Source organism: Paenibacillus lautus NBRC 15380, from assembly GCF_004000945.1.
In the GTDB taxonomy this organism is placed as follows: Bacteria; Bacillota; Bacilli; order Paenibacillales; family Paenibacillaceae; genus Paenibacillus_AQ; species Paenibacillus_AQ lautus.
Genome location: NZ_BIMF01000005.1, coordinates 230,686 through 346,028, shown reverse-complemented (window position 1 = coordinate 346,028; position 115,343 = coordinate 230,686). Strand labels below are relative to the sequence as shown.

At 49.3% G+C, this 115,343-nt stretch carries 112 protein-coding genes (2 of these 112 only partly in view); 109 read left to right on the top strand and 3 right to left on the bottom strand.

From position 1 onward, the window contains the following. On the top strand, window positions 1-226 hold the end of the coding sequence (locus PLA01S_RS12775; RefSeq protein ID WP_127592532.1) for an ABC transporter permease. The gene continues 692 nt to the left of window position 1, outside the view; 226 of the gene's 918 nt are visible here — the last part of the coding sequence; its start codon lies beyond the left edge, outside the window; its stop codon occupies window positions 224-226. Between the two features lie 12 nt (window positions 227-238). Further along, entirely contained in the window at window positions 239-1,102 is an 864-nt protein-coding gene (locus PLA01S_RS12770; protein ID WP_127592531.1) for a carbohydrate ABC transporter permease, read from the top strand. A gap of 24 nt (window positions 1,103-1,126) precedes the next feature. Here the strand turns inward: PLA01S_RS12770 and PLA01S_RS12765 are convergent, their stop codons facing one another. Beyond that, window positions 1,127-3,367, bottom strand: a complete 2,241-nt coding sequence (locus PLA01S_RS12765; protein ID WP_127592530.1) for a helix-turn-helix domain-containing protein — start codon at window positions 3,365-3,367, stop codon at window positions 1,127-1,129. Window positions 3,368-3,496: 129 nt separating this feature from the next. Here PLA01S_RS12765 and PLA01S_RS31955 point away from each other — a divergent pair, with 129 nt between their 5' ends. The 79 genes from PLA01S_RS31955 (at window position 3,497) to PLA01S_RS12375 (ending at window position 83,951) form a co-directional block, all read left to right on the top strand. Beyond that, window positions 3,497-3,652, top strand: a complete 156-nt coding sequence (locus PLA01S_RS31955) for a hypothetical protein (protein WP_164817405.1) — start codon at window positions 3,497-3,499, stop codon at window positions 3,650-3,652. Between the two features lie 207 nt (window positions 3,653-3,859). Further along, window positions 3,860-5,020, top strand: coding sequence for an ADP-forming succinate--CoA ligase subunit beta (gene sucC / locus PLA01S_RS12760; protein ID WP_006211339.1), 1,161 nt, complete (start codon window positions 3,860-3,862; stop codon window positions 5,018-5,020). 96 nt (window positions 5,021-5,116) lie between these two features. After that, entirely contained in the window at window positions 5,117-6,046 is a 930-nt protein-coding gene (gene sucD, locus PLA01S_RS12755; protein WP_071220478.1) for a succinate--CoA ligase subunit alpha, read from the top strand. 130 nt (window positions 6,047-6,176) lie between these two features. Next, the gene (gene dprA, locus PLA01S_RS12750) at window positions 6,177-7,352 is read left to right on the top strand and encodes a DNA-processing protein DprA (protein ID WP_127592529.1); all 1,176 of its coding nucleotides are present in this window, start codon (window positions 6,177-6,179) and stop codon (window positions 7,350-7,352) included. Between the two features lie 36 nt (window positions 7,353-7,388). Beyond that, entirely contained in the window at window positions 7,389-9,488 is a 2,100-nt protein-coding gene (gene topA / locus PLA01S_RS12745; protein WP_127592528.1) for a type I DNA topoisomerase, read from the top strand. A 15-nt stretch (window positions 9,489-9,503) separates the two neighbouring features. Beyond that, window positions 9,504-10,838, top strand: a complete 1,335-nt coding sequence (gene trmFO / locus PLA01S_RS12740) for an FADH(2)-oxidizing methylenetetrahydrofolate--tRNA-(uracil(54)-C(5))-methyltransferase TrmFO (protein WP_371860413.1) — start codon at window positions 9,504-9,506, stop codon at window positions 10,836-10,838. Between the two features lie 29 nt (window positions 10,839-10,867). After that, window positions 10,868-11,410: an ATP-dependent protease subunit HslV gene (gene hslV, locus PLA01S_RS12735; protein WP_006211334.1), complete on the top strand. Its 543-nt coding sequence runs from the start codon at window positions 10,868-10,870 to the stop codon at window positions 11,408-11,410. Window positions 11,411-11,459: 49 nt separating this feature from the next. Continuing rightward, window positions 11,460-12,866 carry an ATP-dependent protease ATPase subunit HslU gene (hslU, locus tag PLA01S_RS12730; RefSeq protein WP_127592526.1) on the top strand — a complete coding sequence of 469 codons (1,407 nt, stop codon included), beginning with the start codon at window positions 11,460-11,462 and terminating at the stop codon, window positions 12,864-12,866. A gap of 458 nt (window positions 12,867-13,324) precedes the next feature. After that, window positions 13,325-13,732 (top strand): flagellar basal body rod protein FlgB, encoded by a 408-nt coding sequence (flgB, locus tag PLA01S_RS12725; RefSeq protein WP_127592525.1) that lies wholly within the window; start codon window positions 13,325-13,327, stop codon window positions 13,730-13,732. 5 nt (window positions 13,733-13,737) lie between these two features. Next, window positions 13,738-14,187 (top strand): flagellar basal body rod protein FlgC, encoded by a 450-nt coding sequence (gene flgC / locus PLA01S_RS12720; protein ID WP_100538079.1) that lies wholly within the window; start codon window positions 13,738-13,740, stop codon window positions 14,185-14,187. A 44-nt stretch (window positions 14,188-14,231) separates the two neighbouring features. Further along, on the top strand, window positions 14,232-14,540 hold the full coding sequence (gene fliE, locus PLA01S_RS12715) for a flagellar hook-basal body complex protein FliE (protein WP_009594713.1): 309 nt from the start codon (window positions 14,232-14,234) through the stop codon (window positions 14,538-14,540). Between the two features lie 34 nt (window positions 14,541-14,574). Continuing rightward, window positions 14,575-16,155, top strand: a complete 1,581-nt coding sequence (gene fliF, locus PLA01S_RS12710; protein WP_127592524.1) for a flagellar basal-body MS-ring/collar protein FliF — start codon at window positions 14,575-14,577, stop codon at window positions 16,153-16,155. An 11-nt stretch (window positions 16,156-16,166) separates the two neighbouring features. Then, window positions 16,167-17,183 (top strand): flagellar motor switch protein FliG, encoded by a 1,017-nt coding sequence (fliG, locus tag PLA01S_RS12705; RefSeq protein WP_100539452.1) that lies wholly within the window; start codon window positions 16,167-16,169, stop codon window positions 17,181-17,183. After that, on the top strand, window positions 17,176-18,030 hold the full coding sequence (locus tag PLA01S_RS12700; RefSeq protein WP_127592523.1) for a FliH/SctL family protein: 855 nt from the start codon (window positions 17,176-17,178) through the stop codon (window positions 18,028-18,030). Before fliG ends, PLA01S_RS12700 begins: the two co-directional genes overlap by 8 nt. Then, on the top strand, window positions 18,014-19,333 hold the full coding sequence (gene fliI, locus PLA01S_RS12695) for a flagellar protein export ATPase FliI (RefSeq protein WP_127592522.1): 1,320 nt from the start codon (window positions 18,014-18,016) through the stop codon (window positions 19,331-19,333). The genes PLA01S_RS12700 and fliI overlap by 17 nt, the downstream gene beginning before the upstream one ends. 9 nt (window positions 19,334-19,342) lie before the next feature. Next, complete coding sequence (fliJ, locus tag PLA01S_RS12690) at window positions 19,343-19,786, top strand: flagellar export protein FliJ (RefSeq protein WP_100538075.1); 444 nt, start codon at window positions 19,343-19,345, stop codon at window positions 19,784-19,786. A gap of 39 nt (window positions 19,787-19,825) precedes the next feature. Continuing rightward, window positions 19,826-20,758 (top strand): MotE family protein, encoded by a 933-nt coding sequence (locus tag PLA01S_RS12685; protein ID WP_164817415.1) that lies wholly within the window; start codon window positions 19,826-19,828, stop codon window positions 20,756-20,758. A gap of 47 nt (window positions 20,759-20,805) precedes the next feature. Beyond that, window positions 20,806-22,149 carry a flagellar hook-length control protein FliK gene (locus tag PLA01S_RS12680; RefSeq protein ID WP_127592520.1) on the top strand — a complete coding sequence of 448 codons (1,344 nt, stop codon included), beginning with the start codon at window positions 20,806-20,808 and terminating at the stop codon, window positions 22,147-22,149. Window positions 22,150-22,169: 20 nt separating this feature from the next. After that, a complete protein-coding gene (locus tag PLA01S_RS12675; protein ID WP_127592519.1) occupies window positions 22,170-22,763 on the top strand; it encodes a flagellar hook capping FlgD N-terminal domain-containing protein in 594 nt (197 codons plus the stop codon). Continuing rightward, on the top strand, window positions 22,760-23,149 hold the full coding sequence (locus PLA01S_RS12670; protein ID WP_127592518.1) for a TIGR02530 family flagellar biosynthesis protein: 390 nt from the start codon (window positions 22,760-22,762) through the stop codon (window positions 23,147-23,149). The genes PLA01S_RS12675 and PLA01S_RS12670 overlap by 4 nt, the downstream gene beginning before the upstream one ends. A gap of 74 nt (window positions 23,150-23,223) precedes the next feature. Next, window positions 23,224-24,048 (top strand): flagellar hook-basal body complex protein, encoded by an 825-nt coding sequence (locus tag PLA01S_RS12665; RefSeq protein ID WP_127592517.1) that lies wholly within the window; start codon window positions 23,224-23,226, stop codon window positions 24,046-24,048. 51 nt (window positions 24,049-24,099) lie between these two features. Continuing rightward, window positions 24,100-24,324 (top strand): flagellar FlbD family protein, encoded by a 225-nt coding sequence (locus tag PLA01S_RS12660; protein WP_009594749.1) that lies wholly within the window; start codon window positions 24,100-24,102, stop codon window positions 24,322-24,324. Then, a complete protein-coding gene (locus tag PLA01S_RS12655; protein WP_127592516.1) occupies window positions 24,321-24,785 on the top strand; it encodes a flagellar basal body-associated FliL family protein in 465 nt (154 codons plus the stop codon). Before PLA01S_RS12660 ends, PLA01S_RS12655 begins: the two co-directional genes overlap by 4 nt. Window positions 24,786-24,820: 35 nt before the next feature. Then, a complete protein-coding gene (gene fliM / locus PLA01S_RS12650) occupies window positions 24,821-25,819 on the top strand; it encodes a flagellar motor switch protein FliM (RefSeq protein WP_127592515.1) in 999 nt (332 codons plus the stop codon). After that, complete coding sequence (fliY, locus tag PLA01S_RS12645; protein WP_127592514.1) at window positions 25,809-27,068, top strand: flagellar motor switch phosphatase FliY; 1,260 nt, start codon at window positions 25,809-25,811, stop codon at window positions 27,066-27,068. Before fliM ends, fliY begins: the two co-directional genes overlap by 11 nt. Before the next feature lie 29 nt (window positions 27,069-27,097). After that, window positions 27,098-27,463: a response regulator gene (locus PLA01S_RS12640; protein ID WP_006211317.1), complete on the top strand. Its 366-nt coding sequence runs from the start codon at window positions 27,098-27,100 to the stop codon at window positions 27,461-27,463. An 11-nt stretch (window positions 27,464-27,474) separates the two neighbouring features. Further along, complete coding sequence (locus PLA01S_RS12635; RefSeq protein WP_100538066.1) at window positions 27,475-27,999, top strand: FliO/MopB family protein; 525 nt, start codon at window positions 27,475-27,477, stop codon at window positions 27,997-27,999. After that, window positions 27,996-28,748, top strand: a complete 753-nt coding sequence (gene fliP / locus PLA01S_RS12630; protein ID WP_127592513.1) for a flagellar type III secretion system pore protein FliP — start codon at window positions 27,996-27,998, stop codon at window positions 28,746-28,748. The genes PLA01S_RS12635 and fliP overlap by 4 nt, the downstream gene beginning before the upstream one ends. Before the next feature lie 39 nt (window positions 28,749-28,787). Continuing rightward, complete coding sequence (gene fliQ, locus PLA01S_RS12625) at window positions 28,788-29,057, top strand: flagellar biosynthesis protein FliQ (RefSeq protein WP_100538064.1); 270 nt, start codon at window positions 28,788-28,790, stop codon at window positions 29,055-29,057. An 11-nt stretch (window positions 29,058-29,068) separates the two neighbouring features. Continuing rightward, window positions 29,069-29,857: a flagellar biosynthetic protein FliR gene (fliR, locus tag PLA01S_RS12620; protein WP_127592512.1), complete on the top strand. Its 789-nt coding sequence runs from the start codon at window positions 29,069-29,071 to the stop codon at window positions 29,855-29,857. A 20-nt stretch (window positions 29,858-29,877) separates the two neighbouring features. Further along, window positions 29,878-30,966: a flagellar biosynthesis protein FlhB gene (flhB, locus tag PLA01S_RS12615; RefSeq protein WP_127592547.1), complete on the top strand. Its 1,089-nt coding sequence runs from the start codon at window positions 29,878-29,880 to the stop codon at window positions 30,964-30,966. A 24-nt stretch (window positions 30,967-30,990) separates the two neighbouring features. Then, window positions 30,991-33,024: a flagellar biosynthesis protein FlhA gene (gene flhA / locus PLA01S_RS12610; RefSeq protein WP_127592511.1), complete on the top strand. Its 2,034-nt coding sequence runs from the start codon at window positions 30,991-30,993 to the stop codon at window positions 33,022-33,024. After that, on the top strand, window positions 33,021-34,460 hold the full coding sequence (flhF, locus tag PLA01S_RS12605; RefSeq protein WP_127592510.1) for a flagellar biosynthesis GTPase FlhF: 1,440 nt from the start codon (window positions 33,021-33,023) through the stop codon (window positions 34,458-34,460). The genes flhA and flhF overlap by 4 nt, the downstream gene beginning before the upstream one ends. Continuing rightward, window positions 34,457-35,347, top strand: coding sequence for a MinD/ParA family protein (locus tag PLA01S_RS12600; protein WP_127592509.1), 891 nt, complete (start codon window positions 34,457-34,459; stop codon window positions 35,345-35,347). Before flhF ends, PLA01S_RS12600 begins: the two co-directional genes overlap by 4 nt. A 38-nt stretch (window positions 35,348-35,385) precedes the next feature. Continuing rightward, on the top strand, window positions 35,386-36,723 hold the full coding sequence (locus tag PLA01S_RS12595; RefSeq protein WP_127592508.1) for a protein-glutamate methylesterase/protein-glutamine glutaminase: 1,338 nt from the start codon (window positions 35,386-35,388) through the stop codon (window positions 36,721-36,723). 23 nt (window positions 36,724-36,746) lie between these two features. Continuing rightward, window positions 36,747-38,816, top strand: a complete 2,070-nt coding sequence (locus PLA01S_RS12590) for a chemotaxis protein CheA (protein WP_127592507.1) — start codon at window positions 36,747-36,749, stop codon at window positions 38,814-38,816. Window positions 38,817-38,866: 50 nt separating this feature from the next. Next, window positions 38,867-39,328, top strand: coding sequence for a chemotaxis protein CheW (locus PLA01S_RS12585; protein ID WP_071220099.1), 462 nt, complete (start codon window positions 38,867-38,869; stop codon window positions 39,326-39,328). 36 nt (window positions 39,329-39,364) lie between these two features. Next, window positions 39,365-39,958 (top strand): chemotaxis protein CheC, encoded by a 594-nt coding sequence (locus PLA01S_RS12580; RefSeq protein WP_251035541.1) that lies wholly within the window; start codon window positions 39,365-39,367, stop codon window positions 39,956-39,958. Beyond that, the gene (locus tag PLA01S_RS12575) at window positions 39,951-40,448 is read left to right on the top strand and encodes a chemotaxis protein CheD (RefSeq protein ID WP_100538055.1); all 498 of its coding nucleotides are present in this window, start codon (window positions 39,951-39,953) and stop codon (window positions 40,446-40,448) included. Before PLA01S_RS12580 ends, PLA01S_RS12575 begins: the two co-directional genes overlap by 8 nt. A 27-nt stretch (window positions 40,449-40,475) precedes the next feature. Then, window positions 40,476-40,853, top strand: coding sequence for a hypothetical protein (locus tag PLA01S_RS12570; RefSeq protein WP_246059460.1), 378 nt, complete (start codon window positions 40,476-40,478; stop codon window positions 40,851-40,853). Between the two features lie 15 nt (window positions 40,854-40,868). Beyond that, window positions 40,869-41,657 carry a FliA/WhiG family RNA polymerase sigma factor gene (locus PLA01S_RS12565; RefSeq protein WP_071220103.1) on the top strand — a complete coding sequence of 263 codons (789 nt, stop codon included), beginning with the start codon at window positions 40,869-40,871 and terminating at the stop codon, window positions 41,655-41,657. 30 nt (window positions 41,658-41,687) lie between these two features. Then, complete coding sequence (locus PLA01S_RS12560; protein WP_127592505.1) at window positions 41,688-43,097, top strand: flagellar assembly protein A; 1,410 nt, start codon at window positions 41,688-41,690, stop codon at window positions 43,095-43,097. Between the two features lie 59 nt (window positions 43,098-43,156). Further along, a complete protein-coding gene (locus tag PLA01S_RS12555) occupies window positions 43,157-43,468 on the top strand; it encodes a hypothetical protein (RefSeq protein ID WP_127592504.1) in 312 nt (103 codons plus the stop codon). Between the two features lie 25 nt (window positions 43,469-43,493). Then, window positions 43,494-44,039: a DUF6115 domain-containing protein gene (locus PLA01S_RS12550; RefSeq protein ID WP_127592503.1), complete on the top strand. Its 546-nt coding sequence runs from the start codon at window positions 43,494-43,496 to the stop codon at window positions 44,037-44,039. After that, on the top strand, window positions 44,036-44,638 hold the full coding sequence (locus PLA01S_RS12545; RefSeq protein WP_127592502.1) for an endolytic transglycosylase MltG: 603 nt from the start codon (window positions 44,036-44,038) through the stop codon (window positions 44,636-44,638). The genes PLA01S_RS12550 and PLA01S_RS12545 overlap by 4 nt, the downstream gene beginning before the upstream one ends. 239 nt (window positions 44,639-44,877) lie before the next feature. Continuing rightward, on the top strand, window positions 44,878-45,576 hold the full coding sequence (rpsB, locus tag PLA01S_RS12540) for a 30S ribosomal protein S2 (RefSeq protein ID WP_071220108.1): 699 nt from the start codon (window positions 44,878-44,880) through the stop codon (window positions 45,574-45,576). 245 nt (window positions 45,577-45,821) lie between these two features. Beyond that, a complete protein-coding gene (gene tsf, locus PLA01S_RS12535; protein WP_127592501.1) occupies window positions 45,822-46,472 on the top strand; it encodes a translation elongation factor Ts in 651 nt (216 codons plus the stop codon). A gap of 295 nt (window positions 46,473-46,767) precedes the next feature. Beyond that, window positions 46,768-47,496, top strand: a complete 729-nt coding sequence (gene pyrH / locus PLA01S_RS12530; RefSeq protein ID WP_006211297.1) for a UMP kinase — start codon at window positions 46,768-46,770, stop codon at window positions 47,494-47,496. Then, window positions 47,496-48,050 (top strand): ribosome recycling factor, encoded by a 555-nt coding sequence (frr, locus tag PLA01S_RS12525; protein ID WP_071220110.1) that lies wholly within the window; start codon window positions 47,496-47,498, stop codon window positions 48,048-48,050. The genes pyrH and frr overlap by 1 nt, the downstream gene beginning before the upstream one ends. Before the next feature lie 73 nt (window positions 48,051-48,123). Continuing rightward, on the top strand, window positions 48,124-48,891 hold the full coding sequence (gene uppS / locus PLA01S_RS12520) for an undecaprenyl pyrophosphate synthase (protein WP_100538049.1): 768 nt from the start codon (window positions 48,124-48,126) through the stop codon (window positions 48,889-48,891). 20 nt (window positions 48,892-48,911) lie between these two features. Continuing rightward, window positions 48,912-49,712: a phosphatidate cytidylyltransferase gene (locus tag PLA01S_RS12515; protein ID WP_127592500.1), complete on the top strand. Its 801-nt coding sequence runs from the start codon at window positions 48,912-48,914 to the stop codon at window positions 49,710-49,712. Window positions 49,713-49,729: 17 nt separating this feature from the next. Next, window positions 49,730-50,869: a 1-deoxy-D-xylulose-5-phosphate reductoisomerase gene (locus PLA01S_RS12510; RefSeq protein WP_127592499.1), complete on the top strand. Its 1,140-nt coding sequence runs from the start codon at window positions 49,730-49,732 to the stop codon at window positions 50,867-50,869. Window positions 50,870-51,006: 137 nt separating this feature from the next. After that, window positions 51,007-52,275 carry an RIP metalloprotease RseP gene (gene rseP, locus PLA01S_RS12505; RefSeq protein ID WP_371860414.1) on the top strand — a complete coding sequence of 423 codons (1,269 nt, stop codon included), beginning with the start codon at window positions 51,007-51,009 and terminating at the stop codon, window positions 52,273-52,275. Between the two features lie 221 nt (window positions 52,276-52,496). Further along, window positions 52,497-53,954: a proline--tRNA ligase gene (gene proS / locus PLA01S_RS12500; RefSeq protein WP_127592498.1), complete on the top strand. Its 1,458-nt coding sequence runs from the start codon at window positions 52,497-52,499 to the stop codon at window positions 53,952-53,954. A 91-nt stretch (window positions 53,955-54,045) separates the two neighbouring features. Then, window positions 54,046-54,228 carry a hypothetical protein gene (locus PLA01S_RS12495; RefSeq protein WP_127592497.1) on the top strand — a complete coding sequence of 61 codons (183 nt, stop codon included), beginning with the start codon at window positions 54,046-54,048 and terminating at the stop codon, window positions 54,226-54,228. A gap of 56 nt (window positions 54,229-54,284) precedes the next feature. Continuing rightward, window positions 54,285-58,601: a PolC-type DNA polymerase III gene (locus PLA01S_RS12490; RefSeq protein ID WP_127592496.1), complete on the top strand. Its 4,317-nt coding sequence runs from the start codon at window positions 54,285-54,287 to the stop codon at window positions 58,599-58,601. Window positions 58,602-58,780: 179 nt separating this feature from the next. Next, the gene (rimP, locus tag PLA01S_RS12485) at window positions 58,781-59,242 is read left to right on the top strand and encodes a ribosome maturation factor RimP (RefSeq protein WP_076324962.1); all 462 of its coding nucleotides are present in this window, start codon (window positions 58,781-58,783) and stop codon (window positions 59,240-59,242) included. Between the two features lie 32 nt (window positions 59,243-59,274). After that, window positions 59,275-60,372 (top strand): transcription termination factor NusA, encoded by a 1,098-nt coding sequence (gene nusA, locus PLA01S_RS12480; protein ID WP_076324961.1) that lies wholly within the window; start codon window positions 59,275-59,277, stop codon window positions 60,370-60,372. 25 nt (window positions 60,373-60,397) lie between these two features. Then, window positions 60,398-60,709, top strand: coding sequence for an RNase P modulator RnpM (rnpM, locus tag PLA01S_RS12475; protein WP_053492673.1), 312 nt, complete (start codon window positions 60,398-60,400; stop codon window positions 60,707-60,709). After that, on the top strand, window positions 60,702-61,025 hold the full coding sequence (locus tag PLA01S_RS12470; RefSeq protein WP_174819209.1) for a YlxQ family RNA-binding protein: 324 nt from the start codon (window positions 60,702-60,704) through the stop codon (window positions 61,023-61,025). Before rnpM ends, PLA01S_RS12470 begins: the two co-directional genes overlap by 8 nt. After that, window positions 61,018-63,711, top strand: coding sequence for a translation initiation factor IF-2 (infB, locus tag PLA01S_RS12465; protein WP_127592495.1), 2,694 nt, complete (start codon window positions 61,018-61,020; stop codon window positions 63,709-63,711). Before PLA01S_RS12470 ends, infB begins: the two co-directional genes overlap by 8 nt. A gap of 19 nt (window positions 63,712-63,730) precedes the next feature. Next, window positions 63,731-64,084 carry a 30S ribosome-binding factor RbfA gene (gene rbfA / locus PLA01S_RS12460; RefSeq protein ID WP_100538040.1) on the top strand — a complete coding sequence of 118 codons (354 nt, stop codon included), beginning with the start codon at window positions 63,731-63,733 and terminating at the stop codon, window positions 64,082-64,084. A gap of 30 nt (window positions 64,085-64,114) precedes the next feature. Beyond that, complete coding sequence (locus tag PLA01S_RS12455) at window positions 64,115-65,092, top strand: DHH family phosphoesterase (RefSeq protein ID WP_127592494.1); 978 nt, start codon at window positions 64,115-64,117, stop codon at window positions 65,090-65,092. Then, a complete protein-coding gene (gene truB / locus PLA01S_RS12450) occupies window positions 65,089-66,000 on the top strand; it encodes a tRNA pseudouridine(55) synthase TruB (RefSeq protein ID WP_127592493.1) in 912 nt (303 codons plus the stop codon). The genes PLA01S_RS12455 and truB overlap by 4 nt, the downstream gene beginning before the upstream one ends. A 36-nt stretch (window positions 66,001-66,036) precedes the next feature. Beyond that, entirely contained in the window at window positions 66,037-66,990 is a 954-nt protein-coding gene (locus PLA01S_RS12445) for a bifunctional riboflavin kinase/FAD synthetase (protein WP_127592492.1), read from the top strand. Between the two features lie 165 nt (window positions 66,991-67,155). Further along, window positions 67,156-67,425, top strand: coding sequence for a 30S ribosomal protein S15 (gene rpsO / locus PLA01S_RS12440; protein ID WP_006211281.1), 270 nt, complete (start codon window positions 67,156-67,158; stop codon window positions 67,423-67,425). A gap of 406 nt (window positions 67,426-67,831) precedes the next feature. Continuing rightward, complete coding sequence (gene pnp, locus PLA01S_RS12435; RefSeq protein ID WP_100538036.1) at window positions 67,832-69,937, top strand: polyribonucleotide nucleotidyltransferase; 2,106 nt, start codon at window positions 67,832-67,834, stop codon at window positions 69,935-69,937. A gap of 214 nt (window positions 69,938-70,151) precedes the next feature. Beyond that, a complete protein-coding gene (locus PLA01S_RS12430) occupies window positions 70,152-71,144 on the top strand; it encodes a polysaccharide deacetylase family protein (RefSeq protein ID WP_100538035.1) in 993 nt (330 codons plus the stop codon). Between the two features lie 91 nt (window positions 71,145-71,235). Continuing rightward, window positions 71,236-72,504 (top strand): M16 family metallopeptidase, encoded by a 1,269-nt coding sequence (locus PLA01S_RS12425; RefSeq protein ID WP_127592491.1) that lies wholly within the window; start codon window positions 71,236-71,238, stop codon window positions 72,502-72,504. After that, window positions 72,479-72,925 carry a dUTP diphosphatase gene (gene dut, locus PLA01S_RS12420; protein WP_174819208.1) on the top strand — a complete coding sequence of 149 codons (447 nt, stop codon included), beginning with the start codon at window positions 72,479-72,481 and terminating at the stop codon, window positions 72,923-72,925. The genes PLA01S_RS12425 and dut overlap by 26 nt, the downstream gene beginning before the upstream one ends. Before the next feature lie 242 nt (window positions 72,926-73,167). Continuing rightward, window positions 73,168-74,064 carry a dipicolinate synthase subunit DpsA gene (gene dpsA, locus PLA01S_RS12415; protein WP_127592489.1) on the top strand — a complete coding sequence of 299 codons (897 nt, stop codon included), beginning with the start codon at window positions 73,168-73,170 and terminating at the stop codon, window positions 74,062-74,064. Continuing rightward, window positions 74,065-74,655: a dipicolinate synthase subunit B gene (locus PLA01S_RS12410; protein ID WP_127592488.1), complete on the top strand. Its 591-nt coding sequence runs from the start codon at window positions 74,065-74,067 to the stop codon at window positions 74,653-74,655. An 82-nt stretch (window positions 74,656-74,737) separates the two neighbouring features. After that, complete coding sequence (locus PLA01S_RS12405) at window positions 74,738-75,784, top strand: aspartate-semialdehyde dehydrogenase (RefSeq protein ID WP_127592487.1); 1,047 nt, start codon at window positions 74,738-74,740, stop codon at window positions 75,782-75,784. A gap of 70 nt (window positions 75,785-75,854) precedes the next feature. After that, window positions 75,855-77,069, top strand: coding sequence for an aspartate kinase (dapG, locus tag PLA01S_RS12400; RefSeq protein ID WP_127592486.1), 1,215 nt, complete (start codon window positions 75,855-75,857; stop codon window positions 77,067-77,069). A gap of 107 nt (window positions 77,070-77,176) precedes the next feature. Next, entirely contained in the window at window positions 77,177-78,058 is an 882-nt protein-coding gene (dapA, locus tag PLA01S_RS12395) for a 4-hydroxy-tetrahydrodipicolinate synthase (RefSeq protein WP_127592485.1), read from the top strand. Between the two features lie 224 nt (window positions 78,059-78,282). Further along, on the top strand, window positions 78,283-79,962 hold the full coding sequence (locus PLA01S_RS12390) for a ribonuclease J (protein ID WP_100538029.1): 1,680 nt from the start codon (window positions 78,283-78,285) through the stop codon (window positions 79,960-79,962). Window positions 79,963-80,231: 269 nt separating this feature from the next. Then, entirely contained in the window at window positions 80,232-81,008 is a 777-nt protein-coding gene (locus tag PLA01S_RS12385; protein WP_127592484.1) for a ClpP family protease, read from the top strand. Continuing rightward, on the top strand, window positions 81,005-81,247 hold the full coding sequence (locus PLA01S_RS12380; protein ID WP_100538027.1) for a YlzJ-like family protein: 243 nt from the start codon (window positions 81,005-81,007) through the stop codon (window positions 81,245-81,247). The genes PLA01S_RS12385 and PLA01S_RS12380 overlap by 4 nt, the downstream gene beginning before the upstream one ends. A gap of 40 nt (window positions 81,248-81,287) precedes the next feature. Next, on the top strand, window positions 81,288-83,951 hold the full coding sequence (locus tag PLA01S_RS12375) for an FtsK/SpoIIIE family DNA translocase (protein WP_174819207.1): 2,664 nt from the start codon (window positions 81,288-81,290) through the stop codon (window positions 83,949-83,951). Between the two features lie 78 nt (window positions 83,952-84,029). Here the strand turns inward: PLA01S_RS12375 and PLA01S_RS12370 are convergent, their stop codons facing one another. After that, window positions 84,030-84,890, bottom strand: coding sequence for a helix-turn-helix transcriptional regulator (locus PLA01S_RS12370; protein WP_127592482.1), 861 nt, complete (start codon window positions 84,888-84,890; stop codon window positions 84,030-84,032). A 195-nt stretch (window positions 84,891-85,085) separates the two neighbouring features. Here PLA01S_RS12370 and uxaC point away from each other — a divergent pair, with 195 nt between their 5' ends. The 27 genes from uxaC (at window position 85,086) to PLA01S_RS12240 (ending at window position 113,588) form a co-directional block, all read left to right on the top strand. Further along, complete coding sequence (gene uxaC / locus PLA01S_RS12365; protein ID WP_127592481.1) at window positions 85,086-86,510, top strand: glucuronate isomerase; 1,425 nt, start codon at window positions 85,086-85,088, stop codon at window positions 86,508-86,510. Between the two features lie 3 nt (window positions 86,511-86,513). Continuing rightward, window positions 86,514-88,025 (top strand): tagaturonate reductase, encoded by a 1,512-nt coding sequence (locus tag PLA01S_RS12360; protein ID WP_127592480.1) that lies wholly within the window; start codon window positions 86,514-86,516, stop codon window positions 88,023-88,025. Next, window positions 88,022-89,539 carry a UxaA family hydrolase gene (locus PLA01S_RS12355; protein ID WP_127592479.1) on the top strand — a complete coding sequence of 506 codons (1,518 nt, stop codon included), beginning with the start codon at window positions 88,022-88,024 and terminating at the stop codon, window positions 89,537-89,539. The genes PLA01S_RS12360 and PLA01S_RS12355 overlap by 4 nt, the downstream gene beginning before the upstream one ends. Window positions 89,540-89,583: 44 nt before the next feature. Further along, window positions 89,584-90,696 (top strand): glycoside hydrolase family 88/105 protein, encoded by a 1,113-nt coding sequence (locus PLA01S_RS12350; protein ID WP_127592478.1) that lies wholly within the window; start codon window positions 89,584-89,586, stop codon window positions 90,694-90,696. A 191-nt stretch (window positions 90,697-90,887) separates the two neighbouring features. Further along, a complete protein-coding gene (gene sleB / locus PLA01S_RS12345) occupies window positions 90,888-91,703 on the top strand; it encodes a spore cortex-lytic enzyme (RefSeq protein WP_127592477.1) in 816 nt (271 codons plus the stop codon). Window positions 91,704-91,828: 125 nt separating this feature from the next. Next, on the top strand, window positions 91,829-93,109 hold the full coding sequence (gene yfmF / locus PLA01S_RS12340) for an EF-P 5-aminopentanol modification-associated protein YfmF (protein ID WP_127592476.1): 1,281 nt from the start codon (window positions 91,829-91,831) through the stop codon (window positions 93,107-93,109). A 3-nt stretch (window positions 93,110-93,112) separates the two neighbouring features. Beyond that, complete coding sequence (yfmH, locus tag PLA01S_RS12335; RefSeq protein WP_127592475.1) at window positions 93,113-94,393, top strand: EF-P 5-aminopentanol modification-associated protein YfmH; 1,281 nt, start codon at window positions 93,113-93,115, stop codon at window positions 94,391-94,393. Further along, entirely contained in the window at window positions 94,393-95,163 is a 771-nt protein-coding gene (gene ymfI, locus PLA01S_RS12330) for an elongation factor P 5-aminopentanone reductase (protein ID WP_071220144.1), read from the top strand. The genes yfmH and ymfI overlap by 1 nt, the downstream gene beginning before the upstream one ends. A gap of 108 nt (window positions 95,164-95,271) precedes the next feature. Beyond that, window positions 95,272-95,526: a DUF3243 domain-containing protein gene (locus PLA01S_RS12325; RefSeq protein WP_100538017.1), complete on the top strand. Its 255-nt coding sequence runs from the start codon at window positions 95,272-95,274 to the stop codon at window positions 95,524-95,526. 204 nt (window positions 95,527-95,730) lie between these two features. After that, a complete protein-coding gene (locus PLA01S_RS12320) occupies window positions 95,731-96,498 on the top strand; it encodes a DUF3388 domain-containing protein (RefSeq protein WP_100538016.1) in 768 nt (255 codons plus the stop codon). Between the two features lie 47 nt (window positions 96,499-96,545). Beyond that, window positions 96,546-97,556: a helix-turn-helix domain-containing protein gene (locus PLA01S_RS12315; RefSeq protein WP_127592474.1), complete on the top strand. Its 1,011-nt coding sequence runs from the start codon at window positions 96,546-96,548 to the stop codon at window positions 97,554-97,556. Window positions 97,557-97,633: 77 nt separating this feature from the next. Then, window positions 97,634-97,807 carry a DUF4175 domain-containing protein gene (locus PLA01S_RS31950; protein ID WP_146746999.1) on the top strand — a complete coding sequence of 58 codons (174 nt, stop codon included), beginning with the start codon at window positions 97,634-97,636 and terminating at the stop codon, window positions 97,805-97,807. 148 nt (window positions 97,808-97,955) lie between these two features. Further along, entirely contained in the window at window positions 97,956-98,447 is a 492-nt protein-coding gene (locus PLA01S_RS12310; RefSeq protein ID WP_071220147.1) for a YajQ family cyclic di-GMP-binding protein, read from the top strand. A gap of 260 nt (window positions 98,448-98,707) precedes the next feature. Then, on the top strand, window positions 98,708-99,295 hold the full coding sequence (gene pgsA / locus PLA01S_RS12305; RefSeq protein ID WP_127592473.1) for a CDP-diacylglycerol--glycerol-3-phosphate 3-phosphatidyltransferase: 588 nt from the start codon (window positions 98,708-98,710) through the stop codon (window positions 99,293-99,295). A 103-nt stretch (window positions 99,296-99,398) separates the two neighbouring features. Further along, window positions 99,399-100,661, top strand: coding sequence for a competence/damage-inducible protein A (locus tag PLA01S_RS12300; RefSeq protein WP_127592472.1), 1,263 nt, complete (start codon window positions 99,399-99,401; stop codon window positions 100,659-100,661). Between the two features lie 288 nt (window positions 100,662-100,949). Further along, window positions 100,950-102,011 (top strand): recombinase RecA, encoded by a 1,062-nt coding sequence (gene recA / locus PLA01S_RS12295; protein WP_076324928.1) that lies wholly within the window; start codon window positions 100,950-100,952, stop codon window positions 102,009-102,011. Between the two features lie 140 nt (window positions 102,012-102,151). Next, window positions 102,152-102,889: a regulatory protein RecX gene (locus PLA01S_RS12290; RefSeq protein ID WP_127592471.1), complete on the top strand. Its 738-nt coding sequence runs from the start codon at window positions 102,152-102,154 to the stop codon at window positions 102,887-102,889. Window positions 102,890-103,248: 359 nt separating this feature from the next. Further along, the gene (gene rny / locus PLA01S_RS12285; protein WP_127592470.1) at window positions 103,249-104,790 is read left to right on the top strand and encodes a ribonuclease Y; all 1,542 of its coding nucleotides are present in this window, start codon (window positions 103,249-103,251) and stop codon (window positions 104,788-104,790) included. Between the two features lie 128 nt (window positions 104,791-104,918). Further along, window positions 104,919-105,722 carry a TIGR00282 family metallophosphoesterase gene (locus PLA01S_RS12280; RefSeq protein ID WP_100539449.1) on the top strand — a complete coding sequence of 268 codons (804 nt, stop codon included), beginning with the start codon at window positions 104,919-104,921 and terminating at the stop codon, window positions 105,720-105,722. A 129-nt stretch (window positions 105,723-105,851) separates the two neighbouring features. Next, window positions 105,852-106,112 carry a stage V sporulation protein S gene (locus PLA01S_RS12275; RefSeq protein ID WP_006211249.1) on the top strand — a complete coding sequence of 87 codons (261 nt, stop codon included), beginning with the start codon at window positions 105,852-105,854 and terminating at the stop codon, window positions 106,110-106,112. 90 nt (window positions 106,113-106,202) lie between these two features. Then, entirely contained in the window at window positions 106,203-107,159 is a 957-nt protein-coding gene (locus PLA01S_RS12270) for a dipeptidase (protein WP_127592469.1), read from the top strand. A 176-nt stretch (window positions 107,160-107,335) separates the two neighbouring features. Further along, a complete protein-coding gene (pduL, locus tag PLA01S_RS12265; protein WP_071220154.1) occupies window positions 107,336-107,908 on the top strand; it encodes a phosphate propanoyltransferase in 573 nt (190 codons plus the stop codon). Window positions 107,909-108,397: 489 nt separating this feature from the next. Next, on the top strand, window positions 108,398-109,957 hold the full coding sequence (gene miaB, locus PLA01S_RS12260) for a tRNA (N6-isopentenyl adenosine(37)-C2)-methylthiotransferase MiaB (RefSeq protein ID WP_127592468.1): 1,560 nt from the start codon (window positions 108,398-108,400) through the stop codon (window positions 109,955-109,957). A gap of 102 nt (window positions 109,958-110,059) precedes the next feature. Next, on the top strand, window positions 110,060-110,509 hold the full coding sequence (locus PLA01S_RS12255) for a YlbF/YmcA family competence regulator (protein WP_009590459.1): 450 nt from the start codon (window positions 110,060-110,062) through the stop codon (window positions 110,507-110,509). Between the two features lie 162 nt (window positions 110,510-110,671). Next, on the top strand, window positions 110,672-111,457 hold the full coding sequence (locus tag PLA01S_RS12250) for an NUDIX hydrolase (RefSeq protein ID WP_127592467.1): 786 nt from the start codon (window positions 110,672-110,674) through the stop codon (window positions 111,455-111,457). Between the two features lie 62 nt (window positions 111,458-111,519). Further along, window positions 111,520-112,077 carry a cysteine hydrolase family protein gene (locus PLA01S_RS12245; RefSeq protein ID WP_127592466.1) on the top strand — a complete coding sequence of 186 codons (558 nt, stop codon included), beginning with the start codon at window positions 111,520-111,522 and terminating at the stop codon, window positions 112,075-112,077. 56 nt (window positions 112,078-112,133) lie between these two features. Further along, complete coding sequence (locus PLA01S_RS12240) at window positions 112,134-113,588, top strand: nicotinate phosphoribosyltransferase (protein ID WP_127592546.1); 1,455 nt, start codon at window positions 112,134-112,136, stop codon at window positions 113,586-113,588. Between the two features lie 80 nt (window positions 113,589-113,668). Here PLA01S_RS12240 and PLA01S_RS12235 read toward each other — a convergent pair whose 3' ends face one another. Next, window positions 113,669-114,217, bottom strand: coding sequence for a hypothetical protein (locus tag PLA01S_RS12235; protein ID WP_246059457.1), 549 nt, complete (start codon window positions 114,215-114,217; stop codon window positions 113,669-113,671). Window positions 114,218-114,361: 144 nt separating this feature from the next. Here PLA01S_RS12235 and PLA01S_RS12230 point away from each other — a divergent pair, with 144 nt between their 5' ends. After that, window positions 114,362-115,343 carry the 5' portion of an NADPH:quinone oxidoreductase family protein gene (locus PLA01S_RS12230; protein WP_127592465.1) on the top strand. It continues 17 nt past the right edge of the window, so only the first 982 of its 999 coding nucleotides appear in the window; its start codon is at window positions 114,362-114,364; its stop codon lies beyond the right edge, outside the window.

The following is a 115,343-nucleotide window of genomic DNA, read 5'->3' as shown; positions in this document are numbered from 1 at the left end:
CGGAAAAATACTGGAGATCGGCTTTGAGAAAGTATACCTGCTCGCGACTCCGGCCACTTACGAGACAGCCGATATTATATCCACCTATGTGTACAGGGTCGGCTTAACGCAAGGCAACTACAGTTATGCCACGGCGATTGATCTGTTTACCGGCATCATCAGCTTTATCTTCATTATCGCGGCCAATTCGTTCAGCCGGCGAGTTAGCGGAAGCAGCATCTGGTAAAGGAGGAACGTAATGAAACCGAAATGGAACTGGTTTGACGCGCTCAATGCCTTGATTCTTTCCGGGATTGTGATGGCGTGTCTATACCCGTTTGTTTATATGCTGGCCGTGTCCCTCAGCGATTCCGCATCGATCGCCTCCGGGGAAGTATGGTTATGGCCGAAGGGCTTCAACCTGGATATGTATCAGTATGTGTTCGAGGACGGACGGGTGCTGAAAGGATATAAGAACACCCTGATTTATGTGATTATAGGGACCGCCATTTCTTTGATTGTAACGGCACTTGGGGCTTATGCGCTGTCCAAGACCAAGATGGTCATGGGCAAACCGATCTTGATGCTGATCGTTTTTACGATGTTTTTTAACGGCGGGATGATTCCGACGTTTCTGGTCGTGAAGGAGCTTGGCTTTGTCAACACCCTATGGGGCATGGTGCTGCCCGGAGCGGTAGGCACCTGGAATCTGCTTATCATGCGAACTTTTTTCATGGGCATGCCTCAAGAGCTTGAGGAATCCGGAAAAATAGATGGACTGTCTGAAATCGGGATTTTCTTCCGGATTGTGCTCCCGCTATCCAAGCCGGTGCTGGCCACCATCGGCTTGTATTATGCCGTAGGGATGTGGAATAACTTCATGGGGCCGCTGCTGTATCTGCGGGATGCCGATATGCAGCCCCTCCAGGTGATTTTAAGAAACATCGTGCTGTCGGGGCAATTGACGGGAACGGACGGTCCGGTTGTGGGCGATATCGTGGTGGTGGAGGATGGCTTGAAATTCGCTACCATTATGGTGTCCACCTTGCCGATCCTGCTTGTCTATCCGTTTATACAGAAGTATTTTGTAAAAGGGGCTTTGATTGGCTCTGTTAAAGGTTAAAGCGGCCGGCCGCTCACCTGTGTGTTATCGGACCCAGTTGGTTTTCCGGTAATCACCGGGTGTTTGGCCGGTTATTTTTTTGAACATGCGGATAAAGGAAGTGACATTACGGTAGCCGATCCGGTTGCCTACTTCCTGAATCGGCATGTTCGTCGTCTCCAGCAGTACTTTCGCTTTTGTGATTCGAATCGCATTCAATTGGTCGCTGAAATTGCTCCCCGTCTTCTCTTTAATATACCCGGACAGATAAGTAGGCGACATGTTGAGTTTATAGGCAAGCTGCTCAAGTGATATTTCTTCAGCGTAATGGGACTCCAGATAATGAATGACAAATTGAATGATATCGTAATGCTCCTCCCGTTTCAGACGGATCGCATGGGTTGCATGGGCGAGCTCGTCGAGTAGGACTTCCCGGTATTGCTCGGGGGTTATGCTGTAAGCAAGCCTTTCGGCGTAATCCGGAAGCGCGTCGGTATTGATTTTCAGCAGTTCTACTGTCCTTCTCATGCGGACCGAGACCGATTTGGCAAAGTGGCTTAGTTGATCGGCCGTGGCCTCTTGCCTCTGCAATCGATCCAGGGCGCGCTCAATGAGCGATTGGCAGCTGCTCTCGTTGCCGGCCTGTAAATTCACGTAAAACTCGTGTTCCTGTTCGGCAGTAAATCCTGTTACATCTTCACGGCGTTCCTTCTCCCAGATAATCTGAGTTTCCTCAATCGGCATGGCTTGTTGCAGGAGCGACAGGGCTTCTGCATAAGCCCGGTCAAAATCAGAGGTTTGCTGGAACACGGACGAAACCGCAATATTCACGAGATAGGTGCTTTGATCTTGATCAAAAATCTGTTTGAGCTGACTGAGACACTGCTGCAGCATGTCAGATTTTTCATGTGTATACACAATGGATAAAATTTGCTTGCCCTCCATCTGAAGGGTGTGGGATAGAGGAAACGATGCTTGTATCTGCAGCGTGATCATATCTTTGATCTTGCCGGTCGCCCGTGTCATTAAGGCATCAAGCTGACGAGAAGGGACGTGCCGGTACCTCAACTGATAAACGAGAACCATGAATGCACCCTCGCCGACCCAAAGCTCTTTGGAAGCAGCGGTATCAAGGGCAATGTTTTTGAACTGGGCCAAATAATGGTAGCTGGTCAACAACGGTTTGGTATGGTCCATCCATTCCTTGATGATCTTCCGTTCGTGCTGCAAACCCTTCAGGTGGTTGGAAATGGCGCTGAATTCGGCAATGCTCCCTTGATATAGCTCCATCTCCGCCTGCCCCAGTCCCGTCACCATTCTCTTTAACGGTTGGTTGATATTGCGAGAGAAGACCCATGATGCCAACGTGCCTATTAGCAGGGTAGCAGCAAATAACAGCACGGCAATCCAGTTCATGCGGCTGATGCTTTGATTAAGCTCGTTATGCGGGATAATAGAGATATAGGTAAGACCGGAGCGGGCGCCCTTTTCGAAAAAGTAATAGGATCCCTTCTCGATCATCCATTCCGATTGGCCGTCCCATTCCGGCAGTGGGAGGGATTTCGCATCCGGAGCGGATTCGTACAGGGTAGTTCCCTCCGAGTCCACCAGCAGAAAACGGGAACCGGCCATTCCTTTATAGGATTCATACCAGCTTTTCATATTTACGAAAGCTATGATCTTCCAGGGACTGCCCTGTACATTTGTAATTAGCGGCATCAGCTGCAGGTCACTCTTCTCTGTCCCGATGGAGAAAGTGCTGCTGGGGAACATTTGCAGAAAGCCGTTTGTGTGATCACTCCGTTTCCAGAACTCGTACGGATAGGAGTCGCTTACGTAGTAATGGTTAAACATGCGGTCATCATCGACAATGCCATCCCGTTCAAGCAGGAAGGACTGATTCTGGTAGTAGATCATGACATTGCTCAAGTGATAGTAAGGCTGGCTTACCAGGGTCCGGATCTGATCCATCACCATATCCACCTGCAGATAATCGATGCCTTTCTTTCCGCCGGAATCGGCCTGCCTGCTGATATTGCCGACAAATTCATCGTGCTGAAGGTTGAGGAGGAGATTCTTCCAAGTGGAGTATTGTTTCTCAAAATGATCTACGGTATTTCGAATCAGGGTCAGATTGTATTTGACAATTTCATTGTGAACATGACGGGAGTAGAATGTCATCGACCATAGGTTGTAGGAGGAGAGCAGGAAAATCACGACGAGAAAATACACCAGCATTTTGACAAATAATGAATGCAGCGGGAAAAATGACTTCAACCAACTCATGCTGAATCTCCTTATGAATGCGTTCACTAATCTTTCAATCATTCTAACGGATAGCAGAAAAAGGATAAAGAGTTTTATTTTGCGTCACAGTTTATCACAAACAAAAAGGGATTTAATGGTATAATAGTAGTGGATGTACCAATTATTATGGGGATGGGAGAGGGAATCGAGATGACCATATTATGGGGAAATATCATCATTACACTAGTTGCAGGATTGTTAGGCATTGCCGTTGTCGTATTGGGGATTATCGGATTGATAAGCTTTGCACGAAAAAACAAATGATTTTACATATTTCTCCAATTTATATCTGGAAGGAATCATACCCATGCCAAATAGAGTGGATAAACGGTGAACTTTTTAAGGTAAGCGTTTTAAAAACATGTTACAATAGCTTGGGTTTAATATATAAAGGTTGACAGGGAAATCTTTCATAGATTCGTTCCGTGTCAGCCAGCCTTGTTCCAGTCATGTTGATAGGAGGATTCGAGAATGAATATCCATGAATATCAAGGAAAACAAGTACTGAAGCAATATGGAGTAGCTGTTCCGAACGGCAAGGTAGCGTTTACGGTAGAAGAAGCAGTTGAAGCTGCACAATCTTTGGGCAGTCCCGTAACCGTTGTCAAAGCACAAATCCACGCAGGCGGTCGGGGTAAAGCCGGCGGCGTTAAAGTGGCGAAGAACCTGGATGAGGTTCGTGCTTATGCTGAAGAAATTCTGGGCAAGGTGTTGGTGACTCACCAAACGGGTCCGGAAGGCAAGGAAGTCAAGCGTCTCCTCATTGAAGAGGGCTGCGATATTCGCAAAGAGTATTATATCGGTGTGGTCGTTGACCGTGCTACCGGCCGTGTCGTTTTGATGGCGTCCGAAGAAGGCGGTACCGAGATCGAAGAGGTTGCAGCAGCAACTCCCGAGAAGATTTTCAAAGAGGTCGTAGATCCAGCGATCGGACTTCAAACATTCCAAGCACGGAAATTAGCGTATTCCATTAATATTCCGAATGAACTGGTAGGGAAAGCCGTTCAGTTCATGCTGGCCTTGTATAAGGCATTCGTAGAGAAGGATTGCTCTATCGCTGAAATCAATCCGCTTGTCGTAACCGGTGACGGAAACGTCATGGCTCTGGATGCCAAACTCAACTTTGATTCCAATGCGCTGTTCCGTCATAAAGACATCCTTGAACTGCGTGACCTGGACGAAGAAGATGAGAAGGAGATCGAAGCATCCAAATACGACTTGAGTTACATAGCTCTGGATGGCAACATCGGCTGTATGGTTAATGGTGCCGGTCTTGCCATGGCTACGATGGACATCATTAAGTACTATGGCGGCGACCCTGCTAACTTCCTTGATGTTGGGGGCGGTGCAACAACGGAGAAGGTAACGGAAGCCTTCAAGATTATTTTGTCCGATCCTCAAGTAAAAGGAATTTTTGTCAACATCTTCGGTGGTATTATGCGCTGTGACGTTATTGCTACCGGTGTTGTCGAAGCAGCGAAACAGCTGGGACTGACTCGTCCGCTTGTTGTACGTTTGGAAGGAACGAACGTAGACCTCGGCAAGCAGATTTTGGCTGAGTCCGGTCTTAATATCGTACCTGCTGATTCCATGGCCGACGGAGCACAGAAGATCGTCTCCCTCGTTCAGTAATATTTCATTCCTGAAGGGGCATGGCACGATGGGCTTCTTAGCCCTGCCGTGCGGTTGCTTTCATTTTCAAATAACAATAGGGGATGTGAATCAATCGTGAGTATTTTGATCGATAAAAATACAAAAGTTATCACGCAAGGGATTACAGGTAAAACAGCCCTTTTCCATGCAAAAGGCGCCCTGGATTACGGTACACAGATGGTCGGGGGAACTTCCCCTGGCAAAGGTGGAACCGAAGTCGAAATTACGCTTGAGAACGGCGAAACCGTCAAATTGCCGGTTTACAATACCGTTGAGGAAGCCAAAGCAAAAACGGGCGCAACCGCTAGCGTAATTTATGTGCCTCCGGCTTTTGCAGCCGATTCCATTCTGGAGGCCGTTGATGCCGAGATGGATCTGGTTATCTGTATTACGGAAGGCATTCCGGTGCTGGATATGGTGAAAGTATCCCGTTATATGGAAGGCAAGAAAACGCGTCTGATCGGACCTAACTGTCCGGGTGTCATTACACCGGGCGAATGCAAAATCGGCATCATGCCTGGTTACATTCACACGCCAGGACATGTCGGCGTTGTATCGCGCAGCGGTACCCTGACTTATGAAGCCGTTCATCAGCTGACGGCTCGCGGCATCGGACAATCCTCCGCCGTAGGAATTGGCGGTGACCCGGTTAAAGGGACGGAGTTTATCGATGTATTGAGACTCTTTAATGAAGATCCTAACACCAAAGCGGTTATTATGATCGGTGAGATCGGCGGTACAGCGGAGGAAGAAGCGGCTGAATGGATCAAAGCGAACATGACCAAACCAGTGGTAGGCTTCATTGGCGGCGCAACGGCGCCTCCAGGAAAACGTATGGGCCACGCAGGCGCGATTATTTCTGGCGGTAAAGGAACAGCCAAGGAGAAAATCTCTGTACTTGAAGCTTGTGGTATCAAGGTAGCTCCTACACCTGCTGAAATGGGCTCAACTCTGGTTAGTGTGCTTGAGGAGAAAGGTCTTTTGGAGTCTTGCACGACTCACTAGAATCAGATTCTGATGCATGACTAGACTAAGTCAATGGTTTTTACTTGAGGTAAGCAACCTTTTATTTCCTAAACAGGAAATGAAGGGTTGCTTTTTTGTTTTCGATTTTATATTTTAAGGAGGTCCCGTTATGAAGGTGGACAGTTTACTGCTGATTGCATTGCATGAAAGCGAAGGTATCGGATGGAAGACCATTAACCGAATCATATCGAATGGTGAGCTGCATGAGGGGCTGCTGTCATATGATGCGAATGATTGGAGAGCCTGTGGTCTACCTGTCGAAAAAGCGAATAAGCTGGTCAAAGACTTTCCTTCCGTTGTCGAAAGTAAGCAGGTCGATCTGTCGAGTGCGGATCATGCCGGGTTTCGACAATATGAGGCCGGGGTATGGAATTTGACAAACCGTTCAAAAATACGTATTATAACAGCCCTTGATGATATCTACCCGGACACGTTAAAATCTTCGCCACAGGCACCCTGGGTGCTGTATTGCATAGGCGATCCTCATCTGCTGTCCAGGCCAGGAATTGCGATGGTAGGTACAAGAATGCCTACGGCATATGGGCGCAAGATTGCAACGATGTTATCTGAGGAGTTGGCAAGGGCAGGGTTCATGGTTGTCAGCGGCATGGCCAGAGGCATTGATAGCGTTGTCCACGATACGGCTTTGCGAAGCGGGGGACCGACATTGGCAGTTCTTGGGGCCGGCATTGACGTTATATATCCACCGGAGAACCGATCGCTCTATGAAGAGATCGCGGCTAAGGGACTTATCATTTCCGAATACCCGCCCGGCACCAAGGCGCTCCCGGGATTCTTCCCGCAGCGAAACCGGATTATCGCGGGGCTCACGCTAGGTACCGTGGTGGTGGAGGCGGATGCCCGCAGCGGATCGTTGATCACGGCGGATTTAGCTTTGGAGGCGGGAAGGGACGTGTTTTCCGTTCCGGGACCTCTCACTTCACCCAAGAGCAGAGGGACCCTGGATTTGATCAAGCAAGGGGCCAAGATGGTTACGGAAGCTGGGGATATAATAGAAGAATATGATTCCTGGTTGCCAAAAGTGGCCTCGGATACATACAATAAGGAGCGGCAGGCCCCTTGTCAGGAGCAACCGGATGTACTAGCCGGGTTGACAAATGACGAACGACAAATATACCATATGCTCGAACAGGGTCCCGGGTCGCTGGATGAGATGATCGAGCGAACCCGGTGGGATTTTGGACATTTGCATTCAGTTCTGTTATCTTTAATCATAAAAAAGCAGATTACCCAATTACCCGGTGCTATATATAAGATCATTTAATGGGAAAGTTTGAATGTTGGAGAGGAGGATGAACCTGTGGCGGATTCACTCGTCATCGTAGAGTCGCCTGCTAAGGCGAAAACGATTGGCAAATATCTCGGCAGCAAGTATATCGTGAAGGCTTCGATGGGTCATGTTCGCGATTTGCCGAAGAGCCAGATCGGGGTTGAAGTGGAAAACGACTTCAATCCGAAATACATTACGATCCGCGGAAAAGGTTCTGTCTTAAAGGAACTTAAGGATGCTAGCAAAAAGGTGAAAAAAGTGTACCTCGCAGCTGACCCCGATCGCGAAGGGGAAGCCATTGCATGGCATCTTGCGCATGCGTTGGAGCTGGATGATACTCAAAGCCTGCGGGTTGTATTTAATGAAATAACAAAAACGGCCGTGAAGGATGCCTTCAAGACGCCTCGCAAAATTAACATGGATTTGGTTAACGCGCAGCAGGCAAGACGTATCCTGGACCGCTTGGTTGGTTATAAGATCAGCCCTATTCTATGGAAGAAAGTAAAAAAGGGACTTTCTGCCGGCCGCGTTCAGTCGGTAGCCGTCAAAATCATTCTCGACCGCGAGAATGAGATAAGCGCTTTCGTTCCGGAAGAATATTGGACCATTACGGCCAAGCTGGCCATTAAAGGATCCGCATTCGAAGCCAAATTCACGCAGCTTAACGGCGCGAAGAAGGAGCTGACCAATGAACAGGAAGTGAATGAAATTCTCGAAGCGATTCGGGATGCTTCCTTCCAAGTCGGCGAAGTAAAAGAGCGCGAGCGTCAGCGCCACCCGTCTCCACCGTTTACGACGAGCTCCTTGCAGCAGGAAGCAGCACGTAAACTTGGTTTCCGTGCTGCCAAGACCATGTCCGTTGCCCAGCAGCTGTACGAGGGCGTCGAGCTTGGCAAGGAAGGCACCGTGGGTTTGATTACCTATATGCGTACGGATTCCACACGCATTTCAGGCACGGCTCAAGAAGAAGCAAAAGAATATATCACCGAGAAGTATGGTGATCCGTTCGCTCCGGAGAGCCCGAGACAATACTCGAAAAAAGCAGCCAACGCTCAGGATGCGCATGAAGCGATTCGTCCTACTTCGGTGCTGCGGGATCCTGAATCCATGAAGCCGTTTATGAGCCGTGATCAGCTTCGCCTGTACAAACTGGTCTGGGAGCGTTTTGTGGCGAGTCAGATGTCTTCTGCTGTGCTGGATACGCTTTCTGTTGATATCACCGCTGGTAAGACTGTCTTCCGCGCAACCGGTTCGAAGGTTCGTTTCCCTGGATTCATGAAAGTCTATGTTGAAGGAAACGACGATGGGACGACGGAGGAAGACAAATACCTACCAGAGCTTCACAGTGGCGACATTCTGGAGAAGCAGGATATTGAGCCGAAGCAGCACTTCACGCAGCCGCCTCCACGTTATACGGAAGCACGGCTTGTCCGAACGCTGGAGGAGCTCGGCATAGGGCGTCCGAGTACGTATGCACCGACGCTGGAGACGATCCAGAAGAGAGGCTACGTTGCCATCGAAGAGAAAAAATTCATGCCAACCGAGCTCGGTGAACTTGTCATCGAACAGATGGAGCAGTTCTTCCCGGAAATTCTCAATGTAGAGTTTACGGCGAACATGGAAGAGGACCTCGACCATGTGGAGGAGGGCTCCGAAGATTGGGTCAAAGTATTGGCAGAGTTCTATGAATCCTTTGAAAAGCGCCTTGAAGTAGCAGAGGAAGAAATGAAGGAAATCGAAATCGAAGATGAGGTTTCCGATGAGATCTGCGAAAAATGCGGTAAGCCGTTGGTGTATAAGCTGGGCCGTTTCGGCAAGTTTCTTGCCTGCTCGGGTTTCCCGGATTGCCGGAATACCAAGCCGATCGTGAAAGATATCGGCGTGGCGTGCCCGAAATGCAAGGAAGGCCATGTGGTGGAACGCCGGAGCAAGAAGGGGCGCATCTTCTTTGGGTGTGATCGTTATCCCGAATGTGATTTCGTATCATGGGATAAACCATCAACGAAGCCGTGTCCGAATTGCAGCAGTTTAATGGTAGAGAAGAAAAGCAAGCAAGGCATCAAGCTTCAATGTACTTCTTGTGATTATTCCGAAATGGTCGAGGAACAGGACGATGCAGCAGATTTGTAAGGCATACAGGGGGTAATGACGTTGACAGATTCACAGAGGGTTACGGTTATCGGTGCAGGGCTTGCAGGCAGTGAAGCTGCCTGGCAGATCGCTAGCCGCGGCGTACCCGTTACATTATATGAGATGCGGCCGGTCGTTAAGACGCCGGCTCATCATACGGACAAGTTCGCTGAGCTTGTATGCAGTAATTCGCTTCGGGCGAACGGTTTAACCAACGCAGTCGGGGTATTGAAGGAAGAGATGCGGATGCTGAACTCGCTTGTCATCGGTTCGGCAGATCGCAATTCCGTCCCGGCTGGGGGCGCATTGGCCGTTGACCGCGACGGTTTTTCGGGAGAAATTACGGAAACCCTGCATCAGCATCCTTTAATTGAGGTTGTAAATGAAGAAATTCAGCATATACCTGAAGAAGGCATCGTTGTTATTGCCACAGGGCCGCTGACTTCGCCCGCATTGTCATCACAGATTCGTGAGCTGATGGGTGAGGACTATTTCTATTTTTACGATGCGGCTGCTCCAATCGTGGAAAAGGATTCCATCGATATGAGTAAGGTCTATCTGGCATCCCGTTATGATAAAGGCGAAGCGGCTTATCTAAATTGTCCCATGACGGAAGAAGAGTTTGACGCTTTCTATGACGCTCTTATCAATGCCGAAGTCGCTCAATTGAAAGAGTTTGAGAAGGAGATTTATTTCGAAGGCTGCATGCCGATCGAGGTCATGATGAAGCGTGGTAAACAAACCGCCTTGTTTGGCCCGATGAAGCCTGTTGGATTGGTGAACCCGCATACAGGCAAGCTGCCGCACGCTGTGGTGCAGCTCCGTCAGGATAATGCGGCAGGTACGCTTTACAACCTTGTCGGTTTCCAGACTCATTTGAAATGGGGCGAACAGAAGCGGATCATTTCCATGATTCCGGGACTCGAGAACGCCGAAATTGTGCGTTACGGCGTCATGCACCGCAATACATTTGTCAATTCGCCTAGACTGCTGGAACAAACCTATCAGGTGAAAACACGGCCTAATCTGTATCTGGCGGGACAAATGACGGGTGTCGAAGGCTATGTAGAATCAGCGGCATCCGGATTGATTGCAGGGATCAATGCAGCAAGAGCAGCTCAGGGGCAGGAAGGGATCGTATTCCCTCAGGAATCAGCCATCGGGAGTATGGCCTACTACATAACCCATGCAGATCCCGATAACTTCCAGCCGATGAATGCGAACTTTGGTCTTCTTCCAAGTCTCGAGAAGCGCATTCGCAACAAAAAGGAAAAAAATGAAGCACATGCGAGCCGAGCTCTTGACGGAGTGCGAGTATTTATTAATGCTAACGAACTAAATACAATCTAATCTTATTTTCTTAGGGAGGTCTTGCCATCATGGAAATGACTTTTCACGCCACTACGATTTGCGCAGTACGGCATAATGGCACAGCAGCTATTGCCGGCGATGGCCAAGTTACATTTGGTGAAAGTGTAGTGATGAAGCAGACCGCCAAGAAAGTGCGCCGTCTTTACCGGGGACAAGTTGTCGCCGGTTTTGCCGGTTCTGTGGCGGATGCAATCACGTTATTTGAGAAATTCGAAGGCAAGCTGGAAGAGCACCATGGCAACCTGCAGCGTGCCGCTGTTGAGCTCGCGAAGGACTGGCGTCAAGACCGCGTGCTTCGCAAACTTGAAGCTTTGATGATTGTTATGGATAAAACAGGGATGCTGCTGATTTCAGGCGGCGGCGAAATCATCGAGCCCGATGATGATGTGCTGGCCATTGGGTCAGGCGGCAATTTTGCCTTGTCGGCAGGTCGGGCGCTTAAGCGTCATGCCGGACATATGGAAGCGAAAGACATAGCCAGAGAAGCGCTTCAGATCGCTTCTGAGGTGTGTGTCTATACCAACAGCAATATTATTGTCGAAGAGCTGTAAGGATGCCATACAGCAACAAATAGCCATATCAGGGGTGGAGGTATTCGCGATGAGTAAAGAATCGATGACGCCAAGACAGATTGTATCCGAGCTGGATAAATACATCGTAGGCCAAAAGGACGCTAAAAAATCGGTCGCTGTAGCACTTCGGAACCGCTATCGTCGGAGTTTGCTTACGGATGACGAGCGGGATGAAATCGTACCGAAGAACATTCTGATGATCGGTCCTACCGGCGTCGGCAAAACGGAGATTGCGAGAAGGCTTGCCAAGCTGGTCCATGCACCGTTCGTCAAGGTCGAGGCGACAAAGTTTACCGAGGTTGGATATGTCGGCCGTGATGTGGAATCCATGGTCCGGGATCTGGTGGAAACCGCGATCCGGATGGTGAAGCTGGAACGTACCGAGAAGGTAAAGGACAAAGCCGAGGAAATGGCGAACGAGCGGATCGTTCAGCTGTTGGCGCCTTCAACCAAAGGCCAGAAGAGCCAGCGAAATCCCTTTGAGATGCTGTTTGGCGGTGCTAGTAACGATACCCAGGCCGAAGATGAGGATGCGGACGATAAGGACGTTAGTCTCAAAGAGAAACGGAGACAGGTACGCTTTAACCTGCTGTCCGGTAAGCTTGAAGACGAAACGATTGAGATTGATGTTGAGGATGCTGCTCCGAACATGTTTGATATGTTTGCGGGGCAGGGCAATGATCAAATGGGTATGAACATGCAGGAAATGTTCGGTAATCTGATGCCGAAGCGCACAAAGCGCCGCAAGCTGTCCGTCAAGGAAGCCAGGAAAGTGCTGACGCAAGAGGAAGCGGGCAAGCTCATCGATATGGATGATGTCATTCAGGAGTCCATTCGTCGGGCAGAGCAATCCGGCATTATCTTTATCGACGAGATCGACAAGGTTGCCAGCCAGGGCCGTCAATCGGGTCCCGATGTGTCCAGAGAAGGCGTGCAGCGCGATATTTTGCCTATCGTGGAAGGCTCAACCATTATGACCAAATACGGGCCGGTAAAAACGGACTTTGTCCTCTTCATCGCTGCAGGTGCTTTTCATATTGCGAAGCCATCGGATTTGATTCCCGAGCTTCAGGGGCGTTTTCCGATTCGGGTGGAGCTCAGCAGCTTGTCACTCGACGATTTTGTATCCATTTTGACTGAGCCGAAAAATGCGCTGACCAAGCAATACGTCAATCTGCTGCGTACTGAAGATCTTGAGGTTGAGTTTTCCCCAGAAGCTATACGGGAGATCGCCCAAATTGCCGCTTCGGTTAACCAGAACACGGAGAATATAGGCGCGCGGAGACTTCATACGATATTGGAGAAACTCCTCGAAGACTTATCATTTGAAGCGCCTGAGTTGACGCTGGACCGCATGGTGATCACGCCGCAGTATGTCCGTGAGAAACTCGCCGGTATCGCCCAGGACCGGGACTTGAGTCAGTATATCCTGTAGTTGCATTTCATATAGGTCTATCTGCCGGGTATGCGAAAGGAAATAATTGTCGATATTCATCCCGATCCTCGCAGCAAGTTGTCGAAGCGCTTTCGCATGTTGGAAGGAATCGGGACGGATTTCGTAATTTTTTGTGAATTTTATGGGTCGTAGCAGGACCTACCCTTCGGGAAAAATCGCTTAAATTTTACAGATTTAGTGGTACGATTTGCAATAATATAGAAAAAAACCGGATAAAAATGAACACAAAGCCCTTCTTTTTGGTAAAAGATAGGGCTTTTTTCTTATTGTAAAAAGTCCCAATCTTTAAGAAACTTAGTTTATGTGACATCATGTTGTCTTTTTCTACTTAAGACCTAGGTTAGTTCATACGGATTATATGATTTGTCGAAAAAAGAGGATTTAGCTAGGAAGAGTGGAATACCTTTCTGCAAAGTCCAGTCAGGAGGAATGAGCTAGTGAATCTGTTGAACAATAGTTCTTTTCAACGGCTTCAAAGCGGTTTGGATGCAGCGAATCTCAGAAACAATGTGATTGCAAACAATATCGCCAACGTGGATACTCCTCATTTTAAGAGATCCGAGGTATCCTTTGAGAGTCTTCTGAAAAAAGAAATGGATGGGGCCCAATTGTCGCTTCAGGGCAGAAGAACGGATCCCCGGCATTTTGTCATTGGTCCAACCGGGGGGATTCCTGAGGCTTCGGTCATGAAGGATGGCAGCAGTTCCATGAATAACAACCAGAATAATGTCGATGCAGACAGAGAAATGTCGCTGCTTGCAGAGAATCAGCTCCGTTATAATTCATACATACAAGCTGTAAATGAGCAGATTCGAATGATGCGTACAGCTATTGAAGGGAGATAGGGTTCATGAATATTAGCAATAGCTTCGGTATTAATGCATCAGCTCTAACAGCACAACGGCTTCGAATGGATGTCATCTCCTCCAACATAGCCAATGCGGAAACCACTCGCGCACGGATCGAGAACGGCCAAGCCGTCCCGTATCGCCGTAAAACGGTTGTGTTACAGCCGCAGCAGGAATCATTTGAAGGGCTTCTCAGAGCTCAGATGAATGGTCAGAATGTGGGACAAGGGGTAAAGGTTGCGCAGGTGCGGGAAGATCAAACCCCGCTGAAACAGGTATATAACCCTACACATCCGGATGCGAATGCGGAAGGCTATGTCTTTATGCCTAACGTGGACATTACGAAGGAAATGGTGGATATGCTGGCAGCTACCCGTTCTTACGAAGCTAACGTTACTGCGATAAATGCTTCGAAAGCGATGATTATGAAGGCGTTGGAGATCGGTAGATAGCACAGCGGTAAATACATAAGCCCATATTGTAGGAGGAGAGAGAGATGATTCAAAATGCAATGTTCAGTGTTCAGGGCGTACAGCCGCTTCAAATGCAGGAGCAAGTGAAAAATGGAGCGACTCCATCCGAATCGATTCGCGATTTTGGCTCTTACCTGAATGAAGCACTGAACTCTGTGGCAGCACAGGAGCAAAATGCACATGTCATGAGCGATAAATTAATGATTGGACAAGTAAACGTAGATCAGGCGATGATATCCGCCCAACAGGCTCTGTTGAGCATTCAGCTCACAACACAGGTCCGAAACAAAGTGGTAGAAGCCTATCAAGAGATCATGCGCACGCAAATCTAAATGTTTCTAGCAAAGTTTCGGATGGGGTGACAATGTGAACGAGAGAATTACCCAGTATCGGGAGAGAATGACCCAGTATTGGAACCAATTCAGCAACAAACAAAAAATAATGTTAATCGCTACAATAGCATTTGTTTTGATTGCTCTAATCGTACTAACGATGCAGTTCTCTAAGACGAAGTACGAAGTAGCATTCCGGGATCTAAATTCCAGCGACGCCGCAGGAATCATCAGCCACCTGGAGACCCAAGGGATTTCCTACAAGCTGAGCGAGGATGGCAGAAGCATCCTGGTTCCGAGTACGAGCGCAGCTAAAGTCCAGATTGATGTAGGGTCTCAAGGACTTGTACAGAATGGTACGATCGGATTCGAAACCTTCGAGAAGAACGCATCAGCCATCGGGATGACAGATAACGAATTCGAAGTGAAATATGTAAATGCACTGAATGGCGAAGTAGAACGACTGCTTGAGAAGATGCAGGGCGTTCAAGATGCAACGGTATTATTAAATCTGCCTAAAGAAAGTGTATTTGCAAAAAACGGAAACGAAGATCAAGCCAGCGCTTCTGTAGTTGTGCAATTCAAACCGGGCTATCGTCCTAATCAAGAAGTCATTGACGGGTATTACAACCTCGTGAAGACGGCCATTCCGAACTTACCGGTTGAGAACATTACAATCACCAATGACGAAGTCGAGCTGCTCGCAACAGCTAAAGGCGGTCAAGGCGGATTGATTGGTAAGGTGGAAGAAAACTTCGCGCTTCAGAAAAAATTCGAAAGCGACGTTAGGCAAAATGTTCAGCAGTTCCTCTCGCAATACATGGGATCGAATAAAGTCAATGTTCTGGTTGCTTCCAAACTGAACTTTGATCAGGTGCAAAGCAAGGAAAACATCGTAACCCCTGTTGATGAAGAAGAAATGAAGGGGATTGAGCTCAGTGTTCAGGAGATCCAGAAGAACTATTCGGGAACCAGTAGTCCAACCGGCGGAGTGGCCGGTGTAGGCGAAGAAGCTGTTCCGGGATATCCAAGCGATTCTGGAAGCGGGGAAACGAACTCGGAAGAGCTCTCCAAAACCGTTAACTATGAAGTTAACCGGATTACGAAGGATATCATAGCTAGTCCATATACTGTTAAAGATTTAACCATTAATGTCTCGGTTGAACCACCTGCCGGACAACAAACTTTGGATGACGCAACAAGAACGGCAATACAGAACATTCTGGTTAATATCGTACGAGCATCGCTCTCGGATACAGGCTCTACTTATACAGACGCTGATTTGTCCAAAAAAGTTTCGGTTATTTCACAGGTATTTAATGTAAATGCGGATGAAAACCCGAAAACCGTATTTTCACAGCCTGTATTATGGGGAATTGGTATCGCTGCGTTGGCGTTAATTGCTGGAGGAACCTATTTCATAATCCGCAGACGCAGACAGCAGCAGGAAGAATTTGAAGATGACATTCAACTTCCGCCGGTTACGGAATTCCCATCGATTAATCTCGAAAGTATAACCAATGAAAGCCAGGTTCGTAAGCAGCTCGAAACCTTGGCGAAGAAGAAGCCAGATGAATTCGTGAATTTACTTCGCACATGGCTAGCTGAGGAATAGAGGTGGAAGCATTGGCTAAGGGAAATAACCAACTGTTAAGCGGACGTCAAAAAGCGGCTATACTGCTCATTACACTTGGCCCGGAAGTGTCTGCTCAAATATTTAAGCATCTTCGAGATGAAGAAATTGAACAATTAACGCTGGAGATTGCGAATGTTCGCAAAGTCGACAGTGATGAGAAAGATAGCATTATTCAGGAATTCCATCAAATTTGTCTGGCCCAGGAATACATCTCCCAAGGCGGTATTAATTACGCTAAAGAGATTTTGGAGAAGGCGCTTGGACAGCAAAAAGCGATGGAAGTGATCAACAGACTGACGGCAACGCTTCAAGTAAGACCGTTTGACTTTGCCCGCAAAGCGGACCCAAGCCAAATTCTGAACTTTATCCAGAACGAAAATGCGCAGACCATTGCACTCGTCTTGTCATATCTTCAATACGAGCAGGCATCCGCGATCCTATCTTCGCTTCCGCAAGAGAAGCAGGCCGAAGTAGCTCGTAGGGTTGCAGTCATGGACAGTACTTCACCAGAAGTCATTGCCCAGGTGGAGCGCGTGCTGGAACAGAAGCTGTCGGCGACGGTTACCCAGGATTACACCAGTGCGGGTGGCATTGAATCCATCGTTCAAATTCTGAACGGTGTGGACCGCGGAACGGAACGAACGATCCTCGACTCCCTGGAAATCCAGGATCCCGAGCTCGCTGAAGAAATCAAGAAGCGGATGTTCGTATTCGAAGATATCGTCAACGTGGACAACCGTTCGATACAGCGTATTATCCGCGATGTCGAGAACGCCGATTTACAGCTTGCACTCAAGGTGGCAAGCGAAGAGGTACGGGATGTCATTTTCCGCAACATGTCCAAGCGTATGGCCGAAACCTTCCGCGAAGAAATGGAATACATGGGACCGGTGCGGCTGCGTGATGTAGAGGAAGCTCAGACTCGGATTGTAAGCACGATCCGAAGACTCGAAGAAGCGGGCGAGGTCATTATTGCCCGTGGCGGAGGAGATGACATCATTGTCTAACTTGATCAAATCGTCCCACTATAAACCGATGGATGTGTTGAAAGAGTTGGATCTTGCTCGTCGTTACGCTTCACCGACCCAGGAAACGGTAGAGGAATATACTCCGCCGATTGCCGAGCCGGCCGTCGTACAGACGCTGGCTGAAGCTGAACGCTTAAAGCATGAGATGCTGAAGGATGCTCAGGAGTTTGCCGAACGACAAATCCGTGAGGCTTCGGAAGAGGCGGAGCGGCTGTTGACTGAAGCACAGCAGCAGATTGAAGCGTGGTGGACCGAAAGAAGGCTTCAGGACGAGGATTTGTCCGAAACGCTGAAGATGGAAGGATTTAACCAAGGGTACGCCGAGGGCTCGACCAAGGCAGAACTTGAGATGAAGGAACTGATGGAGCAAGCGACATTACAAGCGAGTGAATTGCTTCAACTGGCCCATCAAGCGAAAGATGATTTGATTCAGGAAGCGGAGCCGTTTTTGGTGGAGCTCAGCTGCAGCATAGCGGAGAAAGTACTGGATCGTCAGCTTACGATTGAACCTGATTTCACGCTGGAGCTGATTCGAAAGAATCTGGCACGCAAACGGGAAAAAGGAGTCATCTCCCTCTGCGTTGCTCCTGAACAATTCGAATTTGTATACGCGGCACGGGAAGAGCTCGGATTATCGATCGATTCTCAGGCGGAACTTCAAATTTTGCCGGATTCCACGGTTAAGGATCACGGCTGCGTGATCCGGTCTTCCTTCGGAAGCGTGGACGCCCGCATCGATACACAGCTATCTGAGATCAAAAAAGAACTGGTGCGGTTCGCTCTTGATGACGAGGAACGGAGAAATCAAGATGAAGAAGCTGAATAGCGCACGGTACATGGATCATCTGAAACATCTGGACCCCGTTCGCATCAACGGCAAAGTTACACAGGTTATCGGACTGATGGTGGAGTCCGAGGGACCGGATGCGAGCATCGGCGATGTTTGTTATATCTATCCCACGAAGCAGTCCAAGCCGCTCAAGGCGGAAGTCGTGGGTTTCAGAGACAACAAAGTGTTGCTGATGCCTCTCGGTGAGCTTCACTCCATTGGTCCCGGCTGTGACGTAGTCGGGACCGGCAAACCGTTGAGCGTGCAGGTAGGTTCGGAACTGCTTGGCAAAGTGCTGGACGGATTGGGACAACCGCTGGACGGCTCTATCATTCCGGCGCGTATGCCGCATTATTCAACCCATAATGTTCCTCAGAACCCGCTAAATAGGCCGAGGGTTCAGGAGCCGATCAGCATCGGCGTCCGCGCGATTGACGGATTGCTCTCCATCGGCAAAGGCCAGCGGGTCGGTATATTCGCCGGATCCGGTGTCGGTAAGAGTACCCTGATGGGAATGATTGCCCGAAACACTTCTGCCGATGTCAATGTCATTGCCTTGATCGGGGAACGTGGACGAGAGGTGCTGGACTTCATTGAACGGGACTTGGGTCCCGAAGGGTTAAAGCGGTCCGTCGTGATTGTAGCGACCTCGGATCAACCGGCACTCATCCGTATTAAGGGGGCCTTGATCGCTACAACGATCGCTGAGTATTTCCGGGATCGCGGCCTGAATGTGATGCTGATGATGGATTCTGTTACCCGCTATGCGATGGCGCAGCGAGAAGTAGGGCTTGCCGTAGGAGAACCGCCGGCCATGCGCGGTTATACTCCGTCTGTTTTTGCTAGTCTGCCGAAGCTTCTGGAACGCGCAGGCACAGGGCCAACGGGCTCGATTACAGCTTTTTATACGGTGCTGGTAGACGGTGACGATATGAATGAACCGATCGCGGATGCGGTCAGGGGGATACTCGATGGTCATATCGTTCTAAACCGAAATATCGCAAACAAAGGGCATTTTCCGGCTATCGATGTGCTGGCTAGCATTAGCCGGGTGATGAAAGATATTTCTCCAGAGGAACAAATCGATGCTTCCGAGAACGTAAAGCGACTGATGGCGATATATAAGGACTCGGAGGATTTGATTAATATTGGGGCATATCAACAGGGCTCGAATGCCGATATCGATGAGTCGATTGAATATATCGGGCGAATATGGGATTTTACGAAGCAAAAAGTGAATGAGAAGACAACATTGAATGAGGTTCAGGAACGTTTGATTTCCGAGTTTTCAAGGAGATGACTTTGAAGAATGAAATTTCATTATGCATTCCAGAAAATCGTAGACCTGAAGAGCAACGAGAAAACGCAAGCCGAATGGATGCTGTCAAGTGCCATCGGGAAGCTGCAGGCGGAAGAGAAAAGTCTGAATGAGCTGTATGAGATGCGGGATCAAATGTATCATGCTCAGCAGGAGGCGGCATCGCGGTGCGTGCCGGTCGCTGAGATCCGAAACATTCAGGTATATGCAGAGCACTTGGAAGAATGCATTGAGCGGAAGCGGGATGACATAAGGATCGCTCATGTCAATGTAACGAAAAAACAAAAGGTATTGTCAGACAAGATGCTTGACGAAAAAGTGTGGCTGAAAGCAAGAGACAAATCCCAAGAAAAGTTCCGGCATGAAAGTCTCCTTCGGGAACAAAACGAGCTGGACGAAATGGCGACGGTACGTTTTGCGATCAAAGCCCGATAAGGTTTGCAAACACTGAAGGGTTATGACCGCGAAGGAGGAATGAGAGTGGCACGAAAAGACATGCCGCTTGATAAGGAAGAATCAGGCGGAGGATTTGAACGGATACTGTTGATTTTGGTACCTGCTATATTTACGATCGTTCTGCTCGGGGCGCTTGCCGTATTTTTTAGAGCCGATGTGCGGGATGGACTAATCGATGTAGCCAATAAAATTCCGGTCGTCAAGAACTGGGTCCCGGATCCGGTGCTGACCCCGGAAGAGCAGAAACTCAAAGAAGCGAAGCAGCAGGAAGAAAGCGCGGAAGCAACGATTGTTGAACTCAAGAAGCAGCTTGCGGAACGCGAAGAAACATTAAATGAAGTAACGGAGCAAAAAGCGGCGCAGGAAAACAAGGTGAAAGAGCTGGAAACCCAAATTGATTCGATGCAAAGCACATCGACAAGCGGTGAGACCGAAGAGGAGGACGCGTATACCAAGCAGATTCGTGAACTGTCCAAGCTTTACGCCGACATGAGTCCAAGCAAAGCCGCACCGATTATGCAAAACCTTACGCTGGAAGAAATGGTGCTTATGCTTAGCCAGATGAAGAGCAGCAACCGGGTTGCCATTTTGCAGAAAATGGATCCGAAAACGGCCGCGGACGCAACCATGATGCTTAAAGATGCTGAGACTTCTGAAGATATGGCCATCGCGGCTTTGCAATCCAGGCTCAAGAAGAACGAAACGGAAGCGGCGCAGAAGAAGACATCCGACAATCTGGATAAAAACCAGTTGAATCAGACCTTTGCCGGAATGACACCTGCCAACGCTGCCGAACTGCTGATGCAGACGTATAAGATCAGCCCCGCTAAGACCATGACCATTCTGAATACAGTGGATGATGCTACTCGTTCACGTATTTTAAATGCGATGTCTTCAAAAGATGCGGAGCTGGCAGCAAAGATATTGAATCGCCTGATGGGCTCTAAATAAGCTCTGAAATGAATCTCCATCCTCAGGAAAGGAGGTGAAATAAGACGATGACAATAACGGTACAAAACATGTCTTCATCCGTAAGCACTCCCTCGGGAAGCGGAAAGACAAGCGCGGCGGGTCAAACGACAGTAGGTGTTTCCTTTGATGCGACACTGGCATACCAGATGAGCAGCAGCGGGAACAACGCTTCAACAACTTCGACGGAAGTCGCTGCCAAGCTGGAATCCTTGCTAACGCAGTATTCTTCGGAAACCGATGGATCGCTTGAAGGCTTGATGGAATTGCTTCAAGGTTTGCTGCAGGAACTGGACACCATGGACGAGGCATTAATGGAGGATCCATCCCTATTGCAAGAGCTGCAGAACTGGCTGTCGCAAGCGAATCTTATGTTGAGCGGAGCTGCTCCCCAAGCACAAGAAAACACGGATGGGAATGCGATGTCTCCATTGGCTTCCAGACCTGAGACCATTCGATTTGCGGTACAGGATACGATCAGCCAGCTGGCGTCGATGTTATCCAAATCGAGTCAGGTGGATTTGAATACCGAAGCTGCAGTCAAACAGCTTGTCCAATCTTTCCATAGCCTGCTTGGTCAAGGAACAGGGACCGGGGAGAGTAAAACAAGCGGCAGTTTTGATAACATCCTAACCCAAAAGCAGCCGGATGCCGTTCAGCCTAACGTATCCACGAATACCTCGGGACAGTCGGCTTCATCTCAATCAACGGGTCAAGCAAATGCCAAGTGGTCATCACTGACAACAAGTACCCAAGTTGATGGTACAGCATCCGAGTTCGTGATTAACGAAGGAGATTCGCTGTTGGAGCAAGGAACGGTCACTGCCGGTCAGCTTGCCCTGCGTTCGGGAACGCAAGTTGCAGTAAAACCTGCAGCTCCGCCGGTGCCTGTTGAGAATTTCGCAAGCGAAATGACTTCCTTCATTATTAATAAGCTCGAAATCGTGAAACAAACCGGTTTTACGGAAGCGAGAATCTCCTTGAATCCGGAACATCTAGGTCAAGTAGATATCAAACTTACGATGCAGAATGGCCAATTAATCGCCCAGTTCATGACAAGGTCGACGGATGCTAAAGAGCTGATTGACCAGCAAATGGCACAGCTTCGAAGCGCATTGATTGCACAGGGACTGCAGGTCGAGAAAATTGAAGTTACACAGAGCAGCCAGCCTTCCAATGCGAATCTTTATCAAGATGGCCGTCAGCCTGGATCAGGCCAGCAGCAGTCACAGCATCGCTCAAAGGAGAAGGACAGACCATCCGATGATGCCGTGCTGGCAGCAAATTTGACAGAAGAATTAAACGATTGGATTGCTGAGCATCAAGCCGACGATGAACGGATGCAAGCAGGAACATTTACCGCAAAAGCCTAACAGTGAGGAGGTGAGCTTGGATGGCAACTAATCCGGTATCTACGAATAATATGTGGCCCAATTATGCTAAAGGGAATGTCAGCAGTAAAAGCGGAAACGGCCAGGAGCTTGGAAAAGATCAGTTCTTGAGCATCCTGATTACGCAATTAAGGCATCAGGATCCGCTTCAGCCAATGCAGGACCGGGAGTTTATTGCCCAAATGGCCCAGTTTACTTCCCTGGAGCAGCTGATGAATATCAACACTCAATTAACAGCGATGAGTCAGTCTCTGGGTGCAGCTTCAAGTTTGATCGGTAAACAGATCAGCTGGATGTTCAAGCCGGAGGATGGTTCGGAGTCGGTCATGAAGAGCGGTATTGTAGATTCCATCATGGTTCGTGAAGGCGTCCATTATGCCAAAGTCGGTGACAGTGAAGTATCGCTTGACCAGATCGTGAAAATCGAGAACTCGGTAGCTGAGAATGATCCAGAAGTATTGAATTCCGGCCCTGCCGTACCTGACACAACCAATCCGGATCCTTCCGTACCCGAAACAGGCAATCCCGAACCGACAGCTCCTGAGACCGGAGATTCCGGACTAGGGGTAGAAGAGCCTGGGGGAACAGCGTCATGAGTGACCGTATGATGATAGGGCATTTATACCCTGGGAAGATACATCCCGCAGCACTTCATAATGAACGAAAAACAGCACAAGCTCAGACGAATCCACCCGCCGGGACGTTCCAGGAACTTTTAAATGAGAATCTTCTAAAAATCAGCAATCATGCGGCGAAGAGACTCCAGCAGCGCGGCATTGAATTAAAGAGTGATCAGCTTGCGCAGATTCAGAGCGCTGTGGACAAAGCTGCTGCGAAGGGAAGCAAGGAATCACTCATTCTGATGAAGGATATGGCTCTCATTGTGAATATTCCGAATCGGACCGTGGTCACTGCAATGGATGGCAACGCGATGAAGGATAACGTGTTTACGCAAATTGATAGTGCAGTTATTATTTCGTAAATCTGGCTGGCCCGTGAGGAAGCCAGGCGGCCGCTGATCGACAGAAGCGGTCCATAACAGAAGGAGGAAAATCGATGTTAAGATCCATGTATTCCGGTATTTCCGGAATGAGAGGTTTCCAAACCAAGCTTGATGTCATTGGTAATAACATTGCCAACGTAAACACGGTTGGGTTTAAAGCGGGAAGAGTGATGTTTAAAGACGTACTAAGTCAAACGATGTCCGGTGTTACGCCGGGAACCGACGATCCATCCGGTGGTGTAAACGCGAAGCAGATCGGTCTTGGTGTATCGATCGGATCGGTCGATACTTTGCATACACCAGGCAGCGCGATGATGACCAATAATCCGACGGACCTGAGAATTGACGGAGACGGATTTTTCATGGTGAAGCTTAGCGAGGATCAAGATGTGCCTTTCTTGACCCGTGCAGGCGACTTCCATGTAGACGTAGCGCGTAATTTGGTAACTTCGGACGGTATGCTCGTTCTCGATGCGACTGGTGAACCTATCCAGTTGGACGATGATGTAACGGCATTCACGATAGCGCAGAATGGCGCCATCGTTCAGAAGATGAGTGACGGATCAACGGAAGAGGGAGCCATCATCGGCGTTGCGAAAATTCCGAATCCGGAAGGTCTGGAGAAAATCGGCGGCAATATGTATCGCGTGACGCTTAATGCAGTCCCTGATGGCGATCTGGATGCCGTTATGTTTGAAGGGAACAACGCTGAAGAAGGGACTGGTGCGATTATTGCTGGCCAGCTCGAAATGTCCAACGTTGACCTGACAGGCGAATTTTCGGAAATGATTGTCGCTCAGCGCGGCTTCCAAGCCAACTCCCGGATTATCACGACTTCGGACGAAGTACTTCAAGAAGTTGTCAATCTGAAACGATAAGGATGGATAGGGAGGGGCAATCCCCTCCCTGATTAAACAAGGAGGCTGTCCATGATATCGGTAACGAGGTTAAATGGTTCGCAGTTGTGGCTTAACGCGCTGTTGATAGAAATGGTTGAGGAGACTCCTGACACCTACATTACATTGATTAATGGAAAACGCATGATTGTGCTTGAAAGTGCAAATGAAATCATCGCTTCCGTTAAGGCGTATCATCACGAGGTAGGCATTCATCAAGCTACCATTAAAGTGCAGCAATTGGAGGAACCTTCATGAAAAAGATGCTCCCCTGGTTAGTTACGATCCTGTTGTCTATTACGTTGATTGTTCTGGCTATATTCCTGTTGTCGGACAAGCTGCTTGGCGATAACGGTAAAAGTCAGGCTTCAGCCAATGCGGCGGCTTTACCCAAGTTGTCTGCCGATGAGATCGTGGCGATGACATCGGAAATCGACGGGATCAAGACGAATTTAGCCGATCCAAACTATATCGCCCAGATGTCCTTTGCTTTTCAGCTTAGTGATAAAAAAGCAAAGGAAGAATTCGAAAAAATCAAGAATATCAAGATTAAACCGATTATTATCAAGACGTTAGCCGATACGAAGCCCGAATTACTGAATGATTCGAAGGGGCGCGAACAATTTAACGCTAAGCTGGTGAATCTGGTTAATAAGTCGTTAACGTCTGGACGTTTAATTCAAATTGAAATGACAGATGTTATCGTCACAGAAATCTAGACTGTTCGTCGGACGACCTGTAAGGGGGTGAGTAGATGGTTGATGTTTTATCGCAGAATGAGATCGATGCCTTATTGGCCGCTCTCTCTTCAGGGGAAATGGATGCTGAAGAACTGAAAAAAGAGGAAACGCAAAAGAAAATTCGTTCTTATGATTTTAAGAGGGCACTCCGGTTTTCCAAGGATCATATTCGGAGCTTGACCCGCATTCACGAGAACTTTGCACGATATTTGACCACTTATTTCTCAGCACAATTACGTACTTTTGTGCAAATCAGCGTGGTGCAGGTTGAACAGCTTCCATATGATGAATTTATTCGATCCATACCCAAAATGACAGTTCTTAATATATTCGAGGCGGAACCGCTTGTCGGGCGCATGGTGCTCGAGGTCCATCCGAACATTGCTTACGCGATGCTGGACCGTTTGCTGGGAGGAACGGGCATTGCTCCTTCTTCAATCAGCTCGATGACCGAAATCGAGACGATCATCATGGAGCGCATTTTCAGCCGGGCATTCGATAGTCTGCAGGAAGCATGGAAAACGGTGCTCGACATATCGCCGCGCCTTGAAGCATTGGAGACGAATCCGCAATTTATGCAGATCGTTTCTCCAAACGAAACCATTGCGCTAATTTCCCTTAGCACCAAAATCGGCGATACCACGGGGATGATTAATCTGTGTATCCCGCATGTGGTGCTGGAACCGATTATGTCCAAGCTATCCGCGCATCAATGGTTTATCTCGGAGAAAAAAGCGAGTGTTCCAGAGGAAGTAGATGCTCTTAAGCAGCGTGTAAGTAAAGCCAAACTTCCGATTGTTGCGGAGCTTGGCGTTTCCCAGCTTACCGTGTCCGAATTTTTAGGACTGAGTGTCGGTGACGTCATCTCATTAAACAAGCCGATGCATGATGGACTTTCCATTAAGGTTGGGGACAGATTAAAGTTTATTGGCAGTCCCGGAACGATAAAAGACCGGGTTGCTGTACAAATCGATGAAATTGTCATCGAAGGAGCTGAAGAATTTGACGAGTAAAGACTATTTATCCCAGGAAGAAATCGACGCTTTGTTAAAACAGTCGGAAATGGCATCACCAGCATCAATTCCTTCGGCGGCGACTGTCGATGATGTATTAACACCTCTAGAGCAGGATGCGCTTGGTGAGATTGGTAACATTACCTTTGGCAGTGCTGCAACCGCTCTGTCTACCTTGCTGGGCAAAAAAGTGGATATCACGACACCGAAAGTCTCGATCATTAAGCGAAGCGAGTTTGAGGAAGAATTTCCGAAGCCGCATGTAGCGGTACATGTTACTTATGTGGATGGATTTGAAGGAATCAACTCTCTAGTTATTAAAACACGTGATGCTCAGGTCATTGCCGATCTGATGTTAGGCGGGGAAGGCAACCCCGTGGAAGAGGAACTAAACGAGATTCATATCAGTGCCGTTCAGGAAGCGATGAACCAGATGATGGGCTCTTCGGCAACGAGCATGTCGACGATTTTTAACCGATTTGTCAATATCTCGCCGCCAGGCATCGACATTCTGAACATGGCGAATGGTGAAGGAGTCAACAACCTTCCGCAGGATGAAACACTGATTAAGATTTCATTCCGGTTAATTATCGGTGACCTTATTGATTCAACCATTATGCAGCTGCTTCCCGTTCATTTTTCCAAGGATATGGTTCACATGCTGATCAACGGAACCGAAGAGCCGCAGCCCGCGAAGCAGGAAGCCGCCCCGGCAGTGGAAGCACCTGTTAATACCCAGGAACCGGCTCAAGCACCGGCTAACCCTGTTAATGGCAATGATATGGGCCAAGGATACGACTACGGACAAGGCTACCACCAGCCAGTGCAAGGACAGGGAGGACCGATCCCGCAATCCATGCCATATGGACAGCCCCAGATGCCTTACCAAGCGCAGCCGCAACAGTATGGCGGCATGCCGAATCGTAATGTGAATGTACAGCCCGTACAGTTCGCGAATCTGCAATCGGCGCCTTACACCCAGGTGGATGAAAACAATCTGAACTTACTGATGGACATTCCCCTTAAAGTCACCGTAGAATTAGGGAGGACTCAAAAGCAAATTAAGGATATCCTGGAAATGTCGCAAGGTTCGATCATCGAGCTGGACAAGCTGGCCGGTGAGCCTGTAGACATCCTTGTCAACCATAAACTAATCGCCAAAGGCGAGGTCGTTGTCATCGATGAGAACTTTGGTGTACGCGTGACGGATATCGTAAGCCAATGGGACCGGATTCAAAAATTACAATAGCACAAACATTTTAGGGAGGATTTTTATCAATGGCTAACCGAATTCTGATTGTGGACGATGCTGCATTTATGAGAATGATGATCCGTGACATATTGGTCAAGAACGGATTCGAGGTTGTGGGAGAGGCACAGGACGGTGCGCAAGCAATCGAGAAATTTAAAGAACTTCGTCCAGATCTGATTACGATGGATATTACGATGCCGGAAATGGATGGTATCGCTGCGCTGAAAGAGATTAAAAAAGTCGATGCAAACGCAAAAGTGATTATGTGCTCTGCCATGGGCCAGCAAGCGATGGTGATTGATGCGATCCAGGCTGGAGCCAAGGACTTTATCGTTAAACCGTTCCAATCGGACAGAGTCATTGAAGCCATCAATAAGACGCTTGGCGTATAAGGATTCTTCTTATGATGATGGCAGCTTCTGATGGATTAGGCTCAAGTAGTACTACCGGGTATTATTTACAGTTGTTTTATGTCTTTATCGTACTTGCCATCATCGTTGCGTTGATCGTGTTCCTGATTCGCTTTCTCAGCAGAAAGAATCAGAGCTGGATGCAGGGCCGCTCCATTCGTACTTTGGGTGCGGTTGGGATGGGCCCTAACAAATCCCTTCAGCTCGTCGAAATTGGGGGCAGTATCTATGTGATCGGAGTTGGCGAAGACGTCCGGTTGGTGGACAAAATTTCTGATCCAGCTGAAGTTGCGCTTATCCAAGCTGCATTTGAACAGGATTCTGGAATACATAATGGGGCACTGCCGCCTTTTGTAACGAAACTGGCGGCAAAACTCCGTAAAGGTAAACCACCGGAAGAAATGGAATTGGACGATACATCTTCTTTCCATGAAGTGTTCGAATCCAAGCTGCGCAGCGTACCGAACCGGAAAGAAAAGGTCGAAGAATTGCTGCGGGAGGATCATAAAGATTCATGAATAAAAAGATCTCGTACGCTATCGCGATTTTCATATTGTTTGGATTTCTGTTTACCCATACGGCATTTGCGGATCCGATTCCAAACATCGATATTCAAATCGGCAATGAGGGAGACACACCGGGGACAAGCTCCTTGTCCTTGATACTCCTGATCACCATTCTTAGCATTGCACCGGCGATCCTAGTGCTGATGACGAGTTTTACAAGGATTGTTATCGTGCTTGGCTTTGTCCGTACTTCGCTCGGCACACAGCAAACACCGCCAAACCAAGTGTTGATCGGCCTGGCTCTGTTCCTTACCTTATTCGTAATGGCTCCAACGTTGTCGTCGATAAATGATGTAGCGCTGCAGCCCTATCTTAAAGGTGAGATTACCCAAGCGGAAGCGCTGGATAAGGCTCAAGATCCAATGAAGAAGTTCATGTTCGCGCACACGCGGGAAAAGGATCTATTGTTGTTCATGAATTACACAGGCGCAGAGAAACCCGAATCTTACGAGGATATTCCATTAACGGTTTTGGTACCGGCATTTGCCATTAGTGAGCTGAAGACGGGCTTCCAAATGGGCTTTATGATATTCATTCCGTTTCTGGTCATCGATATCGTGGTCGCCAGCGTGCTGATGGCGATGGGTATGATGATGCTGCCGCCGGTCATGATCTCGCTGCCATTCAAGATTTTACTCTTCGTTTTGGTAGACGGCTGGTATCTGGTAGTGAAATCCATGCTGATGAGCTTTAACACGTAGCAATAAGCGGCAAGTAATTCGAATACAGGGGGACTCGCCGTGAGCGCTGAATTTATTATCGGTCTGGCAGGACAAGCGGTTTATATTGTGCTCCAGGTGAGCGCACCGATGCTGGTTCTCGCATTGGTTGTCGGACTTATCATCAGTATTTTTCAAGCGACAACACAAATCCAGGAACAGACGCTGGCTTTCGTACCAAAAATTATAATCGTTCTTATAGCATTACTGCTGTTTGGTCCTTGGATATTAACGACGTTAGTGGATTTTACCCACGGTATTTTGGACAATCTCTACAAATATATCGGATAGGCTGAGTGTCCATGGAATGGTTGCAGCAAAGTTTACCTGTTTTCATGCTTATTTTTTGTCGAATAACAGCTTTTTTTGTAATATCGCCAGTGTTCACTTCACGCGGTATACCTCCTTCTTACAAAATAGGCCTTTCGGCCATCATCGCCCTGATCGTATATTTTTCGTTCGGGCTCGGAGAAACGGTTCCGCAAGATCTGTCTTACGTCATATTAATTGTCCAGGAAGTATTAGTGGGACTGCTGCTTGGTTTCACTGCTTATCTTTTTATGGCCGTCGTCCAAACGGCAGGAGCGTTAATTGACATTCAGATCGGGTTCAGCATGGCAAATGTCATCGATCCTTTTACAGGGGCTTCCACCCCATTAATCGGCAACTTCAAGTATTATCTCGCTCTATTGGTATTCCTGAGCATGAATGGTCACCATTATCTGCTCGATGCGATTATGTACAGCTATGATTGGATTCCGATCACGGGTGATGTGTTTGGGAAGATCCATGACGGCAATGTGACGGATTTTCTCGTCCGGACATTCTCGCACTCTTTTGTACTGGCACTTCAAATGGCGGCTCCGCTGGTAGCAGCCCTGTTCCTGACGGATGTCGGGCTTGGATTTCTGGCAAGGACGGCACCGCAGTTCAATGTGTTTGTGATCGGGATTATCGTCAAAATCATCGTTGGACTCGTGCTGCTGATGCTGCTCATGCCGATGCTGGTGTCACTATTTGATCATCTGTTTGCCAAAATGTTTGAAGCGCTCCGGCAGCTGCTCGGCGTTCTTGGCGACGAGCCGACTTAAGGAGGATGGAGGTGAAGCGGATGTCATACCGGTATCCGGTCGACTTACAGCTGTTCGCTGGCGAAAAGACGGAGAAAGCCACGCCGAAGAAACGCCAGGATACACGTAAGAAAGGCCAAGTTGCCAAAAGTATGGAGGTATCGGGTGCATCGGTTTTGCTGGCCGCATTCTTTTGCTTGTTGATTTTCGGCGGTTATATGAGAGACCGCACCGTTCGACTATTTACCGACGTTTATATTAATCGGCTCTCCATGGACGTAACGAAAAACAATGTGATGCAGTTGTTCGGGGAGTATGGTGTACAAATCTTGCTTCTGCTGGCGCCTTTGTTCATTTCGATTTTCGTTATAGCGCTGGTCGCTAATTATTTGCAGGTCGGTTTTATGTTAACCGGCGAGACGCTGAAAATGCAGTTCAGCAAAATCGATCCCATCAAGGGGTTCAAGAACATATTCTCGATGCGTTCGTTGGTCGAGTTTTTGAAATCGGTCATTAAACTGACCATCATCGGTTACCTCGTGTACACCACATTGTGGGCTGCCAGGGAAGGATTATCGTCCTTGTCGACGATGGGACCTGACACCATTTTTCATTTCGTGTCCGATATTACCATGTCACTGGGTTTCAAGATTGCCATCGGGCTGATCATTCTGGCCGTTTTGGATTACATGTATCAGAAATATGATTACGAAAAAAACATTCGAATGTCCAAACAGGACATCAAAGACGAGTACAAGAAGATGGAGGGCGATCCGCTGATCAAAGGAAAGATCAGGGAACGCCAGCGTCGGATGGCACTTCAGCGGATGATGCAGGAAGTCCCGAATGCCGACGTTATCATCACGAACCCGACCCACTTTGCAGTGGCGATCAAATATGACGGGTCCATGATGGAAGCACCGCAGATCATTGCGAAGGGTCAGGATTTCATGGCCTTGCGGATTAAAGAAATAGCGAAGGAACACGGAATTATAACGATGGAAAACAAGCCGCTGGCACGCGCTTTGTACCAACGGTCGGAAATCGGGGATTCGATTCCGGGAGACCTGTTCCAGGCCGTAGCGGAAGTGCTGGCCTATGTATATAAACTAAAAGGTAAAGTGAAATAATTAGGGACCGGAGGCGTCAGTGCAGTGAAAATAAAAGATCTATCTGTCCTTGCGGGTGTCATTGGCATCGTACTCATGATGATTCTTCCGATCCCGGTATGGCTGCTCGATGTACTCCTGATTATCAATATCTCGCTGGCGCTTATTATTTTGCTGGTGGCCATGAATACGAAGGAAGCCTTGGACTTCTCCATCTTTCCTTCCTTATTGCTCATCACGACACTATTTCGTGTAGCGCTTAACATTTCGACTACGAAGCTGATCCTGTCCGAAGCTAATGCGGGTGAGGTTGTAGCCACGTTTGGTAAGTGGATAGCAAATGGCGAAATTGCGGTTGGATTCATCGTCTTTTTGATCCTCGTTGTCGTACAGTTCATCGTCATTACCAAAGGCTCGGAGCGGGTTGCCGAGGTTGCGGCAAGATTTACGCTCGATGCGATGCCTGGTAAACAGATGAGTATCGATGCGGATCTGAACGCAGGTTTGATCAATGAGCAGCAAGCCAGGGAGCGCAGAAGAAAAATCGAGCGGGAAGCCGACTTTTACGGGGCTATGGATGGTGCGAGTAAATTCGTTAAGGGTGATGCCATCGCCACGATTGTCATCATGCTGATCAACCTGATCGGCGGGTTTATCATCGGGATCTCGATTCATGGAATGTCATTTGGAGACGCGATGAGCACATATTCCATCCTGACAATCGGGGACGGATTGGTCAGTCAGATTCCGGCGCTTCTAATTTCCACTGCAGCGGGGCTGATTGTTACAAGAGCTTCTTCGGAAGGGAACCTGGCGGAGGATCTGACAGGGCAGCTCTTCTCATACCCTCATCTATTGTACATTGTTTCAGGTACCGTTCTGTTGCTAGGGATTTTCACACCCATTCATCTGATTACGACCGCACCAATTGCACTCGTCTTATTTATTGCGGCGAGGACGATGCAGAACAATCTGGACCGCAAGCAGGTCGAGGTGGAGCAGCTGGAGGAGGAACAGCAAATCGAAGAGGTTCGAAGTCCGGAAAGCGTGATCAATCTGCTGCAGGTTGACCCGATCGAATTCGAATTCGGGTATGGGTTGATTCCGCTCGCAGATGCGCAGCAGGGTGGAGACTTATTGGACCGGATCATTATGATTCGGAGACAATGTGCACTTGAGCTGGGACTCGTCGTACCGGTTATCCGAATTCGCGACAATATTCAACTAAAACCGAACGAATATGTCATAAAAATAAAAGGGAATGCTGTCGGCGGCGGTGAATTATTATTAAATCACTATCTTGCCATGAGCCCTGGGTACGAGGATGATTCCGTAACGGGGATCGAAACGACCGAACCGGCTTTTGGGCTACCTGCTCTTTGGATAGATGAAGCCATGAAAGAGCGAGCGGATCTTGCGGGCTATACCGTTGTCGATCCACCGTCCGTTGTGGCTACCCATTTGACCGAGTTAATTAAGAGACATGCCCATGAGCTGATTGGACGCCAGGAGACCAAGGCATTGGTTGACAACATTAGAGAAAGCTATCCGGTCCTTGTGGATGAGCTCATTCCTTCCGTGCTGACCATTGGAGAAGTGCAGAAGGTATTGGCTAAGCTTCTCCGCGAAAAAATCTCGATCCGGGACATGGTCACGATTCTCGAGACGCTTGCGGATTATGGACATTACTCGAAAGATCCCGATGTCCTTACCGAATATGTAAGACAAGCCCTCTCGCGCCAGATTACCCAGCAATATGCTCAAGAGGGAGAGGCCATGCGGGTCATCACGGTTGGACCACAGCTGGAGAAGAAGATCGCCGAAAGCGTCCAGCAGAGCGACCAAGGAAGCTATCTTGCCATGGACCCGGCATCGACACAGAGTGTGTTTCAGAAGCTCAGTGAACAGGTTAACCGGATCATTCAGATGGGACAGCAGCCTGTTCTGCTTACCTCACCGGCCATAAGAATGTATTTAAGGCAGGTCATTGAACGAAGCATGCAGGATATTCCGGTGTTGTCCTATAGTGAGCTGGAGCCGAACGTCGAAATTCAAAGTGTCGGAGTGGTGAACTTATGAGAGTGAAGAGGTATATCGTCGACACGATGCCTGAGGCGATGCAGCACATTCGTACGGATTTGGGTGCGGATGCCGTCATACTGAGTACGAAGGAAACCAAGGTAGGCGGATTCCTGGGTATGTTTACCCGTAAGAAGATCGAGGTGATCGCGGCAGTAGAACAAGCGGAGAAATCCAAAGGTTCTGCTCCGATAAAGTCCAAAGTTACGCCTTCTGTACCTTCTGGTGCCGTACCCAAGGCTTATCAACGAACAGCAGAAATTTCGAAGCCAGGTTCACAGGCTTCCACGATTTCTGTGAATAACACGGATACAGCTTCCGGCGTACAGCATGAGGACGACTATAGTCGTTTTGCAGAGATTCTCAGCCAGGTTGCAGCTTCCGAGGAGATGGTTGACAGGCAAAAGGACGAATTGGACCACGCGCAACACCCTGCAGCAGCTGCAAAAGCAGCGATGCGAAGCGATCAAACGGAAACAGCAGTGTCTGTTGAATCTGTTAAGTCATCCCGTGGGAGACAGGAGGAGCCTTTAAGTTCCCGTCTGGGAATTAGCGAATCCGAACAAAGAGTCCTTGAAGAGCTTAAGGAAATGAAGGAATGGATTGCGCGATTATCCAGGCAAAATCTTGAAGCGCAGCATCTTCCCGAGCCGCTGCAAAGCATTCGGGATCAGCTGCTCAAGCAGGATCTTTCGGCCAAGCTGACGGAAGAGTGGCTCACAGCCGCGGAGGAAGCCTGGAAAGCTAATCATATGCAGATGAGCGAGGCCGAGCTGCAGAACGTGATTTACAAGCAAGCCGAGGCGTTCCTTGAGGGTCGTATCGGCGGCGGGATTCAGCCCGAGACGCGGATTGTGTATATCGCCGGACCGACAGGGGTCGGCAAGACAACCACGATCGCGAAGATCGCTGCAGAGCAGCTGTTCCGTAACCAACGCAAGGTAGGTCTGATCACTTCCGATACGTATCGGATATCTGCCGTTGAACAGCTGCGTACCTACGCATCCATTCTCAATGTGCCGATGGAAGTCGTGCAATCGCCTGGTGATATGCAGCGGGCCCTTCAGAAGCTGCAGGATTGTGATTTGGTGTTAATGGATACAGCGGGTCGGAACTACCGGAATGAGCTGCTCGTTTCCGAGCTTCAAAGTTTGTTCTCCCATTCCGATCAAAGCGAAACCTATCTGGTGCTCAGCTTGACTTCCAAGAGCAGCGATATGATCGAAATCGCGGATCATTTCAGCAAATACGAACTCGATAAGGTCATTTTCACGAAGATGGATGAAACCGGAAGCTATGGCTCCTTGTTTAATCTGATTGATGCCCATAACCTTCGCTTGTCCTATATGACCAATGGTCAAAATGTGCCGGATGATCTGTTGATGGCCGATAGTGAGCGGTTATGCCATCTGCTGCTGGGAGAGATTCGTACATGACGGATCAAGCTCATTCGCTTCGCAAGCTGGTTTCTTCCCAGCAGTCAGGGAACAGCGGTATGGCAACATCTCCAAGAACTGCCAAGATTATAACGGTCAGCAGCGGAAAAGGCGGGGTTGGCAAATCCAATTTCACACTGAATTTTGCGCTGACTTTGCAGTCGATGGGCAAAAAAGTATTGGTGTTTGATGCCGACATCGGGATGGCAAACATTGACGTTCTTATGGGCGTAAGCTCCCGGTACAGCCTATATCATCTCATTCGCCGGGAGAAGAGCATTGAAGAAGTGATTCAGTACGGGCCGGACAGGCTTCCCTACATTGCTGGAGGTTCCGGTTTGGCTGACATGATGTCCCTGTCTGAAGAGGAAATGAATTATTTTATTTCACAGATTGAAATTATTTCCTCGGAAATGGACTATATCATCTTTGATACAGGAGCTGGCTTATCCAAGGAAAATATGAAATTCATCACGTCCGCTGATCAATGCCTTGTCGTCACGACGCCGGAACCGACATCCATTACGGATGCCTATGCCTTAATCAAGGTGGTACACGGCACGGAATACCAGGTTCCGTTCAGCCTGATTGTCAATCGTGCGGGTGATGAACAGGAGGCTCGGGAAGCTGCTAACAAAATCATTTTGACGGCCCAGCGTTTCCTGGATATCGACATCAAGCTGCTCGGTTCGATTGCCGATGATACGCATGTTGTCCAGGCGGTTAAGCGGCAGGTCCCGTTCACAGCAGCTTATCCGCGATGTAACGCTTCTAGTGATATCAGACGGATCGCGCTCCGCTACATGACCGTTCCTGCTGCCACAGAGCCGGAAGCTCCGAAGGGAATCAAAGGATTTATGCATCGGTGGCTCAAACGTACGAAATGATTCTTTGCTTGGATTAATGGAAACTGAGGTGGACATCTATGAAGCCTTTTCGTGTGCTTGTCGTTGACGATTCCGCATTTATGAGGAAAATCTTTTCCGATTTCATCGAGCGCGACCCATCTTTTCAGGTTGTCGGAACAGCTGATAACGGGCTTGATGCCGTTCGGAAAGTAAAGGAATTGAATCCGGATGTCATTACACTGGATGTAGAAATGCCGGAAATGAACGGCCTGGATGCTCTGAAATTAATTATGGATTCGGGCCCCCGTCCGGTCATTATGTTGTCCGGCATTAATGAGCAAGGCATGAAAGAGACCATTCTTGCCCTTGAGGCAGGAGCATTTGATTTTATACGAAAGCCTTCCATTTCTAATGCGCTTGATATTGAGCAGGTGCGTTCAGAACTAATGAAGCAACTGAATGCGGCGATGCAGGCTAAACAGCGGAGGGCATTGTGGGAAGAAGAAGAGCAGAGACGACGGAGCGCGGACATAACGCTTCCTCTTTCGCCAAAGCCTTCTGACAAAACGCTGAACAAGAAGCCGCAGGTGAATGAGACTAAAACGACGGTCAGCGAGACTGACCAACGGAGCAAACTAAAGGATTCACCTCGTATGCCGTCATCTCGGACTGTTGAGAAGAAGGTGTCTACTGCTACGGAAGGAGCAGAGCCCTCTGGATCAAAGAGAAAACGGGCAGATCGTAAGCCAGTTACGGACTTAGCTCCAGTCGTGCTTCCAGAGAACGAGAGTCGTCAGCGCCATGAAGCAAAGATACCGCAGTCAACGGAATTGACGGATTTGGTTGCGGTGGGCTGTTCGACCGGCGGGCCAAGAGCATTGAAGGCTTTTCTCGAGCCCATTCCCGGTGACTTCTGTGCCCCGATTGTCATCGTTCAACATATGCCGCCGAGTTTTACCAAATCGCTTGCACAGCGCCTGAATTCATTCAGCCAGCTGGAGGTCATGGAAGCAGAACAAGGAATGGTATTGGAACCAGGCAAAGCCTACATTGCCCCGGGAGGCAGCCATATGAGGGTTTACCGCTCGGACAGCGGCACTTACCAAATTAGGATAAGTGAGGATGAGACCCGCAACGGTCACCGTCCATCCGTAGATGTGCTGTTCGAATCCCTGGTGCCGTTGACCATGATCAAGCGTCATGCGGTACTGATGACCGGCATGGGAAGCGATGGAGCGAGAATGATGAAGAAGCTTTACGATACAGGGGTGACATCGACCTATGCGGAGAGCGAGCAAACCTGCGTCGTATACGGGATGCCGAGATCAGCTGTTGAGCTCGGATGCGTAAGCCACGTTCTGCCACTTCATGATATTGCACCTAGAATGGTTCAAGCTGTAAATAACGGAAAGTGAACTTGAAGAGGAGGTGTCTCTCAATGGACATGAATCAATATTTGACAATGTTTATTGATGAGTCAAATGATCATCTGCAATCATTAAATGAAAACATGCTTCAATTAGAAAGCAACCCGGACGATATCGGGATCGTACAGATTATTTTCCGATCGGCTCATACGCTCAAGGGTATGGCAGCAACGATGGGATACGAAGATCTGGCTTCGCTTACCCACCAGATGGAAAACGTGCTGGATCTTGTCCGGAACGAAAAGCTAAAGATGCAGGATTTTATCTTTGACACGCTCTTCAAAAGCTTGGACGCTCTTGAATCGATGGTGCAGGATATTACCGAAGGCGGGGACGGGAAAGCGGATGTTTCCTCTATCGTGGCTTCCTTGCAGTCGATTGTACGTGGAGAAGGAGCTTCGACTGGCGGTGGTGCTGCCGAAGTGGATAACTCCGTTGCGGCCGTCCAGGGAATTGAATTGGATGAGTTTCAATTCTCCGTGCTTGATCAATCGATTTCGGAAGGACATAAGGTTCTATATATACAAGTGACATTGCGAGAGGATTGCCAACTCAAGGCGGTTCGTGCCTACATGGTATTCGAAACGCTGGAAAGATCCGGGGAAATTGTCAAGACGTATCCGGACGTTCAAGAGATTGAACAAGGTGAATTCGATCGCGTATTTTCGTTGTATTACATAACACAAAGAGAAACGCAAGACATTGAAAGCCAGATTCTTGGCGTTTCGGAGATCGAGACGACTACGGTTGTGGCGCTCGATCATGAATCTTTGCAGCAAATGGTTCAGGAGAGCGCGGCTACAGCAGAAGCTGTTAAACCGCAAGTTTCAGAGGGAGCTCCAGCGGCGACGGTTTCACCGGAAGCCAAGAGTACTTCTGCACCTGCCAAAGAGTCCAAGGCACCTGCCCGAAATGCAGGGGGAGGTAATCCTTCGAGAACGATACGGGTTGATATTGAGCGGCTGGATGTATTAATGAATCTGTTCAGTGAACTGCTGATTGACCGGGTACGGCTAGAACAATTGGCCAGTGAGTCCAAGAATCAGGAACTGACGGACACCGTTGAGCATATGAGCCGCGTGAGCAGCGATTTGCAGAATATCGTCCTGAAGCTGCGCATGGTCCCTGTGGATACGGTGTTTAATCGTTTTCCTAGGATGGTACGGGACCTTGCCAAAACATTAGACAAGAAGATTGATTTGATTATTACCGGGGCTGAAACGGAGCTGGATCGTACGGTTATTGATGAGATCGGTGACCCGCTGGTCCACTTGCTGCGGAACTCGGCAGACCATGGCGTCGAACCCGTAGCCGACCGTATCGCTGCCGGTAAACCGGAGACCGGTACCGTGCACCTGCGTGCGTTCCATAGCGGCAACAATGTTTTCATTGAGATTGAGGATGATGGACGCGGTATCTACCGTGACAAAATTCTGAAGAACGCATTGGCAAAGGGCGTTGTTACGGAGGCTGAAGCAGCGACCATGACCGATGACGAGGTCAATCAACTGCTATTTGCACCGGGATTCAGTACCGCAGAGAAAATCTCGGATGTATCAGGCCGAGGCGTTGGGCTTGACGTTGTTAAATCCAAAATCGTTGCTCTGGGCGGTAACGTCACCATCTACTCGACACCGGGAAAAGGCACGAACTTTTCCGTTCAGCTTCCATTAACGCTGTCTATCATTGCAGCTATGCTGATTCGGATGGGATCCGAAAAATATGCAATTCCGCTTTCCTCCATTGTTGAAACGGGCATCATCAAGCGTGGACAAATCAAACATGTTCACGGCAGCCGCATGATCCAGTTCCGGGAATCGCTGATTCCGGTCATCTCGCTCAGCCGTCTGTTTGAAGTTCCGGATTTTGACGAAGAGCTGGAAGAAGAAACAGAGATCGTTGTAATCCGCAAGGGGGATCGTTTGGCGGCACTCACCATCGATGATTTTATCGGACAGAGTGAAATCGTCATTAAGAATCTCGGTAAATATCTCCCTGCCATTCAGGGGGTATCCGGAGCAACCATCCTAGGGGATGGACAAGTCGCTCTTATCATTGACGCAAATGCATTTATCAAATAAAGGGTTGCTATTACGCACGGCAGGCCACACATTTTGAAGGAGGACTTATCATGGGAGAAGAAATCAAGGTTATTGTCTTTAAACTTGGCGAGGAAGAATACGGCATCGAGGTAGACAAGGTTCAGACCATTGAGCGAATGATGCCCATTACGCGTGTTCCCAAGACCTATGCTTTCGTAAAAGGGGTTATTAATCTTCGAGGTGTTGTCATCCCTGTAATTAATTTGCGCGGCCGTTTTGGATTGGACGAGGTTGAAGCAACCGATCAAACGCGGGTAATCATCGTAGCGGTCAATGACATGCAGGTAGGCTTTATCGTGGATTCCGCCAGTGATGTAATCGATCTGAATACGGACAGCATTGACTCTCCACCTGAGGTGGTCGGCGGAATTAAAGCGAAATATCTTCGCGGTGTCGCGAAGGTAGGAGAGGAGCGCCTTCTCGTTATGCTGAATCTGTCCGAAGTGCTGAACAAGAGTGAGATTATTCAGTTGGAAGGCCTTGAGGAGTAGACAGTGGAGCTGTTTAAGCATGGCAAGGAAATCAAAATGGATGTTTTGAAGGAAGTAGGAAACATCGGAGCGGGCAATGCGGCAACCGCCCTCTCCCGCTTGCTTAACAAACCTATTGATATGGCTGTTCCAAAAGTTCAACTCCTGCCGTTTGAACAGATTGCTGAAAGTGTAGGGGGGAGCGAACAACTCGTTCTTGCCGTATTTTTAAGGGTAGAAGGCAGTGCGCCGGGCAATCTCTTCTTTATTATGAGTCCGGAAGCCGGGAAGAATTTGCTGCAGAATCTGGCGGGTTTTGAAGTTTCGGATGAGGAGCAATTCTCCGAGATGGAGCAGTCCGCATTATGCGAGATCGGAAACATATTGTCAGGCTCGTACTTATCGTCGCTCGCTGATTTGACCAATCTGTCCATGACACCTACGGTGCCGGCTCTCGCAATGGATATGGCAGGTGCCATCTTAAGTTATGGACTGCTGCAGTTCGGAGAAATGGGAGACGATGCCCTCTTAATCAACACGACGTTCCTAGAAGGGCAGAACGAGGTGGAAGGCCAGTTCTTCCTGATACCTGATCCACAATCATTTGCTCAAATTTTCGAAGCTTTAGGAGTGCCTTTAGAGCATGATTGAAGAACAAAGCATAGTGAAAGTAGCCATGGCGGATCTGAACGTCGCAGGTCCAAACGGTATTTTGCGAACAACGGGACTCGGCTCGTGCGTCGGACTGACGTTGTATGATCCGGTGACGAAGATTGGTGGAATGGCGCATGTGATGCTTCCATCTTCAGCGATCGCCAGAGAAGGGCAGCTGAATCTGGCAAAATACGCCGATACGGCTCTTCCGATCCTGTTGAACAAGATGAGGAATTTGGGTGCTTCTCCGGCACGTATGGTAGCCAAAATGGCAGGGGGAGCTCAAATGTTTGCTTTTGCCGGATCCGGTGATACCATGCGCATTGGACCTCGTAATGTGGAGTCTTGCAAGGCTGGGCTCGAGCAGATGGGGATTGCGCTAATTGCCGAGGATACCGGAGGAAATTACGGAAGAACCGTTGAGTTGGACTGTACAACGGGTAAGTTTACAATACGAAGCGTACAAAAGGGCATAAAGGAATTGTAGCTAATGGGAAAACTCCGTTTTTATCTGATGACTGGAATTGTCGGATTTGTGTTCACATTTATTTTCTCCATACGTAACAATCTGTGGATGACTAGCATGTATCGGGCTCTCATTGCATGTGCGATTTGGTTTCTCCTGGCGTTCCTGTTGAATTGGATGTTTGCTGCCATTACGGGTCCGCGAGCCACTGTTCAAGGGGACGACGACACGCAGCGGGAGCAAAACCGAGGAACTGTTCTTGATTTATCCACCCCTGATGAGGATCGGGAATTGATGGATTTAATCCATTCCGAATCCAGCAGCAAAGAGAATGGAGACTTTGTACCGCTAAATCCTCCTAAGCTGGTTTCAACGAAAGAACCCGAAGAACTGGCCAAGGCCGTTCGTCACCTTACGGAAGAATAAGGAGGGTGAAGGCAATTGGACGAACGTAAAGCTTCTGTGCTAAATCATGCGGATTTATGGAGCGCATGGAAGGAAGATGGAGACCATGAAGCGAAGAAGAAACTAATCGAATATCATTTGCACATCGTTGACTATGTTTCAAGCCGTTTGGCCATCGGTCTTCCGAAGAACGTTTCTAAGGGAGATTTGGCCAGCAATGGGGTAATGGGTCTGATTGACGCTATCGAGAAGTTTGATTACAAACGAGGGCTGCAATTCGAAACCTATGCTTCTTGGCGTGTGCGTGGGGCCATTCTGGACTCGCTGCGTCAAGGGGACTGGGTGCCTCGTTCCGTCCGCGAGAAGGCGAAGAAGATTGAAACTGCATATCAGCAGTTGGAACAGAAGTATTTACGCAGCGTCAGTGATTCCGAGATGAGTGATTACCTTGACGTGACCGAGAAGGAGTTCCGGCACATGCTGCAGGAAGTAGCGGTCATGACATTGACATCTCTGGAGGATCCGATCCGCGAGGAGGAGTCTGAGACCCGAATGTCGCTCCTGGTTGATGAGAAAGCGAAGAATCCGGATCATAAGGTCCATGAATTTTACCTGCGAGAAGCCCTGATGAAGGGTATCGGTAAATTGACCCCGAAAGAGCGGACCGTAGTTTCCTTATTATATTATGAGGATTTATCACTCAGTGAAATTGCTGAAGTGATGTCGCTATCACCTTCACGAATATCTCAGCTTCATTCCAAAGCGATATTGAGACTTCGGGGCGCGCTCGATAAAGATCGGGATTTGCTGATGCAAAACGATTGACGCTTGCCATTTATGAAGGGGGTTCCTGGATTGTCTGTAGATTATGCATTGGATCAGTACTTTAGCGTTACGCTATCGGATGACAAGGTCGTCGCCTATATACAGTTCACCAAGTGGGAGAAGGATTTCTCTTGCTCTGTAGAAGCTCTTGAGCAATTTCTGAGAAGTCACGAGGTACGATATGGACTTCAACATGATACGTTGCGGCGAATCGCAGATCATGCGGAGGAATATCAATATAGTAGAACGCCGATTGCCATGGGAACGGAACCTGTGCACGGACAGAACGGCAGAATCGAATTTACCGTTAATTTTGGGAATGAGACGAATCTGAAGCCGCTGGAGATCGAAGATGGCAAAGTGGATTATAAAGAAGTGATTCGTTTAAATAATGTAAAGAAGGGGCAGCTGCTTGCCAACCGAATCCCCCCAACGAAGGGAGTCCCCGGAACTGCGGTGACCGGAGAGGAGATTCCGAGCAAACCGGGAAAGGAAGCTCATTTCAAGGTTGGGAAGAACGTTGTTGTTAACGCGGAGAAAACTGCAATGTACGCTGCGCTTGACGGACTCCTCACCAAAACGGAAAAGGGAAAAATCAATGTGTTTCCGGTATATGAGATTAACGGGGATGTTGATTACAGTATAGGCAATATCGACTTTGTCGGTACGGTGGTCATTCGCGGCAATGTGCTTACCGGTTTCAGAATCAAGGCAGCAGGGGATATCCGAGTCACTGGCTTTGTGGAGGGAGCCGAGCTGGAGGCTGAAGGTTCGATCGATATATCCGGCGGAATCATCGGTTACAACAAGGGTTATGTAAAGGCGGGTCAGGATGTCAAAAGCTCGTTCATCCAGGATGGAAACGTCATCGCCGGTGCTAGCGTATTCGTCTCGCAGAGCATCATGCACTCCAATATCCGGGCGGTCCAGAATATCGAATGCAACGGTATGAAGGGCCTTGTGGTAGGCGGCATTTTGCAGGCGGGGGAAAAAGTGGTTGCCCGAACGATCGGAAACAGCATGTCGACGGCTACCGTAGTTGAAGTTGGTGTGCTGCCCGAGCTGCGGAATGAACTGGCAGATCTTAGAGCCCAATTGAAGCAGTCATTAGAAAGTATGGACAAAACCGATAAAGCGCTTTATCTCCTGAATCAGTTAGCTTCCTCGGGTCAATTGTCGCCAGACAAGTTGGCGCTGCGAATCAAGCTGAATGCAACCAAGAAATCCAACATGGCAGAACAAGCCGATATTAAGGACCGAATGCTGGAAATCGAGAAGATGCTTGAGGATACCGGCAAAGCAAGAGTGAATGTGGTAAAGACGATCTACGGCGGAGCCAAAATTGTCATAGGGCGGTATACCCGCTTTGTTAAGGACCCCACGCAGCGGGTTTCTTTTTACTATCATGAAGGGGATATCACCATGGTGCCGCTCTTGTAGGGATAGAACATACGTGTTAAATGCTTGTGGACATGATCCTATATCATGAGGTGATTCCATTGAGTTTGAAATCGGTTGAGATGCAAATTGCGGTCCCCAGAACCAATGAAGCGGGCAAGATGCATAATGAAACCCAGCAGCGCCCGATGAATGATCAGACGCTGCTTGCGGGTGAGTTAAACAAGAACAGCCGTGCGGAAGCCCAGCGAAGCACGGAAGTGAGTGAGACGGCGGAAACAGCCGTGCGCGATGACGGGAGTCGTCAATCCTCTGGGCAGCAGCAAGGCCGGGGAACGGCGGAATCGGGCGAGATCGTGGAGCAGCCGGCAGAGCATCCCTATAAAGGCAAAAATTTCGATGTTTCGCTCTAGATAATTTATAGGCACAAAGGAGTTAATGGATTTGAAACCATGGATATATATCGTGCTGCTTGGCATTGCCGCCGTGCTGTATGCTTTTATGCTGCCGAAACGCCGTGAAGAGACCGTGTCCAGCGAGCGGGTTGTCAAAGAAGTGGAGAACACGCTTGAAGGATATATGGCGGAAATCCAGAATGAGAACGAACAGCTGGTGGAACTGGTTAGTCAGATGAAGAAAGAACTTGATGCCAAGCAGCAAGCACATCAAGAGCAGGTCAGTGATTTGCGGCAGCGCATGCTGGCCATGGAGCAGAAAATGACCGATTCGCAAACGCGAATTCGAACGGCGGAAGAGAAGCTGGCGCAAGCCGCCGAGGCCGATTCATTGTCTGCAGGAGCGGCTGCAGCGGCTTCCGAGGTTGAACCTGCACCTCCTGTCCATTCCATCAAATCCAGATACACGGAGCTGTTTGATCTATATGAACAAGGAAAGTCCATCGATATGATTGCCAAGACCACGGGGCTTCAGCGAGGCGAAGTTCAACTTATTATCCAGTTGGCCAAACAGGAGGAATCCGTGTGATCAAGAACCGTACATTTATGATGGGCCTGGGGAGCGGTCTCGTGATCGGCGCGGTGCTGCTTCAGCTGATGTGGATCGGTCAAGGCACCACCGCAGCAACGACGGAGGAATTAACGAAGGAGCAGCTGATGGCTGCAGCGGAAGCCATGGATATGCAAGTTTTCGAAGGCTCGGAAGAACTGTTGACAGCGGAGCAGTGGGAAGAGAAACGGCTTTCTGCTGGCGCTGGTGAGTCCGAAGGAGCCGATCCTGCACAGAGGACGGGGACGGAAAAGCCGGAAGCACCGCAGCAGCCGGAGAAGCCTGAAACAGGCGTGGATAAGAAACAGGAATCTCCCCGGGTGACGAATCCGGCGGAGCCGAAAACACCTGCCAAAGCGGAAGCGCATATTAAAGTTAACATTCAATCCGGAAACAATCTCAGTGATGTGGCAAACAGTCTTTTGAATGCTGGCGTCATTGACAACAAACAGGCATTCATCACTAAAGCTACCGAGAATAAAATCAATACCAGGATCCTGAGCGGTACATACTCGTTCACGGCAGGTGAGAGCTACAATTCGATCATCACGAAGATCACTACAAAACCCTCCAACTAGCACTTCGGTTGAGAGTGGTTTTTTTCTTTGCGGGATCTGCTTGCAGCCGTTGATAGAATGGACCTGATCAAGCACACAAAAGACATTGCAACCTGCCCATGGTTATGTTATAGTAATTGACGGTGTTAAAACACACGCTAGAGTGATTTCGTTAAGGGTGCTTCCAGGACTGGGAGTCTTAATGAAAAATGATCTTGGCGGAGGGACACACAAAAACCAAACTTAGGAGGTGCGTGAAGATGGCAGTAATTTCCATGAAACAGCTTTTGGAAGCTGGCGTTCACTTCGGTCACCAGACTCGTCGCTGGAACCCGAAAATGGATAAATTTATCTTCACTGAAAGAAACGGTATCTACATTATCGACCTGCAAAAAACGGTCAAGAAAGTTGAAGAAGCATTCAACTTCGTAAAAAGCGTAGCTGGAGAGAACGGTACAATCCTGTTCGTCGGCACGAAAAAACAAGCTCAAGATTCCGTGAAGGAAGAAGCAGAGCGTTGCGGCATGTACTACATCAACCAACGTTGGCTCGGCGGAACTTTGACTAACTTCGAAACGATCCAAAAGCGTATCAACCGCTTGAAGCAGCTCGAAACTTGGGAAGAGGACGGCACGTTCCAAGTATTGCCTAAGAAAGAGGTAATCCTTCTCCGCAAAGAGAAAGATCGTCTTGAGAAATTCTTGGGCGGTATCAAGAACATGAAGGGTCTTCCAAGCGCATTGTTCGTTATCGATCCTCGCAAAGAGCGTATCGCAGTAGCGGAAGCTCGCAAATTGGGTATCCCAATCGTTGGTATCGTTGATACGAACTGTGATCCGGATGAAATCGACTATGTAATCCCAGGTAACGATGACGCGATCCGCGCTGTTAAATTGTTGACTGGTAAAATGGCCGATGCCGTTGTTGAAGCTCACCAAGGCGAAGAAACAACTGCTTAATCGGGATTAAACGTATAAACCATGAATTAAATGAAAAGGGTGGTTGGTAGGTGTATAACCTCTCACTGCCCTTTTTTTAAGATGTTAGAACGGATAACGTGCGTATAACGTGTGGAATTCGGAGCCTGGCATCGCAGGGGAAAAACAACTACTTAATGCTGTCTGGAATCTTGTAGAGAAAAGAGAGACGATTTTCTTGAGGTCCAAACGCAAAACTTCATCATACCAATTTGGAGGGAATTCTAATGGCAGTAACAGCTAGTGCGGTAAAAGAACTTCGCGAAAGAACAGGCGCGGGCATGCTGGATTGCAAAAAAGCGCTGGATGAAACAAATGGTGATATCGACAAAGCGATCGCAGTACTTCGCGAAAAAGGCTTGTCTGCAGCAGCAAACAAAGCGGGTCGTATTGCAACTGAAGGCGTTGTAGAGTCATATATTCACGGCGGCGGACGCATCGGCGTTCTCGTTGAAATCAACTGTGAAACCGACTTCGTAGGTAAAACAGATCAATTCAAAGAGTTTGCTCGCGATATCGCAATGCATATTGCCGCTGCAAATCCTAAATATGTTCGTCGTGAAGAAGTGCCAACGGAAGACCTTGAGAAAGAAAAAGAAATTTTGAAAAACCAAGCTCTGAACGAAGGCAAGCCTGAAAAAATCGTTGAGAAAATGGTTGAAGGCCGCATCAACAAATACTATGAAGAATATTGCTTGCTTGAGCAATCCTTCATCAAAGATCCTGACAAAACAATCAACACGCTGCTTAATGAAAAAATCAGCACGATCGGTGAGAACATTTCCATCCGTCGTTTTGCTCGTTTTGAACTCGGCGAAGGCTTGGAGAAAAAACAAGACAACTTCGTTGAAGAAGTTATGTCCCAGGTGAATAAATAAGCCGAATGGGCTAATATAAGTTATAGAAAAGAGTGGAACACACCTGTGTTCCTTCTTTTTTAAGAGATATAAGGCATAAGAGAGATAAGATTGTTATAAATTCGGAGTAAAGGCACCCCTTATCTCACAAGAAAGAATGGACTCAAGTCTTGATGAGACGACCAGAAGTTTCTACTTGAGACGGATGTTTTTACCCGATTTTTATAAACCGTCAAGCAGTGCCGGTGTGTCTGTCTGTCGTTTTTCAAACGGGCGTCGTATACTTAGGCGCCGTCTTAAAGTGGAGGGTTATCATTTGGAACAGCCTGTATATAAACGAGTGATATTGAAAGTCAGTGGGGAATCCCTTTCAGGGCAGAATGGATATGGTATTGATGCTGAGACGATCTCATCGATCGCTGAGCAGGTTCGCGAGGTTGTCGAGCTTGGTGTGGAGGTCGCGATCGTGTGCGGCGGCGGAAACATCTGGCGCGGTATCGCTGGCAGCGCGAACGGAATAGACCGTGCGACAGCAGATTATATGGGAATGCTCGCAACGGTGATGAACTCTTTGGCTCTTCAGGATGCTTTGGAGCAGATCGATGTGCCGACTCGGGTGCAAACCTCTATCTCAATGCAGCAAATTGCGGAGCCGTATATTCGCCGCAGAGCCATTCGGCATTTGGAAAAAGGTCGTGTCGTTATTTTTGCGGCAGGAACGGGTAACCCATACTTCTCCACCGATACGACTGCAGCGCTTCGCGCAGCGGAAATCGAAGCAGAAGTGATTCTCATGGCGAAGAACAAGGTGGACGGAGTGTACTCCGCTGATCCATTTAAGGATGAAACTGCCGAGAAGTACGAGCAGCTGACGTATCTAGACGTATTGAACAAAAACCTTGGGGTAATGGACTCTACAGCTTCATCGTTATGTATGGACAACAACATCCCGCTCATCGTCTTCGCTATTACGGAGCAAGGTAATATCAAGCGCGTCGTTCTGGGCGAGAAAATCGGAACGATCGTCAAAGGGAGTGTAGACTAATGCCGCAATCGGTGAAAAAGAATGCAGAAGAACGCATGGAAAAAGCGATCCTGTCTTTGAAACGTGACCTGGCAACGCTGCGCGCAGGACGGGCAGCGCCAGCGCTACTCGACCGGATCACGGTTGAATACTACGGGGCGCCAACCCCGCTGAATCAGCTGGCTAACATCAGCACGCCGGATTCCAGAACGCTCATGATCCAGCCTTGGGACAAGTCGTCCTTGGCCGATATCGAGAAAGCGATCATGAAATCGGATGTCGGTTTGACGCCGGCGAATGATGGTAATCAAATTCGTCTCGTCGTACCTGCACTGACGGAAGAACGCAGAACCGAACTGGTGAAAATGACGAAGAAATTCGGCGAGGAAGCGAAAGTGGCCATCCGCAACATTCGCCGTGATGCCAACGACGACATCAAAAAATTGGAGAAAACAGATATTTCCGAGGACGAGTCCCGGAGACATCAGGAAGATATCCAAAAAGCGACGGATAAATTTATCGCAGAAGTCGACAAAGTCCTCGTTGCTAAAGAAAAAGAGATTATGGAAGTATAAGAGACTTGTGGCCCCTCCTGTCAATGGTGGGGTTTGTCTCTTTTTTTGCAGAAAGATGCCTGGAGGAAATGGAATGATCAAACGGGTTCGATCGTGGTTGAATCAGGAGGACAGTCAGCAGACGCATCAGCTCTCTCCGGACAACATCCCACATCATGTCGCCATCATCATGGATGGTAATGGACGCTGGGCGAAACGGCGCGGTATGCCGCGAATCGTTGGCCATCAGAATGGCATGAAGGCTGTCAAAAGAGCGGCCATTGCCGCCGATGATTTGGGAATCAAAATATTGACGATGTATGCTTTTTCGACAGAAAATTGGACGCGTCCGAAGGATGAGGTCGATTTTCTGATGAAGCTTCCGCAAGAGTTCCTGGCCATTGAGCTGGAGGAGCTGATCGAGAAAAATGTCCAGGTCCGCATGATGGGGCATCCGGAAGACCTTCCGTCCCATACCGTGTCTGCGATGGAAGAAGCAGTTGCGAAGACAGCCGGCAATGACGGGCTTGTGCTTAACTTTGCGCTCAATTACGGCAGCCGGAAAGAGATCACCGAAAGTGTCAAGGCGCTCGGACGAGAAGTGCGCGACGGGATTCTTCGTCCTGAGGATATTACAGAGGAACTGATTGGCCAGCGGCTCCTCACAGGCGAATTGCCGGATCCGGATTTACTGATCCGCACAAGCGGCGAGCTGCGGCTGAGTAATTTTATGCTGTGGCAGCTCGCGTATAGTGAGCTATGGTTTACGGATGCCTATTGGCCGGAATTTACCAAAGAGCATTTGGTGGAGGCCGTAGCCGATTATCAACAAAGAACAAGGCGCTACGGTGGACTTTCGTAGCCGATGGAGGATGGAACGTTTTGAAACAGCGATTGATTACCGGAATTATAGCGGGAGCGGTCTTTTTAGGATTATGTTTCATAGGCGGTCTGTGGTACCATCTTCTTATTCTGGCGATGGCGCTAATCGGTTATTATGAGTTTGTGCGCATGACCAATACGGCACCATTCGGGGGAACGGCTTGGATTGGGTATGCGGGGGTGCTGTTGCTTGTATTTCCATGGGGTCCGCTTCATTTGAATATTCAGATCCCGTGGGAACATGTGCTTTGGCTCCTGCTGCTTTTATTTTTGCTGGCGACCGTGACGACGAAGAATGTAATTGATATCAAACGGGTTTCTTTATTGTTTTTGGCATCGGTGTATATCGGAATCGGATTTTCCTTTATCGCCGAATCACGACATGCTCCTGACGGCCATGGCGTATTCTGGACTTTTCTGCTTCTGGCCTCGATCTGGGCAAGTGATGCGGGAGCGTATTTTGTCGGACGCGCCATGGGGCGCCATAAATTATGGCCTTCCATAAGCCCGAACAAAACGGTTGAGGGGGCGCTCGGCGGTGTGGTCATTGCCGTGTTCACATCACTGCTCTTTTCATTCTTCTCAGATGGATTCCTGACGGCTGGACAAGCGATTCTGATCGGACTTTCCTGCGCTGTTATCGGTCAACTCGGCGATTTGGTGCAATCCGCTTATAAACGGGTGTATGACATCAAGGATTCGGGCAAACTGCTGCCGGGCCATGGAGGGATACTGGATCGATGTGACAGTTGGATCGTCGTATTTCCGTTTGTACATATATTGAGTCTCCTGCCTTACTGATGAAAGGAAAGATGTGCATGAAGAAGATCAGCGTACTCGGCTCCACTGGCTCCATAGGTACCCAGACCTTGGATGTCGTGAGGAAACACCGGGAACATTTTCAGATTGAGGGCCTTGCTGCAGGGAGTAATAAGGAAGTGCTGCTTCAGCAGGTCAAGGAGTTTTCTCCGCGTAAAGTGTCCGTTGCCACAAAAGAGCTTGCTGACAGCATAAGGCATGATCTTCCTGCCGGAACCGAAGTGTTCCATGGTCATGAAGGCTTGATCGAGATTGCGGCAGCGACAGATGCGGAAATGGTGGTTACAGCGGTCGTTGGAAGTTTGGGCCTGTCCTCTACGCTTGCAGCGATCGATGAGGGGAAGACAATCGGGCTTGCCAATAAGGAAACGTTGGTAACCGCAGGTCACCTGGTTACGGCTCGAGCGGCTGCAAAAGGGGTAAAACTCTTGCCGATCGATAGCGAGCATTCCGCCATATTCCAATGCCTGAACGGAGAGCGGCATGAAGATATTGAACGGATCACGTTGACGGCTTCCGGAGGCTCATTCCGGGATTACACCCGGGAGCAGCTGGTCAACGTTACGGTGGAGGATGCGCTTAAACATCCAAACTGGTCCATGGGTGCCAAAATCACGATTGATTCGGCCACCATGGTCAATAAAGGGCTTGAGGTGATCGAGGCCCATTGGCTGTATGGAATTCCTTATGACAACATTTCTGTGCTTCTGCACCCGGAAAGCATCATTCACTCTTTTGTGGAATTCCGTGATTCGAGTATCATTGCCCAGCTCGGCAACCCGGATATGCGGGTTCCGATTCAATATGCGCTGACTTATCCGGAGCGGTGGTCTTCGCCTGCGCCAAGGCTATCTTTGGCAGAAGCGGGCAAGCTGCATTTCCGGGAGATGGATCTTGAACGTTTTCCTTGTTTAAGGCTTGCTTATGAATGTGGTAAAATGGGTGGGACAGCGCCAACGGTATTCAACGCTGCCAATGAAATTGCGGTCGCCCGGTTTCTCCGCGGCGAAATCTCTTTTCTGCGAATCGAAGAGATCATTGAGGAAGTGCTGCAAAGCCATCGTGTTGCGCCGGAACCGGCACTGGAGACGATTGAAGAGAATGATCGAATCGCACGTGAATTAGCTTCCCGACTATAGGATTTGAAGTGTTTTTGAAATCTCCCTTGAAAAAAAGCGGACAGCTTGTGATTCTCTTGTGGACGACAGGAGAATAATGATAATCTATAGGGACATACTGCGTTCTCAGAGGAAAAGGGGGATGTAAATAATTGGAAATGGTTCGGGTCGTTTTTTTAACGGTGCTCATGTTTTTTGTGATCGTTACCGTGCACGAATGGGGTCACTATTATTTTGCCCGGCGTGCCGGAATATTGGTACGCGAGTTCGCGATTGGATTTGGTCCAAAGCTGTTCTCATATAAACGCAATGAAACGCAGTTTACGCTTCGTCTTCTTCCATTCGGCGGTTATGCCCGTATGGCCGGGGAAGATCCTGAACTTGTCGAGATTCAGCCCGGTCAGACGATTGCGGTTCGATTGAATGCAGAGAATCAAGTAAAAAAGATTTATCTGGATCAACTCGACAACCGTAAAAATGTCATTCGCGGCGAAGTCCAGTTTATGGATATGGTGGATCGTTTGTCGGTTAGACTTGATGTGGATGGTGAATTCCAACAATTTGAAATCCATCCGCAAGCCTTAACGGTAGCCAAAGGTGTCGAGACGCAGATCGCACCGAGAGACCGCCAATTCGGCAGCAAAACTGTTGGTCAAAGAGCGCTTGCGATTTTTGCCGGTCCTGTCATGAACTTCATTCTGGCCTTCGTGCTGTTTGCCCTTCACATTCAAATGGCCGGCATACCGGTTGAGAATCCAACCTATGTGCAGATTGGCGAGATTACAAAAGGCATGCCTGCCGATGAAGCCGATCTGAAAGAGGGAGACATCATCGAGAGCATTAACGGAACCGCCATTGGTGCCGATTATCAGAAGATGATCGAATTGATTGCAGCTTCCAAGGACAAGCCGATGGAATGGACCGTACGCCGGGGTGAGGAATCATTTGATCTGACCTTAACTCCGCGGACGATGGAGGGCCAGGAAGGCGGCAAGGTTGGGATTGTTCCTGAGCTTCCGACCCGATCCGCAGGGATTGGGGAGACGATTGCCGGATCCGGGACCGCGATGGTAGATACAACGAATATTATCTTCCAGGGCTTCAGACAGTTGATTCAGAAGTTCTCCATGGATGATCTTGGCGGTCCTGTGCGGACGTTCGAAGTAACGGGACAAATCGCCAAACAGGGTATCGAACAGCTGACCTATTGGGCAGCCATTCTAAGCTTATATCTGGGCATATTCAATCTGCTGCCGATACCGGCACTGGATGGAAGCCGGCTCGTATTCTTAGGGATCGAAGCCTTAAGGGGCAAGCCAGTTGACCCGAACAGAGAAGGCATGGTTCATTTTATCGGGTTTGCGATGCTGTTCCTGTTAATGATTGCCGTCACCTATAACGATATTTTGCGTTTGATCAACGGATAAACCCTAAGGTACGGCTCGGTGCGCCAGCCGCAACGAAAGCCGTACCTTTTCTATGGTTAGCAGAGTTTCACGCATAACGATATCTAGCAAATGGAGTTGCTATAATAAGGGCGGGCTTCATAGTCGCAGCTCGTTCACACATATCGCCAATAACGCCAGTCAAGCCGCTTGAATCAGGGGCTTTGACCATGCGTTTTATTAATGGGAGGCACACGATTTATATGTCTAAGGAATCGAAGGATAAACAATTCGTGACGGAGATTACGCCGCAAGCGGAAGATTTCTCGCGCTGGTATATCGATGTCATCAAAAAAGCGGACCTGATGGATTATTCTCCAGTCAGAGGCTGCATCGTCTTCAAACCGGACGGTTATGAAATTTGGGAGCATATCCAGGAAGAGTTGGATCGGCGCTTTAAGGCGACGGGCCATCGGAATGCGTATTTCCCGCTCTTCATTCCCGAGAGCTTTTTCCAGAAGGAGAAGGAGCATGTCGAAGGATTTAATCCCGAGCTGCCATGGGTAACGGAAGCGGCTGGAGAGAAGCTGGAAGAACGTCTGGCGATCCGACCGACTTCTGAAACGATGTTCGGGCACATGTATTCCAAATGGATCCAATCCTATCGTGATCTCCCTGTGCTGATCAACCAGTGGGCCAACGTGGTCCGCTGGGAGAAACGCACGCTGCCGTTCCTTCGCACGAGCGAGTTTTTATGGCAAGAAGGCCACACCGCTCATGAAACGGAAGTTGAGGCTAGAGGGGAAACCATGCAAATGCTGGATATCTATCAGCAGTTCGTGGAGGACTATCTCGCGATTCCGGTAATCAAAGGGCAGAAGACACCTTCGGAGAAATTCGCGGGCGCCGTGGATACGTTCTCGATCGAAGCGATGATGAAAGACGGACGAGCTGTACAGGCAGGTACTTCGCATTATATGGGGACCAACTTCTCGCAAGCTTTCGATATTCAATATTTGAACCGTGAAAATACGCTGGAATACGCTCATACGACATCCTGGGGCGTCAGCACGCGCCTCATTGGTTCCTTGATTATGGTCCACGGGGATGACCGCGGATTGGTGCTGCCTCCTAAAGTCGCACCGACGCAAGTGATTATGATTCCAATCGGTCCACCGAAGACGAGAGACGCGGTTGTGGGTCGTACGGATGAGCTGTTCCGTGAACTGAAATCCGCAGGCATCCGCGTACGCGTTGACGACAATCCGGATGTGCGTCCAGGCTGGAAATTCAATGAGTATGAAATGCGCGGAGTTCCGGTGCGTCTGGAGATTGGTCCGCGCGACATGGAGAATGGCGTGTGCGTGCTTGTCTCCCGCATTACAGGCGAGAAGAAAATCGTAGAGCAAGCCAATCTGACCCAGGAAGTACAGAATATGCTGGAGCAGGTGCACCAGGAAATGTTCGAGCGCGCGAAGCAGTTCCGTGAGGATCATTTCTATTCGGTGGAAACGCTGGATGAAATGAAGGAAAGCATGGAGGAAAAACGCGGGTTTACTTTGGCAGGATGGTGCGGTTCGGAAGCTTGCGAAGATACCGTCAAGCAAGAAACCGGCGCTACGAGCAGAAACATTCCGTTTGAACCGGCCGAGAAGAAAACCAAGTGCCTCGTATGCGGTGAAGATGCAAAACATACGGTGCTGTTCGCGAGAGCGTACTAGTAAATCGATATTATGAATTTCCGGCAAGTTTGGGCGAGGGGAGGAGTCCTTCGTCCAGAACCGGAATTCATCATCTGGAGGAAGCTTCCGGATGGCAGTATGGCGGACGCTCTTCTTTTTGGGGCAGGACGAATGGGTGCTGCCGGCGGAGGCTTTATTCTATTTATTTAAGAGTATAGAATTTATAAGTTTTCAGCGAAGCGGAACGATTTCGATTCTCGCAAGAAAAACTTCCACTAAACGCGGTTTGTCTTTTTTGGAAGTACGTCGATAGAAGTTAGAAGTTAGAAGTTTTTCTTATAGCTTTATGCATTGCAGGGGGAGGGAACCATGGGCACAACAGAAGATAAAAGGAAGCGATTTGAACTGCTGATCAAGCAGGGAGAAGTTCCGGCCAATCTGGTGGAACCCTATTTTTTGGACGGCGTGATTGAGCAGGTAGAGACTAGCAAGGCCAGTAAGGACTGGAGAATAACCGTCCTGAAGGAGACCTTGGTTCCAGCTGAGGTCTATCGCACATTTTGTCTGAGAATTCAGGAGAAGATGGGGCATATTGCGAAGATTAAATTTGTGTTCCGATATGGAAGCGGCGTTCCCGAAGCAGATATCGTGCAAGAATACTGGGGCTTGTTTCTAGAGTGGGCACATCGGGAGATCCCTTCGGTTAATGGATGGATGACAAGGGCTAAATACGAGGTGGAAGATGGGCAAGTCCTTCTCTCCATGTCGGATGGCATGTCGCTGGAGCTTGCCCGTAAGAAACAGATCGATTCCGCCATTACCCGCTTTTTCGGGCAGTATTTTGATCTGACGCTGCGCGTGAAAATGCAGGTCGGCGATAATGGCCAGGCGGCTTATGAGGAGTTCGAGCAGAGGAAGCGAGAAGAAGAGCGAGAGGTCATCGAGCAGATCATGAGCAGCATGGAAGCTGAGCTGGATGCCGAGGATGAGGAAGAGGGCGCTGTTCGGCTGCAGGTTGGGTATGATATCAAGGATCAGCCGGTTCCGCTCCAGGAGATCCAAGACGAAGAGAAGAAAATTACGATTCAGGGGACCATCTTCGGATTGGATCGTAAGGAGCTTCGTAACGGAAGTACGTTATTCACATTCTATTTGACGGATTTCAGCGATTCCTTGCAAATGAAAATGTTTGGCAAGACGAAGGACGACTTGAAGGTCCTGAGCCTTCTTGAGAACGGCAAATGGGTGAAGGCGCGCGGACGCGTAGAATATGACCGGTTTATGCAGGTGCCGGAGCTGGTGATGATCCCGTCCGACCTCAATGAGGTACCGTCGCCGCCTTCGCGCAAGGATAATGCCGCCGAGAAGCGGGTTGAATTCCACCTGCACACAACGATGAGCACGATGGACGCGGTCACACCGATTGACCGTTATATCAAAACAGCAGCGAGCTGGGGACATAAAGCGATCGCCGTAAGTGATCATGGTGGCGTACAGTGTTATCCTGATGCAGCAAAGAACGCCAAGAAGCATGGCATTAAAATGATGTACGGTGTTGAGGCCAACGTCGTGAATGATGCCGTCAACATTGTGGAGCAAGCGCAGCCGATCGAGCTCAGCAGTGCGACTTATGTTGTATTTGATATTGAGACAACAGGTTTGTCCATCACCGCGAACAAAATCATCGAGCTTGCTGCCGTGAAGATGAACGATGGCAAAGAGATTGATCGATACGCTACCTTCGTTAATCCACACGAGAGAATCCCGTACCATATTCAGCAATTGACGAACATCAATGACGATATGGTAAAGGATGCTCCTGAACTGGAGCCGGTATTGAAAGAGTTTGTTGAATTCGTCGGGGATGCCGTGCTTGTGGCTCACAACGCTCGATTTGACATGGGGTTCATTCAGGCAGCACTCAAGAATGCCGGCATGGACACGCTTGACAATCCCTATCTGGATACGCTGGAGCTGGCACGTCTGGTGCATCCGGGCCTTAAGAATCATCGTCTTAACACATTGGCAGATAAGTATAAGGTACTGCTCGAAAGTCATCACCGCGCGATTGACGATACGATAGCGCTGGCTGGAATCCTGAACGGGCTCCTTAGCGATGTGGACAAAACCAAAGGCGTCAAAATGCTGGACCGCCTCAATGATTACGTCGGTACGGATTTGTCCAATACCCGTCCTTTCCACTGCGGTATTTATGCTTTGAATATGACGGGCAAGAAAAACCTGTACAAGCTGATCTCCATGTCGCATACCGAATATTTCAAGCGAGTGCCGTGTATTCCTAAATCCAAGCTTCAAGAGATGCGAGATGGGTTACTGGTGCTTTCCGGCTGCGAAAAAGGGGAGTTCTTCGAAACGGTGCTGAACAAAACGGAGGAGGAAGCCGAAGAGATTGCGGACTTCTACGATGTTTTGGAGATTCAGCCGTTGACGATGTATATGCATTTGGTGGACAAAGGCTTGGTAGGCAGTCCCGAAGAGATCAAAACCGCAATTTCCAAAGTCGTGCGCATCGGCGAAAAGCTGAACAAGCCGGTCATCGCCACAGGAAACGTGCACTATCTTGAACCACGGGATAAGCTGTTCCGGGACATTACCATCCATGGGATTACCGGTTTCAGCCCGCTCAAGGATATGCGCAAGCCTGACGCGCATTTTCGGACTACGGAAGAGATGCTCGAAGAGTTCGAGTTTTTGGGACAGAACAAATGTTATGAAGTCGTTGTGACGAACACTAGCGAGCTGGCCGACCGCTTTGAAGAGTTGGAATTGTTCCCGGATAAGCTGTTTACGCCGATTCTGGAGGGCGCGGATGAAGAAATACGCAACACCTGTTATGAGACGGCAAAATCCATCTATGGTGAGGATCTGCCTGAAGTTGTCGTAGCGCGGCTGGAGAAGGAACTTGAACCGATCATTAAATACGGTTTCTCAGCGAACTATCTGATTTCCGAGAAACTGGTGAAGAAATCGAACCGGGATGGCTATTTGGTTGGTTCACGGGGTTCCGTAGGCTCATCCGTCGTTGCTACGTTCCTCGGCATATCCGAGGTTAACCCGCTTCCGGCCCATTACATTTGCTTGAACAGCGACTGCAAGCACAGCGAATGGTTCCTGGACGGCAGCGTGCCAAGTGGATTTGACTTGCCGGACAAGGCTTGTCCGGAATGCGGAAACATGATGAAAGGCGAGGGACAGGATATACCATTCGAAACCTTCCTGGGTTTCAAAGGGGATAAGGTTCCCGATATTGACTTGAACTTCTCCGGTGAATATCAGCCGCATGCCCATAATTTCACCAAAGAGATGTTTGGCGAGGAGAACGTATTCCGTGCCGGTACCATCGGCACCGTGGCAGAGAAGACGGCGTTTGGCTTTGCCAAAAAATATGAGGAACACAACAACAAGCGCTGGCGGGGCGCGGAATTGAACCGGCTGGCATCAGGCTGTACCGGTGTCAAGCGGAGCACAGGGCAGCATCCCGGCGGTATTGTCGTTGTGCCGGATTACATCGAAGTGGAAGAGATCACGCCGGTGCAATTTCCCGCGGACGATGTCAACGCAGAGTGGAAAACGACGCATTTTGATTATCACGCCTTTGAAGCGAATCTGCTCAAGCTGGATATTCTCGGGCATGATGATCCGACGATGATGAGAATGCTCCAGGATTTGACAGGGGTGGATCCAACGACCATTCCGATGAACGATCCGAAAGTGATGAGCATGTTCAACTCAACGGAAGCGCTGGGCGTGAGGCCGGAGCAAATACGCTCGCCGGTGGCCACCTTCGGCGTGCCGGAGATGGGCACCAAATTCGTCCGCCAGATGCTGGTGGAATCGCAGCCGTCGAGTTTTGCCGACTTGTTGCAAATCTCGGGTCTGTCACACGGAACCGGCGTTTGGCTCGGCAACGCTCAAGAGCTCATCAAGAATGGCACATGCAACATCAAAACCGTTATTGGTTGCCGCGACGATATCATGTTGTTCCTGATTTATAAGGCGGGCATGGACGCGAGCCTCGCATTTAAGATTACGGAAAGCGTGCGTAAAGGCCGGGGGCTGTCACAGGAATGGATTGACGAGATGAAGAAATGCAAAGTGCCGCAGTGGTACATTGATTCCTGTCTCAAAATCCAGTACATGTTCCCGAAAGCCCACGCCGCCGCGTATGTAATCTCAGCGGTGCGGACGGCTTATTTCAAGCTTTATTATCCGATCGAATATTATGCAACGTACTTCTCGGTGCGAGCCGAGGATTTCGATATCGAATTATGCTGTCAGGGCTATGAGGCGATTTATCGCCGAATTGAAGAGATCGAGCAACTGGGCTTCGGAGCAAGCCCGAAGGAAAAAGGAATGCTGCCGATTCTGGAGATGGCGCTGGAGATGACGGCAAGGGGCTTCACGTTCAAGAACATCGATCTGTATGAATCGGATGCGCTCCGATTTAAGGTGGATGGAGATTCGCTCATTCCGCCGTTCTCCGCACTGCAGGGGATTGGTGATAATGCCGCCCGCAATATTGCTGCCGCACGTGAATTCGGTGAATTCCTCTCCATAGAGGATTTCCAGCAAAAATCGAAGGCAAGCAAAACCGCCGTGGAGCTGTTGACCCAAATGGGATGCTTCCGCGGTCTGCCGGAGAGCAATCAGTTATCATTGTTCTGATTCTTGTCATCCCGTCATTGCCGTGACGCCTTGACAGTCAAGGAGTCATACTTGTCACTATTACCAGACTATGTTATAATTTTTTTGGTAATCATGGAGATAAAACCGTTGTGTAAAGAGTGGGGCAACCCACTCTTTACTCTTTGGTATATAGGAAATCAACTTGGAGGTTATGTTCTTTGAGCACATCAAAGATTAAAACGACTGTGGAAGAAATGGTGCAGCCGTATTTGGACGAACACGGCTTTGAACTGGTAGATGTGGAATACGTTAAGGAAGGAAGCAACTGGTTCTTGCGCGTGTTTGTTGATAAAGACGGCGGCATTGACATTGACGATTGCGGTTTAATCAGTGAATACCTGAGCCAGAAGCTGGACGAGAACGATCCTATCCCGACAGCTTATTTTCTTGAAGTCTCTTCTCCTGGCGCGGAACGTCCCCTTAAGAAAAAAGAGGATGTTGCGAAGTCGGTCGGCAAGAACGTGTTTGTTACGGTATACGAGCCGATTAACGGGTTGAAAGAGTTTGAAGGCAAGCTGGAATCCTTTGATAATGAGGAGCTAGTCATTCAAACCGTCAAGAAGCAGCACGTGATTCCATATGCAAAAGTAGCCAGTGCCAGATTGGCCATCATTTTTTAAACAGAAGTTTTGAAAGGGGGAACCGATTTTCAATGAGTATGGATTTTATTGAAGCGATGAATGAGTTGGAAAGAGAAAAGGGCATCAGCAAGGATGTGCTGTTTGAAGCCATTGAAGCGGCACTGATCTCAAGTTACAAGCGCAATTTCAACACGGCGCAAAATGTACGGGTAGACATGAATCGCAATACGGGTGTCATCAAGGTGTTCGCGCGGAAGCTGATTGTGGACGAGGTGCTGGATCCGCGGACTGAAATTTCGCTGCATGCGGCCCGGGAAATCAATCCGCATTTTCAGATTGAAGATATAGCGGAAATCGAGGTTACGCCGCGTGATTTTGGACGGATTGCAGCTCAAACGGCAAAGCAAGTTGTTACCCAGCGCATTAGAGAAGCCGAGCGCGGCCTGATCTACAGCGCTTTTATTGACAAGGAAGATGATATCGTAACGGGTACGCTGCAGCGTCAAGATTTACGTAACATTTATATCGACCTTGGCAAGATCGAAGCAGCCTTGCCGCTTACCGAGTTGATGCCTAACGAGAAGTTCAAGCATGGCGACCGGATCAAAGCTTACATTACCAAGGTTGAGAACACAACCAAGGGTCCGCAAATTATGCTGTCCCGTACGCATCCGGGCCTTTTGAAGCGCCTGTTCGAGCTTGAAGTGCCGGAAATCTTTGACGGCGTTGTTGAAATCCGCTCGGTTGCGCGCGAAGCTGGATTCCGCTCCAAAATTGCGGTATTTTCCCGTAACGATGAAGTCGATCCGGTTGGTTCTTGCGTTGGACCTAAGGGCATGCGCGTACAGACGATTGTCAATGAGCTTCGCGGCGAAAAAATTGACATCGTGCGTTATTCCGATCAGGTTGAAGAATACGTGGCCAATGCGCTGAGCCCATCCAAAGTACTTGAAGTTCAAGTATTTGAAGATGAGAAGATGGCGCGCGTAATTGTTCCGGATTATCAACTCTCGCTTGCGATTGGGATCAAAGGCCAGAATGCTCGTCTTGCGGCGAAGCTGACAGGCTGGAAGATCGATATTAAGAGCGAAAGTCAGGCGGAGCAGGAATTTGGCAGACCGAAGTCCCAATCAGGTGAAATGCACCAGGATTCCGTCTCTGTCGATTAATTCCAAATGACAGGGGGTTGTCGTCTTGAAACAGAGAAAGATACCGCTGCGTAAATGTGTAGCGTGTCAGGAAATGATGCCGAAAAAAGAGCTTATCCGGATTGTTAGGACGCCCGAAGATGCTGTTCTGATTGATCTCACCGGCAAAAAGTCGGGACGGGGAGCGTATTTATGCGGAAAAGTTTCCTGCTTCAAGCTGGCACACAAAAATAAAGCACTGGATCGAGCGTTGAAACAACATGTGAAACCTGAGATCTATGAACAGTTGGCACAGGATTTCATCAAGGTGGAAGATGAATTCCTCGCTGCAAAAGAGAGTGCTGCCGATGATGAATAGGGCGCTTTCTCAGCTCGGCCTGGCCATGAGGGCAGGTAAGGTGGTTACCGGGGATGAGATCGTGCTCAAAGCCATCCGGTCTTCTGAAGCAAAATTGGTTATTCTGGCGGGTGACGCCTCAGTTAATACAACAAAGAAGTTCCGCGATAAATGCGGTTCTTACAATATCCCTCTGGTAATCGGATTTGACCGGGAAAGTCTGGGCACAAGTGTAGGTAAACCCGAGCGGGTTGTGCTGGCAGTTACGGATCAAGGATTCGCAGAAATGATCTCCAAGAAACTGGAGACAATGTCGGAGGTGGAGTATATTGAGTAAACAGGAAAACAAAGACAATAAACTTCGAGTATACGAATATGCTAAATCGTTGAACATGAGCAGTAAAGAAATCATCACGATCCTTAAACGTTTGAACATTCCGGTCAATAACCATATGAGCGTAATGGAAAACGATACGGTGTCCAAGGTAGAGCAGTTCTTCAAAGATATCAAATCGAATGCAGCAGCCAAGCGGGATAGTGGAGACGCTTCCCGAACCGAGAATCGTAAACCAGCGGTTTCCGGAGCCAATGCGGCTGCAACTGTATCCAATGCAAAAACAGAAGGCACTTCCGCTAGCGTGAGTGCCGAAGGCAACCGTAATGGGCAGGACGGTATGCGTAATTCAGGACAGAAAGCACCAGAACAACAAGGTCAAAGCCAGCCCAAAAAACAACAGGAAAAGCAGGTAGGTATGAATAGTAGAACGAATCAAAACACTCAGAATGCTTCAGGTTCCCAGCGTCCCCAAGGAGGGCAGGATACCCGAAGAAATCAGTCTGGATCCGCACAAGGAAGTCAGCAGAACAATCGTAGCCAAGCATCTCGACCAGGCGGCAGCACGCAGACCGGATCACGTCCTCAGGGCGCAGGTCAAGGCGGCGCACGTCCGCAAGGCAATAATCAAGGCGGAGCACGTCCGCAAGGTAGTAATCAAGGTGGAGCGCGTCCTCAGGGCAGCAACAACCAAGGCGGGGCTCGTCCGCAGAGCAAGCCGGGTGGAACCGGAGGCGGATTCTCAGGAGCTAATAGCAATAACAATAATAGCAACGGCCAGAACCGCGGTTCCAGAAACAACAATAACAATCGTTCAGACTCCAAGCGTTTTGATGACAACCGTCAGGGAGGATTCCGTGGCAACAATCGCGGTGGAAAGAACAACCGCGGTCGGAATCAACATAATCAGCAGCCGCCTCGTGAGAAAATCGACAACACGCCGAAGAAAATTATCGTCCGTGGCAACATGACCGTCGGTGAAACGGCGAAGCTGCTTCATAAGGACGCTTCCGAAGTCATCAAGAAGCTGATTTTCCTCGGCGTGATGGCCACCATTAACCAGGAGCTGGATATCGATACGATTCTATTGCTTGCTGGCGAATTCGGTGTAGAAGTCGAAGTGAAAATTCCGGTAGAGGAAGATCGTTTTGAGACCGTTGAAGAAAACGATGCTCCGGAAGAACTGAAAGAGCGTCCACCGGTCGTTACCATTATGGGTCACGTCGACCACGGTAAAACGACGCTGCTTGATGCGATCCGTTCCACGAACGTATCCAGTGGCGAAGCAGGCGGTATTACGCAGCATATCGGTGCTTACCAAGTCGAGATCAATAACAAGAAGATTACGTTCCTGGATACACCGGGTCACGAAGCGTTTACGGCTATGCGTGCCCGTGGTGCACAAGTAACGGATATGACAATCATCGTGGTTGCGGCTGACGACGGCGTGATGCCACAGACGGTCGAAGCAATTAACCATGCGAAAGCAGCAGGTTTGCCGATCATCGTTGCCGTGAACAAAATCGATAAACCGGACGCTAATCCAGATAAAGTCAAACAAGAATTGACGGAATACGAGTTAGTGCCCGAAGAGTGGGGCGGAGATACCATCTTTGTTAACGTTTCGGCGAAACAGCGGATGGGTCTGGAAGACTTGCTTGAAATGATCCTTCTGGTAGCAGAAGTGAATGAATATAAAGCAAACCCTGACAAACGCGCACGCGGTACCGTTATTGAGGCTGAGCTGGATAAAGGCAGAGGTCCGGTAGCACGCATTCTCGTTCAGCATGGCACATTGAAAGTGGGCGACGCCTTCGTAGCGGGCAACTGCTTTGGACGTATTCGTGCGATGGTGAACGATAAAGGCCGTCGATTAAAAGAAGCGGGTCCTTCAACACCGGTTGAAATTACCGGTTTGACTGAAGTTCCGGGCGCCGGCGATCCGTTTATGGTGTTTGAGGATGAGCGTAAAGCCCGTAATATCGCTGATAAGCGTGCGATTACCCATCGTCAATCCGAGTTGAACACGAATACCCGCGTGACGCTGGATGATCTGTTCCAACACATTAAAGACGGTGAGATCAAGGATCTTAACGTGATTATCAAAGGTGACGTACAAGGTTCTGTTGAGGCACTGAAAGGTTCCTTGAACAAAATCGAGGTGGAAGGCGTTCGCGTCAAAATTATCCACAGCGGTGCCGGGGCGATCACGGAATCCGACATTATTTTGGCAGCTGCCTCCAACGCGATTGTTATCGGCTTTAACGTTCGTCCGGACGTTCAAGCGAAGCAAACCGCCGAGCAGGAAAAGGTTGATATTCGTCTGCACCGTGTAATATATAATGTAATCGAGGAAATTGAGCAAGCTATGAAGGGGATGCTCGATCCGGAGTACAAAGAAACCGTGATCGGTCATGCGGAAGTCCGCAGCACCTTTAAAGTGAGCAAAGTGGGTACGATTGCAGGATGTATGGTGACATCCGGTAAAATTACGCGTAACGCAGAAGCTCGCTTGATCCGTGACGGCATTGTCGTTCATGAAGGCAAGATCGATTCCCTCAAGCGCTTTAAAGATGACGCTAAAGAAGTGGCACAGGGTTATGAGTGCGGTATTACCTTGGTAAGCTATAGCGACGTCAAAGAAGGGGACGTAATCGAAGCCTTCATCATGGAGACGGTAGAGCGCTAACGAATGAGGTGATCAGACCATGGCAAAAATCAGAACTGGGCGCGTAGGCGAGCAGATTAAAAAAGAGCTCAGCCAACTGATCCAAACGGAGATGAAAGACCCAAGAATCGGTTTCATTACAGTGACCGGTGTTGATGTTACAAATGACCTGTCTCAAGCGAAGGTATACCTGAGTGTGCTCGGCGACGACGAGCAGAAGGCAGCTTCCTTGAAAGGGTTGGATAAGGCAAGCGGCTTTCTCCGCTCCGAGCTGGGCAAGCGGATTCGACTCCGGCATGTGCCGGAGCTGATCTTCAAATTCGATGATTCCATTGCGTATGGCAGCCATATCGAGAAGCTGCTGACCGAAATCGTGGATCGCGAAGAGAAATAGAGTAGTTCGTTTTTATAAAGGAGAGGGCGAATGCAGACCTATGAACAAGAGCTGCAGCAGGTGAAATCATTCCTGCTGGAGCACGATGATTATTTGGTTGTGTCGCATGTTCAGCCCGATGGAGATGCAGTCAGTTCCACCCTTGCGGTGGGCTGGCTTCTCTCATGTCTGGGCAAGAAATTCACGATGATTAATGAGGGGCCCATTCCAAAACGCATGAAAATGTTATGGCATGCAGAAGACATTCTCAATCTGTCTGAACAGCAGCCAGGAAGAACGTTCTCACACGTCATTTGTGTCGATTGTGCGGATTTTGCTAGAGTAGGCTATACGAAGCAGGTATTTGCCGATCATGCAAGCATCGTTAATATTGATCATCATCCAACGAATGATCGATATGGAGCCGTCAACCTGGTCGTGCCGGAAGCGGCAGCAACCGCAGAAATTCTTTATGATTTGTTGAATTTGTTTGAAGTGAACTGGGATGCCGAAATTGCAACGGCGATTTATACGGGGTTGCTAACGGATACCGGCGGTTTTCGTTATTCGAATACATCGCCCAAGGTCATGAGCATAGCTTCCAATTTGTTGTCCTACGGCGTGAACGGACCCGAAATTGCGGAAACGTTACTAGAGGAAATGACGCTTCCACAGATGAAGGTGCTGGTTCAGGCGTTAAATACGTTAAGCGTGTCGGATGACGGCAAAATAGCCTGGGTATACGTAACGCCTGAGCATATGGAATCATGCGGCGCCGTGAGCGAGGATCTGGAAGGGATAGTCAATTACCCCCGAAACATTCAGGGTGTTGAAGTCGGGATTCTGTTCAAGTCGCTGAAGTCCGGAATGGTTAAGGCGAGTTTGCGGTCAGCCGGAAAAGTGGATGTTGCTGCATTAGCCCAGATATTTGGAGGAGGCGGCCATGTTCGGGCAGCCGGTTGCAGCATTGAAGGCTCCCTGCACGACATCATCCCTAAAGTAGTAGAGCAGGTGAGATTAAAGCTATGACGCAATTAGAAGGCATCTTGGCCGTTCACAAACCAGCAGGCTGGACATCCCACGACGTGGTCGCGAAGGTTCGGGGAATGGTTCGTTTGAAGCGAATCGGACATACGGGTACGCTGGACCCCGAAGTCACGGGCGTGCTGCCGTTATGCCTGGGGAGAGCTACCCGAGTTGTGGAATACCTGCAGGAACTGCCTAAAGAGTATCATGCGGTCCTCCGCCTCGGATATTCGACGGATACCGAGGATATTACCGGGAATGTGGTGGAGACGGCAGATGATGTTCATGTGACCAGGGAGGAGGCGCTTGAAGCGCTTCAATCTTTTACAGGCCAGATCTCTCAGATCCCACCCATGTTTTCCGCTGTTAAAATCAATGGTAAACGATTATACGAGCTTGCCAGAGAAGGTAAAACAGTGGAACGCAAGAGCCGGACCGTAACGATTCATGAAATCGAGATGACGGATTTTGATGCTGAAGGGGATTATACGGAAATTTCTTTTCGGGTATTGTGCTCCAAAGGTACATACATCCGCACGCTTTGTGTGGATATCGGGAGGAAGCTCGGCGTGCCATCTGTCATGGTTAAGCTGGTACGCACGGTATCGGCGGGAATCTCAGAGGAGCAGTGCTTAACCCTGGAGCAAATTGAGCAGTTCATGAAGGATGAAACGCTGCACACCCGGCTTATTCCCGTGGATCAAGCGATTGATTATCTGCCGAAGCATACGGTTTCTGAAGAGAAAACGGATGCTGCCCTGCAGGGACAGCGCTTGTCATCAAGAGCGGTGGAACCGCCTGTTGACAGCTCGGAGCCTATTCGCTTGTATGATATAAAGGAAAACTTTCTGGGAATCTATAAGCGGCAAGAGGAGACAGGGGCTATCGTTCCTGTGAAAGTATTTTCCTAAGCACGACTGGATTTAGTGAGTGGAGGTGAGTATTTTATGAGGGTTGTTTCTTTATCTTATCCTGTATCTTCCGATATCGTACGAGAAGCTGCCGAGCCGAAGGTAGCTGCAATCGGCCAGTTCGACGGTCTTCACCTGGGACATGCCAGCGTGCTTTCAACGGCTGTCAATATCGCGCGGGAGAATGGAGTGCCGGCCGCACTCATTACCTTTTATCCTCATCCGAAAGACGTGATTGGTAAAGGGAGCTATGAGGGTTATCTGACACCTCAACCTGACAAGCAGCAGCTGCTTGAGGAGATGGGCATCGATATTTTGTACGTTGTCGAGTTTAATAAAGAGTTCTCCCAGGTGAGTCCGGAAACGTTTGTTGAAGAGATGCTGTTTCCCTTGAATCTTCAAACGGCGGTTGTCGGATTTGATTTCCGGTTCGGCCATAAAGGCGCCGGTGATGCTGTCAAACTTCAGGAACTTGGTGAAGGCAGGATGTCTGTCGTTACGGTTCCGCCGTTCTTGGTCGATAGCGAGAAGGTGGGGAGTTCATCCATACGGATTGCCTTGAAAACGGGGCAGCTGTCGGATGCAAATCGCTGGCTCGGACGGAATTACCATATCCGCGGCACGGTCATTCATGGGGAGAAGCGGGGGAGGAAGATCGGTTTTCCTACCGCTAACCTGGAATTGACGGATCCGTTCGTGGTACCGGCACTAGGTGTCTATGCCGTTCGGGCACGGACGGATCAGCATCACAACTGGATTCCGGGCGTGATGAACATCGGCGTGAAGCCAACGTTCCATGAAGGGATCACAGAGCCTATCTTTGAGGTGCATTTGTTTGATTTTGAAGGGGATCTGTATGATCAGATCATGACGGTAGATATCGTTCAATATATCCGCAAGGAGCATAAATTCGAATCGGTTCAGGAACTTGTGGAATGGATTCAGCGAGATGCCGTCGAGGCCCGCAAAATTTTGAAAGTCAGTGAATAAACGTTTTGGGACAAATTGTCCGCAAACGGATTTTCTTTTTCAGGTAAAGTATGCTATACTCTTAGAGGTTGCCCGAAGATTGGGCAATTCTAACCTTGGCTTGGATGTTCGATCTCACCGTCGGTACCTGGGCCAACGGCGATTATAATGAGGGAGGTGAACAGGATGGCATTAACTCAAGAACGTAAACAACAACTGATTGACGAGCACAAAACTCATGAGTCCGATACAGGATCTCCAGAGGTGCAAATCGCTATCCTAACGGAAAACATTACGAACTTGACTGACCACTTGCGTACACACAAGAAGGATCATCATTCCCGTCGCGGATTGTTGAAAATGGTCGGCCAACGCCGTAAGTTGCTTGCATACTTGAAAAACAAGGATGTTAAACGTTACAGTGCTTTGATCGAGAAGCTTGGATTGCGTCGCTAATCATCCATAAGATGTGCCGAAAACAGCCTGGTTGTCCACTGTCCTTCTTGGAACGACAGCGGCACAGCCGGGCTCTTTTCTAAGTATTGTACAATTTACCGTTTTCGAGCTTCCCCACAAAGTACTGCGTACGCTTCATAGCCTAAACTCCACTTTGTGGGGTTATCTTAATATAGATTCTTTACAGATTGTAGGCGTGGTCTGTTCGCTAATTTTCGCTTAATTAGTATAACCAGGGGCAATCTATACGGAGAATGTTCTATACGGTTCGGGTTGTTCCTGTACATAGGTTTGCGATTTCGACCGTTTGGATGGCTCTGGTTAGGAAATGTGGACAGCGTTTTGCAAAAGACATGCTGGTGGTAGAAGATTTTAAAAAAAATTTATCCCCATGAGGAGGGATTACATGGAAACACGTGTTGAAATGCAGCTTGGCGGAAGACCCCTCGTGTTCGAAACAGGGCGCCTTGCGAAGCAGGCAAATGCGGCTGTGATGGTTCGTTACGGCGAAACGGCAGTCCTGTGTACAGTGACAGCTTCCAGTGAACCGAAGGATTTGGATTTCTTTCCATTGACGGTCAACTACGAGGAGCGTTTGTACGCTGTCGGTAAAATTCCGGGTGGATTCATCAAACGCGAAGGCAGACCAAGCGAGAAAGCGATTCTTGCCAGCCGTCTGACAGACCGTCCGATTCGTCCGTTGTTCCCAGAAGGATTCCGTAATGATGTACAGGTTCTGAATCTCGTCATGAGCGTCGATCAGGATTGCGAGCCGGAAATCGCGGCAATGATCGGTACTTCCGCTGCCTTGAGCATCTCGGATGTGCCTTTTAACGGCCCGATCGGCGGCGTAGCCGTAGGGCGTGTTGATGGCAATTTTGTGGTGAATCCGGATATTGCGCAGCAGGAAGCAAGTGACATCTATCTTGTTGTTTCAGGTACCAAAGATGCAATCATGATGGTTGAAGCTGAAGCAAACGAAGTTCCTGAGGAAGTCATGCTGGAAGCAATCATGTTTGGGCATGAGGAAATCAAGAAAATCGTAGCCAAGATCGAAGAACTCGTGGCCGCTTGCGGTAAAGAGAAAATGGCGGTTAAACTTCATGCGGTCAATGAAACGGTGAATCGTGAAGTGCGCGATTTTGCCGAAGCTCGTCTTGTTGAAGCTGTTCGCATTGAGGAGAAGCATGCCCGCCAGGATGCGATTGACGCTATCAATGATGAAGCATATACCGTATTTGAAGAGAAGTATATCGAGACACCTGAGCTGTTGAAGGATGTTAAAGAAGTGCTTCACGATATCGTGAAGGAAGAAGTTCGACGTTTGATCACGCATGACAAGGTTCGGCCGGACGGTCGTGGTCTGTCTGAGATCCGTCCTATCGATTGCGATACCAGCCTGCTGCCTAGAACGCATGGTTCCGGTCTGTTTACACGTGGACAAACCCAGGCTCTTAGCGTATGTACACTAGGTGCTCTAGGTGATGTACAGATTCTCGATGGAATCGATCTGGAAGAGACCAAGCGTTTCATGCACCATTACAACTTCCCGCCGTTCAGCGTAGGGGAAGCTCGTCCGCTTCGCGCTCCGGGCCGTCGTGAAATTGGTCACGGTGCACTCGGTGAACGTGCGTTGTCGAAGGTCATTCCGAATGAAGTGGAATTCCCGTATACGATTCGTCTCGTATCTGAAGTTATTGAATCGAACGGTTCGACCTCCCAAGCAAGTATTTGTGCAAGCACACTTGCTATGATGGATGCAGGGGTACCGATTAAAGCACCTGTAGCCGGCGTGGCGATGGGCTTGATTAAAGACGGAGATCATGTTTCCATCTTAACGGATATTCAAGGGATGGAAGACCATCTCGGCGACATGGACTTCAAGGTTGCAGGGACACCTGACGGAGTTACCGCCATTCAAATGGATATCAAGATTGACGGTATCGACCGCGCGATTTTGCAAGAAGCCCTGCAGCAGGCAAAAGAAGGACGCATGCATATCCTTGGAAAAATGGCAGAAGCCATTCAAAAGCCAAGAGAAACGTTGTCCCAATATGCGCCTAAGATTATTACGATGCAGATCAATCCGGACAAAATTCGCGACGTGATCGGCGCCGGCGGCAAGATCATCAACAAAATCATCGAAGAAACCGGCGTGAAGATCGATATCGAACAAGACGGCCGCGTGTTTATTGCATCTTCCAACGATGAGATGAACAAAAAAGCTCTTTCGATTATCGAAGGCATCGTGCGTGAGGTAGCTGTTGGCGAAATCTATACAGGTACTGTAAAACGAATTGAGAAATTCGGTGCTTTCGTTGAAATCCTGCCTAACAAAGACGGGCTTGTTCATATCTCCCAGCTCTCGACTGAGCGCGTAGCGAAGGTAGAGGACGTGGTTGCCATCGGTGACGTCATTACCGTGAAGGTTACCGAAATCGACCAGCAGGGACGGATTAACCTGTCTCGCAAAGCGGTTTTGACTGCGGAAACAAACAAGAGCGGATCTTAATCCGCGCTTTGTTTGTTTAACAGCATATAGATAGAAGCAAAAAGAGGCAGAACCTATCATTCTGGCTCTTTTTTTAATCATTACGGCTCATGGGATTCGTAAGCTCTTGGACAAGCATCTAAAACAGGCTTCACAGCGTAAGCCCACTTTGCGGCACATATTTCCTCCTGAACCTACATAAAATGGGACAAAGCTTCTCAAGGGGAGGGTGGATATGCCCATGAATGGAAAAAAGATGGTTGTGCTGCTAACCGGTGCCGCAATGGTGTCGGCTGTTGCTGTGTTCAGCGGGGCCTGGGGATATGTTTCGGGACTGCAGATTAAACCCGAGGGGCAACTTGTTAGCGGTTCAGAGACGGCAGTAGACCTGGATTTATTGAGTCAAATCGAAGCCGCCGCGGCAAAATCACGCATTGAGCCGGTGGATGCCAGGGTGGACTCCGTGTGGAAAGCGATTCCCGGTTATAATGGACTCGAAATCGATATTGAAGCTACATACCAAGCAGCATCGTCGAAAAAGCGAAAAGCCGGAGAGGCCATCCCTTATGTATACCGGCAAATTCCGGCCAAAGTAACGCTTCATGATCTTGGAGATCAACCGATCTATCGAGGCAACCCCAACAAGCCGATGGTGTCGCTGATGATTAACGTGGCCTGGGGGAATGAATTTCTGGTGCCGATGCTGGACACGCTGGATGCGGAGAACGTGAAGACGACCTTTTTCCTGGATGGGAGCTGGTTGAAGAAGAACCCGGAGCTGGCCGGTGAAATTCTGAAACGAGGTCATGAGGTGGAGAATCATGCCTATACGCATCCGAATATGAGTCGTCTCAGCAGGGATCGGGCGGAGCTGGAAATTGCGAAGACGCAGGAGCTGCTTAAAGAAAGCCTCGGTGTGGAGAACAAATGGTTTGCGCCGCCTTCCGGTGATTTTAATCAGCAGACCGTATCCATCGCCCAGGCAAGGGGATTGAAGACGGTCCTATGGACGCTCGATACGGTGGATTGGAAGCATCCTGCACCGGATGCTGTCGTACAGAAGATCTCTACGAAGGTGGAGCCGGGTTTCCTGATTTTGATGCACCCCACCGATTCCTCGTCCCAAGCATTAAAGGGAATGATTGACGGAATACGGGCCAAAGGGCTGGAAATTGGAACCGTCAGCCAGACGCTTTCTCCTGAGCGAATCATGCCGAAGGGAAGTTGAGCCGTATGGTAAAGTTTGATAGAATGAATGGATGGCATGAGGCTGGTAATCAGCTAAAGTGATCCTGGATGGAACAGTTAGGGGGGCCCTCGTGAAAAAAATACAATTGTCTAACGGCCTGAGAGTGGTTATGGAGCAAATCCCGACAAGTCGTTCGGTTTCATTCGGTATTTGGGTAAAGACCGGATCCCGCAATGAATCGGAGGACATCAACGGGATTACGCATTTTATAGAGCACATGATGTTCAAAGGGACGGAGCGTTTTGACGCCCGCGCCATTGCTGAAGAATTTGATGCTATCGGCGGAAACGTCAACGCTTTTACGTCCAAGGAATATACGTGTTATTACGCCAAGGTGCTGGATGAGCATTTTCCGATTGCGGTTGACGTATTGTCCGACATGTTCTTCAACTCGAAGCTGGATGCGGGCGAGTTAGCCAAGGAGAAGAATGTCATTCTGGAAGAGATCGCGATGTATGAGGATACGCCGGATGATCTGGTTCATGACCTGATGTCGTTATCGGCGTACGGCGATCATCCGCTGGCTTATCCGATTCTCGGCACGAAGGAACGGCTTGAATCGATGGATTCGCAAGCGCTGAGAGCTTACATGGACAAACACTATACCATTGAGAACACGGTGATTGCCTTGGCAGGCAACATTAATGATGAAGTGATCGAGCTGTTAGAACGTCATTTTGGCGGCTTTTCCAATCACGGCAGCTCTGAGCTGCTGGCCGTGCCCGCCTTTTTGGACGGTGTTCAATTCCGTAAGAAGAAAACAGAGCAGAATCATATCTGCATGTCGTTTCCCGGCTGCTCCATCGGAGACGAGCTTCAGTATGCAATGGTATTGTTGAATAATGCCATTGGCGGCGGCATGAGTTCACGCTTGTTTCAGGAAATCCGGGAGAAGCGCGGATTGGCTTATTCGGTATACTCCTATCATAGTTCGCACGCAGATAACGGGATGTTCACCATTTATGCAGGCACAGCGCCCAAGCAGACAAAGGAAGTCCTTCAGCTGACCACGGAAATGCTGCAAGATCTGGCACAGAACGGGATGACGGAGGAAGAGCTGCGCAAAGGGAAGGAACAACTGAAGGGCAGTCTCATCCTGAGTTTGGAGAGCACGAGCAGCCGCATGAATCGCTTGGGTAAGAACGAATTGATGCTGGGTCGCCATTTCAGCCTCGATGAAATCATTAAGCGGATTGAACAGGTGGAGATGAAGGATGTCGACGCGGTTCTTGACCGTATGTTTGGGACTCCATATGCACTAGCGATGGTAGGAACTTCAGATAAAGCACTGAATGTACTTAGGAGGAATGAATTTGTTGCACTACGTTCAAATCAATAGATTGCCAGGTAATGAAGATGTAAAACTTCCCGTAAAAATGTCCGAACTAGCCGCAGGTTTTGATCTGCATGCGGCGGTTCACGAGCCGGTGGTATTGAACCCCGGTGAGCGCAAATTGATCCCGACCGGTTTTGCGATTGCCATGCCGGCCGAGCTTGAAGCTCAAATCCGTCCGCGCAGCGGACTGGCTTACAAACATGGCATTACCTGCCTGAATGCTCCGGGTACGATTGATGCTGATTATCGCGGGGAAGTGAAGGTGCTGCTGGTGAATTTGGGACAAGAACCGTTTGCAATTGAGCGTAATGAACGCATTGCCCAGATGGTGTTCAAAACCGTCCCTGCCGTAGAATTCATGGAAGTTGACGAGTTGTCGGACACCGTACGGGGTGCAGGCGGATTCGGTCACACCGGGAAGTAAACCATATCATGTACAATTTAGGGGATTATCATCATGGTTTTACCACGCACACCGCTCCGGCTTATGCCGGGCGGTGTTTTTTTACATTAGCCTTCATGAAAATGGATTCCGTTCCGGCCTCGTCGTTTATAGCGGTATTTATTGCGTTAAGGCGGTAGTTTAATTGAAATGCGCTCACCACCATATAGGCGGCGGCATAAGATGGTTTATACATTGGTTAGAAGAAAGGAGCGAGGCCTTCCATGCTGACTGGAGTCCGGACCGTCTTTGTTGGAGGAGACGCAAGGCAAATTGAGGTCATACGAAAATGCGCTGAGATGGATGCCTCTGTCATGATCGCCGGGTTTGAGAAACTGCAGGATTCTTTTCAGGGAGTGACTCGCGAGCCGCTCACGCCAGAGCTGTTATCGAATGCCGATGCTCTGATCCTGCCTGTCGTGGGATGTGATGATGAGGGACGTGTCAGCGCGCTGTTCTCAGAAGGGCCATTGCGACTGCAGGAGGAACATATCTCAGCGATGCCCGGACATGGAGTGATCTATACAGGCATGGCGAAACCCTATTTACGCTCGCTATGTGACAAATATAAGATCAAGCTGGTAGAGATTTTGGAGAGGGACGATGTAGCCATCTATAATTCCATTCCGACAGCGGAAGGGGCACTGATGATGGCGATCCAAAACACGGATTTTACGATTCACGGATCAACTAGCATGGTGCTTGGCATGGGACGGACAGGATTCACAATGGCACGCAGCCTGCAAGGCCTGGGTGCCAAAATTCGGATGGGCGTACGCAAATCGGAGCACTATGCCAGAGCTGAGGAAATGGGCTGGAAGCCCTTCCTGGTAAGGGATCTGAGCTCTTATGTGTCGGATATTGACTTGCTTTTTAACACGATTCCTACTATGATAGTCACAGCACAAATCATCTCGAAAATGCCTCGGGAGGCTGTCATCATCGACCTTGCCTCCGCACCTGGCGGATGCGATTTTCGCTATGCCGAAAAACGGGGTATCAAAGCTATGCTCGCACCCGGACTACCCGGAATCGTGGCTCCTAAAACAGCCGGCATCATTATGGCCAACACGCTGGTGGAGCTGATTTCTGAAGAAATCAAGATTCGGGGGGATGCGTAGATGAATTGGAATGGAATAACAGTGGGTTATGCCCTGACAGGATCGCACTGCACGCTTGAAGAAGTGATGCCGCAGATCCAGCGGTTCAAGGATGGTGGAGCGAACGTGGTGCCGATTGTGTCCAGCACCATCATGACAACCGATACCCGATTCGGCACATCGGAGAATTGGCAGAAACAGTTGAAAGATATAACCGGGAATGATATTATTTCTACAATTGTGGAGGCGGAACCGCTAGGTCCATCCAAGCTTCTTGACGTTCTGGTTATCGCCCCATGCACGGGAAACACGACCAGCAAGCTGGCCAATGCGATGACTGACAGCCCTGTTTTAATGGCAGCCAAGGCGCAGATGAGAAATTGCAGACCGCTGGTTCTGGCAATTTCAACGAATGATGGCCTTGGACTGAATGCGGCGAATATCGCTAAGCTGCTTGTAACAAAAAACATATATTTTGTCCCGTACGGACAGGATAACCCGCAGCAGAAGCCGAACTCGCTTGTCGCCAAAATGAATTTGATTCCGGAAGCCTGTTATGCGGCACTGGAAGGGAAACAGCTGCAGCCGATGATCGTAGAATATTCGAATTAACCGCGTTTAAGCCTTTTGAACAACAAGGGCAACATAGAAAAGTGACAGCCGCAGTTCCATTCATGAAGGGGAGTTTAGCCAGATGACCGAGCATCATTATAATGTGGCCGTTGTTGGAGCAACCGGCGCAGTCGGGCAACAGATTCTCAAGCTGTTGGAGTCGCGTCATTTTCCGATTGCGGAGTTAAAGCTGTTGTCCTCTGCAAGATCCGCCGGTAAAGTCTTGAACTTCAAAGGCCAAGCGATCCTTGTGGAAGAAGCAACCCCTGACAGTTTTGCGGGAATCGATATCGCGCTGTTCAGTGCGGGCGGCGATGTAAGTAAGGCACTTGCGCCACATGCGGTACGCCATGGAGCGGTATGCATCGATAACACCAACGCCTTCCGCATGGATCCGGATAAAGTGCTGGTCGTGCCGGAGGTAAACGCCGAGAAGATTGATGAACATAACGGTATTATTGCGAATCCGAATTGCTCTACGATTCAGATGGTAGCCGCGCTGAAGCCGCTTCATGACGCATACGGCATATCCCGCATTATCGTTTCAACCTATCAAGCCGTTTCTGGCGCCGGACATCAAGCCATTGATGAAATGCTGCGCCAGAGCAAAGAGATTCTTGGCGGCCAAAAGGTGCAGCCTGATATTTTACCTGTTGGATCGTTGCCTGTGAAGCATCAAATCGCCTTTAACGCGATTCCGCAGATCGATAAATTTACAGAGAATGGTTATACCTTGGAAGAAATGAAGATGGTTCGCGAGACCAAAAAAATTATGGGCGACGAATCCATCGAAGTGACGGCTACTTGTGTACGTATCCCGGTCGTTAGAGGGCATTCGGAATCCGTGTATGTTGAATTCAAGAATGACTATGATCTGGAAGAAGTTCATCGACTTCTGTCGAATGCACCCGGTGTTACGCTGGTTGACGATCCAGCGGCACAATCGTATCCGCTTGCTACGGATGCCGTGGGGAAACCGGATGTATTCGTAGGAAGGCTTCGCCGCGATCTGGGACATAAGCGTGGACTTAACATGTGGATCGTTTCAGATAATCTTCTGAAGGGTGCTGCATGGAATGCCGTGCAAATCGCGGAAATCATCGTCAACAAACGGAACGGCCAGGCTTAGTAGCCGGCCGTTTCAGTCGGTCGGCCCGAAATTTACGTCTCCTGGGCATATATAAACGGAGGAATATTTTATGCGCATCTTAGTTCAAAAATTCGGCGGCACCTCATTATCAACACCGCAAGCAAGAACCCATGTTATTGGACACATCCAGCGCGAACTGGCTAATCACTACCAATTGGTCGTGGTCGTATCGGCTATGGGACGCCGCGGGGAGCCTTACGCAACAGATACTCTCCTGGACTGGATCGGTCATAACGGAAACGCGCTTCCAGACAGAGAGCGGGATTTGCTGCTCTGCTGCGGTGAGATTATCTCAGCCACAACGCTGTGCAGCCTGCTTCAGCATGAAGGGATAACCGCGACGGTGTTGACGGGTGCCCAAGCCGGATTTCTTACAGACGATCACTTCGGAAATGCACGCATTAAGGACGTAAAACCTGAACGGGTTTTGAAAGAGTTGGAGTCTTATCAGGTTGTTATCGTGACCGGTTTCCAGGGGCAGACCGATTCGGGTGACTTTACGACGCTGGGCAGGGGCGGAAGCGACACCTCGGCTACAGCACTTGGAGCCGCGCTTCGGGCTGAAATGGTTGATATCTACACGGATGTCAACGGCATCCTTACAGCGGATCCCCGCATCGTCGAGGATGCGAAGCCGCTCAGCTATGTAAGCTATACGGAGATTTGCAATATGGCTCATCAAGGTGCCAAGGTTATTCATCCTAGAGCAGTTGAGATTGCCATGCAATCCCATATTCCGGTCAGAGTGCGGTCAACCTTCTCGGATAATGAGGGAACACTGGTTACCCAGCCGGAAGGTTTCAGAGATATACAATCCGGAATCGTGGACCGCTTTGTGACGGGAGTTGCTTATGTAAGCAATATTACACAAATCTCAGTGGAGTGCGATCGCACGGAAGGTCTTCAACTGAAGGTTTTCAAATCGATGGCGGAGCATTCCATCAGCGTGGACTTTATTAATGTTACCCCTACAGGAGTCCTTTATACGGTGTTTGACAGCGATTCGGAGAAGGCGATTGAAGTGCTGCAGAGCCTGGATTTGAAACCAAAAAGCTTGTCCGGTTGTGCGAAGGTGTCCGTCATTGGCGGCGGCATCAACGGGGTTCCGGGCATCATGGCCAAAATCGTGGAATCGTTGAGCGAGCACGATATTCCGATTCTGCAATCGGCAGATTCGAACACCACGATCTGGGTGCTTGTGAAGAAGGAAGATATGGCTCAAGCGCTGCGTGCTTTGCATCACAAATTCGAACTTCACCGATAAGCACATAAGATGAATCTGCTCGTTAAACGTTTGATAGGAAATACTATATATAAGATTACTTACGAAGGAAGCTTGCCCATTTGGGACAGCTTTAAGGAGGAATCATTGTGGATTTCGGAAGATTGATTACGGCTATGGTAACCCCATTTGATCAGAATGGCGAGATCAATTGGGACGAGACTGCGAGATTGATTGAGCACCTGATTGTGGAACAAAAGTCGGACTCCCTGGTCATTGCAGGAACGACGGGCGAATCGCCAACGCTTAGCGAAGACGAGAAGCTAGAATTGTTTAAGTTCGCCGTGAAACAGGCAGGTGGACGGAGCAAGATCATCGCAGGTACAGGCAGCAACGATACGGCACATTCTGCAGAATTGACAAAAAAAGCGGAAAGCTGCGGCGTCGACGGTATTCTGCTTGTCGCTCCATACTACAATAAGCCGAACCAGGAAGGGCTCTACCAGCACTTTAAGGCGGTCGCTGAGGCAACTTCCTTGCCTGTCATGCTGTACAATGTGCCTGGACGGACGGGCATCAGCCTAAGCACGGCCACAACCTTGCGTCTGGCTCAAATACCGAACATCGTTGCGACCAAGGAATGTGCTTCGATTGACCAGGTCACCGGCATTGCCGCAGGAGCTCCGGAAGGGTTCATCGTTTATTCCGGCGACGATTCCGCGGCACTTCCTGCTCTGGCCGTAGGTGCTTACGGAATCGTAAGCGTAGCCAGCCATATCGCTGGGGCCCGCATGAAGGATATGATCCAAGCCTATGTGGAAGGAAACGTGAAGGAAGCCGCCAAGCTGCATCAATCCTTGTTCCCGCTGTTTAAGGGCCTGTTTGAATGTCCTGACCCGCTTCCGAACCCGGCGGCAGTTAAATTCGCTTTGATTGAGCAGGGCTATCAGGTCGGCGGCGTTCGTCTGCCGCTTGTTTCTCCTAGTGAGAATGAGGCTGCATTTATCCGTAAGATGCTGTCTTCCTTGTAACCTGCGCACCTACCAAACCTAAGCCATTGCCTTCAATGAAGGCAGTGGCTTTCTTCGTTTTAAACCCTTCTGTTTCTGGGTATCCTATGGCTCACGAAGGTGGTTGACTTGTGTTTTCACTTTTTCATCATGTATAATGAATTCAAGTGACTGGGTGCGGTATTTTTTTGAAATTTAATATAACAATGGTACGACGTCCAAAACTATAGGAGGGTTAGATACATTTGTCTAAGAAAATAAGCAACGATAAACTATCGATTTTTGCCTTGGGCGGCGTCGGTGAGATCGGGAAGAACATGTATGTCATTCAATATGCCAATGACATCGTTGTCGTGGATGCGGGATTGAAGTTCCCAGAAGAAGATATGCTTGGGATTGATATTGTTATTCCTGATATTAGCTATTTAACGGAGAATCGCGACAAAGTGAGAGGGATTTTGCTGACTCACGGTCACGAGGACCATATCGGCGGCCTCCCATACGTATTGAAACACTTGAATGTTCCTGTATACGGAACGAAATTGACGCTCGGATTGGTGGAAAACAAGCTCAGAGAAGCGAATTTGCTTGGTGAGACGAAACGGATTCTGATCCATGCGGATTCGGAAGTACAACTCGGAAACACACTGAAAGCGACCTTCTTCAAGACCAATCACAGTATTCCGGATTCCGTAGGGATCTGTATTGAAACACCGGAAGGCAATGTTGTGCATACGGGGGACTTTAAGTTCGACCATACTCCGGTAAATGACCAGTATGCAGATCTGCAGCGTATGGCTGAGATCGGAAGTAAGGGAGTATTGGCTCTTCTGTCAGATAGTACGAACGCAGAGAGACCAGGCTTCACGCCTTCTGAGAAAAACGTGGGTATCGTGCTGGAAGATATTTTCCGCAAGGCCGAGCAGCGGGTTGTTGTTGCAACGTTTGCATCCAATGTGCACCGCATTCAACAGGTTGTCAACGCAGCCGAATCCACTGGCCGCAAAATAACGGTTATCGGAAGAAGCATGGTCAACGTGGTGTCCATTGCCGCTGAGCTTGGATACTTGCACATTCCGGACGGCATGCTGATCGAACCTGAAGAGGTTAACAAAATGGCAGCCGACCGCGTTGTCGTATTGTGTACAGGCAGTCAGGGAGAGCCGATGTCAGCGCTCACACGCATGGCACGTTCTACTCACCGCAAGGTGGACATTCTGCCAGGAGATACGGTCATCATTGCAGCGACACCGGTTCCAGGTAATGAAAAATATGTTGGACGTACAATTGATGAGTTGTTCCGTCTTGGAGCAGACGTGATTTATAGTGGATCCAATTCGGGTGTCCACGTATCGGGTCACGGCAGCCAAGAAGAACTCAAGCTGATGCTGAATCTGATGAAACCGCAATTTTTCATCCCTGTCCATGGTGAATACCGGATGCAGCGCCGTCACGCTCTGCTTGCAGAGTCCGTTGGTGTTGACCCGGATAACATTTTTATTACCGATATCGGTGAAATCGTGGAAATTCAAGGCGGCTCGGCCCGCAAAGCCGGCAAAGTAACCGCTGGCAATGTTCTGATTGACGGACTTGGCGTTGGTGACGTAGGAAACATCGTACTCCGCGATCGCAAGCTTCTGTCCCAGGACGGAATTCTGGTCGTTGTCGTTACCTTGAGCAAGCAAAACGGTTCCATCGTATCCGGTCCTGATATTATTTCGCGTGGATTCGTATACGTACGGGAATCCGAAGGGCTTCTGGATGAAGCCAACCGTATCGTTTCCAGCACGCTTCAGAAGCTGATGAGTGAAAACGTGAATGAATGGGCGTCACTGAAAACCAGCGTAAAAGACGCATTGGGACGCTTCTTGTATGAACAAACACGTCGCAGACCGATGATCCTGCCGATCATTATGGAAGTCTGATACAAGATAACAAAATAAATCAGGCACACAGTCGCCCCTTTTTCGCAGGTAATAATTGGACGGTTCCCGCGAAAGAGGGGCTTTTTATAGGTTGATCTTAAAACTTCTCCCGAGTCATTTCGGCAGGAGTTTTTTTGTGGCCGCTGCAATTACAACTTCATGCTGAATGCACCCTATAAGCATAAAATAGTCCCGTCATTTGCCATACTAAGGGTTAGCTATGTGTTGGTTGCAGCAGCTAGACATTAAGATAAAGGCAGGGATGCGCAGTGGACAACGATCAATGGACTACCGGCAACAGAAAAGCAGGATGGACTGGTGAGACGGAAGCGCCTCCGGTCGTCCCCACCGAGGAAGGCAAGAAAGCGGCCGTAACGGAAACCATACAGCAGCTTGGACAGACGGGACTGCCCAACGGCGGGGAATCCAACGTTTTTTGCATGACGATCATTGGACAAATCGAGGGACATCTCGTGCTTCCACCGCAAAACAAAACCACCAAATACGAGCATATGATTCCACAGCTTGTGGCAGCTGAACAAAATCCGCGGATCGAAGGGCTCTTGATCATCCTCAATACCGTTGGCGGTGACGTGGAAGCCGGACTTGCCATTGCCGAGATGATTGCATCGCTCAGCAAACCGACCGTAACGGTAGTCATCGGAGGGGGGCACAGTATCGGCGTCCCTATCGCTGTAGCAGCAGACCACTCGATCATCGCGGAGAGCGCGACGATGACCATTCACCCGATACGTATGAGCGGGTTAGTCATTGGCGTGCCGCAAACCTTTGAATACATGGAGAAAATGCAGGAACGTGTCGTGCGCTTTGTGACGAGCCATTCGAGGATCACGGAGGAACAGTTTAAGGATCTGATGTTCAAAACCGGTGAATTGAACAGGGATATCGGCACCGCGGTTTCGGGTACAGACGCCGTAAAATATGGCCTGATGAACGAAGTGGGGGGAATCGGGCAGGCATTAAGCCGGTTGAACAGCATGATTGCAGAACGTAAAACGATAAGCCCCGGGGGGATTACGCAATGATATGGTACAGCGTCATGCCATTGGATCCGATCGGGATGCTGCAAGGGGAGCAGGCAGCCGTCACGTCCAGGGAAGTTCGGGTGGAAGGAATACTGATGGAAGTTGAACCAATGGCAGAGGATCAGGCGAAAATTGTCCGTTTATTGGACTGCGGGCTTCAAGATTACTTGAATCCACGCTACGCTCCGGGGGCAATAATTCGCTATATTCCGACGGTAGAAAATGAGGCTAAAGGCTGAAAACAGAACATAGGTACGCCACCGAATATTATGCTATAATATGGATTCGGGGGTGACACTTTTGGCAAAGCGGAAAAGAAAGAAGAAGGCAGCCTTTGCAGCCGTATTGAAGTATGAAATTTATGGGATTGTATTGATGACACTTTCGGTCATCGCATTATCCGGAGAAGCACCGGTGGGGCGTTCCCTGTCCAAGATGTCTGGATATCTGCTGGGCAAGTATTATTTTATCATCCCCCTAATTGGCATCTATTACGGGTTAATGGTGATGATTCACCGGAAATGGCCCAAACGGTGGAACAGCAGACGCACCGGTGTCCTTCTCTTGGTATTATCGCTCACTTTAATGAGCAGTATTGCAGGTTTGGAGTCGAAGCTGGCCCCGATTGGACAATTGAATGCGTCAAATGCGATGAGCCAGATACATAGTGATTTGCAAGGCGAGCTCCTTCATGCCGGCGCAGATGATGGACATCATCCCGTCATGGGAAGAGACATCAGCGGCGGTTACGTTGGAGCATTGCAGTTTGCCTTTCTGTTAATGCTGTTTGGCAGCATCGGGGCAAAGTTGATTATGATTGTCATGCTAGTGATCAGCTTCATGCTGATTACCAATCTGTCCTATGTTGATTTAATGCGGATGTTCCGCGTAAGGGTTGTAAAAGCCGGAGAACGGATTCAGAAAAAAGTAAACAGCCAGCAGACGAAATCCAAAGCGGCGGCGAAATCAAGCGCGAAGGAACAACGCATGCAGCTGCCGGAGGATCTGGATGAGGATGATGATCTGGATGATATGGAGGGCATGAGGCTGCCGCGCCGCAAAGCGCCGCAATTCTTCCAGCTGTTCGGTTCCAAAGGCAACAAGCGGGACGAAGCAGTGGAAGAGGCCAGGGATGATGCGGATGAGGCATCTCCGGTATTTACGGTTGGTAACGGGCATGGTGCTAAGGAGAAAGAGGAGGTCGTCTTGTTCAACAGTCCGGTTCAACCGGAGGAGGAGGCGGAGATTATCTCTCCTGCAGCAGAATCTGTGCCTTCATCGCCGATTATTCGTGATTTCTTCGAGCAAGTGAAACAAGAAGGGCGCCTGGATGACGAGTACGACGATCACGAAGCGATGATACCTTCGGCACAAGAGGAACCTCTGGGGAACACGGCAGCGAGTCCGGAGCCCATGGGAGATCCTGAGACGTCGAATGACGAGTCGAATGCAGCCATTACGGTAGATGGGGCGCAAGAGGGAACGGCACCGGCAGCGCCTCCCGCTCCGCCTCCCAAGCCGTATAAGCTGCCTCCATTCCGGCTGCTGTCCAAACCGAACAATGGCGGCAAGGGTGGAGACCAGAACGATTATATGCAGGTAGCCCGCAAGCTGGAGGCGACGCTGGAAAGTTTCGGCGTTCGAGCCAAGGTGCTGGAGGTTGTCCGGGGGCCGTCGGTCACCCGCTATGAAATTCAGCCGGACATCGGGGTTAAGGTCAGCCGGATTGTCAATTTGACCGATGATATTGCACTCGCGCTTGCGGCCAAGGATATTCGGATGGAAGCGCCGATTCCCGGCAAATCAGCCATCGGGATCGAAGTGCCGAACAACGAAGTTTCACTTGTTACGATGAGAGAGGTTATGGAGACGCCAACGTTCCAGGAATCGGAATCGAAGCTGTCGATTGCATTTGGCCGTGATATTTCAGGTCAGACGATTGTCGGTAATTTGGCACGCATGCCCCATCTTCTTGTTGCAGGTGCAACGGGTTCGGGTAAATCCGTATGTATCAACGGCATTATTACCAGCATTTTGTATAAAGCCAAGCCGGATGAGGTTAAGTTCCTGATGGTCGATCCGAAGATGGTTGAGCTTAATGTCTACAACGGGATTCCGCATTTGATGGCACCGGTGGTAACCGATCCGAAACGGGCATCCTTGGCACTTAAGAAAATCGTAGTAGAGATGGAGAAACGGTATGAGCTGTTCTCCAAATCCGGGACGCGAAATATTGAGGGCTACAACAATCTGATGAAGGATAATTTGCCTGCAGTGTTGCCTTATATCGTCGTTATCGTGGACGAGCTGGCCGATTTGATGATGGTTGCAGCCAACGATGTGGAAGACGCGATTACGCGGCTGGCCCAAATGGCCCGTGCTGCCGGGATCCACTTGATCATCGCGACGCAGCGTCCGTCGGTCGATGTTATTACCGGGGTCATTAAAGCAAACATCCCGTCGCGCATTGCCTTTGGCGTGTCGTCGCAGGTCGATTCCCGAACGATTCTGGATATGGCGGGCGCAGAGAAGCTGCTCGGCCGCGGGGATATGCTGTTTATGCCAATGGGCTCCTCCAAGCCGATCCGGGTGCAGGGAGCCTTCATGAGTGATCATGAAGTCGAGAACATCGTGGATTTTGTCCGGGATCAAGGGCAAGCGGAGTATGATGAGTCGTTGGTGCCTGAAATTGAGGAATCTTCGAATTCAGATGAAGAAGAATTGGATGAGCTGTATGAGCAGGCGGTGACCATCGTATTGGAAGCTAAGCAAGCGTCCGTATCGCTGCTGCAGCGGAGAATGCGGGTAGGTTATACCCGTGCAGCGCGTCTCATTGATTCCATGGAGGCACGCGGGGTTATCGGACCCTATGAGGGAAGCAAACCGCGGGAAGTGCTGATGTCCATGGAGCAATATCAACAACAGCAGAATCGAATCAGTTAAGGGATCCAATCCCGTAACTTCGTAAAAAGGAAGCGAACAACCCCAAATTTCGGGTGGATCGCTTCCTTTTTTGTTGGTTCACGGGACGCTATTCATTTTGCGGTATTTGCTTGCCGTCATCTTCATAATTTTCTTAAAGGTTCGGTCAAAATGCGTAAGGCTTTCAAAACCGATCGATTCGGCGATGTCCACGATTTTCAGGTCCGTATCCGTCAGAAGGCGCTGCGCCTCGCGAATGCGGGTCAGGTTCAGATAATTAATGATCGTAAAGCCCGTAATTTCTTTGAATATCCGGGACAGGTAGAACGGGCTGATGTAGAAGGTTTCGGATAATTGCTGCAGCGTGATTTTGTCAGCATAATGGGCGTGAATAAACTTAACGACGTCTGTGATTTTCTGATGGAGCGGATTCAAGGAAGTGTGGGCAGGCAGCGAGGCGGAATGGGTTAACCGAGAGGTTTTGATTAATAACTCCGTAAGCAGCACCTGCAGCATGTACTCGTACGAAGCGGAGCCTTCTCTGATCTCATCGGCCATTTTATTCAAAATTTGCATGATGATCGCTTGCTCTGGAACGGTTAAACGCAGCAGCGGCCGATCCTGATTAAACATGCCCAGCAATCCGGATACCAGCAAGGGGTGGCCTTTCCCGAGAAAAGAATCGCTAAAATTAATGACGATACGTTCATGCTCCGGATCGCCTTGACCCGACGTTTTATGAACGTCGAATTTATTGATGAGAATGAGGTCACCCGCCCGAATGGTGTACAATTTTTCTTTTATAAAATAATTGCGCTCGCCAGAAACCAGATAGTAGATTTCATAGGTTCCGTGGTAATGGTTATTTCGTTCAAAGGGCTTTGTGCGATGAATTCGATGGTAGTAAAATTCCCCTTCTTCTTCCCCGTAGGTTACGGTATGGATATCGCTGGATATCATAATCGCCCCCGCTTCGTTTCAATGCCTTCATGGTGAGGTATATTTCAACTCTTTAGTTATATTGTAACAACTTCTACTGACTAAAACAAAGCAAGATATGTTGAATAATCCCTCAAATTCGCAATAAACGTGAAGAAATCCAACTGATGATGCCGTAACATAGTAGATAAATCTACAGAAACGGGCGGTGTTAACATGAGACCTTTTATGGATGAACATTTTTTGCTTAACAACGAGACTGCACGTACCTTATACCACGATTATGCAAAAGACATGCCCATCATCGACTACCATTGTCATCTGAGTCCGCAAATGATCGTTGACAATCACCGGTTTGAGAACTTGACCGAAGCGTGGATTAACGGCGATCACTATAAATGGCGGGCGATGCGAGCCGCTGGAGTGGAAGAGGCATACATTACGGGCGGACCGGGTGTGAGCGATTATGACCGCTTCTTGGCTTGGACGCACACCGTTCCGATGACGATCGGCAATCCGTTATTCCATTGGTCTCATCTGGAGCTGCAAAGACTGTTCGGCATTAAGGATATCATTAATGAACAGAATGCTCCGCAGATATGGGAAGCGGCAAACAAGCGTCTGCAGGAACATGATTTGACAACCAGGGGATTGATCGTTTCAAGCCGCGTCAAAGTGGTCTGTACGACAGATGATCCAACGGATAGCTTGGAATATCATATCAAGCTGGCGGAGGAAGACGATGCCGGATTTCAGATGCTCCCATCATTCCGTCCGGATAAAGGGCTGGAGATTAACCGGGAGACATTCCTTCCGTGGGTAAAATTGTTGGCGGAGCGAAGCCGGATGGAGATTACGGAGTATTCGGCATTCCTGAAGGCACTTGAGCAGCGGGCTGAGTTTTTCCATTCCGTTGGTGGCCGGGTATCCGATCATGCGCTGGATTACGTGCCTTATCAAGAGGTTACGGAGACACAAGCGGCTGACGTATTCCTGAAAGCGCTTAAAGGGGAGCGGGTTTCCCGTCAGGAAGAGGAGCAATTCAAAACGTATACGCTGCTTTATCTGGGCCAAGTTTACGCGAAACTCGGCTGGGTTATGCAATTTCATATTAACGCCCAGCGCAACAATAACACCCGGATGTTCCGAGAATTAGGCCCGGATACCGGCTATGATTCGATTCATGATAGTCCAATCGCGGTACCACTCGTGAAGCTGTTGGATCGGCTTGATCAAGAGCGGGCACTTCCGAGAACGATTCTCTATTCGCTTAACCCAAGCGATAACGATATTCTCGCAGCACTTATCGGCAGTTTTCAAGGCGACGGCATTCCGGGCAAAATCCAGTTCGGATCCGCGTGGTGGTTCAACGATACCAAGGACGGCATGGTCGACCAGATGAGCAAACTCGGCAATATGGGGCTGTTAAGCCGATTTGTCGGCATGCTGACCGACTCCAGAAGTTTCTTATCCTATACCCGGCATGAGTATTTCCGGCGGATTCTATGCAATCTCCTCGGAGAGTGGGTTACACGGGGAGAGGCGCCGGATGATCTTCCATGGCTCGGGGGGATCGTAAAGGATATTTGTTACAACAACGCCGAGAGTTATTTCCGATTTGGCCGGACGGAAGGGAGATAGAGCATGGATGCAAACACAGACCGCGGCCGAGCGTTGAAGCTTATAGGAAGGGATTCCTTACCATTACAACAGCAGCATCAGTTGGATATGTTGAACTACCCCGTTAAAGTGCTTCAAATAGGCGAGGGCAATTTTCTAAGAGGTTTCTTCGATTGGATGATCTATGAATGCAACCGGCAGGGGTTGTTCCAAGGGAGCGTTGCCGTCAGTCAGCCAAGACCAGGGGGACGGCCCAAGCTGGAGCAGCTGCGGGAGCAGGAAGGGATTTACGGCTTGCTGACCCGAGGGCTGCAGGATGGCCGGAAGATTGAGGATGAGTTATGGATCACGGTGTTCTCCGAGATGATTGACCCCTATGCCGAATGGGAGCATTTCTTGAGCGTCGCCGAGCTGGATTCCCTGGAGATCGTAGTCTCCAATACAACGGAAGCTGGTCTCGATTATCAGCGCAGTGACTGGAATCCGTCGGAACCGCCGATGTCATTCCCCGCCAAGCTGACCATGCTTTTATATCGGCGTTATGAGCGTTATGAGGGCTCGCCGCATAAGGGGCTGTTGATCCTACCCTGCGAGCTTCTGGAACGAAACGGGGATATCCTGCGATCGATTGTGCTGCGGCATGCTGAGGATTGGGAGCTTTCGCTAGCTTTTCGGAGCTGGGTCGAGGAGTCCAACCTGTTTCTGAACTCGCTTGTGGACCGGATCGTAACCGGTTATCCGGAAGACGCCGAGCGCTATTTTGACAAATGGGGTTATGAAGACCGATTGTTGAACACGGCGGAGCCCTATTATTTCTGGGCTATTGAGGGCGATCCGTCATTGGAGTCCAGGCTGCCACTACAGTCAGCGGGTCTCCAGGTGAGGTGGGTAACCGATCTGACCCCGTACCAGGTGAGAAAGGTAAGGATCTTGAATGGAACGCATACCCTAATGGCTTCCATCGGCTTGCTTCACGGTTTCACTGAAGTGAAAGAGATCGCAGAGAGCACGGAATGGGGAGAAGACATTCGCAGCGCAATGCTGCAAGAGATCGTCCCCTTGGTGCCTCTCCCGCCGGAAGAGGTAAAGGCATATGCCGACACGGTATGGGAGCGATTCCGCAATCCCTTTCTTCGGCACAAGCTCCAGGATATTGGCATGAACAGCATCTCCAAGTTCAAGGTGAGGCTTTTGCCAAGCTTAAAGGAATATGTCCGTTCGCACAGTACGCTCCCAAGCTTCATGACACGGGGATTGGCCTCCTTGATCCGTCTGTATCATGCCAAATCGATAGAGGGGCAGTGGTACGGAATGCGTCTTGATGGTGAACAGATGCTGTTAAGAGATGATCCGGACAGCCTGATGACATTTTATCAAGCGTGGCAAAAGGTAGAAGACAGGGAATGGAGTATACGTCAGCTTGTGGCATCCATTCTTGGCAATCAGGCTTTATGGGGCGAGGATTTGAACCGGATATCCCATCTTCATGAAGTTGTAAGCAGTTATATCGAAGAAATGGAGCTGATCGAGACATGAGCGATATCGTCATACTTCACAACAAGGATGATGTCGGTATCGCGCTTCGTCCTTTGTCGGCAGGAGAACATGCCATCGGGCTTCTGAACGGGAAGGAGCATGCGATCGAGTTAACCGAGAACGTGCCAAAAGGTCATAAGGTGGCTCTTCGCTTGATACAGCCGGGCAGCCATGTACTAAAATTCGGCTATTCGATCGGACTGGCAAAGGAAGTCATTTTACCGGGGAGATGGATCCATACTCATAATTTGAAAACCGGACTTTCCGGTGAAGTAGAGTATCAGTATAAGCCTGGTGCAAAAGCAGCACCTGAAGATTCGCCGACTGTTATGGTGGAATCTCCAACGTTCCAGGGGTATATCAGACCGAGCGGTGAGGTTGGGATCCGCAACGAAATTTGGATCATCAACACCGTCGGCTGCATTAACAAAACTTGCGAGCTGTTAGCGCGCATGGCCGGGCAGCAGTTTCAAGGGAGAGATATTGACGGGGTTTATCACTTCCCGCATCCCTACGGCTGCTCGCAGCTTGGGGATGATCTAAACCATACCCAGCGTCTGCTCTCGTCCCTGGCCCAGCATGGCAATGCGGCAGGCGTGCTTATTATCGGGCTCGGCTGCGAGAATAATCAGATTGATCAAATGCAGGCCATGATTGGGGAGCAGGACGGGAAACGGATCAAATATATGCGTGCTCAGGACATGGAGGATGAATTGGAGGAGGGGTTGTCCCTCATCTCGGAGCTCGTGCAATATGCAGAGACTTTCAAAAGGTCGGCGGTTCCACTGTCCAAGCTGAAGATCGGACTGAAATGCGGCGGCTCGGACGGTCTGTCGGGCATTACAGCCAATCCGCTGGCGGGTCGCATTGCGGATACCATCACCGCTCACGGTGGCACCGCTTTACTGACGGAGGTGCCGGAGATGTTTGGAGCCGAAACGATCCTGATGGACCGGGCCGCCGACGAACAGGTGTTCAAGGATATTACGATGCTGATTAACAATTTCAAGCAATATTTCGTATCGCACGGACAGGAAATCTATGAAAATCCTTCGCCCGGGAATAAAGACGGCGGCATCACAACCCTGGAAGAGAAATCACTGGGGTGCACTCAAAAAGGGGGAAATGCCACCGTATCCGCTGTTCTCCGTTACGGCGTGAGATCAACAAAGCCGGGGTTAAACCTGATCGAAGCGCCAGGCAATGATCTCGTATCGGTTACGGCCTTGGCTGCAGCGGGCGCCCACCTCGTGCTGTTCACGACAGGGAGGGGGACGCCGTTTGGCGGTCCGGTCCCAACCGTCAAAATCGCGACCAATTCCGAGCTGGCCGCTCGCAAAAAACATTGGATTGATTTTAATGCAGGTGCTTTGCTGGAAGGTAAAGGCATGGATGAGCTTCATGAGGAACTCATGAATCATATTGTCCAATTAGCCTCGGGCGTTGAACAGACGAGAAATGAACGCAACGGCTTCCGGGAAATATCCATTTTTAAGGATGGCGTCATTTTATAGCGTGAGTTGTTGGAACATGATTAGAAAAAAGAGGAGGCGCACATATGTCCAATCCCACTCAGCAGCAAGAACATCGGACCTTGTCACCCTTAGAACTCGGCACCAAGGCTTGCCAATCGATCATGGAAACGTATTCGCCCGAGCAGCTGCCGCCCGCAGGGCGGTGGCATTACCACCAGGGCGTATTTCTGGTGGGTATGTCTCAATTGTGGAAATTTAGCGGGGAGTCAAAGTTTTTGGATTACGTAAAGGGTTATGTCGATCATCTGGTGGATTCCAACGGGAATCTGCTGTTGGAGCGGGGGGAGCTGGATTCCGTGCAAGCGGGCCTGCTCTTGATGGAGCTGGATGCTGTGTTTCCCGAACATCGGTACAGGGCTGCCGCGGATAAGCTGCTCCGTCTGTTATCTACGCTGAATCGGACCACGGAAGGAGGATACTGGCATAAGGATCGCTATCCTTACCAGATGTGGCTGGACGGCTTGTATATGGGCGGCGTGTTCACGATGAAATATGCACAGCAGTATAACGAGCCGCATTTATTTGATGAGGTGCTGTTCCAGGAGAGGTTGATGCGTTCCCATACCAAGGATCAGGCAACCGGGTTATTTTATCATGCTTGGGACGAGAGCAGAACGATGCCTTGGGCTGATCCGGTTGGCGGACAATCCCCGGAATTTTGGGGACGCGCGTTAGGCTGGTACGCGCTGTCGATCGTGGAGTTCCTTGATTTACTGCCTGAGGATCATCCGGCGAGGGAAGAACTCGCTGTCGTGCTCCGTGAATTAAGTGAGGCGCTGGTGCGTTATCAGGATCCGCTTACCGGGCTGTGGCATCAGGTTATAGATAAAGGGGACCGTGAGGACAATTGGCTGGAAACTTCGTGCTCCAGTCTCTTCATATATACCTTGGCCAAAGGAATCCGTCTCGGTTATCTGGATTCTTCCTTGATCTCGCATGCAAGACACGGATTTAACGGCCTGGCTCAATCCGTATATATGAATGGTCAGGGACATCTGGTTATGCCCAAGATCTGCATCGGGACAGGTGTCGGCGATTATAAGCACTATGTGGAAAGGCAGCAATGCGAGAATGATCTTCATGGGGTTGGCGCGTTGGTTATGGCGTGTGTAGAGCTTGGCAGAACATCTGGATAAATCCTTGTATGATCAATTAAATCCATTCCAAACATCAGGAGCTGTTCCTTTGAGGAACAGCTCTCTTTGTGCTGCGATGATGTGCTGTCTTCATCCGCTCCTCTCGGGAACAGGTGCATAGGAAACTGGCAGGCTTGTCATAATAACGGTAGCGAGGCTTGTTAAACCACAAGAGAAAGGTAGAGCGCAGCATGAAAAACTCAAGGATCTGGATTCTGATAAGCATTGCGATTCTGTTATCTGCCGTTGTCTTCGCTCAGGGAGGCCTTAAAGCAGATCATTCGAATCTTCAGGAAGCTTTGCCAACGTTTAGCCAGCAGACCATCAAATTCGGTTCTACCGGCGAAGATGTGTATGAGCTGCAAGGCCGTCTGAAACACCTGGGCTTTTATCATGGAAAAATCGACAGCGTATTTGGTTCCAAAACCCAAGGAGCCGTTAAATGGTTCCAATCGGAGTTTGGCATGAAGGTCGACGGTATCGTAGGTCCGAAGGTCAAGCTTAAACTGTATAATGCTACCAAGGACTTCCGTCCAACCGCTCCGAAGCTTCATGAAGGCGGCGGCGGTGCAGCGGCCGGAGCCGGTGGTGGCGGTTCAGCAAACAAAGAAAGCGGCAATAACAACCTAGCTTCATCTGATTCAATGGGCCTTTCAGAGAACGATTTGAGAATCATGGCCAATGCCGTTTATGGCGAAGCGCGCGGAGAGCCGTTTGAAGGCCAGGTTGCCGTAGCGGCGGTTATTCTCAATCGGGTAAAATCACCAAGCTTCCCGAACACGCCGCATGGGGTTATATTTGAGCCGAGAGCCTTTACCGCAGTAGCCGACGGTCAAATATGGCTTGAACCGAACGAGCAGGCGAAGAAAGCAGTACAGCAGGCGCTGAGCGGCTGGGATCCGACAGGGGGCTGTCTGTACTATTTTAATCCGAAAACGGCCACCTCGCCATGGATATGGACCCGTCCTCAAGTCAAAACCATCGGTCAACATATCTTCTGTATGTAAGCCGTAAACAACAGCAACCGGGGCCTGTCTTCGGTTGCTTCTTCACTTTGCAATGGGTTAGAATGAAAGTTATCGATGAAGTAAATTTTGGCAACGACAATCCATGATGTAAGGGGATATGGACCTTGACGAAAACGGAATTTGAACACGGTACAGTCGGAGGAATACGGATTCACGTATTGCCGACCAACCGATTCAAGACATTTGCGATATCGCTTTACGCCGGAAGTCCGTTAGCAGAAGAAACCGTGACCTCGACCGCGCTGACACCTTTTGTGCTGCGCAGAGGGACCGTTTCCTACCCGGAAACGCGAGCTTTCCGAGAACAGCTGGAGCAGCTGTACGGCGCCGGATTTGGATTTGACGTGTATAAGCGCGGCGATTATCAGATCGTGCACTTTCGCATGGATACGATCAATGACTCTTTTGTTAAGAGTCCGGAGAGCCTGCTGCGCTCTTCCTTTGCTTTTTTGGGCGAGGCTTTCACCCAGCCTGTGTTAGAGAATGGAGCATTCCGCAAATCTTATGTACAGACCGAGCGTGACACAGTCCGCAAGAAGTTGGAGTCCATCGTCAATGATAAGATTCGTTACGCTGCGGAGCGCTGCATTGAGGTCATGTGCAAGAACGAACCGTATCGATTGCATCCGCTAGGAGAACGGAAGGATCTTGACGGTATCACGCCGGAAGGCTTGTACGAGTCCTATCAGAATTGGCTTAATGAATCCGTTCTGGATTTATATGTGGTAGGCGATACGAGTTTGGATGAGGTGAAGAAGCTCGTAGAGGAGCATTTTAAACTGAACAGAACAGGAAGTAAGGATTATGTTCCTTCCTCCACACGAACGGCCGCAAACGAGACGCAGACGGTCGTGGAGAAGCTGGACATTAATCAAGGCAAGCTCAACATGGGTCTGAGAAGCACGATTACTTACGGAGATGATGAGTATGCCGCCGCGCTCTTGTATAACGGGATTTTGGGCGGTTACCCGCATTCAAAGCTGTTCGTTAATGTGAGGGAGAAGGAAAGCCTGGCGTATTACGCGTCGTCCCGATATGACGGCCATAAAGGGATTGCTACCATCCAGTCCGGCATCGAGGTTCAAAATTTTGAGAAGGCCGTCCAAATTATTCGGCAGCAGCTCGAAGACATGGCCAAGGGTACCATTACGGATATCGAAATGACCCAAACGAAAGCCATGATCCGCAACGTAATTAAGGAAATGCAGGATTCGGCCTTTGAGATGATCGCTTATGACTTTAACCGCACGCTATCGGGTCGGGAACGTACGCCGGATGAGCTGCTGCAGCAGGTGGAAGGCATTACAGTGGATGATGTGAAGCAGGCGGCTGCGGCATTTTCGCTGGATACGATCTATTTCCTGAAAGGTCAAAAGGAGGAATAGCCGGTGGAGAGCATTCATTATGACAACCTGCAGGAAACGCTGTATTACGAAGTGATGGATAACGGTCTGCACGTGTATGTGCTGCCTAAACCCGGCTTCCAGAAAACCTATGCGACCTTCGCAACCAAATACGGCTCGGTGGATAACCATTTCAAGGTCGAAGGCGAGTCCGAAACTCGCGTTCCTGACGGCATTGCGCATTTTCTTGAGCACAAAATGTTTGAGGAGCCGGAAGGCGACATATTTGCCAAGTTTGCCTCCAACGGCGCCTCCGCGAATGCCTTTACAAGCTTTGACCAGACCGTGTATCTCTTTTCGGCTACGGAGAACATCCATGAAAATTTGGAGACGCTGATCAATTTCGTGCAGAACCCTTACTTTACCGATCAGAACGTAGAGAAGGAAAAAGGGATTATCGGGCAGGAAATCAATATGTATCAGGACAATCCGGATTGGCGCGTGTACTTCGGTCTTATTGAAGCGATGTACAAGGTGCATCCGGTGCATATCGATATTGCCGGTACGGTAGAATCCATCGGGACGATTACGAAGGAAGATCTGTATACGTGCTACAACGCGTTTTATCACCCGAGCAACATGCTGCTATTCGTGGTGGGTGGCGTCGATCCCGAGGAAACGATGAACCTGATCCGTTCGAATCAAGCCGGGAAATCATATGAGAAGCAAGGTTCCATTGAGCGCATATTCGATCCGGAGCCGCAGGGAGTCGAAGAGAAGAGAAGAGAGAGCCGCCTGGCCGTATCGCTGCCGAAATGCCTGTTCGGCTTCAAGGAGAAGCAGGTCGGCTTAACAGCCGAGGAGCAGCTGCGCCGCGATTTGACAACGAAGCTGATGATGGACCTCCTCTTCGGATCCAGCACGGAATTGTATCAGCAGTTATATGACGAAGATTTAATTTCCGACAGCTTCGGCCATGAGTATAATAGTTCACCCCAGTATGCATTCTCTGCGGTTGGCGGAGATACGAAGGATCCGGATCAACTTCTGGCACGCATCCGCACTGAGGTGGATGAGCTCAAGGGAACCGGGTTTCAGGCTTCCGACTTTGAACGTGCCCGCAAAAAGAAAATGGGCGGATACTTGCGCATGCTCAATTCCCCGGAAAACATTGCTCATGAATTCACACGCTACCAATTCCGCGGGGCGGATTTCTTCAAGGTTCTTCCGGTTTATGAATCCATTACCCTAGAGGATGTAAACCGCCGACTGCAGGAGCATGTCGATTGGGAGCAATTGGCCGTATCGATCGTTGTGAGTCCGTAATGAAGCAAGACATGGGAAGAGAATTGAAACCGATTGGGGAAATGACGGTACTGATCACGGGTGCGAGCAGAGGCATTGGAGCGGCAGTTGCCGAGCGCTTTGCCTCGGTACGCATGAATGTGGTTATTCACTATATGAATTCGCATGAAGCGGCCAATGAAGTTGCCCGCCGCTGTATGGCCTATGGGGCTAAGGTATTAACTGTATCCGCAGACCTTCGCGACAAAGAGCAAATATTGCGCATGAAAGAGAAGCTTCAGAGTCATGATATGGAGCCGGATATCCTGGTAAACAACGCCGGGGTATCCCATTACGGGCTTCTGTCCGACGTGACGGAAGAAGAATGGGATACTTTGATGTCCATTAACCTGAGAGGGATGTTTTTGTGTTCCCAGGCGTTTATGGGGCGTATGATCTCCCAGCGTTTTGGCAGGATTATCAATGTTTCCTCGATCTGGGGTTTATCGGGTGCCTCCTGCGAGGTATTGTATTCAACAAGCAAGGGCGGCGTTAACGCCTTTACGAAGGCCCTTGCGAAGGAGCTTGCTCCATCAGGCGTGACGGTGAACGCCGTTGCACCCGGTGCGGTGGACACGTCCATGCTGGGGCATCTGGAATCGGATGAGATTCGCATGCTGGAGGATGAAATTCCGGTCGGCAGATTGGCGCAGCCCGATGAGATTTCTTCATTGGTGTATTTTCTGGCGCTGCCCGAGTCGGGCTACATTACCGGGCAAGTGATCAGCCCGAATGGCGGCTGGGTAACCTGATCGTCATTCGTGGTGCAATTCACCACTCATAAGGTATTGGTTACGGGGACATATTACTATTGTTACTTTAAATCTGAATTGCCACCACGCAAAAGGAGGATTTAATTCATGTCATCCGTAATCAAAAACTTTGATTCCTGGAAGAAATTTCTGGGCGAGCGCGTCGTTCAAGCCGAGAAAGCGGGTATGAGTGAAGACACCATTTCTCAGCTGGCTTATGAGATCGGTGATTTCCTCGATGAGAAGATTGATCCGCAAAACTCATCCAACCGGGCACTGAAAGAATTGTGGGATGTAGGTAACGAGGAAGAACGCCACGTTATCGCGCGCCTGATGGTGAAACTGGCCAAGAACAACGCATAACCCTCTTGCAAAAAGCCCCCCGCCAACGGGGGCTTTTTGTCAAGAAAAAAGAATGTAATTTTCATGTCATCGTTAATACTTGCCTTTCATTTTTATTTTATATATCATTAACGTGACCCATTTTTAATTTGACCTGTTTTTGCGTGCAATTTTCGCTGGAATTTGTCGAATATTGATGGAAAAGAAGTGCAAAGAGGTGTCTTTGTGGAATCGAACCAATGGTACATGGAATACAAGATACATAAGAACCGGCCTGGTTTGCTCGGTGATATTGCATCCGTGTTAGGTATGCTCGAAGTGAACATACTGACAATTAACGGCGTGGAAGGCCAAACTCGCGGAATGCTGCTGGAAACGGATGATGAAGAAAAAATTATCCTGATGGGCAAAATGTTAAACAAAATGAAAAATATTACGGTAACAGCCTTGAGACCCCCGAAACTGGTGGATATTTTGGCTGTCCGACATGGACGATATATTGACCGGGACTCGGATGATCGTAAAACGTTTCGTTTTACGCGTGATGAGCTCGGTTTACTTGTTGATTTTTTGGGTGAATTGTTCAAAAGGGAAGGTAATCAGGTCATCGGTCTTCGCGGAATGCCGCGTGTCGGCAAAACCGAGTCCATTATTGCGGGCAGTGTCTGTGCGATGAAGCGCTGGACGTTTGTTTCCTCTACGCTGCTTCGCCAAACCATTCGCAGTCAACTCTCCGAGGACGAGATGAATTCGAACAACATTTTTATCATTGACGGGATTGTCAGCACAATCCGATCGAATGAGCGCCACTATCAGCTCCTGCAGGATATTATGGGGATGGAGAGCACGAAGGTGATCGAGCATCCGGATATTTTTGTTCGTGAATCCGAATATTCCTATGAGGATTTCGACATTATAATCGAATTGCGAAACAATCCGGAAGAGGAAATCGTTTATGATACGTTCACGGGCTCTTATAGTGACGATTTATAATATTTTTTTGACTTTGACCACGAAATTCTAAAGTAGGAGGTGATGGCATGTCCGAACTGGGACAGCAATTAAGGGAGGCGCGTCTACAAAAAGGGATGAGCCTTGATGATGTGCAGGAAATGACAAAAATACGCAAGCGATACTTGGAAGCCATCGAAGCAGGGGATTACAAAGTACTTCCCGGCAGTTTTTACGTGCGGGCATTCATCAAAACCTATGCGGAAGCGGTGGGGATTGACCCGGACGAACTGCTTGAAGGCCATAAACAGGATGTACCTAAATCCGAACCGGAAGCGACCATGGAACCGGTTATTCAAAAACGTGCCACCAGACCTTCAGCCGAACGGAACATGAAATGGCTGCCTACACTGCTGATGTGGACATTCCCGATTCTGATCGTTGTTGTCATTTATTTGGTGGCTATCAATTCGAATGAACCTAAGGATGAACCTCCGGTTAGCAATAATGATCAGACGCAGACAGATCAAGCGCAGAAGCCGGAAGACACAGGCAATACGGATCCCGCCACGCCAGGCGACGGAGCACAGGGCGGCGACAACGCCACGGACGATACGGGTAACGAAGGCACAGACGGTGAAGGTACAGACGCAACGGATGGAACAGATGGCACGGACATCGATGAACCGGGAAATACAACGCCTGGAGAAACTACGGTGACGCAGGACCGGACAGAAGGCAAGAACACCGTATTTAAGGTAACAGGCTCGTCTGTGAAGGTTGAGATTGTGGCAACCAGCGATGGAAAAAGCTGGGTAGAAGTGTATCGTGGTTACAATACTTCCGGAGAGAAGCTGGCTTTCCAAATGCTTGAGAATGGTGCTTCGCTGAGCTTTGATCTGGATAGCCAGGGACTCTACGTGAAATCGGGGAATTCCGCTGCAACCACCATTACGGTTGGCGGCCAGCCCGTAACGGATGGAAAATCAACGTCGCGTATCTTGCTGGAGCCGGCAGATGGTTCCACAGGGACTACGGACACCAGCACTACGGACACTACAGGGACTACAGACACGACAGGCACCACCGATGTAGAATAATTGTCTCTCCTCCGGGCCATCATAACAGCATGCAGCTGCATGCTGTTATTTCACTTCCTGGAAGAGGTGATGCTTTCGTGACGGTTAACTGGATTATATTCGGATTAGGCGTTATCGTCAGCCTCTTGGGCTATTACTTGATTCCAAGTGACTGGGGATATGGCATATTAGGCTTTGGACTGGCACATATTTTGCTCGGTATACTTAGCATGTTCCGCCGTCCGGTGCATGATGAGAAAGCTAGCAGTTGACGGAACAGGCTTCGTTTTCGCAGGATGTTTGCGATAAGCGGAGTCTTTTTCGTTCCACATTCATCTGCTGATCGGGTACAGGATTAGACTTGGCTCATGGTTTTACCTATAATAGAAGCATTATCGCCAATGAAAGGAAGGATTCACCATGGCTTCAGAAAATTCATTTGATATCGTATCCAAAATGGATATGCAGGAACTTAGCAATGCAGTTAATCAGGCGGAGCGGGAGATCGAGAACCGTTTTGACTTCAAGGGCAGCAAGAGCAGCTTGAAGCTGGACAAGGACGCGCTGGTCATTGCATCCGATGACGAGTATAAACTCAACGCCGTTATTGATATTTTGCAAACGAAGATGGTGAAACGGGGCTTGTCGCTGAAAAATGTGGAGTACGGCAAGATCGAGCCGGCTTCCATGGGCACCGTCCGCCAGCGTTTGACCTTAAAGCAAGGTATCGATCAGGAAAATTCGAAAAAGATCAATATATTGATCCGTGATTCCAAGCTGAAGGTCAAGAGTCAGATTCAAGGTGACCAAATTCGGGTAACCGGAAAAAGCAAGGATGATCTCCAACAAATCATGCAGCTGCTTCGCAAAGCGGATCTTTCGCTGGACCTGCAGTTCACCAATTTTAAATAAACGCCGCCATACGGCTCATATAGGATTGGATGGACAGGTTTGTTTCTTTTGACAGGGTGTCAACGGAAATATTATACTAAAAAACGATATATAAGGATTAACGTATACATAGATTACTGGGGGATGAATATGACAGACAGCGCTTCACGCTTCGAACCCTTTAGGCTCTTGGGAAGAGCGACCCTATTGAAGTACAGATGGATATCAGTCGCGGGGTCTGCCGAATTATCAAGACACCCCGTTGCAAGGGAGGTTGCCCCATGAATTTACCCAATCGTATCACGTTGGCCCGCATTTTCTTGATCCCTGTCATGATGATTTTTCTGCTGGTGGATTTTGATTTTTATCCGGCTCCTATTGTGTGGAATGATTTTGTCCTTCCCTACAACCAATTGATTGCAGCATTGATATTCATACTTGCTGCAAGCACGGACGGGATTGACGGGTATTTGGCCCGGAAGAACAATATGGTGACGAACCTGGGTAAACTTCTGGATCCGCTCGCGGACAAACTGCTGGTGGCAGCCATCCTCATATCGCTTGTGGAGATGGGGAAATGCGAATCCTGGATTGCTGTTGTCATCATCAGCAGAGAATTCGCGGTTACTGGCTTGAGACAAATTGCGCTCCTGGAAGGTTCCGTCGTTGCAGCAGGTCAATCAGGAAAAATCAAGACGGTGATTCAGATTGTGGCGATTGTCGCACTTCTGATCAATAATTTCCCGTTTGTATTCTTGGGAATTCCGTTTGATGTCATTGCAATCTGGGCTGCCGCGATGATTACGATCTATTCGGGAATCGAATATTTTGTCCAAAACAGGCACCTGCTCAAAGGTACCGGGGCATAACGGCAATAGGAGCTATCCTATTGCTTTTTTCTTCCGTAGGGTAAGAACATAGTGAAGGCGAGTATTGGTGAAGAGATAGAAGATACAGGAGGATCGACGAATCATGAAAGCAGAAATCATTGCAGTTGGAACCGAACTTTTGCTTGGACAGATTGTGAATACCAATGCACAGTATTTGTCCAGACAGCTTGCTTCAATGGGAATCGATGTATACTATCAAACCGTTGTCGGGGATAACATGGAGCGGCTCAAGGAGGCCTTGCGGCTGTCCAGCAGCAGAGCCGATATCGTGCTTCTGTCCGGCGGCCTGGGCCCCACACAGGATGACCTGACGAAGGATGCGCTCGCATCCTTTCTGAATCGTTCATTGCATATTGATCGGATGGCGATGGACCGGATTGAACGTTTCTTCCATGAACGGGGATCCGTTATGACCGAGAACAATCGGCGTCAGGCCTTGGCCATTGAGGGAGGGACTCCGCTTCCGAATGAAACAGGCCTCGCCGTCGGGAACGCGGTATCCTATGAAGGCACTCATTATATTGTTTTGCCGGGACCGCCGAAAGAGCTGATGCCGATGTTTGAACAGGAGGCCAAGCCTTGGCTTCTGCAGCATGTGCTTACGGGAGAGCTTCCCATCTATTCGAAGATGCTCAAATTCGCAGGCATCGGGGAGTCCGCGCTTGATAAGCGTCTGGAGGACCTGATTACGGCCCAGACCGATCCGACGATCGCCTTGTATGCCAAGGAGGGGGAGGTCACCGTCCGAATCTCCACGAAGGCCGCCAGCGAGGCTGAGGCGATGGTCCGGCTGAATGAACTGGAAGCCCGGATCCAGGAGAGAGGTCCTGAGTTTATGTATGCTAATGAGGATGTGCCCATAGAGAAGGTCATCGTGGATATGATGGCGGATCATAACTGGACGCTGAGCGCCGCGGAGAGCTGCACGGGAGGCCTTGTAGCGGAGACGCTGACCTCCATCCCCGGCAGCGCATCGATGTTCCTTGGCGGGATCATCTGTTATACCAATCAGATCAAGGAGAAGCTTGTTCATATCCCGCATGCGCTGCTTGAGGGGGATGATGCGCCGGGAGCCGTCAGTGCGGAGGTTGCCGAAGCGCTTGCGGATCATGTCCGAATGGTGACCGACAGCGACTTTGGTTTATCGGTAACGGGCGTGGCAGGTCCAGGGTACGCTGAACGCAAGCCTATAGGTCTTGTTTACATCGGATTGTCTCAACGGGGAAAAGAAACGGAAGTGCACGAGCTGCACCTCCAGGGGAACCGTGAGACGATCCGGCTCCGTGCAACGAAGGCGCTGCTCTACCGGCTTTGGCAGCGTCTTGTTGCCTCCAAACAGGTTTAGTATTGTTGAATAGAGAAACCCGCTTTTCAAGAAAAGTAAATAATTTACACCTTGCTTGGTACCTCTTCTTGAATTAACGAACGGTTCCAAGTATAATGGGAAATACGGAAGAACCGTGGCATATCGAATGATGTTGCCACGGTTCTTGTTGTTTATACATAAGGTATGGAGCATATACGGGAAGGGGAGCTGAATAAAAAAAAACGAATGTATGTTCGAAAAAAAGCTTGGCAAACGTGTCAAAACAAGGTATGATATGACTATCAACAGTGAAGGGTTGTGGAACAATTGTCAGATCGTCGTGCTGCGCTGGAAATGGCGCTTCGTCAGATAGAGAAACAGTTCGGAAAAGGTTCCATCATGAAACTGGGTGAATCCACCCACATGCAAGTAGAGATTGTGCCGAGCGGATCGTTGGCATTGGATATAGCTTTAGGAACCGGCGGCTTGCCTAGAGGCCGGATTATTGAAGTGTACGGACCGGAATCCTCCGGTAAAACAACAGTAGCCCTCCATGCTATTGCGGAGGTTCAGAGAGCTGGTGGACAGGCTGCATTTATCGATGCCGAGCATGCTCTGGATCCATCGTATGCAAGCAAACTGGGCGTTAATATTGATGAATTGCTGCTCTCCCAACCGGACACGGGTGAGCAGGCGCTGGAAATTGCGGAAGCTCTGGTACGCAGTGGTGCAGTTGATGTCATCGTTATTGACTCGGTTGCTGCGCTTGTACCAAAAGCTGAAATTGAAGGCGACATGGGTGACTCCCACGTGGGTCTGCAAGCTCGTCTGATGTCCCAGGCTCTTCGTAAATTGTCGGGTGCTATTAATAAGTCGAAAACGATTGCCATCTTTATTAACCAGCTTCGTGAGAAGGTTGGTGTTATGTTTGGTAACCCTGAGACGACTCCAGGCGGACGTGCTCTGAAGTTCTACTCGACGGTTCGTTTGGACGTGCGTCGAATTGAGAGCATCAAGATGGGGAACGATGTGGTGGGTAACCGCACACGGATTAAGGTTGTTAAGAACAAGGTAGCGCCACCTTTCAAACAGGCTGAGCTTGATATTATGTACGGTGAAGGCATCTCTAGAGAGGGAAGCCTAATCGATATCGGAACGGATCTCGATATCGTGGATAAGAGTGGTGCATGGTATTCTTATGCAGGTGACCGTCTTGGCCAAGGACGTGAGAATGCGAAGCAATTCTTGAAGGAGAATCCGGAGATCGCTAGTGTTATCGAGAACAAAATCCGTGAAGCGAGCAATCTGACTACGGCTGTTCCTGAGCCTTCCGAGAAGGATAAGGAACAAGAGGAAATAGAAGAGCAAGAGTTGTTTAAAGTAGAGTAGTAAATTGCTGGTTAACGATTACAGTGTTGAGGACTGTCCGGTGTTTGTAACGCCAGACGGTCTTCTTTGCATTTATCCAGACTTGAGAGTCAGTCTTGGTTATTTTACTCAAGATGGCGCGGTAGTGAGAGGAGCGACATATGGAAGAAGAGAACAAAGAAATGTCGGAGCAGGGAGAATCATCAGGTATTGAGCATTTCCCGGCTCACGAGGATTTGGTTGTAACGTCAGTCGAAATGCTGAAAAAGCCCAAACACCGATACCAAATCGCGTTTGGTCCGTACCTCATGACCGTTCATGAAGATGTAATGCTGAAATATCGGATGTTCAAGGGAAATGTTTTTCGCAAGGAAGAGCTGGAAGAAATTATCGTGGCCGATGAGCGACAGCGGGCATACGTAGAGGCGCTGAATCATCTGGCCAGGAAACCAAGAACAGCCAAGGAGATCACCCAGCGTCTGCAGCAAAAAGGTTTCGAGCCGAGCAGCGTGGAGACAACGCTGGAGCGTCTGGAGAAGGACAAGCTGATTGATGACGCGTTATACGCCAAGATGTGGACGGAGCAGCGAATGACGAGCCATAAGAAGGGGCGGCTGTGGGTCAAACAGGAGCTGAGACAGAAGGGAATCGGCACGGAGCTGATCACCGAGGCCTTGGGCGAGATTAGTGCAGATGCCGAATTGGAGAGCGCGCTCGCCGTAGGACGGAAAAAATGGCAGCAAACCCATGGGGAGATCCTGGATCGCAAACGTAAAACGGGAGCATATTTAATGCGTAGGGGCTTCGGCGGGGATCAGGTGCGTCAGGTACTTAAACGTCTGGTTGATGAGGATCAGGAAAAGGGCGAGTGGGACGACGAGCTGGAAGATTTCGAATAAAGGGCAATTTGGATACTTTTTCGTGAAAGAAATGGTTTCATTGGATGAAACTGACGTTTACCCATTGCTTTCCCTTGACAATATCTTTTTATAAATACTAAAATAAATATGAATCTTTTTATCATAAATTAGAATCCTTTTTCCTTCCAAAAAAGTGACTACTTTGTGAAAGATTCTTGAAACGCCTATTCATAGTGAAATGTATTCCGCTGGCTAAGGCGGGATTTGCGTACGTGATACGGCGTGCGCAGTATGGACGGCAGCTTCCACTGCCGGAAAATTTTATGTATGAATGAGTAACCTGACAATTGAACATTTCCCAAGGAATGCCTTGGAGGAACCAACGAGGAGGTGAACAGATGCAATCATGGATCTGGATCGTAATCGTTCTCGTTGTAGCCGCTATATTCTTTGGGTTCGGTTATTTTATTCGCAAATCCCTTGCAGAAGCTAAAATTTCCAGTGCCGAGCATGCCGCTTTGCAGATCGTAGAAAGTGCGAAGAAGGAAGCAGAAGCATTGAAGAAAGAAACGGTTCTCGAAGCAAAAGACGAAGTTCATAAAATCAGAGCCGAAGCTGAAAAAGACACTCGCGAGCGCCGGAATGAAATTCAACGGCAGGAGCGCAGATTGTTGCAAAAGGAAGAGTCGCTGGATAAAAAAATAGAATCTTTGGAACGTAAAGAAGAACAAGTGGCGAACAAAGAGAAACGAATAGAGGAAACCCAGCAGCAAATCGATGCCATTTACAAGAAACAAACGACAGAACTGGAGCGCATCTCCAACTTGACGATGGAGGATGCCCGCAGCATTATTCTCAGTAATGTTGAGCAGGAAGTTCGTCATGAAACCGCTCAGATGATTAAAGAAATCGAGCAGCAGGCGAAGGAAGAGGCAGATAAAAAATCACGCGAGATCATCACGCTGGCTATTCAACGCTGTGCGGCTGATCACGTAGCTGAGACCACGGTATCTGTTGTCACCTTGCCGAATGAAGAAATGAAGGGCCGGATTATCGGACGTGAAGGCCGGAATATTCGTGCGCTTGAGACCCTTACAGGGATTGACCTTATTATCGATGATACTCCGGAAGCTGTTATTCTCTCCGGTTTTGATCCGATTCGCCGTGAAATTGCCCGTACAGCTTTGGAAAAGCTCGTGGCAGACGGACGGATTCATCCGGCTCGTATCGAAGAAATGGTGGAGAAATCCCGCAAGGAAGTGGACGAACGCATTCGCGAGTATGGAGAACAAGCCACTTTCGAGGTTGGCGTTCATGGTTTGCATCCAGATTTGATCAAAATTCTGGGTCGACTGAAATTCCGTACGAGCTATGGACAAAATGTGTTGAAACACTCCATGGAAGTGGCCTATTTGACTGGCCTGATGGCCGGCGAACTGGGCGAAGACATCGTGCTTGCGAAGCGGGCAGGACTGTTGCATGACATCGGTAAAGCGCTGGATCATGAAGTGGAAGGATCGCACGTTGAAATCGGCGTGGAGCTGGCGAAGAAGTATAAGGAACATCCGGTGGTTATCAACAGCATTGCCTCTCATCACGGTGATTGTGAAGCAACTTCGGTTATTGCCATGCTGGTGGGCGCAGCCGACGCATTGTCCGCTGCCAGACCAGGAGCACGCAGAGAGACGCTTGAGACGTATATCCGTCGTCTTGAGAAGCTCGAAGAAATTTCCGAATCCTTTGAAGGCGTTGAGAAATCTTATGCCATTCAAGCGGGACGTGAAGTTCGTGTTATGGTACAGCCTGAGAAAATCGATGATGCCGAAGCATTCCGCTTGGCACGCGACATTACCAAAACGATTGAGAATGAACTGGATTATCCGGGGCATATCAAAGTCACCGTTATCCGGGAAACCCGAGCGGTGGATTACGCGAAATAGAGTTTGGACCTTAAAAAGTGGCCGCAATCCGGCCACTTTTTATCTTTAAGAAATCCGAAAATACAGTTTCGGATATTTATGAATCGGGATCGGTCCTGCCGGGAATCAGGACAAGCATCCCTGAAGGAGTGATTGACATCAAAGTATTATTCATCGGAGACATTGTCGGCAGTACAGGACGCAAAGCTCTGAAGGCTTCCCTTCCGGAGCTGAAGTCCAAATATAATCCTAACATCATTATTGCCAATGGGGAGAATGCAGCTTCAGGACGCGGCATTACCTCGGCCATAGCCAATGAATTTTTCAATTGGGGCATTCATGGCATCACCTTGGGAAACCACACGTGGGATAATAAGGATATTTTTGAGTTTATCGATGATGAACCTCGCATGATTCGTCCGGCAAACTTTCCGCCCGGCACCCCGGGCCGCGGATACACGATCATCAAAGCAAACGGCAAACAGCTGGCGATCGTGAATTTACAGGGACGAACATTCCTGCCAGCGATCGATTGCCCATTTCGTGCAGCCGATGACATTGTGGATGAGCTGCGTCAGAAGACGAAGTGCATTCTGGTGGACTTCCATGCCGAGGCCACCTCGGAGAAGATTGCCATGGGATGGCATCTGGAAGGCCGGGCCTCGATGGTGGTCGGAACGCACACCCACGTGCAAAGCAATGATGATACCATACTGCCGGGAGGAACAGCATACATTACGGATACCGGCATGGTAGGCTCCAAGGAAGGCATCCTCGGCATGCAGCGCGATGCGGTGATGTATAAGTTCAAAACCCAGCTTCCTGCTCGTTTCCAGGTCGACGAAGGCAAATGGCAGTTCCATGCCGTATGCGTGGATATGGATGAGGAAACGGGAAGAGCCCGGAAGATACAGAAAATCCGCATGTACGAAGACGAATGGCGGATGGATTAAAAAAGGCGGAATCCGTTTAATTAAATTAGGAACGGATGGTAAAAAGCAGGAATTTTTTCCCCTCTCACGAATAACATCTAGTAAGCGGAAGCAAACCATCACTCAACATTCCCAGGGGAGGTACTTACCATGGAAGTATTAAAAGTTTCAGCAAAATCCAATCCTAATTCAGTTGCAGGGGCGCTCGCTGGAGTTCTTAGGGAGCGGGGCGGAGCGGAACTGCAAGCGATTGGGGCGGGAGCACTGAACCAGGCCATTAAAGCGGTAGCGATTGCCCGGGGATTTGTAGCACCGAGCGGGGTGGATTTGATTTGCATCCCTGCTTTTACGGATATTGTGATTGATGGCGAAGACCGGACGGCAATTAAATTGATCGTAGAACCTAGATAAATTTCGAATGTTGAGGTATTAGCCTGTTTACTCTCCGTGGTGTAAACAGGCTTTTTGCTGTGACAAGTTTATAAAGGAGATGACGGCGCGATGCGGACGGTTGATTTTCACTGTGACGTTTTGAGCAAAATGTGGGAAGATCCACAAGCCTCCTTTGTGGATGACCCGCATTTGGATGTAACGAAACAGCGCATGGAGGAGGGCGATCTTGCCCTTCAGGTGTTCGCTGTTTTTTTATCGGAGAACTGGGGGAGACCGTCCTTTGAACGGGTGCTGGCACAAATCGATACTTATCGCAGCCGCATCGTGAAACCGGGTCATCTTAAGCCCCTGCTCTGGCAGGAACAACTTCAAGAGATCAGACAAGGGCAGCAGGGACGGTTCGGCGTTCTGTCGCTGGAAGGCGCTGACGGGCTGGAGGGGAATTTGTATTATGTCCAGCTTTTGTTTGAGCTGGGCGTGCGTTTTATGGGGGTTACCTGGAATTATGCGAACTGGGCTGCAGATGGAGCATTGGAGCAGCGAAATGGGGGATTCACGGAACGGGGGCGTCAGCTGGTAGAGCTATGCCATTCGATAGGCATCATTCTGGATGTGTCCCATCTGTCCCAAGCTGGCTTCTGGGAGCTCGCGGAGCTAACCAAGCGCCCCATCATAGCCTCGCATTCCAATGCGTTCTCCGTCTGCCAGCATCCCCGGAATTTGAATGATGAACAGATACGGGCATTAATCACGCTGAACGGAATGATCGGCATCACGTTTGTGCCCTGGTTTATCCGCAGCGGAGTAGAGCGCGTGCAGCCGGAGGACGTATTGCCGCACATCGAGAAAATTTGTGAGCTGGGCGGTGAGAAGCACATCATGTTTGGTTCGGATTTCGACGGGATTGATCAATGGGTCGCCGGACTCGAGCATCCGGGCCGGTATCCGGTTTTTCAAGAGCTGCTGCTTAAACATTATCCGGAATCGATGGTAAAGGGCTGGATGTCGGAGGGTGCCCTCCATTTTCTTGAGCAGAATTTGCCTTCATTGTCAGCCCAAGCATAGTAATTTCGCATAACGACCATGATTCGAGGATAACTTTGACAATCCTGTTGCAGATTGCTCAAGAAACGGAAGAAGGCGGCCTGAATCACCCGGGTTGCCTTTTTATTTTTGGGTAATAGAGAGTATAATAGGTGATGGCATGTACAGCATATAGAGAAAAACAAGGAGTGAGACAGATGAGTAAAACTGTACCTGTGGGTGTATCCGCCCGCCATATTCATTTAACCCAAGAGCATATTGAGGCATTGTTCGGCCCTGGATATCAGCTTACAGAGTTCAAACCATTGTCCCAGCCAGGACAATTCGCAGCCAACGAAACGGTAGCGGTCATTGGAACGAAGGGACAATTCGATAAAGTAAGAATTTTGGGACCTGCACGTCCTGCAACCCAGCTGGAAATTTCCCGCACGGATTCCTTTGCGATCGGTGTGAAAGCACCCGTACGCGAATCCGGAAACATCGCCGGAACCCCGGGTATCACGATTAAAGGCCCGGCAGGTGAAGTAACGGTGGACGAAGGCGTCATCGTAGCCGCTCGTCACATTCACTTCCATACGTCCGATGCGGATCAATGGGGGATTAAAGACAAGGACCTGCTGAAGGTGCGCTTAGGCGGCGAACGCGGTCTTGTACTGGAGAACGTCATTGCCCGCGTATCCGACAATTTTGCGCTCGACATGCACATCGATACCGATGAAGCTAACGCTGCTGGCGCCAAAAACGGAGACACTGCTGAAATTATTGATTAATCTATAGCTTCAGTAAACCTTCATGAACATACTGTATGTGTCACGATGTGCTGCTGTTAAGCGTTCGCAGCTGGAAGAGCCTGAGTCGATTCATTTCGATCTCAGGCTCTTTTTTGAAATGTTCCAAGGGTTCAATGTCGGGGAGCCTATTTGAAAGAGAGAGAGCATCTGTTTAGGTTTGGCCTCAATAACGCCAAGGTGGTAGCTTAGGCAATAAGATCATGATATAATTTAAAACAGTGCCTATTAGAGGTAGTTCAAAAAGTCATCTTTTGATCACGAAGCAGCACATGAAGCTTAATCGACATCGAATATTGAATTCAGCCGGGCCTTCCGGTGCTCACGTAGGTTTTGCCTACGCTCCGCTCCTCAGTCCCTAGCTTCATCCAACCTTCTCGGTGCTGAAAACCTGACTTTTTGAACACGTACTATTTAAGATATTTTGTCATGTTAAACCAGAGATTTTGCGGATCTAAGGAGTGACCTAGCATGTCCAAGGAAAGTAAGGACTACTCCAAGTATTTTGATTTTTCAGGAGCCAAAGTTCTCTCGGAAGACGAACACGGGAAGAGAATTCGCATCAATGGCCGGGAAATCAACATTCTTTCGGAGCCTAATCATAGACAGGAAAAACAGCGCGGCAAGCAGAGTGTCGAAGTCTTGTATGATACCGAGCTGCCGGAAGAGTTTCGAACCATCGGGGCTGGCAAGTTTTATATCGTGTATACGTACGGATGTCAGATGAATGAGCATGATTCCGAGACGATTAAGGGACTGCTGGAGCAGATGGGCTACCGGGCAACCGAGGATCGGAAGCAAGCGGACATCATTTTGCTCAATACATGTGCCATTCGTGAGAACGCGGAGGACAAAGTGTTTGGCGAACTCGGTCACCTGAAGCATTTGAAGACGGAGAAGCCGGATATGCTGCTTGGGGTTTGCGGCTGCATGTCGCAGGAAGAATCGGTCGTGAATCGAATTCTCCAAAAGCACGGCTTCGTGGACTTGATCTTTGGTACGCACAACGTACATCGTCTGCCTCACCTTATTCAGGAAGCGCTCTTCAGCAAGGAAATGGTGGTTGAAGTGTGGTCCAAGGAGGGCGACATTGTTGAGAATCTTCCGAAAAAGAGAGAAGGTCTCCGCGGCTGGGTCAACATTATGTACGGCTGTGATAAATTCTGTACATATTGCATCGTCCCTTACACCCGCGGCAAGGAACGCAGCCGGCGTCCGGAGGATGTCATTGCTGAGGTTCGCGAATTAGCCCGGCAAGGGTATAAGGAAATTACGCTGCTCGGTCAGAACGTGAATGCATACGGCAAGGATTTTGAAGATATCGAGTATCGTTTCGGCGATCTGATGGATGATATTCACAAGATTGATATCCCGCGTGTTCGCTTCACGACATCCCATCCAAGGGATTTTGATGATCATCTGATTGAGGTGCTGGCGAAGGGTGGTAACCTGGTCGAGCATATTCATCTGCCGGTGCAGTCGGGAAGCTCGGAAGTGCTCAAAAAAATGAGCCGCAAATATACGCGCGAGACGTATTTGGAGCTGGCCCATAAGATTAAGAAGGCGATTCCCAATGTAGCATTTACTACCGACATCATTGTCGGATTCCCCGGTGAGACCGATGAGCAGTTTGAGGAGACGCTGTCCCTGGTTAGGGAGGTGGGCTACGACTCCGCTTACACGTTCATTTATTCTCCACGCCAAGGAACGCCAGCGGCGGTGATGGAGGATAACGTACCGATGGAGGTCAAGAGCGAGCGTCTTCAGCGCTTGAATGCCGCCATTAATGAGTACAGCCGCAAGAGCAACGACAGGCTGCTTGGATCCACGGTGGAAGTGCTGGTAGAAGGAGTCAGCAAGAACAATGACTCCATGCTGTCGGGACGGACGCGGACGAACAAGCTGGTGCATTTCGAAGGCTCAACGGACCTCGTAGGCAGCTTCGTGAATGTCCGAATTACGGATACGAAGACCTGGTATATCAAAGGGGATATGATCCCGGACACGATTCCTGCCTCGGATGCGGTATAATAGAGGAACAGGCAGCATTCAAATGCAGCATAGGGCCGCGAGTTGAATCCGGTCGGTGCTGCATATTCCCATATAGATGATGAAGAATTGGAGCGATGAACCTTGGCACATGATCATGTTCGTACCAACACATACGGTATGTCCACTTACAATACACGTGAATTGATTATACGCGACGATATTTTGGCAAAAGCCGGCGAGCTGGCGGATTTAATATCCACTAGCGAGGAAGTTCAGATGTTTAAGCAAGCAGAAGAGAAGATCCAGAATCACGAACGTGTTCAAAACCTCATTAAAACCATTAAGAAAAAGCAAAAAGAAATCGTAGCCTTTGAAACGTTCCAGAACAAGGATATGGTCGCCAAAATCGAACGGGAGATCGAAGAACTGCAAGAGGAGATTGACGGTATTCCGCTCGTGATGGAGTTCCAGCAAAGTCAAAGCGACATTAATTATCTTCTTCAGCTGGTCGTATCCGTGATTCATGATACCGTTTCGGAAAAAGTGAATGTGGAAACAGGAAAAGATACGCCGCCAAGCAGCTGCGGATAGATGAAACGAGGTGCGGAATGGTTCCGCACCTTTTCTATTCCTGTTACATAATGCACAGAATGGGAATGAATAGGGCATAGTAAACTTATAAAAAGGATGAGGTCAGGAAATCCTTGACATCATCTTTAAATATGTCATAATGAAATTATCAAAATAATAGTTATGGTGATGGAAATGACGGATCGCGAACAGACGCCAAAGAGCAGTGCCAAGAAATACAGAACACCGGATGGTGTGCCCGCCGATATCGTCATGTTTACCTTGACGAAGCGGGAACGGAAAACCTTCACCAAGACATTGCCCATACGTGAGCTTAAGGTGATGCTGATCAGGCGCAGATCATGGCCATGTGCGGGTATGTGGGCACTCCCCGGCGGGTTTTGCCGTGAGAGTGAGTCTATTTACGATGCCGCCAAACGGGAACTGAAAGAAGAGACCGGGGTGGACGGCGGCCATTTGGAGTACTTGGGCGTGTACAGCGCACCGGGACGGGATCCAAGGGGCTGGATTATCAGCCATGCATTCTACGCGCTTGTAGAAGAATGGATGCTGGAGCACCGCCAGGCTGCCGATGATGCGGAAGAAGTGGGTCTGTTTACGGTTGCGGAAGCTTTGGAGGAACTGGAGCTTGCTTTTGACCACAGGGATATCATTATGGATGCATACCGCAAGATTCAGCAGCAAATGCTGCAAACGACGATTGCGCGGCAGTTTTTACCGGAGCATTTTACACTGAGCGAGTTATATCAGGTCATCCAGACCGTTGTGCCCGAGTTCAACGAGCCCAACTTTATCCGCAAAATCACCTCGACCCGCAGCAGGCAGGGGATACTGGAAGAAGCCCGGGATGAGAACGGCAAGCCGCTAAACTCCAATCAATATTCCCAACGTCCGGCCCAGTTGTATCGATTTACGGATCATGCACCACTGCTATCGATTTATACGTAGGATGGATTCAACCGCTGTTATTTTATCGATCACATTAATCATGTTGCAGAGGAGTGTGTCAGATGAAAGCCTTGATCGTGATAGATTTCACGAATGATTTCGTGGATGGCAATCTGCCCGTAGGCGAACCCGCCATCAATATTCAAAGCACAATCGCGCAGCTGACTAAGCTATACAGCGACCGTGGTGATTTTGTTGTAATGGCCGTCGACCTGCATGAGCACAATGACGCTTATCATCCCGAAACCAAACTGTTTCCTCCGCATAACATTCGGGGAACCCGGGGGCGGGAATTATACGGTGAACTTCAGCAGGTATATGAGGAACGCAAGGAGGCCATCTACTGGATGGATAAAACGAGATACAGCGCATTTTGCGGTACGGATCTGAATCAGAAGCTGCGGGAACGCGGGATTACCGAAGTCGATCTCGTCGGCGTTTGCACGGACATCTGCGTGCTGCATACTGCAGTGGATGCTTATAATTACGGATATCGGATTACGGTTTATGAAGATGCCGTTGCAAGCTTCAATCCGGAAGGACACAAGTGGGCGTTAAGCCACTTTCAAGGAAGTCTCGGGGCATCGGTAGTACGAAGTGAGGAAGTTCTTAATCAATAGACAGCTTGAACACCCGGAAGCAGAGTTGAACCGGGGAACAGTGGAGGATGATCGTGATGCTGACAGCAGGATTAGCACTGCATACGGACAAATACCAGATCAACATGATGTACGCTCACTGGATTAATGGCTCTCACCATACGCGTGCGGTGTTTGAGGGGTATTTCCGGAAGCTGCCATTCGGCAACGGGTACGCGGTTTTTGCCGGTCTTGAGCGGATTGTACATTATATTGAGTCCTTGCGATTCTCGGAGGATGATATAGCGTATTTGGCTAAACAGGAAGAGAAGTATAAACCTGAATTTCTGGAGGAGCTTCGCCGGTTTCGTTTTCAAGGGAATATTCATTCCATGAAAGAGGGGGCGCTGGTATTCCCGAATGAACCGCTCATTCGAGTGGAAGGCACCATTTTTGAAACACAGCTGGTTGAAACGGCACTCTTGAACTTCATGAACTTTCAAACCTTGATCGCAACGAAAGCATCCCGTATCCGTCAGGTTGCCAGCGGTGATACCTTGCTGGAGTTTGGCACAAGACGTGCACAGGAAGCGGATGCGGCGGTTTGGGGCGCGCGTGCTGCGTATCTGGCCGGTTTCCATGCCACATCGAATATGCTGGCAGGCGAGAAGTTCGGAATCCCGACAAAAGGTACGCATGCGCATTCCTGGGTGCAGACCTTCCGGAGCGAGCAGGAGGCTTTTGATATCTTTGCCGAGGTTATGCCGGATCAAGTGACGCTGCTGGTGGATACCTTTGATACGTTAAAAAGCGGGATTCCCCATGCCATTGTAACGGCGAAGAAGCTGGAGGCCCAAGGGAAGCGTATGAATGCCATTCGTCTCGACAGCGGGGATTTGGCATATCTGTCGATTCAGGCACGAAAGATGCTGGATGAGGCTGGTCTTCATTACGTCGGCATCGTGGCATCCAATGATCTGGATGAAGGAACGATTCTGGATCTTAAGGCACAGGGGGCTAAAGTGGATACTTGGGGCGTCGGGACTCAATTGATTACGGCAGCCGACCAGCCTGCGCTGGGAGGCGTCTATAAGCTGGTGGAGCGAGAGGTTGACGGCAAAATGGTGCCGACGATCAAAATCTCGGGCAACCCCGAAAAAGTATCCACACCAGGCAAAAAAGAGGTATACCGCATCATATCCAAGGGCAGCGGCAAAGCGATCGCCGATTACATCTGCTTCCCGGAAGAAGAGATGCCGCCGGAAAACGGCAAATTAAAGCTGTTTAATCCGCTGCATCCTTACATGCGTAAGAATGTAAAGAACTTTGAAGCGGTGTCCATGCTTGAACCGGTGTTTGTGAATGGCGAACTGGTGTATGAGCTGCCGAAGCTGGAAGAGATTCGCAGTTATCATGATGCTCAGCTGGATCAGTTCTGGCCGGAGTATCTGCGGAAGCTGAATCCGGAAATTTACCGCGTTAATCTGAGTGAAGAGGTCTGGGAAGTGAAACAACGGATGATGGCCGAGTTCATGGAACAGCATGAAGATTAGGTTATCAAAATACAGCAATGAAAAAGACGCTTTCCCAATCTTGCCACTTGGCAGGCGAAGGAGCGTCTTTTTGTACTTGGTTATAAGTCAAGTCGATCCACCATGCTTCCGCTGGCATCACGTGCGGTAAGATGAACCTTATCCATGTTCTCTATCATGTCGGGCTGGCGTTCGTAATACCACATGTACAAATCTTCACTGACATCTGGCCTCAGTTGTTGGTAGGGTATGGTATGTGCCGGCTGACCATTTACATGAATCTGAATGGGTTCTGTGCTTCTATACAGGCCAAATACGAGTGATGAATCCATGCTTGTCTCCGAGAATACGGACGGAGAAGAGGGATTCTCGACAGAAGGGTATAATGTAGATACGGCGGACATATTCCATCCGAACCATCCTTTGGTATAGGTAGATAATTGTAGTCCCAGTCTAGATGTCACCACGAAAGCATAAGCCTTCTCAGAGGTTAATTCGGATTGTATGATTTCAGCATGATCAATGCTGAAAGGTGCTTCAAGAAAAGCATGTTTCTCGTTGAATACCGCCGCTTCGATCGAGCGGTGTGTGCTTGTGTATTCGTAGATCCCTGCCATCAAAATGAAGAGGAGGCCGATTAGTACGTACACTTTGATTATAAATGACGATACTGGATCATTTCTCGGGAAAGCGCACAAGTCGCCATATTCCGAGAGCATTTATGAAGCTTCGACAATCATGGTGCAGATCCAGATTGATATGCAGCACCTAAACTAACCAAAGGAGTGATCCGTGTGTACAACGAAACCGACTTTCAGGCCTACGTGCTGCGTCAAGATGAGCAAGGGGTTCGCGGCAGCGTGGAGAACCTGAGTTTGAAGCAGCTGCCCGAAGGTGACGTTATAGTGCGGGTGTTATACAGCGGTGTTAACTATAAAGACGGGCTGGCCAGCATACCGGAAGGAAAAATTGTTCGCCGGTACCCGTTCATTCCGGGCATTGATCTGACAGGAACGGTTGTGCATTCCACTCATGCCAATTACAAGGAAGGCGATTCCGTCCTCTGTACCGGTTATGAATTAGGGGTCTCTCACGAAGGCGGGTTCAGCCAGTACGCACGGGTTAAGGGAGAATGGCTCGTCCCGCTGCCGCAGGGTTTGTCCCCGCGTGATGCGATGGCCATCGGAACCGCAGGTTTTACGTCTGCATTATCGATAGAGGCCTTGTTACGGAATGGCCTGCAGCAGGAGCAGAGTCCCGTCCTGGTTACGGGCGCGACGGGGGGAGTGGGCAGCTTCGCAGTTTCCATCCTCAGTCAGTTAGGCTATCGCGTGACGGCATCCACAGGAAAATCCAGTCAGAGGGACTGGCTCTTACAGCTGGGAGCCCATGAAGTGATATCAAGGGAAGAAGCTGCGGCAGCCTCCAAGGGAGCCATCTCTGCCGAGCGATGGGCAGCAGTGGTAGATCCGGTCGGAGGCAACCAACTGGGTTCACTTCTGAAAAGCGTAAAATATGGAGGAAGCGTCGCTGTTTCCGGTATGACAGGCGGCGGTGCTTTTGATGCGACGGTGTTTCCGTTTATCCTTAGAGGCATCAATCTCCTCGGAATCGATTCGGTATACTGCCCTATGGCCTACCGCCGCTCGGTATGGTCGAAGCTGGCCGATGAATGGAAGCCGGCATCCGTGCTTCAAGAAGGAATTACGGAATACAGACTAACCGATCTGCCTGAAGTGCTGAACACCATCCTGCAGGGCGGGGCGGTTGGAAGAA

What these genes read in the sequence shown, in the direction of transcription:
- PLA01S_RS12770 (WP_127592531.1), top strand. Translation starts at nt 239, where the DNA reads ATGAAACCGAAATGGAACTGGTTTGACGCGCTCAATGCCTTGATTCTT.
- PLA01S_RS12765 (WP_127592530.1), bottom strand. Translation starts at nt 3,367, where the DNA reads ATGAGTTGGTTGAAGTCATTTTTCCCGCTGCATTCATTATTTGTCAAA.
- sucC (WP_006211339.1), top strand. Translation starts at nt 3,860, where the DNA reads ATGAATATCCATGAATATCAAGGAAAACAAGTACTGAAGCAATATGGA.
- dprA (WP_127592529.1), top strand. Translation starts at nt 6,177, where the DNA reads ATGAAGGTGGACAGTTTACTGCTGATTGCATTGCATGAAAGCGAAGGT.
- trmFO (WP_371860413.1), top strand. Translation starts at nt 9,504, where the DNA reads ATGACGTTGACAGATTCACAGAGGGTTACGGTTATCGGTGCAGGGCTT.
- hslV (WP_006211334.1), top strand. Translation starts at nt 10,868, where the DNA reads ATGGAAATGACTTTTCACGCCACTACGATTTGCGCAGTACGGCATAAT.
- hslU (WP_127592526.1), top strand. Translation starts at nt 11,460, where the DNA reads ATGAGTAAAGAATCGATGACGCCAAGACAGATTGTATCCGAGCTGGAT.
- flgC (WP_100538079.1), top strand. Translation starts at nt 13,738, where the DNA reads ATGAATATTAGCAATAGCTTCGGTATTAATGCATCAGCTCTAACAGCA.
- fliE (WP_009594713.1), top strand. Translation starts at nt 14,232, where the DNA reads ATGATTCAAAATGCAATGTTCAGTGTTCAGGGCGTACAGCCGCTTCAA.
- fliI (WP_127592522.1), top strand. Translation starts at nt 18,014, where the DNA reads ATGAAGAAGCTGAATAGCGCACGGTACATGGATCATCTGAAACATCTG.
- fliJ (WP_100538075.1), top strand. Translation starts at nt 19,343, where the DNA reads ATGAAATTTCATTATGCATTCCAGAAAATCGTAGACCTGAAGAGCAAC.
- PLA01S_RS12685 (WP_164817415.1), top strand. Translation starts at nt 19,826, where the DNA reads ATGAGAGTGGCACGAAAAGACATGCCGCTTGATAAGGAAGAATCAGGC.
- PLA01S_RS12680 (WP_127592520.1), top strand. Translation starts at nt 20,806, where the DNA reads ATGACAATAACGGTACAAAACATGTCTTCATCCGTAAGCACTCCCTCG.
- PLA01S_RS12675 (WP_127592519.1), top strand. Translation starts at nt 22,170, where the DNA reads ATGGCAACTAATCCGGTATCTACGAATAATATGTGGCCCAATTATGCT.
- PLA01S_RS12670 (WP_127592518.1), top strand. Translation starts at nt 22,760, where the DNA reads ATGAGTGACCGTATGATGATAGGGCATTTATACCCTGGGAAGATACAT.
- PLA01S_RS12665 (WP_127592517.1), top strand. Translation starts at nt 23,224, where the DNA reads ATGTTAAGATCCATGTATTCCGGTATTTCCGGAATGAGAGGTTTCCAA.
- PLA01S_RS12660 (WP_009594749.1), top strand. Translation starts at nt 24,100, where the DNA reads ATGATATCGGTAACGAGGTTAAATGGTTCGCAGTTGTGGCTTAACGCG.
- PLA01S_RS12655 (WP_127592516.1), top strand. Translation starts at nt 24,321, where the DNA reads ATGAAAAAGATGCTCCCCTGGTTAGTTACGATCCTGTTGTCTATTACG.
- fliM (WP_127592515.1), top strand. Translation starts at nt 24,821, where the DNA reads ATGGTTGATGTTTTATCGCAGAATGAGATCGATGCCTTATTGGCCGCT.
- PLA01S_RS12640 (WP_006211317.1), top strand. Translation starts at nt 27,098, where the DNA reads ATGGCTAACCGAATTCTGATTGTGGACGATGCTGCATTTATGAGAATG.
- PLA01S_RS12635 (WP_100538066.1), top strand. Translation starts at nt 27,475, where the DNA reads ATGATGATGGCAGCTTCTGATGGATTAGGCTCAAGTAGTACTACCGGG.
- fliP (WP_127592513.1), top strand. Translation starts at nt 27,996, where the DNA reads ATGAATAAAAAGATCTCGTACGCTATCGCGATTTTCATATTGTTTGGA.
- fliR (WP_127592512.1), top strand. Translation starts at nt 29,069, where the DNA reads ATGGAATGGTTGCAGCAAAGTTTACCTGTTTTCATGCTTATTTTTTGT.
- flhB (WP_127592547.1), top strand. Translation starts at nt 29,878, where the DNA reads ATGTCATACCGGTATCCGGTCGACTTACAGCTGTTCGCTGGCGAAAAG.
- flhF (WP_127592510.1), top strand. Translation starts at nt 33,021, where the DNA reads ATGAGAGTGAAGAGGTATATCGTCGACACGATGCCTGAGGCGATGCAG.
- PLA01S_RS12600 (WP_127592509.1), top strand. Translation starts at nt 34,457, where the DNA reads ATGACGGATCAAGCTCATTCGCTTCGCAAGCTGGTTTCTTCCCAGCAG.
- PLA01S_RS12595 (WP_127592508.1), top strand. Translation starts at nt 35,386, where the DNA reads ATGAAGCCTTTTCGTGTGCTTGTCGTTGACGATTCCGCATTTATGAGG.
- PLA01S_RS12590 (WP_127592507.1), top strand. Translation starts at nt 36,747, where the DNA reads ATGGACATGAATCAATATTTGACAATGTTTATTGATGAGTCAAATGAT.
- PLA01S_RS12585 (WP_071220099.1), top strand. Translation starts at nt 38,867, where the DNA reads ATGGGAGAAGAAATCAAGGTTATTGTCTTTAAACTTGGCGAGGAAGAA.
- PLA01S_RS12580 (WP_251035541.1), top strand. Translation starts at nt 39,365, where the DNA reads ATGGATGTTTTGAAGGAAGTAGGAAACATCGGAGCGGGCAATGCGGCA.
- PLA01S_RS12575 (WP_100538055.1), top strand. Translation starts at nt 39,951, where the DNA reads ATGATTGAAGAACAAAGCATAGTGAAAGTAGCCATGGCGGATCTGAAC.
- PLA01S_RS12570 (WP_246059460.1), top strand. Translation starts at nt 40,476, where the DNA reads ATGACTGGAATTGTCGGATTTGTGTTCACATTTATTTTCTCCATACGT.
- PLA01S_RS12550 (WP_127592503.1), top strand. Translation starts at nt 43,494, where the DNA reads ATGGATTTGAAACCATGGATATATATCGTGCTGCTTGGCATTGCCGCC.
- rpsB (WP_071220108.1), top strand. Translation starts at nt 44,878, where the DNA reads ATGGCAGTAATTTCCATGAAACAGCTTTTGGAAGCTGGCGTTCACTTC.
- tsf (WP_127592501.1), top strand. Translation starts at nt 45,822, where the DNA reads ATGGCAGTAACAGCTAGTGCGGTAAAAGAACTTCGCGAAAGAACAGGC.
- frr (WP_071220110.1), top strand. Translation starts at nt 47,496, where the DNA reads ATGCCGCAATCGGTGAAAAAGAATGCAGAAGAACGCATGGAAAAAGCG.
- uppS (WP_100538049.1), top strand. Translation starts at nt 48,124, where the DNA reads ATGATCAAACGGGTTCGATCGTGGTTGAATCAGGAGGACAGTCAGCAG.
- PLA01S_RS12510 (WP_127592499.1), top strand. Translation starts at nt 49,730, where the DNA reads ATGAAGAAGATCAGCGTACTCGGCTCCACTGGCTCCATAGGTACCCAG.
- rseP (WP_371860414.1), top strand. Translation starts at nt 51,007, where the DNA reads ATGGTTCGGGTCGTTTTTTTAACGGTGCTCATGTTTTTTGTGATCGTT.
- proS (WP_127592498.1), top strand. Translation starts at nt 52,497, where the DNA reads ATGTCTAAGGAATCGAAGGATAAACAATTCGTGACGGAGATTACGCCG.
- PLA01S_RS12495 (WP_127592497.1), top strand. Translation starts at nt 54,046, where the DNA reads ATGGCAGTATGGCGGACGCTCTTCTTTTTGGGGCAGGACGAATGGGTG.
- PLA01S_RS12490 (WP_127592496.1), top strand. Translation starts at nt 54,285, where the DNA reads ATGGGCACAACAGAAGATAAAAGGAAGCGATTTGAACTGCTGATCAAG.
- nusA (WP_076324961.1), top strand. Translation starts at nt 59,275, where the DNA reads ATGAGTATGGATTTTATTGAAGCGATGAATGAGTTGGAAAGAGAAAAG.
- PLA01S_RS12470 (WP_174819209.1), top strand. Translation starts at nt 60,702, where the DNA reads ATGAATAGGGCGCTTTCTCAGCTCGGCCTGGCCATGAGGGCAGGTAAG.
- rbfA (WP_100538040.1), top strand. Translation starts at nt 63,731, where the DNA reads ATGGCAAAAATCAGAACTGGGCGCGTAGGCGAGCAGATTAAAAAAGAG.
- PLA01S_RS12455 (WP_127592494.1), top strand. Translation starts at nt 64,115, where the DNA reads ATGCAGACCTATGAACAAGAGCTGCAGCAGGTGAAATCATTCCTGCTG.
- truB (WP_127592493.1), top strand. Translation starts at nt 65,089, where the DNA reads ATGACGCAATTAGAAGGCATCTTGGCCGTTCACAAACCAGCAGGCTGG.
- PLA01S_RS12445 (WP_127592492.1), top strand. Translation starts at nt 66,037, where the DNA reads ATGAGGGTTGTTTCTTTATCTTATCCTGTATCTTCCGATATCGTACGA.
- rpsO (WP_006211281.1), top strand. Translation starts at nt 67,156, where the DNA reads ATGGCATTAACTCAAGAACGTAAACAACAACTGATTGACGAGCACAAA.
- pnp (WP_100538036.1), top strand. Translation starts at nt 67,832, where the DNA reads ATGGAAACACGTGTTGAAATGCAGCTTGGCGGAAGACCCCTCGTGTTC.
- PLA01S_RS12430 (WP_100538035.1), top strand. Translation starts at nt 70,152, where the DNA reads ATGCCCATGAATGGAAAAAAGATGGTTGTGCTGCTAACCGGTGCCGCA.
- dpsA (WP_127592489.1), top strand. Translation starts at nt 73,168, where the DNA reads ATGCTGACTGGAGTCCGGACCGTCTTTGTTGGAGGAGACGCAAGGCAA.
- PLA01S_RS12410 (WP_127592488.1), top strand. Translation starts at nt 74,065, where the DNA reads ATGAATTGGAATGGAATAACAGTGGGTTATGCCCTGACAGGATCGCAC.
- PLA01S_RS12405 (WP_127592487.1), top strand. Translation starts at nt 74,738, where the DNA reads ATGACCGAGCATCATTATAATGTGGCCGTTGTTGGAGCAACCGGCGCA.
- dapG (WP_127592486.1), top strand. Translation starts at nt 75,855, where the DNA reads ATGCGCATCTTAGTTCAAAAATTCGGCGGCACCTCATTATCAACACCG.
- PLA01S_RS12380 (WP_100538027.1), top strand. Translation starts at nt 81,005, where the DNA reads ATGATATGGTACAGCGTCATGCCATTGGATCCGATCGGGATGCTGCAA.
- PLA01S_RS12375 (WP_174819207.1), top strand. Translation starts at nt 81,288, where the DNA reads ATGGATTCGGGGGTGACACTTTTGGCAAAGCGGAAAAGAAAGAAGAAG.
- PLA01S_RS12370 (WP_127592482.1), bottom strand. Translation starts at nt 84,890, where the DNA reads ATGATATCCAGCGATATCCATACCGTAACCTACGGGGAAGAAGAAGGG.
- uxaC (WP_127592481.1), top strand. Translation starts at nt 85,086, where the DNA reads ATGAGACCTTTTATGGATGAACATTTTTTGCTTAACAACGAGACTGCA.
- PLA01S_RS12360 (WP_127592480.1), top strand. Translation starts at nt 86,514, where the DNA reads ATGGATGCAAACACAGACCGCGGCCGAGCGTTGAAGCTTATAGGAAGG.
- PLA01S_RS12355 (WP_127592479.1), top strand. Translation starts at nt 88,022, where the DNA reads ATGAGCGATATCGTCATACTTCACAACAAGGATGATGTCGGTATCGCG.
- PLA01S_RS12350 (WP_127592478.1), top strand. Translation starts at nt 89,584, where the DNA reads ATGTCCAATCCCACTCAGCAGCAAGAACATCGGACCTTGTCACCCTTA.
- sleB (WP_127592477.1), top strand. Translation starts at nt 90,888, where the DNA reads ATGAAAAACTCAAGGATCTGGATTCTGATAAGCATTGCGATTCTGTTA.
- ymfI (WP_071220144.1), top strand. Translation starts at nt 94,393, where the DNA reads ATGAAGCAAGACATGGGAAGAGAATTGAAACCGATTGGGGAAATGACG.
- PLA01S_RS12325 (WP_100538017.1), top strand. Translation starts at nt 95,272, where the DNA reads ATGTCATCCGTAATCAAAAACTTTGATTCCTGGAAGAAATTTCTGGGC.
- PLA01S_RS12315 (WP_127592474.1), top strand. Translation starts at nt 96,546, where the DNA reads ATGTCCGAACTGGGACAGCAATTAAGGGAGGCGCGTCTACAAAAAGGG.
- PLA01S_RS12310 (WP_071220147.1), top strand. Translation starts at nt 97,956, where the DNA reads ATGGCTTCAGAAAATTCATTTGATATCGTATCCAAAATGGATATGCAG.
- pgsA (WP_127592473.1), top strand. Translation starts at nt 98,708, where the DNA reads ATGAATTTACCCAATCGTATCACGTTGGCCCGCATTTTCTTGATCCCT.
- PLA01S_RS12300 (WP_127592472.1), top strand. Translation starts at nt 99,399, where the DNA reads ATGAAAGCAGAAATCATTGCAGTTGGAACCGAACTTTTGCTTGGACAG.
- PLA01S_RS12290 (WP_127592471.1), top strand. Translation starts at nt 102,152, where the DNA reads ATGGAAGAAGAGAACAAAGAAATGTCGGAGCAGGGAGAATCATCAGGT.
- rny (WP_127592470.1), top strand. Translation starts at nt 103,249, where the DNA reads ATGCAATCATGGATCTGGATCGTAATCGTTCTCGTTGTAGCCGCTATA.
- PLA01S_RS12275 (WP_006211249.1), top strand. Translation starts at nt 105,852, where the DNA reads ATGGAAGTATTAAAAGTTTCAGCAAAATCCAATCCTAATTCAGTTGCA.
- PLA01S_RS12270 (WP_127592469.1), top strand. Translation starts at nt 106,203, where the DNA reads ATGCGGACGGTTGATTTTCACTGTGACGTTTTGAGCAAAATGTGGGAA.
- pduL (WP_071220154.1), top strand. Translation starts at nt 107,336, where the DNA reads ATGAGTAAAACTGTACCTGTGGGTGTATCCGCCCGCCATATTCATTTA.
- miaB (WP_127592468.1), top strand. Translation starts at nt 108,398, where the DNA reads ATGTCCAAGGAAAGTAAGGACTACTCCAAGTATTTTGATTTTTCAGGA.
- PLA01S_RS12250 (WP_127592467.1), top strand. Translation starts at nt 110,672, where the DNA reads ATGGTGATGGAAATGACGGATCGCGAACAGACGCCAAAGAGCAGTGCC.
- PLA01S_RS12245 (WP_127592466.1), top strand. Translation starts at nt 111,520, where the DNA reads ATGAAAGCCTTGATCGTGATAGATTTCACGAATGATTTCGTGGATGGC.
- PLA01S_RS12240 (WP_127592546.1), top strand. Translation starts at nt 112,134, where the DNA reads ATGCTGACAGCAGGATTAGCACTGCATACGGACAAATACCAGATCAAC.